Below are 90,067 nucleotides of genomic sequence, written 5' to 3' on the forward strand. Positions count from 1 at the left end.
GCCGCCGCCGTCTACAGCTACTCGCGGTAAGGCAGAGGACTTTCTTCAACGAAAACGGGCGCGGACCCTTCGGTCCGCGCCCGTTCTATTAGCCGATGTCCGCGTCGGAGCCTGCTGCCTGGCGCGGGTCGCTTCACCGCTTGGCGAGCAGCTGCTCAATCAGCGAGCCGCCCTTGTCGATAGCGGCGATTTCCTCCGCCACCGCATTCACGGTGTCGGTGATCTGCTCGGGCGTATGCTCCGAGGTCAGGAAGAAGCGAAGGCGCGAGCTGCGCTCCGGCACGGCCGGATGGATGATCGGCTGCACGTTAATGCCCCGCTTGAACAGCCGGTCGGACAGCGTCACCGCCTTCAGGGAATCCCCGACGATGACCGGGATCACCGCGAGGCCGAGGCTGAACCCCGTATCGAGCCCGAGCTTGCGGGCCGTGGCCAGGAAGAGGTTGCCGTTGCGCCGCAGGCGCTCGACGCGCTCCGGCTCGGCCTGCATCACCGCGAGCGCGGACTCCGCCGCCGCGGCGAGGGGAGGCGACATGCCCACGCTGTACACGAACCCACCGGCCGTATGCTTGAGATACTCGATCAGCGTGATCGGGCCGCAAATATAGCCGCCGCAGGCCGAAAGGGTCTTGGACAGGGTGCCCATCCAGATGTCGACCTCCTTCGGGTCGACACCGCAATGCTCGAACAGGCCGGCACCGGTCCGGCCGGTCACGCCGAGGCCGTGGGCCTCGTCCACCATGAGCCACGCGTCGTAGCGCTTCTTCAGGGCGACGAAGCCGGCGAGGTCCGGCGCGTCGCCGTCCATGCTGTAGAGGCCCTCGATCACGATCATCGCCCTGCGGTGCTCGTGACGGGTCGCCTGGAGCATGGTCTCCAGGGCATCGAGGTCGTTGTGGGGGAAGGAGCGGCGCTGCGCCCCGGAAAGCTGAACACCGGTGACGATGCTGTTGTGGGAGAGCGCGTCGTGGAACACCACGTCGCCGGCCTCCAGCAGGGCGCCGATCGTGGTGACGTTGGTGGCGTGCCCGCTCACCATCACCACGCAGCCTTCGGTGTGATAATGCGCGGCGAGCGCCTGCTCGAGGCTGATGTGCCCCGGACGCTCACCCGCCACCACGCGGCTGGCCGACGCCGAGGTGCCGTAGGACTCGATGGCCTCCCGGGCGGCGCCGCTGACCTTCGGGTGCCCGTTCAACCCCAGGTAATCGTAGGACGAGAAGTTCGTGAAGGACTTCTGGTCGATCCGGGTGGTCGCGCCGGCCTTGGCGTCGTGGACCCGGAAGAACGGGTTTCCGAGCCCGATCAGCTCCGCCGCCGAGCGCTGGAGCTTCAATTCCCGGTAGCCAGGCAGGTTTTCGAAGTTCTGCGCCGCGCTGGACCGCGACACTTCGGGCGCCTTGGCTGGCGCCGGGCGCGGGGTCGCCCGCCCGAGCCGGTTCGTCACGAAGCCGGCAAGGGCCGCACGCCCGCCGTCGGGCCGCGCCGATTGCGTCATTGCTGAATCTCTTTGCTCTCGTTCTCGCGGGCTTCGATAAGGTCGCGCAGCGGAGCCATGACGCTCGCACTGACCTCACCGCCGATATGCTTGGCCATCAGGCTCATGGCCACTCCGGCCGTGTCGTCCATGGGCGCGGAAACCGCCTGAATTAAGGACTCCGACAGCTCGTTGACGGTCATGCCCGAGGACAGGCCGGCAGGGGGCGATTCGAGGCCGAAACGCTCCTGCAGGCTCGCCCCCAGCTCCACGCCCATCAGCGAGTCCAGGCCGATCTCCGAGAGCTGACGCACCCGGCTGATATCGTCCTTCGGCAGGCGGAGGATCCGGGCGATGTCCTCGACGATGGCGTCCGACACGGTCTTGCGCACCGTGTCGACATCCGAGCCCTTCAGGAGGGACGCGATGCTGATCGCCTGAACCGAACCGGCCTCGGCCACCTGATCGGAGCCGAGTTCCGCGTAGCTCGGCGAGCGCATGGTCGCGAGGCGCTCGCGGGCCTTGCCCCAATGCATGGCAGCGATGGCGATCACCGCCTCGTCGGGGGCATGGCCCTGGCTGGACAAGGCCTCTGCCATCAGGTCGAGGCAGCGCCGGGCTTCCATCGGGGTCACGCCGACGCGGCCGGCCAGGGTCTCCATCACCGCCTTGTTGCGCGCGAGCATGCCCACGTCGCCGATGGCGCCCCAGGCGACCGCCAGGGCCGGAAGCCCCCGGCGGCGGCGCTGGCGGGCAAGGCCCTCCATGAAGCCGTTGGCGGCGACGTAGGAGCCCTGGCCCGGGTTGCCGATGAAGGTCGTAGCCGAGGAGAACAGCACGAAGTAGTCGAGTACGCGGTCCCGGGTGGCGGCGTCGAGGTGCTGCGCGCCGATCACCTTCGGGCCGATCACCGCATCGAGGGCCGAGACGTCCAGGTTGGCGACGAGACCGTCCTGCAGCACCGCCGCCGCATGGATCACGCCCGCCAGCTTGCGCCCGCCGCCTTCGATCTCGGCAAGCATCCTGTCCACCGCCGAGCGGCTGGTGATGTCGACCGCCTTCGCCTCGACCCTGACGCCGCGCTCCGACAGTTCGGCGAGCAGCGCCTTGGCCTCGTCGGTGGTCGCGCCCTTGCGGCCCGACAGGACGATGTGCCTCGCGCCCCGATCCGCCAGCCAGCGGGCCGCCTCCAAGCCGAAGCCCCCGAGACCGCCGGTGACGAGGTGGACGCCCTCGGGGGATACGGCGAACGGCTTCGCCACATCCTTGAGGACCGACCCCGCCTTGGGCGGGCTGATCACGATCTTTCCGATATGGCCGGACTGCTGCATCAGCCGGAACGCGTCCGAGGTCTCGGCCGCGGTAAAGGGCTGATAGGGCAGGGGCTTCAGGCCGCCGTCGTTGAACAGGGCCATCACCTCGCGGAACATCCGCGCGCCGTCGTCGCCCTGGTGCTGGATCACCTGATCGAGGTCGACGCCGAAGTAGCTGAGGTTCCGCCGGAACGGCCGCAGGCCGATATGGGTGTTGGCGACATAGTCGCGCTTGCCCAGTTCCACGAAGCGCCCGAACGGCCGCAGGGCGTTGAGCGAACGCTCCATCGCCTCGCCGAACAGGCTATTGAGGACGATGTCGACACCCTCACCCGTGATCGCCCGCACGTCGTCCACGAAGGCGAGCGAGCGAGAATCGAGGACGTGCTCCGCCCCCAGCGCCTTGACGAGGGCACGCTTCTCCCGGGACCCCGCCGTCGCGATGACGCGGGCGCCCTTCAGCTTGGCGATCTGCAGGGCCGCCAAGCCGACGCCGCCCGCCCCACCATGGACCAGCACCCATTCCCCGCGCCGCATCCGGGCACAGGAGACGAGGGCGTAGTAGGCGGTGAGGAAGGCCACCGGCACGGTGGCCGCCGCCATGGGATCGACGCCCTGGGGCATCGGCGCGACGACGAGGTCGGGCACCACGATGTGCGTCGAGAAGCCGGACTGAGCGAAGGCCACGACCGGATCACCGACCTTGAAGCCCTTCACCCCCGGCCCGACGGCGCTCACCGTGCCGGCGCATTCGAGGCCGAGGCGCGGGCCGGCAAAGCCGTCCTCCAGGATCTCCTCAGGCAGCATCGAGAGCGCCCAGAGCACGTCGCGGAAGTTCAGGCCGGTGGCCTCGACGGCGATCTCCATCTCGCCGCGGCCGGGCGTGCGGCGCTCCGCCGGCCCCCAGACCATCTCGTTGAGGCCACCCGTGTTGCTGCGTTCGAGGCGTGCGGCCTCGGCGGGCACGGTGTCCGCCGGATCCCGATGCCGCGGACGACCCGCGTGGAAGCGGACCACCTGCGTGCACTCGTCGTCGAGCACGATCTCGGTCTCAGGCGTACCGGAGAGGATGAGGTCGCGCAGACGCTCGGAGGCGCGCTTCGACGACATCTCGGGCGAGAGGTCGATGCGCCGGATGTCGAGGTTCGGCACCTCGTTGGCCAGGGTGCGGCTGAAGGCCCACACGCCGGCCTCCACGTTGGTCGTCTGGCCGCCCCGGTCGCGGGTGGCGCCGGGCGCCACGATCCACAGACCGGTCTGGCGGGCGCCGAGATGCTCGACGCAGCGCTTCAGACTGAGGCAACGGTCGCGCAACCTCTCGGCTGCCTCGCCGCCGCGGGAGAAGGCACCGGCCAGGAACACCACCGTGTCCGGGGTCTCCCTCTCCAGCTCCATCAAAGACGTCTCGGAGTCGAGAATGATGGAGACGTGGACCCCGCCCGCCACGAGGAGCGTGGCGAGGGAGGATGCCGTCTCGGCGGCGAAGTCGTCGTCCGAGCCAATGATAAAGGCGAAGCTCTGGGCCGGAGCCGGCATCGGCCGGGCAGGGGCCTCGGCCACGAGGAGCAGGTCGTCACCGTTGCCGGAGATCGCCCGGTCCACGGACACCGACACGAGGCCCGCCGCACTCAAGCTCCGTTGCCAGCCGCCGATGTCGTCCAGGCGGCCGATCGGCATGTCGCCGGCACCGTCCTCGAACCATTCGGGGGTCAGGCCGAAGACAAGGTCGCAGAAGAGGGAGATACCCGGCTCGACGGCCACCATCAGGCCGCCGGTCGCGAGGGCCTGCGACAGGTCCTTCAGGAGTCCGCGCTCACCCCGGTGCAGGCTGCCCGCCGCGATGATGAGGTCGAACCCGCCCGGTGCGAGTTCAGTGGCAGCCTCGACGAGGGTCGCCGTGCGGCCGAAGGAGAGACGGGCCCGCTCGGCCAGCCGCCGGTCGGTCTCGAGGATGGTGAACCGCGCCTCGGCCGTGACGGCGAAGGTCGCCGCCTGGGCGGAGAGGGGGCCGTAGCCGACCTGCAGCACCCGCAGGGCCCGCTCCTTCGGCAATTGGCCGAGGGCCTGGTCCAGCACGGCCGCGACCGTGTTGGCGGAGTGACGGGACGTGGCCGAGCGGAGAACAAAGGCGTCCACGGCGCTCGACGGAAGGTTCGGCGCCTCGGCGACGTCGCCCGCCAGGATACGGTCGACAGTGGCGCCGACATCGGCCACGAGAACCAGTTCCGCAGAGAGGTCGGGATGATCGGCGGCGATCCACCGCATGATCTCATCGGGGGCCGGCAGGGCCGAACCGTCGCCGAGCCGCCACGCACCGCCTTCGTGCTCGGCGAGGCCGCTGCTCTCCAGGGCGTAGAGGCCGTTCACCAGCCAGGGACGCAGGGCCGCCGGCAGGCGGGGATCCGCCAGCGCAACGGTGCCGGACGCGTCCGCGAGCCCCTTCGCCAGCCGGTAGGCCAGGGAGGTGGCCCAGCCTTCGAGCAACAGGTGCCCCGGCGACAGGGAGGCTTCGGCCGACCCCTTCACGCCCGCGGACAGCGGGCGCAGGCGCACGGCTACGCTCGGGCGGCGCTCAGCGGGGATCGCCGTCGGCTCGGTGGCGAGTTCCGCCACTTGGGAGATGGCATAGGCGGCGAGCTCGTCGCCGCCCTTGCTGCGGAGGGCCTGGAAACGACCCTCGCGGATGGTCGCAACGACCTCCCCTGCGGGATCGAGGAGGGTGAAGTCGGCCAGTATCGACCGCTCGTTGCAGCGCCGGGTGCGGATGACCGAGCGCGCAATGACGGCACCGGGCTGGACAAGACGGATCTCGCCGAAGCGCACGGGGATGTAGGCCTTGCCAGCGCCCTCACCGAGGAGGTCGGCGAAGAGCAGGATCAGGCCGTGGAAACAGGCGTCAAGCCGCGACGGCACCATCGCGTAACGCGGATCGGCTTCGGCGGGCTTGAGGTCGGCGACGATCGTGGCGTCGTCGATCCGGGCGGCCATGGCGACCTGCCGGAAGCTCGGGCCGAAGCCGAGGCCCGCGGCCACGGCGCGGCCGTAGAGCGCCTCGCCGGACAGGACGTGGTCGCCCGCGGTGTCGAAGTCGAAGCCGTTCAGATCGGGCTTGCGCGGTGGCGAGAACTCGCCCTCCACGACCTTGGCCTGGGCGTGGAGCTGCCAGGGCGTCTGGGTCAGGCGGGGGCGGCTCAGCACCTGGATGCCGTTGCCCGAGCCCGAGAGGCGCACGGTCACCTCGCGCAGGGCGTCCTCGGCGAAGATCATCGGCGCGACGATCTCGAATTCCGAGAGGATGACCGAATCGTCCTTCAGGGCCGCCCGGGCTGCGGACAGGGCCATCTCCACGAAGCCGGCGCCGGGCATGATGACCTGCCCCTCGACCCGGTGGTCCTCCAGTTCGGGCACCGTCTCGGGATCGACGTAGCCGTGCCATTCCAGCCCGTCCGCCTCGGCCCTGGAACCGATCAGCGGATGGTAGGGGCGAGGGCTCAGGGCGCCGACGCTCTCCGTCGTGTCGTGCAGGCGGAAGGGGCGCCGCTGCCAGGGATAGGTCGGCAGGCGCACGTCGCCCTTGGGCTCCGTGCCGAACAGCTTCTCTTCGTCCACCGCAGCGCCGAGGACCAGGGCGCCGTTGACGGCCTTGGCGATCGGGTCGCCGCCCGACGCCTTCCGGTGCATCACGCCGACGGTGGCGATCTCGATGCCCAGGGGTTCGACGGCGTCGCCGACGTGAGACATCAGCGTCGCGCGAGGGCCGACCTCCACGAAGACCCGGGCACCCTGGCGCGTGGCTTCCTGCACGGCCTCGCTGAAGCGCACCGGCTCGCGGATGTTGCGCCACCAGTAGGTCGGCCCGAAGGCCGATCCGGCCAGGGCCGCGCCAGTCACAGTGGACATCATCGTCACGGTGCCCGCCTGCGGCCGAAGGCCGGCGAGGTCGCGCAGCAGGGGCTTTTCGGTCGGGTCCATCAGCCGGCCGTGGAAGGCGTAGGCGAGGTCGAGCTTGCGGCCGCGGCGGCGCTTCCGCGACAGGGCCTTGAGGGCGGCGTCGATGTCGGCCACCGGTCCGGCGACGGTCACCGCCTTCGGGCTGTTGGTCGCCGCAAGGTCGAGGCTCGGGAAATCCTTGAGGAAGGCGGGCACTTCCTCCACCGGCATCAGCAGCACCGCCATGGTGCCCTGGCCGTGGGTCGTCTCCTGGTGGTGGCTGCGGTAGTAGATGACCTTGACCGCATCCTCCAGGGTCAGGATCCCGGCGGCCTCGGCCGCCGCGATCTCGCCCACGCTGTGACCGAGCACATAGGTCGGGAAGAGGCCCTTGGCCCGCAGGGCCGCCGTGGAGGCGCTCTCGATGGCGAAGATCAGCGGCTGCGAGACGCTGGTGAGAACCAACCGCTCGTCCAGATCGTCGGCGTAGAGGGCGTCCTTCAGGGACCAGTCCGCATGGGTCTGGAACAGCGCGTCGATCCGGTCGAACGCGGCGCGGAACGCGGCGTTCTCCTCGTAGGCCTCCCGGCCCATCCCGGCCCACTGGCTGCCGTTGCCGGAATAGACGAACGCGACCTCGGCGGCGCGGTCGACGGCGGTGCCGGTCAGGGCGGCGTCGGTATCCTCGCCCTCGCCGATGGCGCGCAGGGCCGCGGCGACATCCGCCTTGCCGTCGAGGGAGACGGCGAGGCGGGTCGACATGCGCTCCCGGCGGTGGGCCACCGCCGCGGCGATCTCCGCCACCGCGTCAGGCTCGGCCTCGAAACGCTCAGCGTAGTCCAGAGCCAACTCGTTGAGGGCGGCGCGGCTCTGCGCCGAGATCATCAGAACCTGCGGCGCCTGCGACGGCTCGGCGCGCACGGCCGGCACCGGCTCGGCATCGGTGATGACGACGTGGGCGTTGGTGCCGCCGAAGCCGAAGGAATTCACCCCGGCGAAGCGCTGCCGCGGCCCGCGGGTGAGGGGCAGCCCCTGGCGCACTACCTGAAGGTTGAGTTCGTCGAAGGGAATGTCGGGGTTCAGCTCGGCCGCATGCAGCGAGGGCGGCACAAGGTTGTGCTCGAGGGCGAGCGTCGCCTTCATCAGGCCGGCAAGGCCCGAGACCGGTTCGGTATGGCCGATATTCGTCTTGATCGAGCCCATCGGCAGGGGCTCCTTCCGCCCCTTGCCGAGCTTTGTGCCGATGGCCGATGCCTCGATCGGATCGCCGACGGGCGTGCCGGTTCCGTGGGCCTCCATGAAGGCGAGGTCGTCCACCGCGATCTCGGCGTCGCGGTAGACCTTCTCCAGCAGCGCCGCCTGCGCGTAGCCGGACGGCAGCGAGATGCCGGTGGTGCGCCCATCGGAGTTGACGCCAGTCGCGGCGACCACTGCCCGCACGGTGGAGCCCGCCCGGCGGGCCGCCTCGGCGGAGCGCAGCACGAGCACCACGCCCCCTTCGGAGCGCACATAGCCGTCGGCGTTCTTGGAGAACGCCTGACACAGGCCGGTCCGCGAGAGCATCTGCGCGGCGGAGAAACAGATGAAGTTGAACGGGCTCGCCAGCACGTTCACGCCGGCGACGATCGCCGTGTCGATCCGCCCCGACTGGATCGCCTGGACGGCGTTGTCGAAGGCCACGAGGGACGACGAGCAGGCGGTGTCGACCGTGAAGCTCGGACCCTTCAGGTCGTAGATGTAGGAGATGCGGTTCGAGAGGATCGAGAGGGTGTTGCCTGTGGCCGTATAGGCATCGCCCGAAGGCGCATCCATGATGCGCAGGTTGCCGTAGTCGAGGGACGAGGCGCCCACGAATACGCCGATCTGGCTGCCCGCCACCGCCGACGGCCGGAGCCCGGCATCCTCGAGGGCTTCCCAGGTCAGTTCAAGCAGCATGCGCTGCTGCGGATCCATCTGCTCGGCTTCGCGGGGCGAAATGCCGAACACCGCCGGGTCGAACGACCAGACGTCGTCGAGGGCGCCCGCCGCGAAGGTGTAGCTCTTTCCGCGCTCGTGCGCCCGGGGATGCAGGAACCGTTCAAGGGAGAAACGGTCGGGTGGCAGCTTGCTGACGGCGCAGCGGCCTTCCGAGAGCATCTGCCAGAGCCCCTCGACACTCGGTGCCCCGGGCAGTCGGCAGGCGCGTCCGACGATCGCGATGTCTGTGCGTTGTGTCACGTTCGGTTCGCGGGCGCTCGTGAGTGAAATGTGGCTCGGCCTTCGGCGAGTGAGGACCATCTGGTCCCTTAGTATGGCGTCAATGCGGTGTCCAACCACGCGCCACCGAAGGACTATGGCCTAGAGTGAAATTGCGGGAGCATGTGACATGTATTCATCAGCCCCATCCACAATCGCCGCCGCATAAAAGCCAATTTTGGTGCGGGGATTGCGCCCCATCTTGGCAACCTAACCATGGGAACAGGGCGTGTGGGGGCGCGTCAATTGTGCAGCTTGCGCAATGCACAGGTGACGCCGGCCGAATTTTGGACACATCGGCCGGCGCGAAAGGTCAGTATTTCGGTGATCGGACGCAGTCGGTCCGGGTCAGGACACCGGGGCCGATACGCCGCCGGAAGAACGTCCAACGCCCTGATAGACGAAACCATGCCGCAACGCAGCATTGGGGTCGTAGATGTTGCGCAGATCAACCATAACGGGTGTGCGCATCACCCGGCGAAGACGTTCGAGGTCGAGGCCGCGGAACGCGTTCCATTCCGTCACGATGACGATGGCGTCGGCCTCGGCCGCGCAGGAATAGGCATCGTCGGCGAATGCGACCGTCGGAAGCAGGGGGCGAGCCTGTTCCATTCCCTCCGGATCGTAGGCCCGCACCTTGGCCCCCGCATCCTGCAGGCCGGCCGCGATCGCCAGAGACGGCGCCTCGCGCATGTCGTCGGTGTCGGGCTTGAAGGTCAGGCCGAGGAGGGCGACTGTCTTGCCGCGGACGGAGCCGCCGCACGCGCGGATCACCTTGCGGGCCATCGCCCGCTTGCGCTGGTCGTTGACGGCCACCACCGTCTCGACGATCCGTAGGGGCATCCCATGGTCTTGGGCGGTCTTGGCCAGGGCGAGGGTGTCTTTGGGGAAGCAGGATCCGCCATATCCGGGCCCGGCGTGGAGGAACTTGGTGCCGATGCGTCCGTCCAGGCCGATCCCCCGGGCGACCGCCTGCACGTCGGCCCCCACGGCCTCGCACAGGTCGGCCATCTCGTTGATGAAGGTAATCTTGGCCGCCAGGAATGCGTTGGCTGCGTACTTGGTCAGCTCCGCGGTCCGGCGACCGGTGACGAGGATCGGCGAGGCGTTCAGGTAGAGGGGACGGTAGACCTCCCGCATCACGGCCTCCGCCCGCGGATCCTCGGTGCCAACGACGATCCGGTCGGGGCGCTTGAAGTCGCCGATGGCCGCGCCCTCGCGGAGGAATTCCGGGTTCGACACCACCGCGAAATCCGCCCGGGGGGCGCATTCGCGGACGATGCGCTCCACCTCGTCGCCCGTTCCCACGGGGACGGTCGATTTAGTGACGACCACCGTATAGCCCGACAGGGCACCGGCAATTTCCCGGGCCGCATCGTAGACGAAGGACAGGTCGGCGAAGCCGTCGCCCCGCCGCGAGGGCGTGCCGACCGCGATGAAGACGGCGTTCGCTTCGGCCACGGCCTCCTTGAGCGTCGTCCCGAACGAGAGGCGGCCCTGGCGGACGTTGTCGGCGACGAGGGCTTCGAGCCCCGGCTCGTAGATAGGCATCCGGCCGGCCTCGAGGGCGGCGATCTTGGCGGGATCCCGATCGATGCAGACGACGTCGTGCCCGAAATCGGCGAGGCAGGCGCCGGACACCAGCCCGACATATCCCGCCCCGATCATCGCGATACGCATTCGGATCTCCCGCAGCCGGCCGGACGACGCGCTGCGGTTCAGCGGGTGCGTTGATCGGCGTTGGCGCAAACGGGCCGCATCGGCGACCCGGCCTCAAACGCGGCAGCAACACAGCCAAAACACGACGGTTTTTTGACAGTGCGATGTCGGTCCCTCCAGCGCGATCGGCGCTTCTAAGGTTCGGACAAGTCCTGTAGAAGCACCCCGCCCCGGGGCCCGAACCCTGCCGGATCCCCGGCGGAGGTCGCGGCGGGGGTCCTCGGCAAAGGACCTTGGCGAAGGACCGCGATGACCGAACTCCCGAACGTCCACGTGCGAGCGGAAATCCTCGCCCAGGCGCTGCCCCATATGCAGCGCTACGATCAGGAGATCGTGCTCATCAAGTACGGCGGCCACGCCATGGGCGACCCGGAGGCAGCGCAGACCTTCGCACAGGACGTGGTGCTTCTGGAGCAGTCGGGGCTGAAGCCCCTGGTGGTCCACGGCGGCGGCCCGCAGATCGGGAAGATGCTCGACCGGCTCGGGATTCAGTCGGAGTTCCGCGGCGGCCTGCGCGTGACCGACGCCGCCACCGTCGAGGTGGTGGAGATGGTGCTCGCCGGCTCCATCAATAAACAGCTCGTCGGGTGGATCTCCGGCCAGGGCGGGCGGGCGATCGGCCTGTGCGGCAAGGACGGGAACATGGTGCGCGCCCGCCGCGCCCTGAAGACCTACCGCGACCCCGAGAGCCACGAGGAGCAGATCCTCGACCTCGGCCTCGTCGGCGAGCCGGAGCATGTCGAGCGCGGCGTCCTGGATGCCGTGCTGAAGGCCGAACTGATTCCGGTCCTCGCCCCGGTGGCCTACGGCGCCGACGGGCAGACCTACAATGTCAACGCCGACACCTTCGCCGGCGCCATCGCCGGGGCGCTCCGGGCCAAGCGGCTGCTCCTCTTGACGGATGTTCCCGGCGTCCTCGACAAGGACAAGAAGCTCATCCCGGAGCTGACGGTGGAGGATTGCCGGCGGCTGATCGCCGACGGCACCATCACCGGCGGCATGATCCCGAAGATCGAGACCTGCATGTACGCCCTCGACCGGGGCGTGGAGGCGGTGGTCATCCTCGACGGGAAGGTGAACCACGCCGTGCTGCTGGAACTGTTCACGAATTATGGAGCAGGCACGCTGATTCGCCGGGGCTAGCAACCTCGGCCGTCTCCGCGCATTGTCGTCGCCCGGCCTCGGCCGCTCCTCTCGCCTGCGACGGGCCCCTTGTACCAACCGACGCAAGACCACTTCACCGGACCTGGCGCCCGCGGCTTCGGCCAAGTCGATACCTGGGTGTTCGACCTCGACAACACGCTCTATCCGAGCGATGCGCGGGTCTGGCCGCAGGTGGACGAGCGCATCACCCTCTACGTGATGCGCCTCTACGGTCTCGACGCGATCTCGGCCCGTTCCCTGCAGAAGTATTTCTACCACCGCTATGGGACCACCCTGAAGGCACTGATGGTGGAGGAGGGGGTCGATCCCCATGACTTCCTCGACTTCGCCCACGACATCGACCATTCGAGCATCAAGCTCGATGCCCCCCTCGGCGCGGCCATCGAGAAGCTGCCCGGCCGCAAGCTCATCCTCACCAACGGCTCCCGCCGCCACGCGGAGAACGTTGCGGCCAAGCTGGGCATCCTGGACCATTTTGAAGATGTCTTCGACATCGCGGACGCCGACTTCGTGCCCAAGCCGGAGCGGGTCACCTATGAGCGGTTCCTGACCGCTCACGGCATCGACCCGACCCGGGCGGCCCTGTTCGAAGACATCGCCCGCAACCTCGCCGTGCCGCACGACCTGGGCATGGCGACGGTGCTCGTCGTGCCCCGGATCACCGATCCCTACCGGGAGGCCTTCGAGCAGGAGGCGGTGCACGAACCGCATATCGACCACATCACCGACGACCTCGCAGGGTTCCTCGTTGGTTGCGTGCAGCCGGAGATCGGACAGTTATGACCCAGACCGCATCGCTGCGCGCGCCCGGTCTTGCGGAGATCGAGGCCCTGGCTCACCAGGCCTTCGCCGCGCTGCCCGATGCCTTCCGCGGCCGGTGCGACGGGCTGGCGATCCACGTGGTGGATTTCCCGGACGACGCTACCCTAATGGAGATGGATTGCGAGACCGAGTTCGACCTGCTCGGACTGTTCCGCGGCGTTGGCCTTGCCCAGTCCGGGGAGATTGCGACGGGCCAGATGCCCAACGCGGTCTGGTTGTATCGCCGACCGATCCTCGACTACTGGGCCGAGCACGCGGAAACCCTTGGCGACCTCGTCACCCACGTGCTCGTCCACGAGATCGGCCATCATTTCGGGTTGTCCGACGACGATATGGCCCGCATCGAGGCGGCGGCGGACCTGGACTGACCGCGACAGCCGCGGGAGGCATCGACAAGCGCCCCATGCTCGTGTAGGGACCCGGCCAACTCACAACAGGATCGCCGAAATCCTGGTGCTCGCTGCCCATACGGGGCGGTGCGGCACAACGGCTGGAGCATTGCCATGAACATCATCGAGCAGCTGGAGCGCGAGGAAGTCGCGCGCCTCGCCAAGACCATTCCCGATTTCGAGCCGGGCGACACGGTCATCGTCAACGTGCGCGTCAAGGAAGGCGACCGCACCCGCGTCCAGGCCTACGAGGGCGTGTGCATCGCCCGGTCCGGTGGCGGACTCAACGAAAGCTTCACCGTCCGTAAGATCTCCTATGGCGAGGGCGTGGAGCGCGTCTTCCCGGTCCACTCCCCGATGATCGATTCGATCAAGGTGGTCCGCCGGGGCAAGGTGCGCCGCGCCAAGCTGTACTACCTGCGCGACCGTCGCGGGAAGTCGGCCCGTATCGTCGAGCGCACCGATCGCACCAAGCCGGCCAAGGACGCGCCGGCCAAGGCCCCCGCCGCCGCGGAGTAAGCCTCTCGGCATCGGAGGAGGTCGCACCTGCGCCCGCTTCCCGACAACCCGCCCCGGCTTCGCCCGCGGCGGGTTTTTTATTACCGAAAAGGAGGCTGGGGCAGGGGCGCCCGGCGGCGGTGCGGCGGGAATGTTCACTGAGGTTGTTATGGCCGGTGATAATGCTACTTCTGTAGGCTTTGCTATAGTCGTCTGATCGTGCGAATAAAAAAGGAGTTGTGAGCGCTTCCATTATGGAGCCGGCCATGGGTCTTTGGAGCGATTTTCAAACCAATACGGGCCGTACGATCCATAAATGGAGCCATTACTTTCCGGTCTATGAGCGCCATTTCTCAGCCTCGATTGGAAGGCCGATCAAGTTTCTTGAGATCGGCTGCGGCGACGGGGGCTCGCTGCAGATGTGGAAACGCTATATCGGGCCCTACGCCCGTTACATCGGCATCGATATCCGGCCGGAATGCAAGGCCTTCGAGGATGATCAGATCCAAGTGAGGATCGGCGATCAGGCCGACGGTGCTTTCCTCGACCGGGTGATCGCCGAGTTCGGCATCCCTGACATCGTGGTCGACGACGGCTCCCACGTGATGAGCGATGTCTGCGCGACCTTTGCCCATCTTTACCGGCGCATGCCGAGCACCGGGATCTACCTCGTCGAGGATTTGCACACGGCCTATTGGCCGGAATTCGGCGGCGGGCTCAGGCGCCAGGGCACCTTCATCGAGATGACGAAGGACCTGATCGACGAGTTGAACGCGGATCTCTCGAACGGGGCGATGCAGCCGACCGAGTTCACCCGTACGACGAATTCGATCTGTGTCTACAACAGCATCGTCGTGTTCGAGCGCGGCCTGCCCCTCCCCAAGCGGTCGCTAATGATCGGCTCGACCGGCCATTTCGGAGCCCGCCCCGAACCTGGAGCGGCAGAGCTCTTACCCTGACGCATTGCTCAGGCGATCCGGATCACAATCGGCAGTCTCACCGGCGCCGATGTCGCCTGTCGCGCGTGTTTTTGCCGGTACGGCCTCAGCAAGCGGGAAAGATGATGGGCAAGAGTGTTCTCCACGATCTTGGGTCGGGAGAATACGTTCCAGCGGTCTGCCGCAAAAGTCGCGCAGGGGAGCAGAGGCTTCTCCTCAATCGACAACACCCTCGTCGTCATTGCGAGGAAAGCGAAGCAATCCAGGGACGCGGAACGTCGACCAACGGGGCGCTGGCCCTGGATTGCTTCGCTGCGCTCGCAATGACGGCAGCGCCCCCCCCCCCCGGCTGGCACCCTCAGATCGATGAGTGTCGCCGCCAGACCTTTGCAGCACCCATCTGGATCAATTTTTCTGCTGCGTTTTCCAACGCCGAACCGGCGTCGAATTCGGCAGAAATGCTCTAGCGGCGCAGGGCCTCGAGGACCTTTCCGCCGGGGCGGCCAGTCGCGGGCATGCCGAGCTTGCGTTCGATGTCCTTGATGGCGTCGCGGGTCTTCTGGCCGACCTTCCCGTCGGGCTCGCCGACATCGTAGCCCATGCTGGTGAGCCGAACCTGTAGGTCGCGGCGCTCGGCCCGGGACAGGGGCGGGTCGTCGGTCGGCCATGCCGCCTGGACGCCCGGCCTCCCGCGCAGCCGGTCGGAGAGGACGGCGATGGCGAGGCCGTAGGACTCGGCGGCGTTGTAGGAATAGATCGCGTCGAAGTTCTTTGTGACGAGGAAAGCGGGTCCGTCGCCCCCCGCCGGGGCGATGATCCCGGCCGGGCCCTCGCCGCTCAGCGGCCGGCCGTCCGCCCGGGTCACGCCGAGGGCGGCCCAGTGGGAGACCGGCTTCTTGTTGCGGCGGCCGGCGGCGGCCACGTTGAAGCCCGACGGCAGACGGACTTCGTAGCCCCAGACCTGGCCGTTCTGCCACTTGGCCACGTGCAGGAAGTTCGCCGTCGAGGCGACGGCATCGGATACCGAGTCGACCACGTCCCGCCGCCCGTCACCATCACCGTCCACGGCAAGGCGCTGGTAGGTCGTGGGCATGAACTGGGTCTGCCCGAAGGCGCCGGCCCATGAGCCTGTGAGCCGCTCGGGTGCGATGTCACCCCGATCGATGATCTTGAGGGTGGCGATCAGCTCGCCCCTGAAGAAGTCCCGGCGGCGGTTGTTCGAGCAGGCGAGGGTGGCCAGGGACTGGACCAGGGGCATCTTGCCGAGGTTCTTGCCGAAATTCGATTCGACGCCCCAGACCGCCGCGATGGTGTAGCGATCGACGCCGTAACGGGCCTCGGCTCGGGCGAGGGCGTCGGCATGCTGACGCATGGCGGCCCGCCCATCCTCGACGCGCTCGTCGTCCACCAAGGCGGCCATGTAGTCCCAGATCGGTGTCTTGAACTCGGGCTGCGCCTGGGACAGCTCGATGACCTTGTCGTCGTAGGTGATGCCCGCTGTTGCCGCCTCGAAGGCCCGACCGGACACGCCCGCCGCCGCGGCCTGAGCCCGGATTCCCGCGAGACAGCCATCGAAATCGGCCCGCGCCGGCCCTCCCGCCAACCCGGCAACGAGGCCGAGGGCGAGAATCATCCCGTGGGCAGGCGTGGGTTGCGGCATGCTGACGATCCTCGGGCCGAGTGTGTCTGAGTGTCGGCCGGGATTCAGGCGACATGAGGGTTAACGAAAAGTGACGCCGGGGCATTCCAGCCACGGTGCAGGCAACGGTTCGATTCCATGTCGCCCCGTTCCATCGATGGCGCGACGCCAATGGGGAAAACCGATTTGCCGACGATCGACGGCTCATTGAAGCCGTCGCAGTCGCCCGGACTCTTCGGCGCGTCAGGTCACCTCGAACATCGTCCACAGGCCGGTATCGAAGCGCTCCAGTACCGTGGCGCTAATCAGCCACTTCCCCGGATTGTCGGCGAGGAAGGCGATTCGCGCGGTGCGGCCCTCCAGCAGTTGGAAGGTATCGAGCCAATAGGGCTCCCACCCGTCGTCGAGGGGGTGGAGCAGGCGAAAGCAGTGGCCGTGGAGATGGAGGGCCTGCGGGAACGCCGTATCGTTGCGCAGGGCGAGGACAACCACCTGACCGCGCTTCACCGAAAAGATCGGTGCCATCCCCGCATTCGCGCTCGTGCCATTGATCGACCAGATCTTCTGCGGATCGCCGGTATAGACAGGCTCGGGGGCGGGTTTGTCCTTGGCATCCTTCGGAAGGAAGGCCCCCCCGGTGATGACGATATCCCGCCTGAGGGCGTTCTGAAGCTTCACCTCGGCCGGCAGCTTCTTATTCTCGCCGATGGGACTCACCGCGGGGCGGGCCTGCGCCAGCTTCGGCCCCTTCGTGGTCACGCTGGCGAGGGTCAATCCCTGGCCGATCAGGGCGATCACGCTCGCCTTGGCCCCTTCCTCTTCGGGGAGGTCGATCATCAGGTCGTAACGGGTGCCGGGCGGGAAGGGCAGGGTGGCGCGCAACGGTTCGAACGTGTCGGTGGGCTGGCCGTCCACCGCCGCGACGAAAACCTTCACTCCCTCGAATCGAAGGCGCGTTCCCCGGGCGCTGCACCCGTTGGCGATGCGCAGGCGGATCCGGCTGCCGGGTCGCGCCTCCACCTGTTGGGGGATCGGGGTGCCGTTGACAGTGACGACGTTGCCGAGCCGTCCGCTTCCGGCGGCGAAGGCGGTCTGCCCGAAGGGCATCAGGCTGCCGTCGGGCTCGAGGCGCCAGTCCTGGAGGACGAGGCCGAGATCCGCATCGACGGCAGGCGGTGACGTCTCCTCCACCACGAGAAGGCCGGAGAGGCCCCGGCCGCCCGGTTCGCTCGACCCGCCGACCACGAGCGGGCGGATCAGGAATGTGCCGGCATCCGGAGGGATGAAGGCATAAAGAAATTCGCCGCCGGGGGGGACGGGGGCCTGGGTCACGCCGCCGACCCCGTCCATGGCGTTGATGTTGCGCACGCCATGCCAGTGAAGCGAGAGCGGTTTGTCGGTCCCGTTCTTGAGCATCAGTCGGACCGGCTGGCCGAGCGTGATGCGCAGGACGGGCGGTGCGCTCCGGCCATCGAAGCACCAGACCGCCGTCTCCGCAGTGGGCTCCGGTCGAAGACGGGCCTTACCCGGCGCCGCTGTGAAGGGCTTCGCGTCGCCCGCAGGCGCCGGGGCCGGCGGGGCAGGTTGCTTCCCGACGGGGGATGTCTGTGGCTGAGCCGTCGCCGGGCCGGTGACTCCGAGAATCGCGAGGCCGCCGACCAATGTACGCCGGGAAAGATGCGGGGCGTCGTCCCGACCCGGTGTCCGGGACATGTCCTCCGTCTCGGCGGCGATTTGCGGCGTGAACTCGCGGGCCATGGATCCTCGTAATCGACGGAAGCGCCGCTCCCATAGCCCCCCGGGGGCGGAGGCGCCACCGGCGCGGCGGCGATGACGGCGCTTCAAGTTTTTTGCTGCGGCCGCCGCCGCGCGTGTTATAGGGCGCGCTTCCGGCGGCCGGCGACGGGCCGGGTTGTCGGCGCGCGCGGGCGTGGCGGAACTGGTAGACGCGCTGGATTTAGGTTCCAGTGTCGCAAGACGTGGGGGTTCGAGCCCCTCCGCCCGCACCAGGCCCGCCCGGGACGGCATGGTTCGTCCGTGCCTGCCGACACCCGCTCACCTGCCGCCGCAGAACCCCGACCCGGCTTCGATGGGCGGGGCGCCAAACGAATTCTGGAAGAGCGACGACGATGCAGGTCACCGAGATCAACACCCAGGGCCTCAAGCGGGAATATCAGGTCCTGCTGGCCGCCCAGGAACTCGAGGAGCGCCTGACCAGCGAACTCGCCGGCATGAAGGACAAGGTGCAGCTAAAGGGCTTCCGCCCGGGCAAGGTGCCGGTCGCCCACCTGCGCAAGGTCTACGGCCGCTCGGTGATGGCCGACGTGGTTCAGAACGCCGTGAATGAGGCGAATCGCAAGATCGTCACCGACAACAACCTGAAGCTCGCCCTTGAGCCGCAGATCGAGTTCCCCTCCGACCAGAAGGAGGTCGAGAAGGCGCTCGATGCCAAGGCCGACCTCGCCTTCAAGGTGGCGCTCGAAGTCATGCCGAGCTTCGAGCTTGCGGACCTGTCGGACGTGAGCCTCACCAAGCTCGTCGCTACCCCCTCCGACGAGGAAGTGAACGAGGCGCTCGACCGCATGGCGGGCCAGAGCCGTCCGTTCGCCGACCGTGAGGAAGGCGCCGCCGCCGAGAAGGGCGACCGGGTCACCATCGACTTCGTCGGCCGTATCGATGGTGAGGAGTTCCAGGGCGGCAAGGGCGAGGGGATCGATCTGGAGCTCGGCTCCAACACCTTCATTCCGGGCTTCGAGGATCAGCTCGTCGGCGCCAAGGTCGGCGAGCAGCGCCTCGTGAAGGTGACCTTCCCGGAGGCCTACGGCGCCGAGCAACTCGCCGGCAAGGATGCCGAGTTCGACGTGACCGTCACGAAGATCCAGCAGCCCGGCGAAGCGAAGGTCGATGACGAGTTCGCCAAGACGATGGGCATGGAGTCCCTCGACGATCTGAAGAACGCCATCTCCAAGGCGATCGGCAGTGATTACGAGGCGGCCTCGCGCCGTCGCCTCAAGAAGGGGCTCCTCGATGCCCTGGACGGCAAGTACGCCTTCGAGCTGCCGCCCTCCCTCGTGGCGCAGGAATTCGCGGCGGTGTGGGCGCAGGTCGAGCAGGACCTCAAGACCCGTGGCAAGACCTTCGAGGACGAGGGGACCGACGAAGAAAAGGCCAAGGCCGAGTACCGCAAGATCGCCGAGCGCCGTGTGCGACTCGGCCTCGTGCTTGCACAGGTCGGCGAGAGCGCCGATATCAAGGTCTCGGACGAGGAGGTCAATCAGGCCCTCATCGCCCGGGTGCGGCAGTTCCCGGGCCAGGAGCAGCAGGTTTGGGACTTCTACCGCAAGAACGCGCAGGCGCTCGCGGAACTGCGGGCCCCCCTGTTCGAGGAAAAGGTAGTTGACCATGTCCTCGGTCAGGTCAAAGTCGTAGAAGAGCCCGTCGCGAAGGACGCCCTGTTCGCCGACGACGAGGAAGACGAGACGACCGGCGAGAAGCCGGCTTCGAACGCCGATTCGGCAGACTGAGCCCGCGCCTTCCCAGGGCAGCGGGCAACCACCTTAGGCGATGCTTAAGCATCGCCGTTGTTCGCTGGCATGCCCGGCGTTCCGCGATTCGGCGGACGCCGGGCCTCACCCCCGGGGCAGGATGAGATGAGAGATCCGATCGACGTCTACAACAATGCCCTCGTGCCGATGGTTGTCGAGCAATCGAGCCGCGGCGAGCGCGCCTTCGACATCTACTCTCGCCTGCTGCGTGAGCGGATCATCTTCCTGACCGGTCCGGTGGAGGATTACGGCGCGTCGCTCATCGTGGCGCAGCTCCTGTTCCTCGAAGCCGAGAATCCAAAGAAGGAAATTTCCTTCTACATCAATTCGCCGGGCGGCGTCGTCACCTCCGGCCTGTCGATCTACGACACGATGCAGTTCATCCGTTGCCCGGTGACGACGCTCTGCGTCGGCCAGGCCGCCTCGATGGGTTCGCTGCTCCTCACCGCCGGTGAGCCAGGCCACCGCTTCGCCCTTCCGAATGCGCGGATCATGGTCCACCAGCCCTCCGGTGGCTTCCAGGGTCAGGCGACGGACATCCTGATCCACGCCCGCGAGATCGAGGCCCTGAAGCGGCGCCTCAACGAGATCTACGTGAAGCATACCGGCCGGGATTACGACGCCATCCACACGGCCCTGGAGCGGGACAACTTCATGACCGCGGACGCGGCCAAGGAGTTCGGCCTGATCGACGAGGTCATCCAGAAGCGGCCCGAGCCGGCTGCGGCCTGATTGCTGATGGACGCTGCCGCGGCCTTGATCCTGCCGCGGCAGCGTGTTTGCATCGGGGGATATGACCACGCGGTCAAAGGCGCGCAGCACACTGTTTCTTTAAGCAGCCCCCCTTACGTTTCATGACATGGACGTGCGCCCCTTTGCCGGCAGCGTACGTGGGGAATCGGAGACCGATATGAGCAAGTCTGGCGGCAACGACTCCAAGAGCACGCTGTATTGCTCGTTCTGCGGCAAGAGCCAGCACGAGGTCCGCAAGCTCATCGCCGGCCCGACGGTGTTCATCTGCGACGAATGCGTCGAACTGTGCATGGACATCATCCGGGAGGAATCGAAGTCCTCCCTGGTGAAGAGCCGCGACGGCGTGCCGACCCCGAAGGAGATTCGTCGGGTTCTCGACGACTACGTCATCGGCCAGGACTTCGCGAAGAAGGTCCTCTCCGTCGCCGTGCACAACCACTACAAGCGTCTCGCCCACGCGACGAAGCACAACGACGTCGAGCTGGCGAAGTCGAACATCATGCTGATCGGGCCCACGGGCTCGGGCAAGACGCTGCTCGCGCAGACGCTGGCCCGCATCCTCGACGTGCCGTTCACCATGGCCGATGCGACCACCCTGACCGAGGCCGGCTATGTCGGTGAGGACGTCGAAAACATCATCCTCAAGTTGCTCCAGGCGTCCGACTACAATGTCGAGCGCGCCCAGCGCGGGATCGTCTACATTGACGAGATCGACAAGATCTCCCGTAAGTCGGACAATCCCTCGATCACCCGCGACGTGTCGGGCGAGGGCGTGCAGCAGGCGCTCTTGAAGATCATGGAGGGCACCGTGGCCTCCGTGCCTCCGCAGGGCGGCCGCAAGCACCCGCAGCAGGAGTTCCTGCAAGTCGACACCACCAACATCCTGTTCATCTGCGGCGGCGCCTTTGCGGGGCTTGAGCGGATCATCTCGCAGCGTGGCAAGGGCACATCGATCGGCTTCGGCGCGACCGTGCAGGCCCCGGACGACCGCCGCACCGGCGAGATCTTCCGTGCGGTGGAGCCGGAGGATCTGCTCAAGTTCGGCCTCATCCCCGAGTTCGTCGGCCGTCTCCCGGTCCTGGCGACCCTGGAAGACCTCGACGAGGCCGCCCTCAAGAAGATCCTTCAGGAGCCGAAGAACGCCCTTGTCAAGCAGTACCAGCGCCTGTTCGAGATGGAGAACGTCGACCTGACGTTCCAGGACGAAGCCTTGTCCCTCGTCGCCCGCAAGGCGATCGAGCGCAAGACCGGCGCCCGTGGCCTGCGGTCGATCCTGGAGACCATCCTTCTCGATACGATGTACGACCTGCCGGGCCTGGAATCGGTCGAGCAGGTGGTGATCGGTCCGGAGGTGGTGGAGGGCAAGTCCCGGCCGCTCTACATCCACGGCGAGCGCGGCAAAGAAGCGCCCGCCAGCGTGAGCGCCTGACGCCTTCAAGACGGCCCGGTGCATGGCCGGGCCGCTTCCCCGTTTATCTTGAAAGGAAGCCGGGGAACTTCCATTTCAGGCTAAGCGCGGTGGCCGGACGCTCCTTCGAGGTTCGGTACCGCGTCACCAGCCGCATATTCTTCTTTTACAGACCCTCGCGGCCCGGTCGGCCGGGGTCCATGCGTTCGCTCCATTTCCGGAGGGGCGCAAGCCCGGCATTCCTGATGAGGTTTCCGATATGACCCAGTCGAAATCGCGCCAGCCGGTCATTCCGGGCTCGACGGGCTCCTATGCCGTCCTGCCGCTGCGCGACATCGTGGTCTTCCCGCACATGATCGTCCCCCTCTTCGTGGGGCGCGAGAAGTCCATCCGTGCGCTGGAGGAGGCTGTCCGCTCCGACCGCCACATCCTGCTTGCGACCCAGATCAATGCCGGCGACGACGATCCGGCGACGGATGCGATCTACAAGATCGGCACCCTCGCCAGCGTGCTGCAGCTGCTGAAGCTCCCCGACGGCACCGTGAAGGTGCTGGTGGAAGGTGTCGGCCGCGCTAAGATCGCGAACTTCACCCGCTCCGACGAGTACTATGAGGCGACCGCCTTGGCGCTCCATGACGAGTTGGGCGATCAGGTCGAGGCAGAAGCTCTCGCCCGGTCGGTTCTCTCGGAGTTCGAGAACTACGTCAAGTTGAATAAGAAGATCTCGCCCGAGGTCGTCTCCGCCGTCACCCAGATCGACGATCCGTCGAAGCTGGCCGATACGATCGGCTCTCACCTGCTCGTCAAGATCGCCGACAAGCAGGGCATCCTGGAGACGCCCACCGTCGCCCAGCGCCTGGAGAAGGTGCTGTCGCTGATGGAGAGCGAGATCTCCGTGCTGCAGGTGGAGAAGCGCATCCGGACCCGCGTCAAGCGGCAGATGGAGAAGACGCAGCGCGAGTACTACCTCAACGAGCAGATGAAGGCGATCCAGAAGGAGCTTGGCGACTCCGAGGATGGCCGCGACGAGCTGGCCGAGCTCGAGGAGAAGATTGAGAAGACCAAGCTCTCGAAGGAGGCCCGCGAGAAGGCGACGGCTGAGCTGAAGAAGCTTCGTCAGATGTCGCCGATGTCCGCCGAGGCGACTGTCGTGCGCAACTACCTCGACTGGATGCTCGGCATCCCGTGGGGCAAGCGCTCGAAGATCAAAAAGGACCTTCTAGGCGCGCAGGCGCTCCTCGATGAGGATCATTTCGGCCTCGACAAGGTCAAGGAGCGAATCGTCGAGTATCTTGCCGTGCAGCAGCGGGCGAACAAGCTCACCGGCCCGATCCTCTGCCTCGTCGGTCCTCCCGGTGTCGGCAAGACCTCTCTCGGCAAGTCTATCGCAAAGGCGACGGGCCGTGAGTTCGTTCGTCTGTCCCTCGGCGGCGTCCGGGACGAGGCCGAGATCCGTGGTCATCGGCGGACCTACATCGGCTCGATGCCCGGCAAGATCGTCCAGTCGATGCGGAAGGCCAAGACGTCCAACCCGCTTATCCTTCTCGATGAGATCGACAAGATGGGCATGGACTTTCGCGGTGATCCGTCGGCAGCCCTGCTGGAGGTGCTGGACCCGGAACAGAACGCCACGTTCAACGACCATTACCTTGAGGTCGACTACGACCTGTCGAACGTGATGTTCGTGACGACGGCGAACACGCTCAACATCCCGGCCCCGTTGATGGACCGGATGGAGATCATCCGGATCGCCGGCTACACCGAGGAAGAGAAGGTCGAGATCGCCCGCAAGCACCTAATTCCGAGCGCCATGAAGAAGCATGGTCTCGACAAGAAGGAGTGGTCGATCACCGATGACGGGCTGATGATGCTGGTGCGCCGCTACACGCGGGAAGCCGGCGTGCGCAACCTGGAGCGGGAAATCTCCAACCTCGCCCGCAAGGCGGTGAAGGAGATCCTGATCACCAAGGCGAAGTCCGTCGAGGCCAGTGAGGAGAACCTTCCGGTCTTCCTCGGCCCGCCGAAGTTCCGCTACGGTGAGATCGACGCGGACGATCAGGTCGGCGTGGTGACAGGTCTTGCCTGGACCGAGGTCGGCGGCGAGTTGCTCACGATCGAGGGCGTCATGATGCCGGGTAAGGGCAAGATGACGGTCACCGGCAACCTGAAGGATGTGATGAAGGAGTCGATCTCGGCAGCGGCGAGCTACGTCCGCTCCCGCGCCCTCGATTTCGGCATCGAGCCGCCGCTGTTCGAGCGTCGCGACATCCACGTCCACGTTCCGGAGGGGGCGACCCCGAAGGACGGCCCGTCGGCTGGCATCGCCATGGCGACGGCGATCATCTCGACCCTCACGGGCATCCCGGTCCGTCGCGACATCGCTATGACGGGTGAGGTGACCCTGCGTGGCCGGGTTCTGCCGATCGGCGGCCTGAAGGAGAAGCTGCTCGCTGCCCTCCGCGGCGGCATCAAGACGGTGCTGATCCCCGAGGAAAACGCCAAGGACATTGTCGAGGTACCCGATAGCGTGAAGAACGGCCTGGAGATCGTGCCGGTCTCCCGGATGGATCAGGTCCTCGAGCGCGCGCTCCTGCGCAAGCCCGAGCCGATCGAGTGGGACGAGCCGCTTCCCCCGGTGAAGCCGGCTCGGACCGACGAGGAAGGGGCTACGTTCGTCGCCCACTAAAGCTGCGACGCGCGAGACCTGAGAAAGCTCGGAGCCCAAGTGGTTCCGGGCTTTCTCGTATGGTGGATAGGGGAGGCCGCTTTGGCCCCGTTGGGCCACACCCATGGCGGCACCGATGGCCTCTTGCGCGCCTGCGCAACAATGCCGTATCGAGCCCCTCGCCGGGCGGTTAGCTCAGTTGGTAGAGCGTCTCCTTTACACGGAGAGGGTCGGCGGTTCGAGCCCGTCACCGCCCACCATTTTATGATGAGACTGGCACTCTATTTGCTGCTCGAAACGGTGATGCGTGGACGTACTGCCTCGGCTTATCCACGCTCGGTGATCTAGCCGGAAATCCGGCCTCAACCCGCCCGGCCGACGTTCCAGAACAAGGGTAGCCCGGTCAGCACGCCGGTGAGGTCGCGGCGGTAGGCGCTCGGCTGGAAGTACTGGCCACAGGGCAAATAGGCCCCCACCTCCAGGGCGCGGGCCTGAATCTGCGCCGCGAGGGCCTGCTGTGCTTGCTCGTCCGGGGCTTCGAACCAAGCCGTGCGCAGAGTTTCGATCGTCGGGTCGGAGAGCCAGCTCGGGATCCCGGCGCGGCCGTTGCCCCGGGCGGCGAGGTGATAGGCCGGCGACAACTGGTCGAGGCCGCCGGAGAATACCCCGAACATCGACCAGCCACCCTGGTCGATGGGCTTGGCGTTGAGGATACGCTGGTTCACCGTTCCCCAATCTGTCGCGACGTAGTCGAGGTTCATGCCGAGCTTGCGGCAGACATCGCCCATCACCTCGCAGATCGCGGAAATCCGGGGCACGTCGGTGCCGGCGAGGAGTACGACACGCTCGCCCTTGTAGCCCGCCGCGTCGAGGGCGCGCTTCGCGACCGTGAGGTCCCGCGGGCCGGTCAGGGCCTCCATCCCGGCCTTGGAGGCCATGGGGCCGCCGGGGGTGAAGACCCCGCACGGGCCACGCTTGATGGTGGGGTCCGTGCCGGCCACCGCATCCATCATCTCGCCCTGGTCGATGGCCGTGAGCAGGGCGTGGCTCACCGCTGGATTGTCGAAGGGCGGCTGGGTGTGATTCAGACGGATCTGCCCGATCAGCCCCGCCGTCTCAATCAACTCGACGCGGATGTCTTGCTGCCGGGACAGTTCGGGGACGAGATCGACCAGAGGCTGCTCCCACCAGTCGATCTCCCCCGAACGGAGTGCGCCGGCTGCCGTCGCCCCATCGGGGATCGTCCGCCACTCCACCCGGTCGAACCGCGCGACCTTTGGGCCAGCGGTGAAGCTCGCGGTGCCGTCCTCCCGGGGCTGGTACCGCTCGAAGCGGCGGTAGACGGTGAGGGAGCCGGGCACCCGTTCCTCCGCGGAGAACCGGAAGGGGCCGCTGCCGATCATTTCGGTGACGGCCTGCGTGGCCGGCACGGCCGCGAGCCGTTCGGGCATGATCACCGGCACATAGGATACGGGCTTGGCCAGCGCTTCCGGCAGGAGAGGAAACGGACGCTTCAGGCGGAACAGCAGCACTTTGTCGGTGGGGGCCGACAGTTCGTTGACCACCGCGAAGAGGGCGCTCCCGAACGAATCCCGCTGCCCCCATCGCTTCAGGCTCGCCACCGCATCCTTCGCGAGGACCGGCGTGCCGTCGTGGAAGAAGAGATGATCGCGCAGGGTCAGCCGCCATGTCAGGCCACCATCCTCGACCGTGTGGCCGGAAACCATCTGTGGTTGAGCGCGGTAGGAGGTATCCAAGCCGTAGAGCGTATCGAACACCATCAGCCCGTGGGTGCGGGTGACGTAGTTCGTGGTGATGATCGGATCGAGGATCGCGAGATCCGCATAGGGCACGAAGCGCAGGGTCGAGGCGGATGCCGCCCGGACGAGGGCCGGCCGCGAGATCGTCCCGGCGATGAGGGCGCCTGCGCCCTGGATCAGCGTACGTCGCTTCATCGAACCCCTTTCGAATTTTGAATACGGCATAGCCAGCGTCGCAATGGCCATGCCGGAACCTGCTCGTGCAGCAGGCAGCGGAAGAGGGGCGGTGGGGGCGATGTCTTGCCTATCGAAAAGGCAATACGGCTGCCAGGGGATGAAACACGGCTTTGAGCGGGTCTCTCTGGACCCAAGCTGCACACCGCGTAAGCTGAACCCCCGACTGCTTCTGCGGAGTAAGACGGCAGTGACACTGGCCCGGCCTTTGCGAAGCTTCGCGCCGAGCCCGGCAGTGTCGATTGTCCGGCGTGTCAACGAACGTCGCGCGGATGCCGGTCGCCACAGTGGCTTGCCGCTGTCCGGCACGAGGTGCCGCGCGAGCCCAAAGAACGACCGACGTCACCGATGGGCTGCCCGATGAGGCGGAAAGCCTTGGCTTGGAGAGGATGATGGACCGTAGGACCTTCCTTAAAACCTCCGCCGCCCTCGGCGCCGCCGGCCTCGCGGCGCCCCGCCTCGCCACGCCGGCCTTGGCGCAGGGCGCGAAGGTTCTGCGCTTCGTTCCGCAATCCAACCTGGCGAACTTCGATCCCGTGTGGGGGACCCAATACGTCGTGCGCAACGCCGGTGCGATGGTGTGGGACATGCTCTACGGCGTCGATGCCAACCTGAAGCCTCAAAGGCAGATGGTCGGATCGGAGGACATGACGCCCGACGGCTTGACTTGGACCTTCCGCCTTCGCCCTGGGCTGAAGTTCCACGATGGCGAGCCCGTCCTGGCCAAGGACGTGGTGGCGAGCCTCAACCGCTGGATGGCGCGCGATCCCATCGGCGGCATGATCAAGGCCATTCAGGTCGAGTTGGTGGCGGTGGACGACAACACCTTCCGCTGGCGCCTGACGAAGCCTTTCCCGAAGCTGCTTTTTGCCCTTGGCAAGACCAACGTCCCCGGGGCGTTCATCATGCCGGAGAGGATCGCCAAGACGGATCCGTTCACGCAGATCACCGAGTATATCGGTTCGGGGCCGATGCGGTTCATGGCCAAGGAGTGGGTGCCCGGGGCGCGGGCCGCCTTCGAGACCTTCAAGGACTACAAGCCCCGCGACGAACCGGCCTCGTGGCTCGCGGGCGGCAAGCGCATGCTGCTCGACCGGGTCGAGTGGATCATCATGCCCGACGCCGCCACCGCCTCAGCGGCGCTTCAGAACGGCGAGGTCGATTGGTGGGAAAACCCGATTCCCGATCTCGTGCCATTGTTGCGCAAGGACGCGAACATCAAGGTCGATATCGCCGACCCACTGGGGAATGTCGGCTCGTTCCGGATGAACCACCTTCACCCGCCCTTCGACAATCCGAAGATCAGGCAGGCTGTCCTCGTGGGCATGAACCAGGAGGATTACATGCGCGCCATCGTCGGCGACGACGAAGCGCTGTGGAAGCCGCTGCCCGGTTTCTTCACCCCCGGCACGGAACTCTACAGCGAAGCCGGCGGCGCGCAGGTCGGCAAGGGCGATATCAAAGCCGCCCAGAAGATGCTCAAGGATGCGGGCTACAAGGGCGAGAAGGTGGTCTGCATCGTGGCGCAGGACCAGCCGATCACGAAGGCGCAGGGCGACATCACCGCCGATCTCCTGAAGCAGATCGGGTTCAACGTCGATTTCGTCGCGACGGATTGGGGCACGGTGGGCACACGCAGGGCCTCGAAGGCACCGCCCTCGCAGGGCGGATGGAACATGTTCCACACGTGGCACGCGGGCGCCGATGCCATCAATCCGGCAGGCTATCCGGCCGTGCGCGCCAACGGCGACAAGGCGTGGTTCGGCTGGCCGAGCGTGCCGGCGGTCGAAGCCGGCATCTCCGAATGGTTCGATGCGCCCGATCTCGCGTCCGAGAAGGCCGCCATCGACAAGACCAACGCAGCCGCCCTCGACGGTGTCGTCTACGCGCCGACCGGCTTCTTCCTGGGCTACCAAGCGTGGCGCTCGAACGTCTCGGGTGTCGTGAAGGGACCGTTGCCCTTCATCTGGGGCGTCTCGAAAACCTGAGGTTCGCATGCTCGGCTATATCGCTAGGCGAATCCTCGCCACGATACCGGTGATGGCGGTGGTGGGGCTGTTCGTCTTCAGCCTCCTCTACCTCTCGCCCGGGGATCCCGCCGCCATCATCGCGGGAGATCAGGCGACGCCGGCGGATATCGAACGCATCCGCGCCTCGCTCGGCCTGGACCGGCCGTTCCTGGTGCGCTTCGGCGAATGGGCATGGCACATTCTCCACGGCGAACTCGGCATCTCGATCTTCACCAACCTGCCCGTCACTACGCTGATCGGGCAACGGGTCGAGCCCACCGTGTCGCTCATGCTCGTCACCCTCGTGTTCGCCATCGTCGTCGCGGTGCCCCTGGGGGTCCTGGCGGCATGGAAGGCCGGCAGCCTGATCGACCGGTTCGTCATGGGGTTCGCGGTCATGGGCTTCTCCGTGCCGGTCTTCGTCGTAGGCTACATCCTCGCCTACATCTTCGCGCTGCAACTCGGCTGGCTGCCCGTCCAGGGCTACACGCCCATCGCGCGGGGCCTGTGGCCGTGGCTGTCCAACTTGATCCTGCCGTCGGTGACGCTGGGCCTCGTCTACATCGCCCTCATCGCCCGGGTGACCCGGGCGACCATGCTCGACGTGCTGAGCCAGGACTATGTGCGGACCGCCCGCGCCAAAGGCCTCGCTCAGCGCCACATCCTGTTCATCCACGCTCTCAAGAACGCGGCAGTGCCCATCGTCACCGTCATCGGCATCGGCATTGCCCTGCTGATCGGCGGCGCGGTGGTGACGGAGACGGTCTTCGCCATTCCCGGTCTCGGCCGGCTCACCGTCGATGCGATCCTGCGGCGTGACTATCCGGTCATCCAGGGTGTCGTGCTGCTGTTCAGCTTCACCTACGTCTTGGTCAATCTCGCCATCGACCTGTTCTACACAATACTCGATCCGAGGATCCGCTATTGAGCGTGACGATCGCCCCCCAGATGGACGTCTCCGCCCCGGCCGTGGCGGCACCGCTTCCCGACGTCATTCCCCCGCGCAAGGCGCGCGGCCCGGTCTGGCGCTTCGTGAGGCGATACCCGACGGTGGTGGTCGGCGGCGTGATCCTCGCCGTCATCCTCCTGGCGGCCCTGCTGGCGCCCTGGCTCGGCACCGTGGACCCGACGGCGCTGTCGCCGGCCAAGCGGACGCGGTTTCCGTCTGAGCAGTACTGGTTCGGCACCGACATGCTCGGACGCGACATCTACTCCCGGGTCATCTACGGGGCGCGGGTCTCCCTGCTGGTGGGCTTCACGGTGGCGATCCTCGCCTCCATCGGCGGGCTGGCCATCGGCCTCGTCTCCGGCATGGTCCGCTGGCTCGACGGCATCGTGATGCGCGTGGTGGACGGGATGATGTCCATCCCGCCGATCCTTCTGGCCATCGCCCTCATGGCGCTCACCCGGGGCTCGGTGCAGAACGTCATCATCGCCATCACCATCGCCGAAATCCCACGGGTCGCCCGGCTGGTGCGCGGCGTGGTGCTATCGTTGCGCGAACAGCCCTACGTCGAGGCGGCGGTGACCACCGGCACCCGCATGCCCGCGATCATCTGGCGTCACATCCTGCCGAATACCCTGGCCCCCATGACCGTCCAGGCCACGTACATCTGCGCCTCGGCGATGATCACGGAAGCGATCCTCTCCTTCATCGGCGCGGGTGTCCCGCCCTCGGTTCCCACCTGGGGCAACATCATGGCCGAGGGCAGGGCCCTCTGGCAGGTGAAGTTCTACATCATCCTGTTCCCCGCCATCGCCCTGTCCCTCACCGTGCTGGCGGTGAACCTCGTCGGCGACGGCCTGCGCGACGCCCTCGACCCCCGCATGGCCAAGGAAGTGTGAGGCGGCGACACATGACACAGGCACCGCTCCTCTCCATCGAGAACCTGCAGGTTCATTTCCGCACGCCCGAGGGGGTGAACCGCGCGGTGGACGGGGTGTCGTTCTCCATCGGCGCCGGGGAGACCCTGGCGATCGTCGGCGAGTCCGGCTGCGGCAAGTCCGTGACGTCGATGTCGATCCTCCGGCTCCTGCCCGAGCCGCCGGCGGCCATCGCCGGGGCGATCCGGTTCCAGGGGACGAACCTCCTCGACCTGTCCGACAAGCAGATGCGGAAGATCCGTGGGAACGACATCAGCGTCATCTTCCAGGAGCCGATGACCAGCCTGAACCCGGTTCTCACGGTGGGCCGCCAGATCGGGGAGACGCTCCGCCTGCATCAGGGACTCAGCCGGTCGCAGGCGGAGGAGCGGGCGGTGGAGATGCTGACCCTCGTCGGCATTCCAGAACCCCGGCGGCGGGTGAGGGAATATCCGCACCAGCTCTCCGGGGGAATGCGCCAGCGGGTCATGATCGCCATCGCGCTGGCGTGCTCGCCCAATCTCCTCATCGCCGACGAGCCCACCACTGCCCTCGACGTGACGATCCAGGCGCAGATCCTAGATCTGATGCGCGACCTGAAGCGGCGGGTCGGGGCGGCGATCATGCTGATCACCCACGATCTCGGCGTCGTGGCCGAAGTCGCCGACAGAGTGGTCGTGATGTATGCCGGCCGCAAGGTCGAGGAGGCGGCTGTCGCGGACCTGTTCCGCAACCCACGGCACCCCTACACGAAGGGCCTCATGGGGGCGGTGCCCCGGCTCGGGGCGGCCGCGCATGGGGAGATGACCCGGCTCGCAGAGATCCCGGGCATGGTGCCGAGCCTCAAGACACGGATCGACGGCTGCGTCTTCGCCGGACGCTGCCCGCAGGTCACCGAACTGTGCCGGACCCAGGCTCCCGCCCTGGAGCGGAAGGGGCCGGCCCATCTCGCCGCCTGTCACTATGCGCTAAAGGACGCGCTCGCGGCATGATGGTCAGTCGGCCGGTTAGACCCACGAAGCGACATCCGTCCCCCCTCGCGGGGGCGGGGGCTCAAGAGCGTGCGAGCGCCGACTCGCGTCGATCCGTTTTCGCGAGGCGCCCGTGAGCGAGACCCTGCTGGAGGTCAACGACCTCAAGAAGCATTTCACCCTCGGTGGCGGCCTGTTCGGCCGGAGCGGGAAGGTGCTGAAGGCGGTCGACGGCCTGTCCTTCACCGTGGACCGGGGGGAGACCCTCTCCCTCGTGGGCGAATCCGGCTGCGGAAAGTCCACCGTCGCCAAGGCGCTGATGCGCCTCTATCGGCCGACGGCGGGGCAGGTCGTCCTCGGGGGAACGCGGATCGACGAAATGTCGGACGGCGCCCTGCGCCCCCTCCGACGACGCATCCAGATGGTGTTCCAGGACCCGTTCTCGTCGCTCAACCCGCGGATGCGGGTGCGCGCGATCCTCGCCGAGCCGATCCGCAATTTCGGGCTCGCCCGGAACCGGGCCGACCTCGACACCCGTCTGGCCGCGCTGATGGAACGGGTCGGGCTGCCGCGGGATGCCCTCGGGCGTTACCCGCACGAATTCTCAGGGGGCCAGCGCCAGCGCATCGGCATCGCCCGGGCCCTGGCGGCGGAGCCGGACCTCATCATCTGCGACGAGGCGGTCTCCGCCCTCGACGTGTCGGTGAAGGCGCAGATCGTCAACCTGCTCTGCGACCTTCAGAAGGATCTCAACCTCGCGCTGCTGTTCATCTCCCACGACCTCGCCATCGTCGAGCACATGACCCATCGGGTCGCGGTCATGTATCTCGGCAAGATCGTGGAGATCGGGCCCCGGCGGGACCTCTTCCTGGCGCCGAAGCACCCCTACACCCAGGCATTGCTCTCCGCCGTGCCGGTGCCCGAACCGGGGGCGGCCCGGACCCGCATCGTCCTGAAGGGCGATGTGCCGAGCCCCATCGCCCCGCCCTCGGGATGCCGCTTCCACACCCGCTGCCCGCATGCCTTCGACCGCTGCCGAACGGAGATTCCCGCCCTGGACCCCGTCGGGCGGGGGCATTTCGCGGCCTGCCACCTCAACGACATACCAAGCGAGAACGGACGATCTCACTTGTCGTCGATGGCGCTAATGGGCGTCCAGTAGCACTTGCCGCCCGCGACCTTGGACGTGAGGCAGGCATAGCCCAAGGTCCGCGACTCGAGCGCCACCTCGTCGCCGCTCTTCCAGGACTTGCATTCGCCTGACGCGAGGCTCGACTTCAGGAGTTGGCCGAAGCCGCTCTCGTCGCCGGCCTGAACGAGTTGGAACAGGCGCTCCGTGACCTGCTGCGCGTGACAGCCGAAGCGTTCCTTGACGATGGTTTCGGCCTGGGCGTGACCGCTGCCGAGAACGGCCAGGGTGAGCGCGAGGGCAGTCTTCTTCATGGATCGGTCTCCTGCTTCGGACGTTCGGCGCGGGTCTGCCGGGTGATCTGGTCGGAAATCGGAACGGAGAATGGTGTCCGATCGGCGCGGCGCCCTGGCGTCCCGGAGTGACGCCATTATGTCATCGGCCGATGACTCAGGACCTCCTCGCCACCGCCAAGCGCCGGATCCCCTCGGTGGAGCGGCTGCTCGCCCACGGAGACGGCCTCCGGCTCACGGATGAATTCGGCCGCACGGCGTTGACGGCGGCGATCCGGGACGATCTGGCGCGGATCCGGTCGGGCGATGCGCCGGCGGGGGACGAGGCGGCGATCCTCGCGCGCTGCGGCGAGAGCCTTTCCTCCGCCCTTCGGCCGTCCCTGCGGCCGGTTTTTAACCTGACCGGTACGGTGCTTCACACCAACCTCGGCCGGGCTCTGCTGCCCCGGTCCGCCGCCCGGGCCGTCGAAGCGGTTATGACCCAGGCGACGAACTTGGAATTCGACCTCGCCACGGGCAGCCGGGGCGAGCGCGACGATCATGTCGAGGGTCTGATCTGCCGGCTGACGGGGGCGGAGGCCGCCATCGTCGTCAACAACAATGCCGCCGCCGTCCTCCTCGTGCTCAACGCCCTCGCCATGCGCAAGGAGGTCGTCGTGTCCCGGGGCGAACTGGTCGAGATCGGCGGCTCCTTCCGCGTGCCGGACGTGATGGCGAGGGCAGGGTGCCGGATGCGGGAGGTGGGGACCACGAACCGGACCCACCTGCGGGACTTCGCCGAGGCCTTCGGACCGGCCACCGGCCTCGCGATGAAGGTTCATCCGAGCAACTACGCGATCTCCGGCTTTACGGCGCAGCCGGACCCGGCCGAACTCCACGCCTTGTGCCAGGAGAAGGGAATACCCCTCGCTGAGGACCTCGGAAGCGGGAGCCTCGTCGACCTCGCGGCCTACGGCCTGCCGCCGGAGCCGACGGTGTCTGCCGCCCTGTCGCGGGCGGATGTCGTGACCTTCAGCGGAGACAAGCTCCTCGGCGCCGTGCAATGCGGGATCGTCGCCGGGCGAAAGGATCTCCTTGCCCGCATCCGGAAGAGTCCCCTGAAGCGGGCGCTCCGGGTCGACAAGATGACTTATGCGGCCCTGGAAGCGGTGCTCCGGCTCTACCTCCATCCCGAACGCTTGCGCGACGAGTTGCCGACCCTGCGCCTGCTCACCCGGGAGAGGGCGGAGATCGCCGGCCAGGCGAACAGTCTTCTGCAAGCCGTCTCCGACAGGCTTGGAGGGCGGGCGAGCGTGAGCGTCGCCGAGACGATGAGCCAGATCGGGTCCGGTGCCTTGCCGGTGGAGACGCTCCCGAGTGTCGCGCTGGTCCTCACGCCGGACGGTGACGGAGCGGAGCGGCCTCGCAGTGCGGGCGGCCGATGCCGCCGCCTCGCCGAGGCCCTTCGCAACCTGCCTGTCCCGGTCATCGGCCGAATCAAGGACGATACGATCCTCCTCGACCTGCGCACGCTGGAGGATGAGGCGGGCTTCCTGAACAGCCTCTCCGCGCTGTAGGACCGACATATACAACTCAGGATAGAGGATGCGTCGCGAAATCGCTGTCTCATCCCCATCCCTCATGTGATTTTCAGATGGTATGATAAGCTCGTACGTCCGCTTGAGCCCGATCGGCTCTGCGCGGTCGCATCGCGGGTAGTACCGGGCGAGCGTTCGAGATGGCTGACACGGCAGAGATGATCGACCTTTCGACTGCCGCCGATCCCCTGCGCCTCGACAACCAGCTTTGCTACGCGCTCTACGCGGCAGCGCACCGGATGACGAAGTCGTACCGGCCTTTGCTGGAGCGTCTGGGCCTGACCTACCCGCAATACCTCGTTCTTCTGGTACTCTGGGAGCAGGACGGCGTGACCGTCTCCGAGATCGGCCGCCGGTTGCGGCTCGATTCCGGGACGTTGACTCCCGTCCTGAAGCGCCTCGAAGCCGCGGGCATCCTGCGGCGGACCCGCCGCGTCAGCGATGAGCGCGAGGTCGAGATCGCCCTGACCGCCCGGGGCAGGGAACTCCACACCGACGCGGTGACGGTGCGGGAAACGGTCATGTGTCAGCTCGAGATGACAGAGCCCGAGATCCGCAACCTGCGCCGGGATCTCAACCTCGTCATCGACCGGCTCGGCGGCGAGTGATCCTCACCGCCTCAGGCGGTTGCCGAGGACGAAGCCGAATAGCCCCATCAGGATGATGCCGACGGCACCTTCTATGCCGACGAGGAGGTTGGTGACCCGGCCCGTGGGCTTGAGACCGATCTCGGGCGGATTGGCGGTCATCATGTTCAGGGCGCTGTAGCTCATCAGATCGAGGGGGTTGTAGGTCGGACCAGCCTCGGGCCCTTCCAGGATGATGAGCCCCCCTGTCAGCCCGTAGAGCACCGCGAAGACGCCGATCAGCAGGACGAAGGCGCGGGTGATGCGCGAGAGGCTCTCGCCGTAATCGCACAGCCATTCGACGAACCGGTCGGCCACCCAGCGATAGCCGTGCTTGGCGAAGGCCCGCCAGTCACGCTCCTGCCAAGCTGATCTCGCCTGTGTGCCGGCATGGTGCCGCCCCATGCGCCGGCCGCGCTTGTAGGCCCAACTCGCCGAGTCCTGATCGCCGATGCTCTTCCAGTTCTGTTCCAGGGCGAGGTAGCTCGCCTGAGCGGCTGCGAAAGACCCGGCGACTTCCTCACCCACGGCGCCGCCCAGCTGCTCCACCTGCATCCGCGTGCCGTTCAGCCATGCCCCCGAGAACTTGGCATGGCGCAGGCGGCACGTGGCGAGGTTGAGACGTACGAGGTTCGTGTCCGACAGGTCGGCGCCGGAGAAGTCGGCCCCATCGAGTTTCGCCCCCGTGAAGCTCGCCCCGCGCAGGCGCGAGCCCGCCAGCACGGCCTTGGCGAGGCTCGCCCCCTCAAAATCGGCATGGGTCAGGTTGGCGTCGCTGAGCTTGGCCTCGTCGAGTCGGGCATCCCGGAAAACGGTGTCGTCGGCATCGGCCCCGGTGAAGTCCGTACCCCACAGGTCTGCCCTGGTGAAATCGGCTCCGTCAAGAAGGCCCTGCGACAGGTCCGCGAAGCGCATCGCCGCTCCGCCGAACCGGGCATCCTCCAGCATCGCCTGCGACAGGCAGATCTGCCCCGCCACGATGCCGGTGAAATCGGCGCCCGAGAGGTCGCTCTCGGTCAGGTCGGCTTCTTCCAGGATCGCCCCGGCGAAGCGCGCCGAACGGCCGACGGCCCCGGTCAGGGTCGCCCGCCGCAGGTTCGCCCCGCTGAGATCGGCGTCGTCGAGGCGAGCGCGGGGAAGTTCCGCGCCGGTCAGGGCGAGACCGCCGCTCTCCCCATCGCGCCAGACCGGCACTCCGTCGTCGCCGGCGAGTGTCGCGAGGGCCTCCCGGCTGCAATCCAGGCGTGAGAGGTCGAGCCCCGGCGCCGTGAGGGGAACGGACGCGCCCGCCGCCTCGAGCAGCGCGCGCATCCGTTGCTCCGGCTCCGGGGCAGCCGCAACGTGTGTCGTGTCAGTCATGGGGGATCCATGACGGACTCGACACTGCCGCGCCAGCCCTCCGGCCCCAGTCGCTCACCCTTCGGCCGCAATCCGCACGGCGATCGACTTGGCCGCCGGCGTCTTGGTCTGGGCATCGTGGTGCCAGAGGGGGAGCAGCACGTTCATTTCCGGGTAGTAGCCGGCGCAGTTGCCCTCCGGGATGTCGTAGGCGACGACCCGGAGGCCGCCGAGGCGTCGGCTCACCCCATCGTCCGACACTGTCTCGACGGCGGCCTGGGCCCCGTCCCGAAGGCCGAGCCGGCCAATGTCGGCCCGGTTCATGAACAACACGTCCCGTGTGCCATCGATACCGCGGAACCGGTCGTGGTAACCGTAGACCGTCGTGTTGAACTGGTCGTTCGACCGCAAGGTGATGAGGTCGAGGATCTCGCCACCGCGTTCCGGCAGGTCGGGATCCGCCTCGAGGCCGCCGGGGACGGCGAAGTTCGCCTTGCCAGTGTCCGTCTCCCAGCGGCGTTCCCGGGCCGGGAGGGGCTTGGCGAGGCCGCCCGGATCGAACATCCGCCCATCGAGGTCGTGGAAGACCTTGGGATAGGTCGCCTCGATCGCCCGGCGCACCTTCGCGTAGTCGCCCACCCAGGCGTCCCAGTCGATCCGCGGGTTGGCGGGCACGGTCGCCTTGGCGATGCCCGCGATGATGGCAGGCTCCGAGCGGAGCTGCGGGCTCACCGGGTCGGCGACGCCCCGCGAGCCGTGGAACCGCGCGGTCGAATCCTCCATGGACACACTTTGCGGCCCTGTGGCCTGCCTGTCGATCTCGATCCGCCCGAGGCAGGGCAGGAGGTAGGCCACCTCGCCGTTCACGAGGTGCGAGCGATTGAGCTTCGTGGCGATCTGCACAGTCAGGCGCTGGCGGCGCCATGCGGGCTCCATCACGCTCGTATCCGGCACGGCCCGGAGGAAGTTCCCCCCGAGGCCGATAAAAGCGCGGACGCTTCCGTCGAGGACCCCCTCGCAGGCCTCCACGGTGTTGAGCCCCTTCTCCATCGGCGGCTCGAACCCGTAGAGTTCGCGCAGCTTGTCCATGGGCGCCAGTTCGGGCTTCTCGGTGATGCCGACCGTCCGCTGCCCCTGGACATTCGAATGGCCGCGGACCGGACAGATGCCGGCGCCGGGCTTCCCGATATTGCCCCGGAGCAGAAGCAGGTTCGCCAACATGCGCACCGTCTCCGTGCCCCGGCGATGCTGCGTCAGCCCCATGCCGTAGACGCCGATCACCGCCCGGGCGCGGGCATAGACCGCCGCCGTGCCCTCCAGGGCGTGGCGGCTCAATCCCGAGCGGCGTTCCAGGGCCGCCCAATCCTGCCCGTCGCAGAAGCGCACGAATTCGTCGAGGCCGTGGGTATGTTCGGTGATGAAGGCGTGGTCGAGGACTGCCGGTCGGCCGGCCTCCTTGGCATCCCGGTCGGCGGCGATCAGCGCCTTGCAGATTCCGGTGATGGCAGCGAGGTCGCCACCCGCCTTCACCTGATGGTACTGGGTCGAGATCCGGGTGGAGGAGCGGGTCAGCATCTCCATCGGCGACTGCGGATCGGTGAAGCGCTCGAGCCCCCGCTCCTTAAGCGGATTGAAGGCGATGATCGACGCCCCCCGCCGCCGGGCTTCCTGCAGCGGGTGAAGCATCCGCGGCGAGTTCGAGCCGACGTTCTGGCCGAAGAACAGGAGAAGGTCGGTCTGCTCGAAATCTTCGAGCCGAACCGTGCCGACCGGCGAGCCGATCGATTGCGGCAGCGCCACCGAGGTCGGCTCGTGGCACATGTTCGAGGAGTCGGGCAGGTTGTTGTTGCCGTAGAGCCGGGCAAGCAGGGCATACATGTAGCTCGCCTCCAGGGAGGCCCGGCCAGAGGCGTAGAACACCACCGATTTCGGATCGAGGCCCTTCAGTTCCCTGCCGATCTCGGCGTAGGCCTCTTCCCAGGTGCAGGGCCGGTAGCGGTCGCTGGCGTGATCGTAGCGCATCGGGTGGGTGAGGCGGCCCGCCTCCTCCAGCGCGTAGTCGCTCCATCCGAGCAGGTCGGTGACCGTGTGCTGGGCAAACAGGTCCGGTGTGGCCCGGCGCCTCGTCTGCTCCCAGGCGGTCGCCTTGGCGCCGTTCTCGCAATACTCGAAGGTGAGGGGCTTGGCCGGCTTCGCCCAGGCGCAGGACGTGCACATGAAGCCGCCGGGCTTGTTCTGCTTGGTGAGCATCGCGGCGCCGGTGACCGGCACGCCCTCGCGGGTCAGAATCTCCACCAGGGAACGCGCCGAGCCCCAGCCGCCTGCCGGCCCCTCATAGGGTTCGATCCGGACCTCGCGGGGAGCGTCGTCCTGGCTGATCGTCTTGTCCATGACCGTACTTCTCACCGCGCCTCAGTGAAGCGTGAACGCGGCAGATGCCGGAACGATCAAAGTCAGAGCGCCGCGGGCATTCAGGAGACGGCGGCGAGCTTGTCCGCCATGGTCTGGACCTTATCCCGCCGCGTCGAAAAGATGAGCGTGATGAAGGTCCGCTGGACGCCGAGTTCGGCCAGCCGCGCCTCGCACCGCTCCACGAGGGCGCAGATATCGGACAACTCGCCGTCGATATTGGTGCCGTTGGGATGCATCGTGGCATCGAGGCCACTGGACTCGATGATCGCCTTGATCTCCCTGACATAGGGCGACACCGATGGGCCGACGCCCATCGGCACGATGCACAGGTCGGCTGATACCTTCATGGGGCGGATCCTCGGTGTCTTCCCCCCGCCACCGGGCGGGGCGGGAAAGTCTACACCCGCCGCGCCCTCCGTCCCACCGCCGCCCCTGGGGAAGGGGAGGCGGCCAAGGAGCCGGATCAATATTCGATCAGGTCTTCCAGGGCGTAGTGCTTCACCGTCTTCCGGTTGGCGATCAACTCATCCACCGTGGGCTCGCCCTTGAGGGCGCGTGCGATGGCGAGTTTCGTCGCCTCGTAGTTGGTGCGGTAGAGATCCTTGCGGTCGAGGTTGTCGTCGTCGGCGCAGCGCGCGTCGAGCCACACCATGATGATCATGCAGAGATCGTCCAATCCCTCCTTGGGGAGGATACGCTCGATGATGCAGTCGACGATGGCGTCGCCGATCGCCGCCTGGACGACACCGCCCAAAAGCTCGACGTAGTCGGCGCTCTGGATGGTGACCTTGCTCGTCATCATCGTCACCGGGCGCACGAGCTGGTTGAGGTCGCGGACCACGTACATGCGGGTATGGCCCTGGGCCTGACCCATCATCGAGGCGAAGGCCTGACCCACCGGGCCGCGGACCGATCCGATCAGCACTTCCGGCATCGCATCGGTGTACTGGCCCTCCGCGGCCAACACGGTGGCTTCACCCGCCCGGAACCAAATCTCAGACATGATCGTCTCCCTTGCCGCGCCGGGGAGACATCATACGCCTGATGCCGTCAACCGGCATCGGTCAGATCAGGCCGATTGCGTCGAGGACACCGACCATCGCGAAGGCGATGGTGAGCCCCGCGATCGCGTACACCACCCATTTGTAGGCACCCTTCACGCGCTTGTCCTCGGGCAACGCCCGGGTCGCGAGGAGAATCAGGAGGCCGAGGGCAAGCGGCAGGAGCAGCGCATTCATCACCTCGACGGCGACGTTGAGGGCGACGAGGTTCGAGACGAGCTGTACGGTGATCGCCCCGGCCACGACAGCGATGGCGAAGATCGCATAGAAGGCCGGCGCCTCGCGGGGGGACTTTTCCAGGGAATGGGGTCGGCGCGTGACGTCGCCGAAGCCCCAGGCCAGCGCCAGGGCGACGACGTTGAGCGCGACGAATGCGGCGGCGATGATCCCCACGCCGAACACCGCCTGACCGAGGAGAGAGCCCAGGGCCGGAGTGAAGGCCTTGGCGAGGTCGCCCACGGTCTGCAGGCCCTGGCCGCTGCCGTCTGCGGCCTTCCCGATGGTCGCGGCGGCCGTCAGCAGGATCGCGCCCATGACGCACTGAGAGATCACCGCCCCAATGAACGTATCGAGCCTGGCGCGGCGCATGTGATCCCAGCCGAGCCCCTTATCGACGATGGCTGACTGCTGGTAGAAGATCATCCAAGGCATGATCACCGCGCCGATATTGGCCGCGATCAGCACGCGGAAGTCTCCATTGCCGAGGGGGATGTGCGCGAACGACTTGAGAATCGCCTCGGGGTCGGGCCGGGCTGCCACGGCGAGCCCCACGAAGACCAGTTCGAACAGTCCCACGACGATGGCGACGCGCTCCACCTTCTTGTAGCTGCCGGTGAAGACGAGGAGCAGCAGTAGCGCGGCCGGGAGCCCGAGGCTGACGAGGCGGGGCACGCCGAACAGGTCGCCGATCCCCGCTATGCCGGAGAACTCGGTGACGATGGCACCCACCCCCGCCACGACGAGGCCGGCGTAGGAGATCCAGGCGAGGACCGGGCCGTAATGGTCGAGGATCAGCTCGCCGTGCCCCCGTCCGGTCGCCGTCCCGAGGCGGACCGTTAGTTCCTGAACGATGTAGAGGATCGGGATCAGCAGGATCTGCAGGAGCAGCAGGGAGTAGCCCCATTTTGCGCCGCTCTGCGCAGCAGTGATCAGACTGCCGACATCCGTATCGGCGAGCATCACCACAAGTCCCGGCCCTGCGACCTTGAGGAATGCCGAGAGGCGGGGCAGGGAGGAGGCCGTGGAGGCTTGCTGTGTCGGCATGGGGCGGGAACAGGTCCCGGCAGCGCGGGTTCCGCTCAGCGGCGGGGTGCGTCATTTCTCACAGGCAGGAAGCATCATGGCCGAGCAGCCGGGACGAGAGGCAAGCTGGAGTCTTCAGGCCAGCGCCGTCCGCGAAGGCGTGCGGCTTGAACTGACGCTGCCGGACCTTTCCGGCGAGTCCTTGACCGCCGCGGTGATCCTCGACCGCGCCGAGGCCAGGGCCTTCGCCCGGGCGCTGCTAGCGGCGGCAGGAGATGCGGCCGAGCGCACCTTCCCGCACCCCGACGTTTAGCAGGCTACTGCGCCTGGAGACCGGGCCGGCGGCCGGGGAGACGGGGGACCTTCGTCCCGCGCTTTTCGACCGGCGCCGAACAGGAATAGGCGAACTCGCTCTTCAGCGGGTCGAACACCGTCTCGCCGGTGATGGTGCAATCTTCGCGGACGGTCTCGTCCAGATAGGCGCGGGCCGCGGTCCGGAAGCGGCTCGTGCGGGTGCCGGCCGGGTCCGGATCGATCCGCAGGTCGTTCAGGTTGCAACCCGTGACTTCGCGCAGGGCATTCGAGACGATGAGCACCCGGCGCTGCTGCCGGTTGTCATAGACTTCGTAGGGCTCTTTGCAGCCGATGGTCACGACCTGCGATGGCAGGCCGACATAGGTCTTCGAGATGTAGGAGAAGCTCGTCGCGGTGCAGCCCGCCAGGACCGGGCTCAGCAGCACCGGGGCCGCCAGGACGAGGAGCGGAAGCCGCCGCACGATCCGCCATTCCTCTCAATGCGGGATGTCCCGCGTGGCACGGGGTCCATCCGCCGAACATTCCACTCTGCATTGGACCGCGGCTTCACATCCGGTCAAGCTGTCCGTGACTTAGGCTCCGTCGCCGTCCCCGGCCTGTGGCACTGGAGCCACCGCCGACCGGCGCAGGACCGACAGAACCACCCGTGCCGCCGCCCGGCTCGGCGAGTCGCCGTCCGGCAGGATCGTCAGCTCATCCATGCGCGCGAGGGCGGCGAGCTGAACCTCCCGATCCGGGCCGCCCCGGAGCAGGGGCAGGAGCGCCGCCACGAGATTGTCTGGCGAGCATTCGGCCTGCACGAATTCCGGCATGGCGTTCCGGTCGAGGATCAGGTTCGGCAGCACGATGCTCGGCACCTGAATCAGCCGCCGCGCGATGAATTCCTCCACCCGCGACACCTTGTAGGCCACGACCGACGGGATTCCAGCGAGCGCCAGTTCGAGGGTGACGGTGCCGGAGGCCGCGAGCGCCGCCCGTCCGGACCGGAACGCGGCATATTTCGCCGCCTCGCCCGAGACGATCCGCACCGGCACGTCCCATGCCCGCGCCAGTTCCTCGATCCGCGCCCGATGACGCGATACCGCCGGAAGAACCGCCTCCACGTCCACCTGCCGGGCGATCCTCGCCAGGGTGGGACCGAAGACCGGCATGAGGCGCTCGATCTCCGAGCGTCGGGAGCCGGGCAGCACGACGAGAGGGTAGGGCGCCCGGTCGCGCCGCGCCTGTTCCGCCGCATCGGGTCGCAATTCGCCGAGGCGTTCGATCAGGGGATGGCCCACATAGGTGCAGGCGGGGCCGCCGAGGCGCAGATGCGCATCCGGCTCGAAGGGCAAGAGCGCGAGGACATGATCGATAAACGGGCGCATCCCCTTGGCCCGCCAGGGCCGCCACGCCCAGACGCTCGGGGACACGTAGTCCACGATCGGGATGGAGGGGGCGGCCTTGCGCACGCGCTGGGCGACGGCATGGGTGAAGCCGGGGCTGTCGATGATGACCAGCACATCGGGCCGGGCTGCCACGACATCCGCCGCCGTCTCGCGGATCCGCCGCAGCAGGGTCCGCGCCCGGGCGAGGACGGGGAGGTAGCCCATCACCGCCACGTCATCGAGGGGGAAGAGCGAGGTGAACCCCGCCTCCGCCATCGCCTCTCCGCCCACTCCCCCAAAGGTCACGCCGGGGGCGGCCTCCCGGAGAGCCCGCATCAGCTTGGCCCCGAGCTGATCGCCCGAATCCTCCCCGGCGACGAGCCAGATCCTCGGCCCGCTCACGGCGAATCCCCGAAGCCGATCACGAACAGGCCCAGCCTGTCGGCCTCCGCGGCGGTGGCCGCCCGGTCGATCACGAGCGTACTTCCGGCCCTCAGGGCGAGGCCGGCGCAGCCGGCCGCATGGGCGTTGCGGATCGTCCGGGGGCCCACCGTCGGCAGGTCGATCCGCAGGTCCTGGCCAATCTTGGGCGCCTTCACCAAGACCGTACCGGCATTGGGCCGACCCCGGCCGAAGGGCTTGCGCCCCAGGGTACGGGCGCGGGCGAGCATTTTGTCAGTGCCTTCGGGCCCTTCGACGGCCAGCACCCGGTCCCCCGCTACGGCGACAGCCTGCCCGACATCGAAGGGCGCGAGGGCATCGAGCACGGTCCGACCCGTGCGGATGGAGGCGACGGCCTCCCCGTCCGCCTTCACGAGGCCGAGGGGGCCTTCCGGGCAGAGCAGGTCGGGTGCAACCTCATGGACGCCGAGGACCCTGTGGCCGTTCTCCTCCACCAAGCCGAGGGCGGCGCGCAGGAGCCGGTCGTCGCCGCCCGCAGCGATCTCGCGCAGGGCCTCCCGGTTGCGCCATGCGGCGCCGGCATTGAAGATCGCCGCCGCACTCGGGCGGGCCACACTGCCCGCCGGCACCACGATCGCCGGACCCCAGTTGCTGAGGAGCCCGAGGGTCGCCGACAGGTCGAGCAGGTCGACGACGGCGTCGGCCCTCCCGCGCAGGGCACGGACCGTGAAACCCCGCAGGGCGATCATCCGGAACGGCTTGCCCGCCCGCTCGAGGGAATCCGCGACGAGTTCCGGCAGGCGGCCGGCGCCGGCGATCAGGACAAGGTTGCCCCCGCCTTGGGTGGACGTCCCGGCCATGGTCGCGCGATCAGGCGCCGCCCACCGGAATCGGCGCCTCGCGGGGCGTGCAGATGGATCGCTTCCCGCCCGCGCGGATGAACTCGAGGATCTCGCGCACAGCCGTATGGGATTCGAAGGTCGTGGAGACGTCCTCGACCCGCTCCATCAGTGTGCCCTCTTGGGCGAAGAGCAGGCGATAGGCCCGGCGCAGGGTGTGGATGTCCTCCCGGGCGAAGCCCCGGCGCTGCAGCCCGACGATGTTCAGGCCCGACAGATAGGCCCGGTTGCCGAGGACCATGCCGTAGGGAATGCAGTCGTTCTCCAAACCGGAGAGGCCGCCGACGAAGGCGTGGGCCCCCACGCGGGCGAATTGGATCACCGCCGCACCGCCGCCGAGGATGGCGTAATCCCCCACCGAGCAATGCCCGGCCAGCATCACGTTGTTGGAGAACACAACGTGGGAGCCCACCCGGCAATCGTGCCCCACATGGGAATTGGCCAGGAAGGCGCAGTGGTCGCCGATCACCGTCTCCAGGCCGCCACCGGCGGTGCCCGGGTTCATGGTGACGCCCTCGCGGATGAGGCAATCCTCACCGATCGTGAGGGTCGAGGGCTCGCCGCGGTACTTCAGGTCCTGGGGCGGATGCCCGATCGAGGCGAAGGGGAAGATCCGCGTCCGTGCGCCGACGCGGGTGCGCCCTGCGACCACCACGTGGCTGACCAACTCGCAGGCTTCCCCGAGCACCACATCCGGCCCGACATGGCAGAACGGGCCGACCCGCACGCCGTCGCCGATCACGGCGCCGTCCTCGATCACGGCGCTCGGGTGGATCCCGGGGGTGCTCATCAAATCACTCCGTCACCAGCATGGCGCCGATCTCAGCTTCGGCGACCAGGACGCCGTCCACCTTCGCTTCGCCCCGGAACCACCACATCGTCCGGCGGTGGTTCAGCTTGCGCATCTCGAAGCGGATCTGGTCGCCGGGAACGACGGGCTTGCGGAACTTGCACTTGTCGATGGTCATGAAGAACACCTGCTTCGTGCGAAGCTCGTCCGTCATGATCTGCCGGCAGCAGATGGCCCCCGCCGTCTGCGCCATGCCCTCGATGATGAGGACGCCGGGGAAGACCGGCAGCCCGGGGAAATGGCCCATGAACTGCGGCTCGTTGGCCGTGACGTTCTTGATGCCGACGCAGCTCTCGTCCCGATCGATGTCCACGATGCGGTCGACCATGAGGAACGGGTAGCGGTGCGGCAGCAATTCCAGAAGCTTGTGAATGTCCGCCGTGCCGAGAACCTGATCCGTTCCACTCATCGTGCCGCGCCGCCCTCGATTGCCGCCTGCGCCCTGCCGACGGTGGCTTCTCTTCGCAGAAACGCATTGATGTGCAAGGGCGTTCTGGCCGCCAGCGACGGCGCGCCGGGTCTGTCGCTCAGTCCTTGTCGCCCTCCGCGGCAGCGTGTCCCGAGCGCTCGGCGAGGCGGGCGAGGGTCGTCAGCTCGCGGAACCACGCCCGGACGGGCTTGGCCGGAGTGCCACCCCAGCGCGAGCCCGGAGGTACGTCCCGGTTGACGTTGGAGGAGCCGGCGATCTGAGAGCCCCGCCCGATGCGCAGGTGCCCGACCACGCCGACCTGACCGCCGAGGACGACGTAGTCCTCCAGGGTCGTGGACCCGGAGATGCCGACGCCGGACACGATCACGCAGTGACGTCCGATCACAACGTTGTGGGCGATCTGAACGAGGTTATCGATCTTCGTGCCCTCGCCGATCACCGTATCGCGGGAGGCACCCCGGTCGATCGTCGTGTTGGCGCCGATCTCCACGTCGTCCTGCACGATCACCCGGCCGACCTGCGGCACCTTCAGATGGCTCGCCCCCATGGCGAAGCCGAACCCGTCCTGTCCGATCCGGGCGCCGGGATGGACGATGACTCGGTTGCCGAGCAGGGCGTGGCTCAGGGTCGTGCCGGCGCCGATGGCGCAATCCCGCCCGATCCGCACCCCTGGCCCGATCACCGCGTTGGGTCCGACGACGGTGCCCGCGCCGATCTCGGCACCGGGGCCGATGACGGCTCCCGGATCGACGGTGACCCCGTCTTCCAGCTTGGCGTCGGGATGGACATGGGCCCCCGGGGAGAGCCCCCTGCCGCCGAATTGCGGTCCTGGCTGCAGGGCGTCGGCATAGAGGCGCCCGAGGAGGCTGGCATAGACCCGGTAGGGATCGCGGCAGACCACCGGCACGGTCTCCGCCGGGCAGCGGGCGGCGAAGCGCGGCCCCACGAGGCAGATCCCGGCGCGGGTCTGCGATAGAGCCTCGCCGTAGCGGGCATTGTCCATATAGGCGAGGTCGTCGGGGCCGGCGCTCTCCAGGGGTGCCGCTCCGGTAATGGGGCGGCCGGGCTCGACACCCTCGGGCAGGGCGACGCCCGCCGCCGCGGCGACGTCCGAGAAGGTGAGCCCGGTTGCGGGGGTGAAGAATTGCGTGTCGGACATCTCGAAGCCTGCACGTCGCCCCACCCACGGGCAGGACGACGGGATTTCAGGGCGTTACCCCCGAGGGGGTTGCCGGTTCGGCCAGGAGGCGACCGACACGACGACCCGGAGCGTTTCCTCTGATCCCCGCGTCGCCGGGATCTCTACCGACGCGGCGAGTCGCCACGCCGGAAGTCGCGTCGCTCCTTTGGAACTCCCGACGCCAAATAGCAACGCCGGCGCGGACCCCGAGGGACCGGCCGGCGTCGTTGAGTGGGCGGCGGGTCGCCGCCCGACGGGTCGACTTAGAAGCGCGAGCCGCCCGAGAAGCGGAACGCCTGGGTCTGGTCGCGACCGATATGGCCGTACTTGCCGAGGATCGGCACGAAAACCTTCTCACCTTCATCCTTCGACAACGCGTAGGCGTAGTCGAACCGGATCGGGCCGAGCGGCGAGTTCCAGAGGATGGACGCACCGACCGAGGAGCGGATCGTGGCCTTGTCGCGGACGTTCACACATTCCGGCTCGACGCCGATCGTGTAGGCGTTGAAGGCGCAGCGGCCGTTCGAGTAGCCGTTGATGAACTGGTCGCCGTTGACGTCGAAGGTCGTCTTGCCGTGGTAGCCGAAGAGCGTACCGGCATCGGCGAAGAGCGCGCCCTTCAGGCCCAGGTCACGCGGCACCCCGTAGAGCGGGAACTGCACTTCCAAGGTACCGCCGACATAGGTCGAGCCGCCGATGGCGTTGGAGCGGGCGTCGGCAATGCCGACGTCGCGCGGGCCGATGCCGTTCGGAGCGAAGCCGCGGACCAGCGACGGGCCGAGGAAGAACTGGTCGGTCACCCGCAGGGGCTGGCCGTCGAGGGATTCGACGTGACCGCCCTGGAAGCGGACGAAGCCGACGACGTCCTCGTACAGCTCCTTGTAGTAGCGGGCGTCGGCCGTGACGCGGAAGAACTTGGAGTCGCCGCCGAGGCCGGCCACGTCAGGCTTCAACTCCGCGTAGATGCCGTTATGGGGCGCGCCGACCACGTCGAGCGTCGAGTAGGCAAGGGTGAGGCCGGCCAGCGACGTCAGCGTGTTGCCCTGCGAGCCCTTGATGGCGATCGAAGCCTCACCGTCATAGGCACAGGCCGGGTAAGCCGCCTGGCCGCTGACGTCACGCCCATTCAAGACCGTGCCGGTGGGGTAGGTCGCCGTGTAGCCCGGGATCGGGAAGGAGCAATCGTCGTACGGCTTCTTGAGGGTGTTCGGGACCTTCAACTCGGTGTTGTACAGCGAGTAGCGGAGGGTAACGCCGAACTCTTCGGTGACCGGCAGACCGAGGCGGAGCTGGCCGCCATAGACCGTCGTCTCGTAGCGCGAGTACCGGGTCAGGTCCGAGTACTTGTAGAAGGCGTCGAAGCCGGCCGCGAGGCGGTAGCCGAGGAAGTAAGGCTCCGTGAACGAGAAGTCGACGCCACGCGAGTACTGGCCGCCGGTGCCGGCGAGGCGCACGTACTGACCGCGGCCGAGGAAGTTCGATTCCGAGACCGAGACTTCGCCGATGATGCCGTCCTGGGTGGAGTAGCCGCCGGCCACCGAGAACGAACCCGTGGGCTGATCCTCGACATCGATGTTCACGACGACACGGTCAGGCGACGAGCCGGGCTCGTTGGAGAAGCGGACCTTCTTGAAGAAGCCGAGGCCGTTCAGGCGGCGCTCCGCCCGGTCCGTGAGAACGCGGTTGTAGGCGTCGCCCTCGGCGAAATCGAGTTCGCGGCGAATGACGTAGTCGCGGGTGCGGGTGTTGCCGCGGATGTTGATCCGCTCGACGTACACGTGCGGACCGTCTTCCACCACGAAGCCGAGGGCGACCTTCTGGGTCGCCGGGTCGCGCTGGCCGGTCGGGCGGACCTGGGCGAAGGGATAACCCGCCCGGTTCACATCGCGGGTGAGGGTGGTCAGGGTCTTCTCGACGTCGTCGGCATTGTAGGTCTCGCCCACGCCGGTGGCGATGTCGGTGCGCAGGGCCTCGGTGTCGAGGCCCGGGAGGCGGGAATCCACCGCCACGGCACCGACCGAGTACTGCTGGCCCTCGTTGAGGGTGATCGTGATGATGTAGCCGGACTGCTCGCCTTCCACGTAGCGCGCATCGGCGTTCACCACCTGGAAGTCGGCATAGCCGTTCTTCAGGTAGTAACGGCGCACCTGCTCCAGATCGTTGGTGATGCGGTCCGGATCGTAGACGTCCGAGGTCTTGATGAACGACAGGAAGTTCATCTCCGACGAGCTCATCAGCCCGCGCAGCGTCCGCTCGGAATAGGCCTGGTTGCCGACGAAGTTGATGGCGATGATGCCGGTCTTATCGCCTTCGTCGATCTCGTAGATCACGTCGACCCGGCCGTTGGGCAGGTTCACCGTGCGGTAGGTGACCTTGGCGGTGCCGCGGCCGAAGCGCTTGTAGACATCACGGATGCGGGCGAGGTCGGCGTTGATGGTCGCCTCGCTGTAGGGGCCGCGGGCCTTCGACTCGACGACGCTCTCGAGCGTCCCCTTCTCGACCTTCTTGTTCCCTTCGAACACCACCCGGTTGATCAGGTTGTTCTCGCGGACCGTCACGACCGTGCGGCCGCCGGATTGCGTCACCTTCACGTCCGAGAACATTCCGCTGGCGAGGAGATTGCGCCGTGCCTCCTCGGCGGAGCCGGAGGCGGTACCGGTGACGTAGGAACGGATCGTGTCGGCGTCGACGCGCTGGTTGCCCTGCACGACAATCTGCTGTGCCTGGGCGGCGCCGCCCAGGACCATGCCCGCCCCAGCGGAAATCAGGACGATGGTCTTCCGCATCGACTTGCGCCGATGCTTGCCCGTCAACGACATCATGCAATCGCCCGTTTCTGATCTGGTCGCAGGCCTTGCCTGCGCGGGCGACCGTTGGTCGATCGTCCCATTCCCGTGGTCCAAGCGTGGCTTCGGTCCAAGCGAAGCTATTAAAGGGAATTCCCTCTCAAGCAAACGCACCCTACGCCTCGACCAGGGGATTTTGAGGGGTCGTGGCCTTCGCGCCACTTAACGTGCAGCCCTCCCTGTGGAGAAACAGGCAAACATGCTGAACGGAGGGTAAACCCTTCGCGGGGTGAGGCTTTCGGCCTCCGCTCCCGACTGGCTTCACGGTCCGTCAACCATGTCCGGGGCGCCGATCGCGGCACCCCGGGGACGGATTTGTGGCGGCTCCGGGGCAGCCGCTCAGCCAAGCACACCTTTAAATTTCGAATCCATCAACTGTCGAACTGTGCGGAACCCGTTCAGGTGTTCCGCAGCGACGCGCCCAGGTTGAGGATGTCGTTCCACGCGGCGAACAACATCAGCATCAGCACGAGGGCCAGACCGATGCGGAAGCCGACTTCCTGCGCCCGCTCGCTGAGCGGCCGTCCCCGGACGACTTCGAACGCGTAGAACAGGAGATGCCCGCCATCCAGCAGGGGCACCGGGAACAGGTTGAGAAGGCCGATCGAGACCGAGAGCAGGGCGATGAGGCCGACGAGGCCCCCGACGCCGCCGGTCTTGGCAACCTCGCCCGACACCCGGGCGATGCCGATGGGGCCCGAAAGCTGGTCGGCCGATTCCCGCCCGGTGATCAGCTTCCCGAGATAGGAGAATGTCCTCTCCACCACGAAATAGGTTTCGTGGACGCCGAGCTTGAGGGAGTCGGCCAGATCGTAGTGGACGAGCTTCGCCTCGCTCCCGTTGGGGGACCGGATCCCGAGCCGGCCGATGCGGTGCCGTCCGAAGGGCGTGCGCTCCTCGATGGTCGCCGGGGTGGCGTTGATGGTGACGTTGCGCTCATCGCGCTCGACGGTGAATGCCAGAGAAGTGCCGGCGGCGCCGGTCACGGTCCGGTACATGGCGTTGAAGTCGCCGATGGGCTCCCCGTCGATGGCCGTAATCAGGTCGCCTGGCTTGAACCCCGCCTGCGCGGCCACGCTGTTCGGCTCCACGGAGGAGACCCTGGCAGGCAGTTCGTAGCGTCCGCCGAGCCAGATCGCCCCCGCGAAGAGGACGATGGCCAGGATGAAGTTCGCCACCGGGCCGGCGGCGACGATGGCCGCACGCTTTGCCACCGGCTGGGTCGGGAAGCTGATCGCCCGCTCCTCCGGGGACATCTGGGCGATGACCTCACGGTTGGGCACGCTCGCGCCGTTGGCATCGCCGTGGAACTTCACATAGCCGCCGAGGGGAATGGCGCAGAGCTTCCAGCGAGTGCCGCGTCGGTCGTTGAAGCCGAACAGTTCCGGGCCGAAGCCGAGGGAGAAGGCGTGGACGCCCACACCGCAGAGGCGGCCGACGAGGAAGTGCCCCATCTCGTGTACGAACACGACCACGGTGAGCACGAACAGGAACGGGATCACCGCGCCGAAAAAGCTTCCGGCGGTGCCGCTCATCGCGTTGAGAAAATCCATGCGTTCCGTCCCGGCCGTCGGAGCGGGCCGTTTTTTCCAATATCCCGCGCTGCTCCCTTAGCAGATCGGCCGGGTGGGAGGCCAATCAATCCTGCCTGCTCCGTAAATGGCGCGCGATACCGTTATCAGTGCCCTCCACCGCCGCCCGCCCCGGCGCGGGGCTTGCGGATCAGGGGCACCGCGCAGGCCATGGCGAGGAACAGGACCGTCAGGGCAAGGAACACGTCCTCGAAGGCCATGACCAGCCCCTGGATGCGCACGGTGTTGGTCATCGCCTTCAGCGCCATGGCGGGGGCGGCGCTGCCGAAGTCCGAGAAGCTGCGCTGCATGGCATCGAGCCGCTCGAGCGCCGGGGCATGCGCCCAGGTGAAGCGCTCGTGGAGGCGGGTGAGGTGCAAGTCCCAGCGGTCGTTCAAGAGCGTGTTGATGAGCGCGAGGCCGACGGCGCCGCCGAGGTTCCGGGTGAGGTTGTAGAGCCCGGCCGCGTTCTTCATCCGCGCGGGGGGCAGGGTGCCCAGGGCGATGTTGTTGATGGGGATCATGCACAGCATCAGCGAGCAGCCGCGCAGGATCTGCGGCCAGAGCAGTTCCCAGAAGTCCCAATCCTTCGTCATGCCCGTGACGATCCACGTGCCGGCCGCGAAGCCTCCGAAGCCGAGCGCCATGAGGATCCGTGGATCGACCTTGCCCGAGAACCGCCCCGCGATCGGAGCGGTGGCGAACATGCACAGGCCCGAGACGAACATCGTCTCGCCGATCATCAGGGCGGAGTATCCCCGCACCCGGGCGAGGTAGACCGGATAGAGGTAGGTCAGGCCATAGAGGCCGATGCCCATGATGAAGCTCGCCATGCAGCCGCTGGCGAAGTTGCGGTCCGAAAACGCTCGCAGATCGACGATCGGCTGCGACGCCGTGAAGGCTCGCCAAAAGAACAGCAGGCCGCTCGCCACGCATATCACTGCGCAGGCGAAGACCGCCTCGTCCTGCAACCAATCGTGGTTCGGCCCCTCTTCCAGGACGTACTCCATGCAGCCGAGGAAGCCGGCCATGGCGGCGAGACCGAACCAGTCGAACTTGTCGAGGAGGGAGAGGTTCGGCTTGTCGAAGTCGACGAGGATCGCCGTCGACACCGTCACGAGGATGCCCGGCACGACGTTGACCAGGAACAGCCAGTGCCAGGACATGAGGTCGGTCAGGTAGCCGCCGACCGTGGGCCCGATGGTCGGTGCCAGCGTCGCCACGAGGCCAATCATCGGCGAGACGATGGTGCGCTTCGAGGGCGGGAAGATCGTGAAGGCCGACGCGAAGACGGTGGGGATCATCCCGCCGCCGATGAAGCCCTGCAGCGCCCGCCACACGATCATCTCGGTGATCGTCGAGGACGAGGCGCACATCAGGCTCATCACCGTGAAGCCCCCCGCCGAGATGGCGAACATCCACCGGGTCGACAGCACCCGGGAGAGGGTGCCCGACAGCGGGATCGAGATGACCTCGGCGATCAGATAGCTCGTCTGGACCCAGGGGATCTCGTCCCCGGAGGCCGACAGGCCGGCCTGGATCTCGTTGAGGGACGCGGAGACGATCTGGATGTCCAGGATCGCCATGAACATCCCGAACACCATGCAGAGGAATGCCACCATCCTCCGCTTGTCGATGGGCGGGTCGGCCGGCACGGGGATGGCGGCGGAAAGGGTGGCTGAGGCGGCCATCGGTGGAGACTTCAGTCCGACTGCGCGACCTGGGCGTTCCGCCGCTCCTCGGCGGTGCGGGTGTCGACGCGCACGACGGCCGAGAGTCCGGGCCGCAGGAAGCCTTCCCGGGCGACGGCCAGCGGCACCTTCACCCGCACGGGCAGCCTCTGGACGATCTTGGTGAAGTTGCCCGTGGCGTTGTCCGGCGGCAGCAGGCTGAAGACCGAGCCGGAGGCCGGGGAGAACGATTCCACGACGCCTGCAATCGGGTGATCGGGGAAGGCATCGACGGTCACCGTCACCGTCTGGCCGGGCCGCATCCGCTCAACCTGCGTCTCCTTGAAGTTCGCGTCGATGCGCACGCTCTGGAGGGGGACCAGAGCTGCCACGCGGGTGCCCGGCGCGACGTAGGCGCCCGCTTCCACCGCCTTGTTGCCCACCACGCCGTCGAACGGTGCGCGGATCACCGTGAAATCGAGGTCGCGCTGAGCCCGGTCGACAGCCGTGCCGAGTTCGGCGGCGAGGTTCTGCGCCTCTTTCTGCTGGGCCTGCAGGACGGCGACGTTGGCGCGGGCGGCCAGCAGGGCCGCCTCGGCGCCCTTCACCGCGGCCTCGGTCCGGTCGCGGTCGGCCTTCGTCTGATCGATGCGCGAGCGGGCGACGAAATCGGCCTGCATCTGCGTGGCGCGGCGGTAATCGGCATCGGCCCGCACCGCGTCGGCCTTGGACGCCTCGATCTGCGCCTGCGCCTGGACGACCTGGGCCTGCGCCGCCTCGGCCTGCTGCCCGATGCGCGCGATGGTGCTCGTCTGCGTCGCGAGCTTGTCCCGCGCCGCCTGAAGGGCGAGGCGATAATCGCCATCGTCGAGCTTGGCGATCACGTCACCCTTGGCGACGGACTGGCCGTTCACCACCGGTACCGCCTCCAGGTAGCCCGAGACCTTCGCGGCCAGGATCGAGATGTCGGCCTGGACGTAGGCGTCGTCCGTCGAGACGAAGAACCGTCCGACCGTCCACCATTGCCAGCCCTCGTAGGCGCCGCCACCGAGGGCCGCGGAGAGGATCCCGAGCATGAGAAGACGGCGCAGGGGGCGCTTGCGCCGGATCTCCGGTTCGGCCGAAACGATAGCCGTTGTCGTGATGGTCGTCACGGGACGGGTTTCCGCTGGCGACGGGGTCACGCGGGTGTGGCTCTCGTCTTCGGCGACCGCTTCCGGCCGGCCGGTATCCTCGCGGAGGGACATCCACTTCACTCCGTTTTGACCGAACCGTTCGGTCAATGACCGGGACGGCCGTTGACGGCGTCCTCGAGTTCCCACAGTGTAGGTTGACCGAACCGTTCGGTCAACGGGTGGGAGGATCAGGGTGGCGGGCGCGGCAAGCCAGGAGCGCGACGGCGCCGAGACGGAGAAACGGCGGCAGATTCTTGAGGGTGCCCGTCAGGTCTTCACCGCGGCTGGCTTCGATGGGGCGAGCATGGGCGAGATCGCCCGGGCTGCCGGCGTGTCGAAGGGGACGCTCTACGTCTATTTCGACAGCAAGGATGCCTTGTTCGAGGCGCTGACGATCGCGAAGAAACGGCAATTGGCCGAAGCGCTGATCGCCCTCGACCCTACGTCACCGGATGTGCGGGGCGTCCTCACCAAGCTCGGCCACATCTATCTCAAGGAGATGAGCCGGGGCGAGCACGTGAGCCTCGTGCGCATGGTGATCGGCGCCTGCGAGAAGTTTCCCCATCTCGGCCGCGCCTTCTACGAGGCGGGCCCTGCACTGGGGGTGGAGCGGTTGTCGGCTTACCTCGGGGAGCAGGTCGAAGCCGGGCGGCTCGTCTGTGACGACACCGACCTCGCGGCGAAGCATTTCCTGCATCTCTGCCAAGCAGGGTTGCTTACGCGACTGTTGCTGAATGCCGGGGGCGTGACGGACGAAGCGGACCTGCGCCACCGGGTCGATGAGGCGGTGCGGGTCTTCATGGCCGGGTACGGGCCGCGATAGGTCCGCCAGAGCGGCTACGCCCTCCGCGGGGGAGGGCGTAGCGGAAGAAGCTTCTCAGGCCGAGGCGGTCTGGGCGCCGATCCAGCGGGCGAGGTCGCCCTTCGGCGCCGCGCCGACCTTCTGATCGACGCGCTCGCCGTTCTTGAACAGGAGCAGCGTCGGGATCGAGCGGATGCCGTACTGCGAGGCGATGCCCGGGTTCTCGTCCACGTTCACCTTTGCGATCTTCACCTTGCCCTGGAGATCGGTGGCGATCTCCTCGAGCGCCGGGCCGATCTGCCGGCAGGGGCCGCACCATTCGGCCCAGAAATCCACGACAACCGGCTCGGCGGACTTGAGGACGTCCTGCTCGAAGCTCGCGTCGGTAACTTTCACCGTCGCCATCGCATCACCTTTCGGAAGTCGCCGCCGGGAAGGAACGCCGGGCGGCCGCGGACGGGCTCCGGCCCGCTCGGTCACGCGAGAATTGGAGACGGGCACCCCAACGGTCAAGGAGAGTCGCACGCGATGCATGACGGCACGGTCGTCGTGGCATGGACAAGCGTCGGTCTCCGCCCGCCGCGCGGGTCTCGTCTGACCCATCCCCACACCGCTACCGGTCGATGCCGACCTTGCCGAGGGCAGCCTCGACCGCCGCCTCGTCGAGGATCCGGATGACCGGGCTCGAGGTCCAGACGAGCATCGGAACGATCCGTTTGTCCGGATAGATCCGAGCCAGCAGGCGCGCATACAGGGCGATCTGGCTGGACTCGGCCTCCGGCAAGGGTGCTCCGTCGTCAGGCGGGCGCCCGGTCTTGAAGTCCGCGAGGGTGACGGTTCCTTCCGCGACGGCGAGGCGATCCACGCGGCCCGTCACGGGGCGCTCCGTGCCGCCGACGCTCACCCGGCCGGAGAGGTTTACCTCGGCCAGGGCCCCCTCGGCGAAGAGCGGTGCCAGGGCCGGATGGTCCAGCAGGCGCATCACCGCGCCGAGGATGCCGCGGAGGGCCGGTTCCCCGAGGCCCGGAGCACGCGACACCAGATAGGCGAGGCCAGCCTTTTGGCGGGATGACCGCTCCAGGCGCGGAAGATGCTGCAACAGGGCATGAACAAGCAGCCCACGGCGGCGTGCCGTGGGGTCGGCGAGGCGGGGCGGGGGCAGCCGAGTGCCATCGGCGGCATCGAGCATCCCTGACGGGTGCAGGGGCGCGACCGCCGCGACCTCGGGCGCGACGGGCGAGCGGAGCCATGTCGGCGCGTCGGGCGGTCCTTCAGCCGGGGGCCGGGCGGGCGCCTCACGGCCGGAGACGAGGCCGTCGCGCCAGAGAACCGCGGGACCGTAGGGCATCTCGACGCTCTCGCCTTCGCCCAGGGCGGTCTCCAGGCCCAGGCGGATCATCCGGCACCATGCGGCCTCGGTCTCCCGGATCTTGCCCCGGAAGGGCGCGACGACGAGCCGGTCGGCGGCCCGGGTCATGGCGACGTAGAGCAGGCGGTTGTGCTCCTGCCGGGACCGTGCCCCAAGTGCGGCGCGGACTTGCCCCGTCGCCGCGCAATCCTGCGTCGTGCTGGTCCAGACGGGCGGGAGAGTCGCCTTCCGCCCGATCATCGGCAGCAGGGGTGGATCCTTGCCGCCAGGGGCCTCGCAGCCATCGAGGATCACGACGACCGGCGCCTCCAGGCCCTTCGACCCGTGGACGGTCATGACGCGGATCTCATCGCGGCCGGATTCGAGGTCGCGCTTCACCGTGTGCCCGGCCTCGGTCCCGAGATACCGGGCAAGGAAGCCCCCGAGGGACGGCGCATCCTCGCCACCCTCGGCATGCGCCGCGGCGGCGAGGAAGACGTCGATGGCATCGCCCGCTTCCCCGCCGAGCCGCGACACGAGCTTGGCGCGTCCCTCCATCGGCCCGAGCAAGCGGGCGTAGAACCCGAACGGCCCAAGGGCCCCGGCCAGCTCGATCCACGTAGCCAGAGCGTCCAACGCCCGTACGGCGGTCGCGTCACCGGCCTCGGCATGCCGGGCGAGGGCATCCTGAAGGGTCTCCTCGTCGGGCCGTCCCGCGGCGAGGCGAACGAGATCGTCGTCGGTGAGACCGACGAGGGGGGTCTTCAGGGCCGTCGCCAGGGTGAGGTCGTCGGCCGGCAGCAAACCAGCGCGGCCCACGGAGACGAGGTCGGCCACGGCGATATGGGCGGAGACCTCAAGCCGATCCTGCCCGGCCACCGGGACGCCGAGGCCCTTCAGGGAGCGGATCACCTCCTCGAAGGCCGGCCCGCGCTTGCGCACCAGGATCAGGATGTCGCCGGGTCGCCAGACCCTTCCGGTGGCGTCACCCTCGTGGATCCAGGTCTTCACCGCCGCCGCCACCCGGCGGGCGACGCGCAGAGCCGGCGCGCCGGGATCCGGCAGGTCGACCGGCGCGGTCCAGGCGCTGACCTCGTCGGCCGGTTCCGGCTCGGCAATGTCCCAGACTTCCACGGCTCCGGCAGCCCGCGGACGGGCGCTCGCATGGACCGTCCGGCGCACCTCGTCCTCAGAAAGGCCGTCGTTATGCGCCTCGATGGCGAAGACGGAATCGACGGCCCTGAGCACCATCGTGGTCGAGCGGAAGGACAGGGTCAGCGGCACGTCCGCGAAGGCGATGCCGGCCGCCCGCGATTCGGTGATCCAGGTGGATCGCGTCACCGCGAACTCTCGGGGGTCGGCCCCCTGGAACCCGTAGATCGATTGCTTCGGGTCGCCCACGGCGAAGCGCGTCCGGTGCGCATCCCGGGCGCCCGCCCCCGCGGCGAACTCCTGGGTGAGCGTGCGCAGGATCGCCCATTGCTCGGGGTTGGTGTCCTGTGCCTCGTCCACGAGCACATGGTCGATGCCCCGGTCGAGCTTGTACAGGACCCATCCGGCGCCGACCCGCGAGAGCAGGTCGAGGGCGCGGCGGATCAGGTCGTCGAAATCCAGGGCCCCGAGGCGGGCCTTCTGCGCTTCGACCCTCCGGTGGATCTCGGCTGCCAGGGTGAAGAGGGCTTCGGTCCGGGCATGGGCGCGGGCGGCGCGAAGGCGGTCAAACAGCGGGACGAGGCGGTTACGTTCCGCGATCAGGGCGAGCTTCACCGGCTCGGGGATGGACTTTGTTCCAAGGCTCTTGTCGGCCTTCGGCTCGTCCTTCTGGGTGAAGAACACCGCCTTGTAGACGTCGAGCGCATCGCTCCGGTCCGCTCGTCCGCGGGATGCCTCCCGCGCCAGGGACGCTTCCGCCAGAGCCTCCGAGAGGGTGACGTCGTTGGCTTTGCCGGTCTGCAGGGCGGCGGCGAGGGCCGCGAGATCTTCGGGGCCTTCGTCCAGGATCGCGGCCTCGATCCGCTCGATAGTCTCCCCGGCGGCGAGGCCCAATTCGCCGCGCAGCCGGTCGAAGGCACCGTCGAAGCCGTTGCCGTGGGCCAGGAGTGCGTGGGCCCGAACCGCCGCGCGCACCGCGTCGTGGAGGGCGTCCCCCGTTGCCTCGGCGGTGACGCGGGCCAGGGCGACGCCCGCGGGCGTCCCGGCGGCCAGGGTGGCGTCGGCCAGGACGTTGGCGGTCTCCACCGCGAACATCTCCCGCGCCTGGGTCTCGTCTAGGACCACGAAACGCGCCGGCACATTGGCTTCGAACGGGAACATGTGGAGCAGCCGCTCGCACAGGGCGTGCAGGGTCTCGATCTTGAGGCCCCCCGGCGTCTCCACAGCGCGGGCGAAGAGGCGGCGGGCCATGCGCAGGCGGTCGCGGTTCGGCCGCTCTCCGGTGAGTTCGGTCAGCTCCGCGGCGAGGGCATCGTCGTCCAGGGTCACCCACCGGCCGAGCCGCTGGAACACCCGGATCGCCATGTTCGCGGCGGCGGCCTTGGTGAAGGTGAGGCACAGGATCCGCCCGGGGGGCGAGCCGTCGAGGAGGAGCCGCACGACCCTGTCGGTGAGCACCTTGGTCTTGCCCGCCCCCGCATTGGCCGACACCCAGGCCGAGGCGCGGGGGTCGGCGGCGCGCCGCTGGTTCTCCCGGGTGAGGGGATCGACGACGATGGTGCGGGAAGTATCGGGCAGGGGCAGTCCCGGCGTGGAATCCAAGATCGTCTGTCCGTTCGGTCCTCGGAGCTTTACTTGTACACGAGGCGATGCGTCCGCGCGTGGCCTCTGTGCCGCATCGGGATTGCAGCGGCGCCCGCGCCGCCGCAAGGATGCGCGGCTTGCGTTCCGACGCCAAACGATCTCGATCCGCCGGTGACATGACGAATCCCGCCGAGGCCCGCCCGCCGATCCGCTTCCGCGGCCGCTCCTTCATGGCGACCGTGCTGGCCCCCGTGCCTCCGGTCAGCGACTGGTTCGCCGACCTCGATGCCCTGTGCCGGCGGGCGCCCGCCTTCTTCGCCGGCCGCCCGACCATCCTCGATCTCACCGGCCTTTCCCTGACCAGGGAAGACCTCGACGGCCTCCTCGCCGAGTTGACCGCCCGGAATATCCCCGTGCACGGAATCGAAGGTGCGCCGCCCGGCATGCTCGGCCCCGGCCTGCCGCCGTCGCTCTTCTGTGGTCGGCCCGCCGGGGAGGTGGCCATGCCCGACGCCCCGGCCCCAGAGGCGTCCGCCCGGACCGTGCCGTCACGCTCGCTGATCCTCGACAGCCCTGTGCGCTCGGGCCAGACGATCCTGCATCTCGAAGGCGACGTCACCGTGCTCGGCGCCGTGGCCTCGGGGTCGGAAGTGATCGCGGGGGGCTCGATCCACGTCTATGGCCCCCTCCGCGGCAGGGCGGTGGCGGGGGCGTCCGGCAATCCCGCGGCGAGGATCTGGTGCCGCCGCTTCGAGCCCGAACTTGTGGCCATCGACGGCTTGTACAAGGCCGCCGACGACCTCGATCCCGCCTTTCGCGGCCAGCCGGTGGAAGTGCGGCTCGTGGACGATTCCCTGCGGCTGACGTCATTCGACCAGGGACGCTGAGATTGGTTGTCCGCGCCGCCGTATGAGGACGGCAGGGCGACGCTGCGGGTTCAGTGGCCTCGCAGGACCAGGATCGCCAGCAGCACCACCACCGTCACCCCGAGCACCAGGCACAAGCCCCGCCAGAACAGGATCGGATCCCGCTCCATCAAGGGCACGCCCCTCGTCTCGGCCAAGGCCGGATTCGGGTGCCGCAGGTCGTGAACGAACTCCGACAGGACCTCGTAGCGTCGCTGCGGATCCGGATGGGTCGCCCGGCGCAGCGCCCCGTCGACCCAGGCCGGCAGGAGCGGCCGGGCATGGCGAGCCGAGACGTAGCGCAAACGCCGCTGGCGTCGGGCCGTGCGGGCGCGGGCCGCGTCGCCGCCATAGGGGAGGCGGCCGGTGAGCATCTGGTAAGCCAGGACGCCGAGGGCGAAGATATCTGAAACGGGAGATGGCGGGTCGCCGAGGAAACATTCCGGCGCCGTGTATTGGATAGCCCCCTGGGGGAGGGCGTCGTCCGTTCGCCCGCCTTCCTCGACGAGACCGGCCACGCGGGTGGCGCCGAAATCGATGATCTGGACGGTCCCCGCGGTATCGATCAGCACATTCTCCGGCCGGAGATCGCCGTGGATCATCTCTCGGCGGTGGAAGGCCTGGAGGCCCCGGGCGATCTGCTCGACGAGGCGGCGCACGGTCTCCAGATCGGGCTCCCGATGGTCGGCCATCCACTGCGCGAGGGTCCGGCCCTCGACGTAGCGCATCACCGTGTAGAGGTGACTCCGCGGGGTGATCCGCCCGTGTGCCTTCAGCACATGCGGGCTGTCGAGGCGGCGGGCGATCCATTCCTCCATCGTGAAATGGCGCAGGTAATCCCGGTCGCCCCGCAGCTCGATGCCCGGCACCTTGAGCGCGACCCGCTCGCCGCTCCCGGGATCGACGGCAAGGTAGACATGGCCCCGCGATCCGGCATGGAGCCGCCGCAGGATGTCGTAGCCGTCGAACCGAGTCGGCGGTTCGAGGAGCGGCGCGGGGGGCAGGTCGCCGACCTCGCCCACGATCTCGTCGGGTTCGCCCTCGGGGAGGCTCTCGATTCTGACGATCAGTGCTGTGAGATTGTCGCCACTGCCCGTTTCGTAGGCAGCATCCACAATCCGCCGGGCCGCCGACTGGAGATCGACACCCGCACTTGAAATGGCCTCTGCGATGTCCCGGGGGCGCAAGTGCTCGTGCACGCCGTCGGAGGTGAGGACGAAGACGTCGCCCACCTGGACCGGAACGGAGACGCAGTTGAACTCGACCTGCGGGCTCACCCCCAGGGCCCGGCCGAGATAGTTCTCGTGGTTCGAGACGACGACCCGGTGATCTTCCGTGATCTGTTCGAGGGAGCGACCGGCGAGCCGGCTGATCCGCGTGTCGCCGGCGTGGAAGACGTGGGCGGTGCGGGAGCGCAGCACCAGGGCGCTCAACGTCGTCACGCAGCCCCGGTCTGAATCGCCCGGCTCGGCCGCCCGGCGGGTCTGCGCGTAGAGCCAGGAATTGGTGGCGGCGAGGACGCGCTTGGCGGCGCTGCGCACGGTCCAGCTATCCGGCGTGGCATAGTAGTCGGACAGGAAGCTCTTGACGGCGGTTTCGCTCGCCATCGCGCCGAGCGCGCTGCTGCTGATGCCGTCCGCGACGACCGCGGCGATGCCCTTCAGGCGGAGGGCAGGCCCTTCCGGGACGAGGACCCCGTGAAAATCCTGGTTCGCGTCCTTCCGGCCGCGCTCGCTATGCTGGCCGATGGAGACCGTTAGTGTCCGCGTCATCGGCCGGCCGTGTTGCGGCGCCCCGGAGCCGGTCCGGGACGCCGTGATCGTGAACGCCTCAGGCGGCGAGGCGGCGGACACCCTCGGCCGAAGCCGGCATCGCACGCCGCGGCGCGGTGCGGACATGGGTCGAGTAGAGGGTCAGGCCGGTGAAGGCGAGGCCGCCGACGAGATTGCCGAGCACGGTCGGGATCTCGTTCCAGATAAAGTAGTCCATGATCGAGAACTTGGCGCCGAGCATCAGCCCCGACGGGAACAGGAACATGTTCACCACCGAATGCTCGAATGTCATGAAGAAGAAGAGCATGATCGGCATCCACATGGCGATCACCTTGCCGCTCACATGGGTCGAGATCATCGCGCCGACGACGCCGGTCGAGACCATCCAGTTGCAAAGCATCCCGCGCAGGAAGAGCGTCATCCAGCCGCCGAATCCGTGCGCGGCGTAGCCCAGGGTGCGCTTCTCACCGATGTTGGCGATGAACTCGGCGGTCTTATCGGGCGGGCTGGTGAAGCCGTAGGTGAAGACGCAGGCCATCATGAAGGCCACCGTGAGCGCGCCGAGGAAGTTTCCGACGAAGACGAGGCCCCAGTTGCGCAGCACGCCCCCGAGGGTCACGCCGGGGCGCTTGTCGAGGAGCGCCAGGGGGGCAAGCACGAACACGCCGGTGAGCAGGTCGAACCCCAGCAGGTAGAGCATGCAGAAGCCCACCGGGAACAGGGCCGCGCCGACGATCGGCTGACCGGTCTGTTGCGTGATGGTGACGGCGAAGACGGCGGCCAGGGCCAGGATCGCGCCGGCCATATAGGCGCGGATGATCGTGTCGCGGGTGGACATAAACACTTTCGCTTCGCCGGCATCGACCATTTTTACGGCGAATTCCGAGGGGGCCAGATAAGCCATCGTGTCTCCTTTGTGTTCTGTGCGATCGACAGCGCTGCGAACATCCATCGACGCTGACGGATACCCGAGCGGCAGCCCGACCGGCCGCCCCCTGCCGTGTTTGCCAGGCGCCGATCCCCCCGAAGGCAAAACCCGAGCCTCTTTGTCGGCACAGAATGCCGCAGGAACTTCCTGTCGCTCCCTTGCCACATGCGAACACGCAAAACCCGCGGAACGAATTGGCTCTTGGCGGCACCTCACTCGGAGGCGGGTCAGGGGTGCGATCCAAGGATCCGGGCAAAATTTGCCGGGGGGATCACAAACTTAACCCTTCGGTAACCATACCCGCCGTCAATGGTCCGGTAAGGACTGTTAACGGACGGCCATGAGCGCAGCGTCACCAGAGCCGATCATCCGAGAGCCCGCCGCTTCCGAGCCGCGGGTGACTCTCCGCCCGCTGAGCTTCCGCGGTCGCATCTTCAAGGGCTTGGCGTTGACGCCGGAGCCCCCCGTGGGAGACTGGCTCGCCGGTCTCGACCACGCGCTCAAGCGGTCGCCGACCCTCCTCCAGGGCCGCGCCCTCATCCTCGACGTGGCCGAGCTGAAGCCGTCCCTGGACGACCTTCAGGGCCTCCTTGCCGAACTCCGCAGCCGCGATATCCGCGTCCTCGGCATCGAGGGCACGGAGGCGGCCGGGGAGGGGCTCCCGCCGATCCTCATTCAGGGGCGCCCGAGCGCCGCGGTGGAGATCCCGGCGGTGCCCGCCGAGCCCGAGCCGCTGGTCGTCACCTCGATCACCGTCGAGGGGTCGATCCGGTCCGGCCAGAGCATCGTGAACCCCACGGGGGACGTGACCGTCATGGGGCACGTCTCGTCAGGGGCCGAGGTTCTCGCCGGCGGTTCCATCCACGTTTACGGCGCCCTGCGGGGGCGCGCCATCGCCGGCGCCGCCCGCAACCCCAGGGCGCGAATCTACTGCCGCAAGTTCGAGCCCGAGCTGCTGGGGATCGACCGCCTCGTGCGGACTGCGGAAGACATGGGATCGGCCCTGCGCGGCAAGGCCGCCCAGGTCTGGCTCGATGGCGGCACCATGAAACTGGCTAAGCTGGATTAAGGGAGAGCGACGCGTGGCAAAGGTTCTCGTCGTCACATCGGGCAAGGGCGGCGTCGGCAAGACGACGACCACCGCGGCCCTCGGAGCGGCCCTCGCGCAGGGCGGACAGAGCGTGTGCGTCGTCGATTTCGACGTCGGTCTGCGTAACCTCGACCTCGTCATGGGTGCCGAGCGCCGGGTGGTCTACGACCTCATCAACGTCGTTCACGGCGACGCCAAGCTTCCGCAGGCCCTGATCAAGGACAAGCGGCTCGAAGGTCTCCACCTGCTCCCGGCCTCCCAGACCCGGGACAAGGATGCCCTCACCGACGAAGGCGTCGCCCGGGTGATGGAAGAGCTTCGCGCGAAGTTCGATTGGGTGGTCTGCGACTCCCCCGCCGGCATCGAGCGCGGCGCTCAGCTCGCCATGCACCACGCCGACGTCGCCATCGTGGTCACCAACCCCGAGGTGTCCTCGGTGCGCGACTCAGACCGGATCATCGGCCTGCTCGACTCCAAGACCGCCAAGGCCGAGCGCGGCGAGGAGATGGAGAAGCACCTGATCCTCACCCGCTACGACCCGACCCGCGCCGACCGCGGCGACATGCTGAAGACCGAGGACGTGCTCGAGATCCTCTCGATCCCGCTGCTCGCGATCATCCCCGAGAGCCAGGAAGTGCTGCGCGCTTCCAACGTCGGCTGCCCGGTGACCCTGAACAACCCCCTCTGTGCCCCGGCCCGCGCCTACGCCGACGCGGCCAAGCGGCTCAAGGGCGAGGACGTGCCGATGGTGCTCCCCACCGAGCGCAAGTCCTTCCTCGACAAGCTCTTCATGCGGAGGGCGGCATGAGCATCCTTGGGATCTTCCAGAAGCGCAACTCGAGCGCGGTCGCGCGCGACCGCCTCCAGCTGATCCTCGCCCACGAGCGCGCCGAGTCTGGCCGCCCGGACCTCGTGATCCAGCTCCGGGAGGAGATCCTGGCGGTGATCGCGAACCACGTCGCGGTCGAACCCGACAAGGTGAAGGTTACACTCGAGCGCGGCGCAGGCGTCTCCACGCTTGGCCTCGACATCGAGCTGCCCCTCGGCGCCTCGTCGAAGCTCGACGCCAAGCTCGCGAGCAAGATCGCCCAGGTCGCCGACAAGGCCGCCTCGGCGGCCAAGAAAGCCGCCTGACCACAGGACCTCGCGCCCCCTCCCCATGATCGGGGTGGGGGCGCGCCTGCGTCTCCGCGCGCGCCTTGACGTGCCGCCAGGGCTCGTCGCGGCGAGGGCGTCCGCTCAATCCCGCGCAGTCAGCCTGAACAGCCCCGGGTTTTCGGGCTGCGTGGTGACCACTGCAACGGGCAGGATCGGTGCGGCGCTCACCGGCGCGATCCGGAAGGCGGAGCAGAGGCGGGCGAGGGCCAGGACCGCCTCGCTGAGGGCGAACTGCGCCCCGATACAGACCCGCGGCCCGGCCCCGAACGGCAGATAGCTGAAACGCGCGGGCCCCTGGCGGCCTGGCAGGAACCGGCCGGGATCGAAGGCGTCGGGGTCGTCCCACAGCCGGCGGTGCCGGTGAAGGACCCAGGGGCTCACGATGAGGATGTCCCCCTTGCGCACGGCATGCCCCGCCACCTCGTCCGGGGCGAGCGCCCGGCGTACGACGACGAAGGCCGCGGGATAGAGCCTCAGTGTCTCATCGATGACCGCGCGGGTCAGGGGCAAGCGCCCGTCAGCATGGCTGCCGGTGGGATCGGAGAGGTCGGCGGACCTCGCTTCGGCGGCCACCTGCTCCTGCACCTCAGGAAACAGCGCCAACAGGTAGCTCGCCCAGAACAGGGTGCCGGCCGTCGTCTCGTGGCCGGCCAAAATCATCGTCGCGACCTGGTCCCGCAGTTCCTCGGGCGTGAACGGCGCCCCCGTCTCGGGATTGCGGGCGGCCTTCAGGAGGTCGAGAAGGTCGGCCCGGTGGTCCGCCGGCTCTGCGGTGCGTGAGGCGATCACCGAATCGAGGAACGGGATCCACCGGCGCCTGAAGCGCGCCCGCGACCTGTCGAGGGGTGCGGGCCACCCGGGGGGCATCAGCACGTCGAGGACATGCGGCCGGCCGAGCCGCTCGCCGTATTCCGTGATGAAGGCGCGTAGGGCCGGGCCCTGCCGGTCCATCCCCACGGAGAACATGGCTCGCCCGGCAATCTCCAGGGCGAGGGTGTGGAAGGTGGAAAAGAGGTCAACCGGACCCGTCGCCGCCTTCGGACGGAGCGCATCGATCCCCTCCCTCACGGCCCTGTCGATATGCGGCACGAGGCCGTCGATCGCCCGGGGCGTGAAGGCGGGGGCGAGGGTCCGGCGCTGATGCCGCCATGCCGAGCCTTCGCTGATGAGCAGCCCGTCGCCCAGGATCGGCCGGAGGATCCGGGTCGTGCCCACCGTGCGGGCGTAGTTCCCCTGATTCTCGACCAGAACATGCCGGATGGCGTCGGGATCGCTGAGGATGAAGCTGGAGCGGCCCATCAGCCCCCGGCGCGTGACCGGCGTCTCGAAGGCGGCCTTCGGGAAGCCGAGCAGGCCGTTGTCGCGGATCGAGCGAAGGTAGGCCGGCAGCGATAGATCGCGGTCGGGCGGCTCCCGGCGCGGCGGGACCATCCGCCCCGGGTGCCCGGCGGCGTCGCGGCCCGTTGGGGAAACGTCCGTCGGTATCCAATCCCTCATGGGCGGGGTGATGGCCGAGGACAGCCCTGGAGTAAACGCCCCGGTGTCATTCCGCCGCCCTCTGGATGGGCTGGCGGGGTAGGCCGACGGGAAGGGTGGAGGGAAAGCGGTCGGCCTCGGCTTCTGCCGAGACGGAGGCCAGGAGGCTGGCCATCGGCAGCACGTCCTCCACCACGCTCAGAAGCGTGCCGGCTCCCCCCTCCAGATGCTCTTCGACCCGATCGACCACGAGGACCTCCGGCTGCCGCAGCAGCGCCCGGGTGAGCCCGAGCCGCACCCTCACCCTCTCGGGAAGGAGCAGCCCGCGGTTGCCGACCTGACGTTCGAGCCCCCGCCGCCGGATCCCCGCCTCCAGGTCGAACTCCCGGAAGACGGCGAGGACCTCCCGCTGAATGATCTCCTCGCTGTGCATCTTCGCGGTGTCGATCCGGCCGAACAGGACGTTGTCGAGGACGCTGGCTCGGGGGTTGATCCGCATCGGATCGTAGGTCTCGACATCGCAGCCCTCGTGGCCGTTCATCGCGTCCTGGACGATGCCCCGCGCGCCGGCGATCCGGATCTTGAGCGCGTCATCAAGCAGGCCGAAGCGCATGCGAGGCTCGACATAGGCGAGGGCCAGGGCCAGGAACGCTTCGCTGTCCTTGTCCGAGAGAGAGCCGTTCCCGGAAAGGCGGACCAGCCGGGCCTCGTAATCCGGCACCATCTCCGGCGTGATCAGCGAGAAGCGGCGGAAAAGGGGATGGCCGGGCGGCACATCCTTGAAGATCTCGCTCAGGTTCCGGGCGATCTCGACGCCCATGCGGTCCAAGTCGCCGAGCAGGCGAGCGCGTTCGAGGGCCCGTCGGAAGGGCGCGACCGCGGCCAGGGTGAGGGGCTCCATCAGCGCAGGGTTGCGGGGAACGCCGAACAGGAGATTCTCCCCGAGCGTCGCCTGATCGTTGTAGGCCCCCCGCGAGAACGGAATCACCAGGTCGGCGAGGCCCTTGCGTTCGAAATGCGCCCGGAGGTGTTCCCGGGCTGCGATGAACCGTTGGCCGACTTCGGAATCGTGCGTGACCGAACTCAGGGCATCCAGCCCGTAGCGGTACAGGTCGGTGCCGAGCCCGAGGCGGGTGAGAATATCGACCATGCGCCTGTCGAGGTCGTCCGCATCCGCGACACCGAGGGCGGCGAAGTCGATCCAGGGGTCGCTGATGCTGTCCAGGGGGTTGCCGGTCTGAACGGCTTCCCGGATCCGCTGCTTGGTGAAGTCGAGCCGTCGGCTGTCGAGGGGCTTGATCCGCAGCCCGTACAGGAGGTTGTCGCGGATCGAGCCGGGGAACAGCACCGGTTCGATCCCGGCGAAGGCAATGCCCCGGGAGAACACGGTGCGGGGCAGCGTCGCGAGGTCGTAGGGGCCGATCCGCACCGTCCCGCTCCGGAGCATGTGGAGGCCGGCGAGCACCCGGGCGAACTCCTGCGCGATCGGCCCCGGCGGAACGAAAGCGGTGCGCGCAGGGAGGGGGAGGGTGACGTCGCCGATCTCGACAGGCGCGCCGCCGCGGGGATCGCGCAGGTTGACGGACTCAGTCGTGAGGGGGGAACCAAGGCGAAACGTGGGACCGTCGTCGTCCTGGAACGGCGTCAGGCGATCCGCCCGGAAATGGGCGGCCACCGTTTCGTATTTCACCTCGACGTCCAGGCGCTGCTGGTCCCAGTCGATGAGTTCCTTCAACGGAGGCGGGAGGTCGCGATAGGCGGCCAGCACCGCGACGAGCTGGCCGATATCCAGCTCGCCCTTCAAGGCGAAGACGCCGCCGATGACGTAGAACAGGAACGGCGTCACCTGCGCGAGGAGATTGTTCAGGTACTTCACCGCGAACTTGCGCCGGTAGATGCGTAGGCGCAGGTCGTAAAGGGTGTAGAGCCGGCCGCCGATCTCGGCCCGCTCCCACCGGCCGGTATTGTTGAGTACCACGGCGGGCAGCCCATCGAGCACCTCTGCAATACGGCCGGCGAAGGCCCTGGAGGTGATCTGCCGCTTCCGGCTGAGCACGATGATCTGCCGCCGCAGGCGCGGGATTACCGTCATCTGCACCCCGATCATGGCCGCCGCGGTGAGGCCCAGCCAGACGTTCTGCATCAGGATGAAGAGCAAGGCCGTGAGGGCCTGCGTCCCCAACTGGGCCGGCACCACGATGGCGTCGCCGATGAACGATCCGATGGGCTCGACCTCGTCACGGATGATCGTCGCCGTCTCGGAAGACTTCACCTCGCTCTGCGCCTCCGAGGTGAAGCGCAGCATCAACGCGAAGAGCTGAAAGCGCAGCCGGCGGAGCATCCGCTCGCCCAGGATGCCCTTCTGCAGGTTGATCCAGAACTTGAAGGCTCCGTTCACGATGACGAGGGCCAGGAACAGGAGCGACAAGCCGAGCAGCAGTTCGAGCCGGTCGAGTTGGAACCCGTCGAACAATGAGGTTCGGCCGCCGCCGAGGATGGCGGGCCAATCGACCTTGATCTCCAAGAACGACGCTGTCGCCTCCCCGTGGGCGAAGGCGCGTCCGGTGATCGCATCGTTGACGATGCGCTTCGGCAGATCGAGGGACGCGAAATAAAACGGCAGCGACGCCAGGACCACGACGCAGATCGTGACCTGATCGCGCTTCGAGTGGCGCCAGATGTAATCGAACAGCCGCGGCTCGAGCTCGCGCATGACGTCCTTCGGGAGGTAGGCTGCGCGGAGCCGGTACGCCGCCCGCGATACGGCGCATTCTATAGCTCAACCCGCGCGGAACGCGTGTCGTCCCTCACGCGCCACCGTTGAAATCGCCTCGTTTCGCCTCGTGGGCTTGCCGGGAGCGGTGCGGCTCTCTATTGCAGCGCAACCGCCACACATCTGCCCATGGCCCGGGGCGGACGACCAGCCGTCGTCCGATGCACCGGCTCAGCCAGGGCCACCGAGCGTGAACCCGGCCATGGATCTGCGCAATATTGCCATCATCGCCCACGTCGACCACGGGAAAACCACCCTGGTCGACAAGCTGCTGCAGCAGTCCGGCACCTTCCGAGAGAACCAGCGCGTCGAGGAACGCGCGATGGATTCGAACGACCTTGAGAAGGAACGGGGCATCACCATCCTCGCCAAGGCGACCTCGGTCGTCTGGAAGGACACCCGCATCAACGTCGTGGACACCCCCGGCCACGCCGATTTCGGCGGCGAGGTCGAGCGTATCCTCTCGATGGTGGACGGCGTGATCGTGCTGGTCGACGCCGCCGAAGGGCCGATGCCGCAGACCAAGTTCGTGGTCGGCAAGGCCCTGAAGATCGGCCTCCGTCCCATCGTGGCCGTCAACAAGGTCGACCGGCCGGATGCCCGCATCAACGAGGTCGTGAACGAGGTCTTCGACCTGTTCGCCGCCCTGGACGCCACTGACGAGCAGCTCGACTTCCCGATCCTCTACGGGTCGGGCCGCAACGGCTGGATGGGCCTTACCCCCGAGGCCGACCCCGAGCAGGGGCTGGAGCCGCTGTTCGATCTCGTGCTGAAGCACGTACCGCAGGCCAAGACCGAGCCGGGCCCGTTCCGCATGCTCGGCACCCTGCTGGAGGCCAACCCGTTCCTCGGTCGCATCATCACCGGCCGAATCGCGTCCGGCACGGTGAAGCCGAATCAGGCGATCAAGGTGCTCGATCGCACCGGCAAGGTTGTGGAAACCGGCCGCGTCTCGAAGATCCTGGCCTTCCGCGGCCTCGAGCGCGCGCCCATCGACGTGGGTGAGGCAGGCGACATCGTCTCCATCGCCGGCCTCGTGAAGGGCACCGTGGCCGATACGTTCTGCGACCCCGCCGTCGCAGAACCAATCCAGGCGCAGCCCATCGACCCGCCCACGGTCACCATGTCGTTCCTCGTGAACGACTCGCCCCTCGCCGGCACCGAGGGCGACAAGGTCACGAGCCGCATGATCCGCGACCGCCTGTTCAAGGAGGCCGAGGGCAACGTGACGCTCAAGATCGAGGAAGCGTCCGACAAGGATTCCTTCTACGTCTCGGGGCGCGGCGAATTGCAGCTCGCCATCCTCATCGAGACCATGCGCCGCGAAGGGTTCGAGGTCGCCGTGTCGCGACCCCGCGTGGTGTTTGAGAAGGACGAGGCCGGGGAACTTCTGGAGCCCGTCGAGGAAGTCGTCATCGACGTGGACGAAGAGCATTCGGGCGTCGTCGTCCAGAAGATGTCCGAGCGGAAGGCCGAGATGATCGAGATGCGGCCGTCGGGCGGTGACCGCCTGCGGCTCGTCTTCCACGCCCCGACCCGTGGCCTCATCGGCTACCAGGGCGAGCTGATGACCGACACCCGCGGCACGGCGATCATGAACCGCCTGTTCAAGGCCTACGAGTCCTACAAGGGTGAGATCCCCGGCCGCCGCAACGGCGTGCTGATCTCCAACGACAAGGGCGAGGCGGTGGCCTACGCCATGTGGAACCTAGAAGACCGTGGCCCGATGATGATCGAGCCGGGCTGGAAGGTCTATCAGGGCATGATCATCGGCGAGCACAACCGCGAGAACGATCTCGAGGTGAATGTGCTCAAGGGCAAGAAGCTCACCAACATCCGCACCACGTCGAAGGATGAGGCGGTGCGCCTGACGCCGCCGATCCGCATGACGCTGGAGAAGTCCCTGGCTTGGATTCAGGACGACGAGTTGGTCGAGGTGACGCCAAAGTCGATCCGCCTGCGCAAGACCGTCCTCGACCCGAACGACCGCAAACGCGCCGAGCGTTCGAAGGAAGGCGCCGGAGTCTGAACGGACGGCGGGGCCGGTGTAAGTCCGCCGGCCCTCGCGACCCATGACGTCATTGCGAGCGTAGCAACGCTGTACAGGGCAGCGGGCCGTCTTCGAGTGCCGCGCCTCTCTGGATTGCTTCGCGTTGCTCGCAATGACGGTTCGGGTTTCAGGACCCGCCCAGGTCGGTCTCGCCGGCCTGACCCTTTGGGCCTTCTCCCGGCTTGCCTTCGGTCTTCTCGTTCGGGTCCTTTACCCCATCGGGGGCGATGTTTTCAGGCCGATCTTCGGCCTTGTCGCGCTCGCTCACGGCTTGCTCCCCTTCTCAGCCCGGTAATGGCCGGCGGCCACCTTACAGCCGGCATCGGGACCCTGTGACGCCTGCTGGTCCGAGTGGCCACCGGACGAGCCGCCGACCGCGGGGGGAGATGAACCGGCAACACCACCGCTCATCTCATCGCGGCGGGTCTTCTCGTCCTTACCGCCGCTCTCCATTCCCGTGATGGCGGCCTGCTGTGCCGTCTGATGTCCACCCCCGGCGGGCTTCTCACCTGCTGAGCCGACGTGATCGTCGGGCTTGCGGGTGACCGTCCCCGAGTCGCTGGTTTCCCGCGCCATCACCGCTTTCCGTCGTCTTGGCCGACGGCAGCCGTCGCACGGTCGATCGCTTCAGCGGCAGCCGAATCACCGCCTTCGCCGCGCAGATGGCGAAGATTCTCAGGCGGCGTTTCCGCTTCGGTGGCGTCCGTCGCATCCTGGCCGGGCGTGCCAGAGGCGATCCGGGCCGCCTCGGCTTGCCCGGACGGATCGCGCTTCAAATCGGTTTGGGTGTTTTGAGGAAGGCCCACATCAAGGGGCGATTCCTGGCCGAGATCCTGACCGTTCCGGTCAGTGTAGGGGTCGAAGCTTTTGAGCGATTGCCGCTCGTTGTCCTGCGCCATGTCCGGCCTCCCAAATCGTCGTTCAGTGCGAAGGACAACGGGGTGAGCCGGTGATCGTTGCGGCCCGGCGACGACCGCCGGGCCGCGGGGGTGAGCTAGCCGATGCCGTCGAACAGAGCCGACGAGATGTAGCGCTCGGCGAACGAGCAGGCGATCGTCACGATGCGCTTACCCTGGAATTCCGGACGCTTGGCAAGTTCCAACGCGGCCGCGACGTTGCCGCCCGTGGAGATGCCGCCGGGGATACCTTCGAGCCGGGCCAGCGCCCGAGATGTCTCGAAGGCGGTGTCGTTCGAGACCTTCAGCACGCCATCGAGGATATTGGTGTGCAAGTTCTCGGGGATGAAGCCCGCCCCGATGCCCTGGATCTTGTGCGGGCCGGGCTGGCCGCCGGAAATGACCGGCGAGTCGACGGGTTCGACGGCAAAGACCTTCAGATCGGGCAGACGGGGCTTGAGCACCTCGGCGACGCCGGTGATCGTCCCGCCCGTGCCGACACCAGCCACGAAGGCATCGAGCTTGCCGCCGGTATCCGACCAGATCTCCTCCGCGGTGGTCCGGCGATGGATGTCCGGGTTGGCCGGGTTCGAGAATTGCTGCGGCATCACCGACCCGGGGATCTCCCGCAGTAGCTCCTCGGCCTTGGCGATGGCGCCCTTCATGCCTTGCGCGCCGGGCGTCAATGCCAACTCGGCGCCGAGGAAGGCGAGCATCTTGCGGCGCTCGATGGACATCGTCTCCGGCATGACGAGGATCAGCCGGTAACCACGGGCCGCCGCGGTGAAGGCCAGGGCGATGCCTGTATTGCCGGACGTCGGCTCCACGAGGGTGCCACCCGGCTGCAGCTTGCCCGCGGCCTCCAGGGCATCGATCATGTTGACGCCGATGCGGTCCTTCACACTCGCGATCGGGTTGAAGAACTCGAGCTTCAGGAGAATCTCTGCCTCCACGCCATGCTCCTTGGGCAGGCGGTTCAGCTTCACCAGCGGCGTGTTGCCGATGGTCTCGGTGATCGAGCCGTAGATGCGACCGTGGCCGACCTTGGCCGGCGCGTTAAGGGAATCGGCCATCGCGTGCTTCCTGTCTGCGTTCGTACGGATGTCGGATGCGAATGCCCCGTGCCAAGGGGGGATGGCCCGGGCATTCGCGCCAGGGCGTGCGATAGACCCTCACAAGTTCGGGAGCAATCGCCCTAAGTGCCTTAACCGCCAATTCTTTTCATCGACGTGCCCTATTTGGGTAGTCGGTGGAATAAGCTGTCTTATCTGATGGGATCGCGGAGAAGATCCTTCTCGATCGCAGGATGGTGAGGGCATGGGGGAAGGACGATTGCCGCTGACCCGTCGACGTGGTCTCGCCCTGCTCGCCGGGCTCACGGTCGGGCCGGCCATTGCCCAGTCCTTACGCGTTACCCTCGCCACAGCCACGCCGGGCGGTGGGTTTCCCGCTTTCGGAAAATCCTTCGCCGCGGCGATCCGCACCCGAGACCCCGACCTCATCATCGATCTGCGGCCGAGCGGAGGTTCGGCGGAGAATATCGCCCTTCTCGAACGGGGCGAGGTCGATCTCGCCCTGGTGCAGGGATCCTACGCTTACCGTGCCCTCGGCCGCCACGATGGCCCCAAGGTGCTCGCGCCGATGTATCCCACGCCCGGCCTGTTCGCCCTCCGGGGCGATAGTGCCATCAAGGAAGTGAGGGATCTCGCGGGGCGGCGGGTCATCCTCGGCACGCACAATTCCGGCCTCACGATTCTCGGCCGTGCGGTGCTCACCGCCTCGGGCCTCGATCCGGACCGAGATGTCATGCCGATCTTTCTCGAACATGCCGGTGAGGGGCCCGCCATGATTCGGGATGGTCGGGCTGCAGCGCTCTGGGGCGGCGGCATCGGGTGGCCGGGCTTCGTCGCGGTGGCCGACGCCCCCGGGGGAGCCCGCTTTCTCGCGCCGTCCGCTAACGCCATCGATGCGTTGACGCGCGAGGATCAGACTTTGAGGCGCCTGACCGTACCGGCCCATAGCTTCGCCGGGCAGGAAACGCCCATCACAACGGTGGGATCGTGGAGTTTCGTGCTGGCGCGACCGGCGTTTTCGCCAGAAGCGGCTTACCGGATCGTCCGCGCCCTCGGGCAGGCCAACGGGGAAATGCGCGTCCGGCACCCGCAAGGTGGAGAAAGCGACCCCCGCCATCTCGCGGGAATCGTCCCCCTGGACGCCCTCAATGCCGGCACAAGCCGATATGTCGCCGAAGTCGGAGACGCCCGCTGACTGGATCTTCCAGCCGATGCCTTAGCGGAAGCCGGCAGCCCGGCGGTCGCGCTTGCGCTCCGTGGCCGGTTGATAGGCGATCTCGGCATGGTGCGTGCAATAGGGCAGGCCGGTGATCGACCGGGCACCGCAGAACCGGAATTCCGGCGTGGTCGGATCGCCGAGGGGCCACCGGCACATCGATTCCCTGAGATCCATGATCGTCACCCGCTGAGACACGGGGATCGTCACCGGGTCCTGCGCCACGGGCGCCGCGGCCGGCACCCGCGCCTGCGGGAAATCCGGCGCAGGGCGATGGGATACGACGACGACAGGCTCCGGCACCGGTGCGGCCACGGGGGCCTTCTCGGCTTCCACCGGCTTGACCACGGCGACGACGGCCTCCTCGCCCGCCTTGACCCTGCCGGCGAGCCCAAGGCGATGGACCTTGCCGATGACGGCATTGCGCGTCACGCCCCCGAGTTGGGCCGCGATTTTGCTCGCGCTCTGGCCATCCTCCCACAGGCGCCGGAGTAGCGCGACGCGCTCTTCCGTCCAGCTAAGGCCCGCTTCCATCGTCCCCCTCCGACCCCTTGCCCAGCGCTGTTGGCACGCGTCCGAGCCGGCCAGCGGAAGCCGGGCCGGTGCGACACCGTGTCTCTCCAAGCCGTCCCGCAGACCCTACAGCGGCGTTCGCCGCCGTTGCAAGGGTCGAGGGACCACGGTTGTCGCTGCCTGAAGACTCTGTCCACCGCCAAGCGCCGGTCCTGCCACCGGACGTGTCCAGACTGCCACATTGGCGCGGTAAGGCAAACTTGGCCTTTCGCCAGGAACGCGAAACGGCCAAGCTCGTTTCATAGCAAGCTGCGCCGCCTTCTGGGCGCGCGACCTTTCAGGAAAAAGGCGATGAGTGACGTTCGGACCGGGCTGCGCGCCGCCGTGGCGTTGGGCTTGGCCATTCAGATGGCGGCCTGTGGCTCCGTCCCCCGCACCGCCTACACGGCCGAGCAGGCGGCGGCGGCGACGGTGCCCGGGATCCCCGGGGCCCGGGTTTTCGCGGACGCCTCCGTCGAGACGATTTCCGAACTGGCGGCAAATCCCCAGCGCCGGGCGAGCGGTTTCACCTACCTGGCCCTCTCGGGCGGCGGTGGCGACGGGGCCTACGGCGCGGGTGTTCTGAACGGCTGGTCGGCCTCCGGGGCGCGTCCCGAATTCACATTGGTCTCGGGCGTCTCGACGGGGGCGCTCATCGCACCGTTCGCCTTCCTTGGTCCCGCGTACGATTCCTACCTGACCGAATTTTACACGAGCGGCGTGGCCGAGACCCTGGTGGCCCAGCCCAGCCTGACCAACGTTCTGTTCGGCTCAGGGTTGTTCGGCGACGGGCGCCTGCGCGACCTGATCGGCCGCTACGTGACGAAGGACCTGCTCGACGCCATCGCCGCCGAGCATGCCAAGGGCCGCCGGCTGCTCGTCGTGACCACCAACCTCGATTCTCAGCGGGCCGTGATCTGGAACATGGGTGCCATCGCCGCCAGCGAAGCGCCGAACCGCCTCGAGCTGTTCCGGGACGTCCTGGCCGCCTCGGCCAGCATTCCCGCGGTGTTTCCGCCGCAATTCATCGACGTGAGCGCCGGGCCAACGCAGTTCCAGGAAATGCATGTCGATGGTTCGGTGGTGACCCCCGTCTTTACCCTTCCGCAGAGCCTGTTGCTCCGGGATGACAAGCTCCGGACGACGGGGAAAGGACAGATCTACGTCGTAATCAACGGGCGGCTCGAACCGGATTTTGAGGTGACGCAGGACAATACCCTGGCCATCGTCGGCCGGTCCTTCACGACGGCGAGCCGGGCCCGGTCCCGGGCGGCGCTGGCGGCTACCTATGCCCTGGCCCGGGCCAACAATATCGGCTTCAACCTGACCTACGTGGACGAAGCGGCGCCGAAGGTGCCCGCCGCGCAGGGCTTCAACACCGCCTATATGCGGGCTCTTTATCAGGACGGCTACGACAAGGGCCGCACCGGTCAGTTCTGGGAGCATACGGTTCGAGCTGCGCCCATCCTCAAGGCGCAGATCGCGGAGACCATCAAGCGCTGATCGTCAAATCACGCCTTCGCCGGCCGGGGGGAGGATGGGGATGCCGGCGCGAGGCGCCGGCATCCCCGGCTCCCTCGCGCCATCCCAAGCGGCTTGGGCGAAGCGGTCGTGTTACTTCCCGAGGATCTTGGTGACGAGGCGTCCGAGGGGGGTGGCCGAACTGGCGTTGCGGTCGTCGCGGACGACCGGACGGTCTTCGTTCCCAAGGATCTTCGTGACGAGGCGTCCGATAAGGCTCATGCGAGGGTCCTCCGGCATCCTGCGCCAAAACGGCGCAGCTTGACGATTAACGGCCGATGCCCCCGCCGTGTTCCGGGAGTGCGGCCGGAACAGGATCAGCGCGCCGCCTCCCGAGCGATGCCGGCGAGACCCCGGTCGTAGACCCCGGCGATGTCGGCCTCGGCCTCCCGATCGGAAACCCCCGCGGCATCGAATGTTCCGCTCCAGACCACCGTCGATCCCGAACCGTTCGGCCGGACGGTGATCGAGGCGTTGTAGGCCGAGACCGGCAGCGGCCCCTGGACGAAGCTGTAGCTGTAGGTCATCGCCGCGTCGTCGCGGGCCGTCTCGACCTCGACGATCGTGCCCTCACCGCCCTTCACCACCAACCCGCGTAACTGGACCCGGACGCTGTCGTCATCCTCGTCCGCCGAGAGGATGCATCGCTCGACCTGGGGGTGCCATCGGCCGATCGCGCAGAAATCGCCGACCAAGGCCCACACGGCCGCCGGGGGCGCGTCGATATCCCGGCTCCGCGTGACCTCCAGGGCCTGCGCGGGCCCGACGAGGGCCAAGCCGAAGATACCCGCGCCGAGCACCGTTCCTATCACCCGGGGCACGTGCCCCCCGCCGTCGCATTCGTCACTCAAATCTGCCATCCGGGTGGAGGATACGCCGCTCGGTTACACGTGGAGAGGCAATGCCGGTATGCGGGTTCTGATCCTGGACGGGCATCCGGATGGCGGCCGTCTGGTCTCACATCTCCTCGACCACTATGCCGACTCCCTTGGAGCCGGGCAGGTCGAGCGGGTGGCAGTACGTGATCTGGCTTTCGACCCCAACATGTCCCGCGGCTATGCGGTGGCCCGGGAATGGGAGCCGGACCTTGCCCGGCTGGCAGCCTCGCTCGATGACTGCGACCACCTCGTCGTCGCCTTTCCCTTGTGGTGGGGCGCCGAGCCGATGCAGCTGAAGGGGTTGATCGACCGTCTTCTCCTCCCGGGTTTCGCCTTCCGCTATCACCGCGACGATCCGTTCTGGGACCGTCGCCTGTCCGGGCGGTCGGCCGACGTGATCGTCACCATGGATACGCCACCCTGGTACCTGCGACTTGTCTACGGCGATCCGGTGGGGCGGCGCTGGCGGCGTCAGATTCTCGGCTTCTGTGGATTCAGGCCGGTGCGCATCCTTCGTCTCGGCCCGACGCGCCGGGGCGGTGCCGCGAGACACCTCGGCGAATGGGAAGGGCGCGTGGCCAAGCTCGCCTGCACGGCGGACCGGCTGCGGCGCAGCTACAAATGCCCGGCTCTGGCGGATCGAACGCCGCTCGCGGACGCCCTGACCGAGCGGGCCTCATGAGATCGCGCGAGGAATTCACCGTGGAAACGCCGTCGACCGATTTGGGCCGACCGAAAGCCGCTGGTCTGGTGGCAGCCTTAGCGGTAGTAATGCTGATGACAGGCCAGCCCGAAACCGCAACGGCTTCGCCTTGCATCGAAGCCATCACGGCGGACGCCGTGGCGGCAGGCGTGCCGCCAAGCCTTGCCGCAGCACAGCTCGCGCAGGTGACACCCGATCCGGGCGTTCTCGCCGCCGCGGGCAACCAAGCCGAGTTCACGCGACCGGTCTGGGCTTACCTCGATGCGGCGGTCACGCCGGAGAAGGTCGAGGAAGGCCAGCGCCAATTGCAACGCTGGGCGACGGTCCTCGACGGCATCGAGGTCCGCTACGGTGTGGACCGTTATACCTTGGTGGCGTTCTGGGGTGTCGAGTCGAGTTACGGCGCAGTCCTCAACGATCCGGCCATCGTCAGACCGGCCGTCCGATCCCTGGCTACCCTGGCCTGCGGCGATCAGGGGCGGGCGGATTATTGGAAAGCCGAACTGATCGCGGCACTGAAAATTCTCGCCGCCGGCGATGCGACACCGGAGCGGCTCACCGGCTCGTGGGCCGGCGCCCTCGGCAACACCCAATTCATGCCGAGCGTGTTCCTGGCGCGCGCTGTGGATTTCGACGGCGACGGCCGGCGGGACATCTGGGGTTCGGTCCCCGACGCCCTGGCCTCGACGGCGAACTATCTGGTGGCCGAAGGATGGCGGCGCGGTGAGCGCTGGGGTGCGGAGGCGATCCTGCCCGCGGGCTTCGACGTGTCCCTCGCGGATGAAACGACCGCACGAACCATCGCGGAGTGGCGGCGCCTCGGCCTGCGGCCCGTCCGGGAGGAGGGTTTGCCGGAAACCGCCACCGCCGTCCTGTTTCTGCCGGCGGGGATCCGCGGGCCGGCGTTTCTGCTGCTGCCGAATTTCGCGGTGATCCTTCGCTACAACACCTCGTTTTCCTACGCCCTGACGGTGGGTCACCTGTCGGATCGCCTGCGTGGCCTGCCGAGCTTCGCCCACGAATGGCCGCGGGGCGACCGGATGCTCGGGCTCGACGAACGCCGTGATATGCAGTCGTTGTTGTCGGCGAAGGGCTATGCCGTGGGCACCGTCGATGGGAAGATCGGACCGCGCACCCGTTCGGCGCTGCGCGCCTTCCAGGCCGCCGCCGGATTGCCGCCGGATGGATATGCCGATGCCCCCCTGCTCGAGACGTTGAGGTCGTCCCGCTGACGCGCTTCCCGAGACCGCGCATCGCTCGACGGGACGGATCAGCCTCTGACTTGAAGGAAGTCGATGGCGGGGCCCGCCGTGTCGGCAAAAATGCCAGCAGTCAGAGCGCCGCCGTAGACCGCAGCCGTGTCGAGGTTGGTCCTGAAATGCCGGACTTCCGGCTTGCCGCGTCGCTGCGGCGTATGCCCGTGAACCACGTGCCGGCCGAAATCATGGTCGTCTGTTAGGAAAGGCTCGCGGATCCAGAGGCGGTCGTGGTCGCTGCTCACCGAGGGCTCGGTACCCGGCGCGAAACCGGCATGGACGTACCAGCGCAACTCGTCGTCATGCAGCGTGGGGAGCGCCTCGATCCAATCGAGGGTGGTCTGCGGGAGGTCCGCGACCTCCTGGGCACCGAACGATGCGAGCGTGGCCTCGCCACCATTGGCGAGCCAGTGGAATTCGGTATCCTTCGTCTGAAGTGCGTCCAGAAGCATGCGCTCATGGTTGCCCATGAGGCAGACCACGCTGTCAGGCTCGGCCCATTGAAGGCGGCTGATCGTCCGCAGGACAGCGGCGGAATCCGGTCCACGGTCTACGTAGTCGCCGAGGAAGACGAGTTTCCGGTCCCGGCCTGCGGCGTGTCGCTCTATTCGCGCAAGGAGAGCATCGAGCAGGTCGCTGCACCCGTGAATGTCGCCAATGGCGTAGGTGACAACGGCGGATTGCATACCTCGTTGTCCACGGCGGACGAAGCGCACGCAAGGGGCCAGGGTGCAGCGGTTGACCGGCTCGCTCGTCGGCTGCCGGGGCGGAGCCCACGAGATCTACGGCGAGGGCTGTTCGACTACGGGCTTTGGCCGCCCATCCCGGCCGTGTTGCCACCGATGCTGCCGCCGGCACCCTGGCTTGACGTTCCCGTCGCGCCGCCGCTGGAGGCGAGCGCGCGGCGCTTGTCCGCCTGCCCGCTCGCCGGATCGAAGTATTTCGCGGCGTCGCCGAGCTGCGCCGAAGGCTGGCAATTGGGCGTGCAGGATAGCGATTCCCGCTCCATACCGCGCTGAACCGTAATCGTTGCCTCACGCGAGGCTTCGACGCGGATCATCGTCTCGGCGATGAGTGTGCCGGCGCTGTCGAGGGCGATGAGATTCGTCGAGCCGAAGCTCTTGCCGGTCAGGATCAGCACCCCGTTCTTCTGTGGGGTCACCTCGGCGATGAAGGGATTGCCGACCACGACAGTTTGCGTCTTTTCCGGAAGGCGGATGACCTTCGCGTTATCCACAATCACGGTGACGATCGGCAGGGTCTCGGGCGGCGCAGCGACGGCCGCAGCAGCCAGCAGGCAGAGGCCGACGATGGCAACCCCAAGGGGTCCTGCCGTCTGGAGGGTGCGACGCATCTAACATAGGCCCATAGGAGGCGCGCGGCGCTGCCGTGCCCGTCCATCAAGCATTAAATTGGTAAATCAAACACTAAAGAGATATCGCGAATGTTGGCATCGATCGTATTGATTTGACGGAGTTTTCAGTCAATTTTTATTTACCAATCTCCGATTGTAGCTCATAGCATTGTCTTTCCGCTCTGAGCTTAACTCGTTTTTAAGAGGGATTTCGCAGTGTGTTGCAGCCGCCGATCGTGGCGCAACACTTCGTCGGTCACCTCGCGACATCGAACCAGGATTTTCCCATGAAGAGCATCATGAAGCGCTTCGCCGGCGACGAATCCGGCGCCACTGCCATCGAATACGGCATGATCGCCGCCCTCATCGCAGTTGTCATCATCGGCACGCTGAAGGTCATCGGCACCCAGCTGAACGCCAAGTTCAGCTCCATCTCCGCCCAGCTGAACTGACCGGGGGCGTTCGCGCCCTCCCGTTCCGCGCCACGGCGAGTTCCCGTCACGTTCCTTGCGGAGCGGGGCGGAAATTCGCCGTGTCGGATCATGTTCCCACCGGCTCGCTCCACCGGATAGCCGCCCTGCGGATGAGTGTTCGCGGCCGGCGAGACTGAGGGACGGCCAGACGATCCTGACGAGGCATGTCGGCACTCATGATGAGCGGAACCCTCGTCGCCGAATTCGGCCTGCTGATCCTGTTCCCGTTCCTGATGGCCTATGCGGCTGCCAGCGATCTTCTGACGATGCTGATCCCCAACCGGATCTCCCTCGGCCTCGTGCTTGGATTCGCCCTCCTGGCGGCGACCGGATTGATGAGCTGGGAAGACATTGGCCTTCACGTCGGTGCGGCGGCGCTCGTCCTCACGGTGACGTTCACGCTGTTCGCCTTCAACGTCATCGGCGGCGGGGATGCCAAGCTCGCGGCGGCGACTGCCCTATGGCTCGGATTCGACGGATTGCTGGACTACCTGCTGGCCGCGTCCGTCCTCGGGGGCATCCTGACCCTCGCCCTCCTGGCGGCCCGGTCGCACCCCCTACCGAACCCCCTCGTGCGTCTGCCCTTCGCCCTGCGACTGCACGATGCCAAGACGGGCATTCCCTACGGCATTGCCCTTTCGGCCGCGGCGCTCCTCGTGCTGCCCGAGACGGCCATGTGGGCGGTCGTGACCGGCGTCTGACACCGCCCCACCGAAACGAAGGATCTGGAGCCTGCGCGGCGGTGGCGTTAAAAGGGCGTCATGCCCCTCGCGTTCCTGCGACGACCCGATCCTGACCATCTCGAGGTCCATCATGAGGGCGCGCTCCTGCGAATCGCGCTGCGCCGGCGGGATACCGCCCGGCGGATGACCCTTCGGGTGTCGGCGGCGACGGGAGAGGCGGTGATCACCCTGCCGCCACGACTCGCCCTGAGCACGGCCCAGCGCTTCGCCGCGAGCCACGCCGGCTGGATCGCCGGTCGGCTCGCCCGCGTGCCTGAGCGCATCCCCTTCGAGCCCGGTGCGGAGATTCCCATCCGCGGCGAGAACCACCGGCTGGTCCTGCGGGAAGGCCGAGGCGGCGTTCGACTGGAGGTGGATGACGGTCGCCCCGTGCTCTCCGCAGCCTGCAACGAGGCACATTTCCCGCGGCGGGTGCGCGAGGCGCTGATGCGGGCGGCGCGGGACGATATCGGCGAGGCCGTGGAACGGCATGCTGCGACGCTCGGCCAACGCCCGCTGCGGATCACCCTGCGTGACACGCGCAGCCGCTGGGGTTCCTGCACCGCGCGGGGGGAGCTCAACTTCTCCTGGCGGCTGATCCTCGCGCCGCCGATGGTGCTGGACTACCTCGTGGCCCACGAGATGGCGCACCTGCGCGAGATGAACCATTCGCCCCGCTTCTGGGCCGTCGCCCGCAGTCTCTGCGGCCACGTGGACGCGGCCGAGGCGTGGTTGAAGCGGAACGGGACGGCCCTGCACCGCTTCGGGTGATCCTCAGCCCTTCACGCGGAGGACCCGGCGAGCCGTCACGGTCTCCGCCGGCCACGTCGGCCGCGGGTTCACCTCGCCAGGGTCGAGGGTCCGGGGTGCGACGCTATCGCAGATCTCCCGCTGGCGCAGGATCACCGGGTTCCCGAACTGGTCCTGCCGGCGGATGATGCCGCCGTCCCGGCAGAAGCCAGCGATGGCCGCCGAACCGCCCCGACGGCCATAGGGGTTCACGGCGACGGGTGGATGCTCGATCTCGAGCGTGTCCGACCGGTTGAGGGAGTGCTCGACATAGGTCGTCTCACCCACCGGAAGGCCCTGGGCCCCCGCCTGGATGAATGTGCCGACAAGGCAGACGGCCGAGAGAATGGGAAGACGCATGGCTTTTCGTTCCGGAAGGGCGGGGCGGGCGACGTGATGACAATCTAGGCTATAAAGTGGCCGCCGGGTAGCGCTCTGCGTTTGTGAGATGTCGGTCCCTCGCTTGACAGCCGAGGCCCCCGCATGGTCGGAACACCCTCGTTTCCCGGGCCGCCGTCAGGGCGCGGCTCATCCGACAGGGTCAGACGGTGCCGTTCCTCGCGAGGCTCGATCGTTTCCGGCAGGCAGCTGCGCTGTCCGGTCTCTTCATCATGATGGCGGTTCTGTCTTGCGGGCCGGCGGCCGCGCAGGGGACCGTTCGCAAGACCTTCGATGACTGGCAATTGCGTTGCGAAACGCCCGCCGGCGCCAAGGCCGAGCAATGCGCTTTGGTGCAATACCTCGCCGCCGAGGACAGGCCGAACCTGACACTGGTCGTGATCGTCCTGAAGACGGCCGACAACCGTGGCTATCTCCTGCGGGTGGTCGCGCCGCTCGGGGTACTGTTGCCCTCGGGCCTCGGCCTCAAGATCGATCAGACGGATATCGGCCGCGCCGGCTTCGTTCGATGCCTCACCACCGGGTGCGTGGCGGAGGTCGTCATGGATGGCGGCCTGATCCAACAGTTCAAGAACGGCTCCAAGGCGACCTTCATCGTCTTCCAGACCCCCGAGGAAGGCGTCGGCATTCCCCTGTCGATGAAGGGTTTCGCCGCGGGCTTCGACAGCCTCAAGTGAACCTGCCTCTGCGGATGCTCGTCATGGTCGGTAAGCGGTTCTGCCTTCTCGGTGTCGTCCTAGCGGCTACGCTCGCCCCGTGGCCAGCCGGGGCGGAGGAGGGCAACGTCTTCTCGAACCTGTTCAAGTACGGCGGGACGACGGTGCCTCCCTCCCAGCCGAAGGAGGTGGAGGCCGCCTATTGTCCGACCGTCGATGTCGCCGAGGGGGGGGCAGCCCTGCGTACGGTTGCCGGCGACAACGTGCGGACGCAGATCAGCCTCGGTCGGATCGCCCGGGAATGCGCCCGCCAGCCGGATGGCTCGGTGCGGGTCAAGGTCGGCGTGGAGGCGCGGGTGCTGCTCGGGCCTGCCGGCGCACCGGGCCGGTTCGACGTCCCAGTGACGTTCGCCATCAAGCACAACGATAAGGTCGTCACCAGCCGTATGGCGCGGACGAATGCCGAGATCGGCCGGGGCGAAGCACAGGGCTTTGCGCAGATCGTGGTGGATGATCTCGTGGTGCCGGCGGACATGGCTGCCGATTACGACATCGAGGTCAGCCTCGGCGCAGGGAAGGCGTCGCCCGGCAAGGCCAAGCCCCGTCATCGCAAGCCGGCGGCTGCCGTATCGGCTGGCGGAGGCGACGCTGCCCAGTGATCCCGCTGCGCCGTCAGGTGACCGGCGGGCGGGGTGGATTGGGGGCCGTCTAGGCCGGGGCGTCCCGTTCCGTCTCGAACCGACGGGGGATCCGGTCTTCGACACGCGCTTGGTTCTGCCGGGCTCGCCGGGCGGATGGATCGTCCTGAGCTATACGGGCGACGCCCTCGCGCCGCCTCAGCGCCCGGTTCTTCGCATCCTTCGGTCCGTGGGCGACACCCAGATCGCCGTGCTGCCGGGGCCAGCCTTCGGGCGAGGCCGCTGGATCGGCCTCATTCCCGCCGACGCGACGGAGCTCCAGCTTTCCCTGGGCGCCGGGACGGTCCTCGACCGTGTCGCCCGGCGCAGCGAGGCGGGGATTTTCCTCGAATGCGTGCGTCGTCGTCCGGGGAACGCGGCCGCAGCCGTCGTCGCCCGGGCGAAGGGACAGGCCCGCCGTGTCCGCGACACGCTGCGCGGAGGCGTCGCCGTCACGCGGCTGAAATCTTTTGCTGGTTGGGCCGCCGAACGGCGCGTGCCCTTCACAGGCCCCGTGCCAAGCCTCGCCATCCGATGCGTCATCCTGGCAGAGCGCGGGGAGGGCAGGGGGGTTCAGCGGACGCTGGCGAACCTCGGTCGCCAGTCCCATACGCCGGCCGAGACGGTGGTTCTGTGGGACGAGCCCCCGACGGAAACGTCTGGCGCGGCCTGGGATCCCGACCTCACGGCGTCAGACCTGCTCGCCGGGGCCGATGCTCTTTGCCTTCTGGAAGCGGGCGACGAGCTCGCACCCGATGGCCTCGCCCTCCTGGCGGCGAGCCTCGGCAATAACGACCTGGCCTACGCAGACGAGATCGCGCCCGATGGGTCGCCCCGGCTCAAGCCCGATTGGAGTCCTGATCTTGCCCTCGCGACCGGATATCTGGGCCGCGCTGTCCTGCTATCGCGAAAACTCGTCGCGCGCCTTCCGGCCCTGCCGATCGGCCCCTTCGCCAATGCTGTGGCGAGTGTAGGGATCGCAGCTGCCACCGCGTGCCGTCATGCGAACCATTGCCCGCGGCCCGTGGCACGGATGTCGCCGGTCCGGGACGGAGACGACCGCGCGCCCTTGCTGAATCGCTGGCTGACGGCCACGAATGCGTCCGCCCGGGCACGCTTCCAGAGTGGTGCGACGGATCTCGTCTGGCCCCTGCCGGAACCTCCGCCCTTGCTCAGCGTGGTGATCCCGTCGCGCGACCGGCCCGACCTGATCGTTCCAGCCTGCCGCGCGGTCCTCGACGGCACCGATTATCCCGTCATCGAGCTGATCGTCGTCGACAACGGCTCGACCGATCCGGCCGTCCTTTCGTTCTACTACGAACTCACCCGCGACGCCCGTGTCCGGATCATGAGCTTCCCCCACCCCTTCAACTTCTCCGCGATGGTCAATGCGGGGGTCGCAGCGTCGTCGGGTCAGGTTGTGGTGCTGCTGAATAACGATGTCGGCCTGCGCCACCCGGGCTGGGCCGGTGAGCTGGTCCGTCAGGCTTTGCGGCCTGACGTCGGCGCCGTGGGCGCCAAACTGCTCTTCGGCGACGGCAAGCTGCAACATGCGGGTGTCGTCGTCGGCCTCGCCGGGCGGGCGGGCCACATCCTGCGCCGCCGCCCCGCAGACACGCCCGGACATCTCGGCCGCCTCCGCGTCGCGCATGAGGTCTCAGCGGTCACGGCCGCCTGCCTCGCCGTGGCGCGCCATAAGTTCGAGGCCGTAGGTGGGTTCGATGAAGACGCGTTCCCGGTCGATTTCAACGACGTGGACTTCTGCCTCCGTCTCGCGGCCCGCGACTGGAAATGCGTCTGGACGCCTGCCGCCGAACTCTATCACTTTGAATCGATTAGCCGCGGGCCTTCAACCGGCGCGAAACGCGAGCGCTTCGAGCGGGAGGCCGCCCGTTTCACGGAAAGGTGGCTGTCGGTGATCCGGCACGATCCGTTCTATCATCCGGCCCTCTCCCTCACGACCTTCGGCGAGGATCTGGAATGAGTGGGCTCAGGCCCCCGGATCACGGAACCGGCGCGTATCTCGGTGAGAAACGAAGTGCGCGCCGGGCCCTTCGCGCCCTGGTCGACGCCGTGCTCCACGAGCCCCGGGCGGCGTGGGGGGTGGTGACGGCCCTGGCCACCGGCAAGCGGTTGCGGGCCCGCCAGCGACTGGCGGCGCTCGCAGGCATCGATCATCGCCTGTCCCTTCCGTCCAGGGCCATGACGCGGCCCGTCGAGGATCGGCCGTCCTCCTCCGCCGGCTTCACGGTGATCGGCGCGGGCGAGCTTCTCGCCGGCGCGACCGACCGGATCGAACGGACATTCGCAGCCGAGCCGACGCTCGTGGCGCTGTACGGCGACGGTCTGGCGCAGCACGAACCGAATGGCCCCGCCTTCCCGATCCTGCCGCCGGCCTTCGATCCGGATCTTCTGATGGCCGTCGAGTATCTCGGCCTGCTCGCCTACCGGGCCAACACGCTGCAGGGCCCCGCCCCGGCGAGCGCGACCGAGGCTGCCCTGCGCATCGCCGAGACGCATGGCGCCGGGGCCATCGGCCACCTGCCCGGTCTTCTCTATCTCCAGCGTCCCGGCACCAACCCAGCGATCGGCCGCGCGGAAGCCGTGCGCGGGCACCTCGATCGGACCGGACGCGAAGCGTCAACGGTGATGGCCGAACCCGGGGGCCTGATCCGGGTCACCCATTCCCTGCCGGAGACGCCCCTCGTCAGCATCATCGTCCCGACCCGCGACCGGCTCGATCTGCTGCGTCCCTGCCTTGATTCGCTGCGCACCCGGACGGCATGGCCCGCGCTGGAAATCATCGTCTGTGACAACGGCAGCCGGGATTCGGAGACCCTCGCGTACCTGCAAGCCTTCGCGGGGGAGGGGAGAGGGCTCGTGGTGCCTTACCCAGGGCCCTTCAACTTCGCGGCCATGAACAACGCCGCGGCGGCCCGGGCCCGTGGCCAGCTGCTCGTGTTCCTCAACAACGACGTCGAAGCCTTCCGGCCGGATTGGCTCATCGCCATGGCCCGCCACGCCCTGCGGCCGGACATCGGGGCCGTTGGCGCGAAGCTTATCGACGGGGCGGGCCGGATCCAGCACGGGGGAATCGTGCTCGGGACGGGTGGCCTCGTGACCCACGCCCACCGGCATTTCCCGGGCGATGCTAAGGGGTACCTCTCCACACTTCGCGCCGCGCACAGGGTCTCGGCCGTCACCGCAGCCTGCCTGATGGTGGACGCCGCCAAGTTCCGTGCGGTCGGCGGCTTCGATGCAGAGCGTTTCGCGGTCGATTTCAACGACGTCGACCTGTGCCTGCGCCTCAACGAAGCCGGCTTCCACACGCTCTTTGCGCCGGAGGCGGTGCTCATCCATCGCGAGGCGGCGAGCCGCCGCTGGACCGACGAAGCCCGCGCCCGGCACGGGCGCGAAATCGTGGACCTCTCAAAGAGATGGGGGCCGCTGCTGGTGCAGGACCCCCATTACAATCGAGGCTTCGGCCCCGACCTCTCGACCCACGCCAGGTTGGCGCGTAATTTTCCGGCGACCGGCCCGCTCCGCCGGCCGGCCTGACCATCACTGCACGAGGCGCGGACCGCCCATCTGGACCTTCTCGTTCTCGGCCATGATGCCGAGTCGCTTGGCGACTTCGGTATAGGCCTCGATCAGGCCGCCGAGATCCTTACGGAAGCGGTCCTTGTCCAGCTTGTCGGACGATTTGATGTCCCACAGCCGGCACGAGTCGGGGGAGATCTCGTCCGCCACGACGATGCGCATCATGTCGCCTTCCCACAGGCGGCCGGTCTCCATCTTGAAGTCTACCAGCCGGATGCCGACGCCCAGGAAGAGGCCGGACAGGAAGTCGTTGACGCGGATCGCCAGCGCCATGATGTCGTCGATCTCCTGGGGCGTCGCCCAGCCGAACGCGGTGATATGCTCTTCGGACACCATCGGGTCGTTGAGCTGGTCGTTCTTGTAATAGAACTCGATGATCGAGCGCGGCAACTGCGTGCCTTCCTCCAGCCCGAGCCGGGTGGCCAGGGAGCCTGCCGCCACGTTGCGCACGACGATCTCCAGGGGGATGATCTCCACTTCCCGAATCAGCTGCTCGCGCATGTTCAGCCGCCGGATGAAGTGGGTGGGCACCCCGATGTCGTTGAGGTTCTGGAAGACGAACTCCGAGATCCGGTTGTTCAGCACGCCCTTGCCATCGATGACCTCGTGCTTCTTGGCGTTGAACGCGGTCGCGTCATCCTTGAAGTGCTGGATGAGGGTGCCCGGCTCCGGCCCCTCGTAGAGGACCTTCGCCTTGCCCTCGTAGATGCGACGGCGGCGGTTCATGGGCGTGTACCGTGGTTTGAGGAAGTCCATGGGCCGGGGCTCCTGGGTAGCGCGACGAGTGAAGCGGGATCCGCGGCGTGGCGACCGGACGCGTGGTCGGGCGGCCGGACGGCCCCTCGCGAAGGACCCGGCGGCCGCATCGCAAACTACCCGAAGCGGACTGGCAGCACAACGCGTTAGCCCCCACCCGCGGATGCGCAGGCGGGTCGCGGGGTAGGGTCCCGGGTGCTCAGACCGTCTTGGCCGGGTAGCGGCAGAGGTCGCTGATCCGGCAGGACGGGCAATCCGGCTTGCGCGCCTTGCACACGTACCGGCCATGCAAAATCAGCCAGTGATGGGCATGGAGCAGATACGAAGCCGGCACGCGCGCCTCGAGCGTGGTCTGTACTTTGTCCGTGGTGGCGGCGACGGCAAGGGGGATCCGGTTCGCCACGCGGAAGATATGGGTGTCCACGGCGATCCGCGGGACGCCGAAAGCCACGTTCAGCACCACGCTCGCCGTCTTGGCGCCGACACCGGGCAGCACCTGCAATGCGTCGAGGGTCGCCGGAACCTCGCCGCTATGCTCCTCGATGAGGATGCGCGACAGGGCGATCACGTTCTTGGCCTTGGTGTTGAACAGGCCGATGGTGCGGATGAAGTGCCGCACCCGGTCTTCGCCGAGGGCCAGCATCTTCTCCGGCGAATCGGCCACCTTGAAGAGCGGACCCGTGGCGAGGTTCACCCCACGGTCGGTCGCCTGCGCGGAGAGGACGACGGCGACAAGCAGCGTGTAGGTATTCGTATAGCGGAGATCGCTGACCGGGGCGGGATTCGCCGCCTGAAACCGCCGGAAGATCTCCTCGACGGCGGCGTCTCCCACGGGGTCTGGTGCTGGCTCGGCCGATGCATCCAGGGCCACAGCGGCGAGTCGCGGGGCGAGCCGGCCGCTGACGGCGGCGGCGGACGGCTTTCTAGTCGGCATTGGCGCGTTATATCTGTGCCATGGCGAGCGGCAATCCTTCAGTTCACCCGGACGGGCTCGATCCGGACAGCTTCGACCGACCGGTCTTCGCGGCGACGATCCGTCCGCATCAATCCCTGACGCGGACAGGCTTCCGGGCGGTCATGGGCGGCCTTTGCCTCGTGTCGACGGCCGTCTCCGTCTGGGCTTGGCGCATGGGGTTCTGGCCCATCGCGGGCTTCTTCGGCCTCGACATGCTGGGGATCTATCTTGCCCTGAAGGTGAGCTTTCGGAGGGGAGGCTCCTTCGAAGAGGTCATGATCTCCCAGATCGAGATTCTCCTCGCTCGTGTGAGCCACCGTGGGGAACGCCGGGAGTGGCGCTTCAATCCGCTCTGGACCAAGCTCACCTCCGTCGACGACGAGGAGTTCGGCCTGTTGCGCCTGACGCTCGTGTCGCGGCGGCAGGAAGTCGTGGTGGCGCGGGACGCGGGCCCTGAGGAAAGGGCGCGCGTTGCCGACGGTCTCAGCAGGGCACTCGCCGACATCAAGAAGGGGCGCTGAATGGCCTGACGGCGCGTCACGCGGCCGTCACGGGCTTCTGACAGAAAAAACGACAGGCTTGGAAAAAGGCGGTTGACGCCGTCCGGGCCGATCCGTATACCCCTGTTCATCGGCGCCGGCCGCGGAAGCGAACCGGACGCTGCACTGTCTGTCTCTGGTGCTGTTGTGGCGCTGAAGCGGACGACCTTACCGACAATCGAGCGATGCGTGCCGGGCGGTGGTTGAAGCCTGGGGTGGATCGGTTCGTGAGTTTCGTAGGGTGGTGGGTTTCTGCCCTTGGGGCGGGTGATCCTGGCTCTTTGACATTGTGATTTGAG

75 protein-coding genes and 2 tRNA genes are annotated in these 90,067 nt (G+C 67.7%); 37 read left to right on the forward strand and 40 right to left on the reverse strand.

Going from position 1 to position 90,067, the window contains the following annotated elements:
* Nucleotides 1–133: 133 nt before the first annotated feature.
* From MFF22_RS18740 to MFF22_RS18750, 3 genes are all read right to left on the reverse strand, one after another.
* The gene (locus tag MFF22_RS18740) at nt 134–1,498 is read right to left on the reverse strand and encodes an aminotransferase class I/II-fold pyridoxal phosphate-dependent enzyme (protein ID WP_238250806.1); all 1,365 of its coding nucleotides are present in this window, start codon (nt 1,496–1,498) and stop codon (nt 134–136) included.
* Entirely contained in the window at nt 1,495–8,937 is a 7,443-nt protein-coding gene (locus MFF22_RS18745) for a type I polyketide synthase (RefSeq protein ID WP_238250808.1), read from the reverse strand. The genes MFF22_RS18740 and MFF22_RS18745 overlap by 4 nt, the downstream gene beginning before the upstream one ends.
* Before the next feature lie 366 nt (nt 8,938–9,303).
* On the reverse strand, nt 9,304–10,635 hold the full coding sequence (locus MFF22_RS18750; protein ID WP_238250810.1) for a UDP-glucose dehydrogenase family protein: 1,332 nt from the start codon (nt 10,633–10,635) through the stop codon (nt 9,304–9,306).
* A gap of 288 nt (nt 10,636–10,923) precedes the next feature.
* Between MFF22_RS18750 and argB the strand changes: the two genes are divergently transcribed.
* The 5 genes from argB to MFF22_RS18775 all read left to right on the forward strand — a co-directional run bounded on the left by argB (nt 10,924) and on the right by MFF22_RS18775 (nt 14,506).
* Entirely contained in the window at nt 10,924–11,817 is an 894-nt protein-coding gene (argB, locus tag MFF22_RS18755; RefSeq protein ID WP_238250812.1) for an acetylglutamate kinase, read from the forward strand.
* Nucleotides 11,818–11,886: 69 nt separating this feature from the next.
* A complete protein-coding gene (locus MFF22_RS18760) occupies nt 11,887–12,621 on the forward strand; it encodes a pyrimidine 5'-nucleotidase (protein WP_238250820.1) in 735 nt (244 codons plus the stop codon).
* Complete coding sequence (locus MFF22_RS18765; RefSeq protein WP_238250829.1) at nt 12,618–13,028, forward strand: metallopeptidase family protein; 411 nt, start codon at nt 12,618–12,620, stop codon at nt 13,026–13,028. The genes MFF22_RS18760 and MFF22_RS18765 overlap by 4 nt, the downstream gene beginning before the upstream one ends.
* A 135-nt stretch (nt 13,029–13,163) precedes the next feature.
* Nucleotides 13,164–13,568 carry a 50S ribosomal protein L19 gene (gene rplS, locus MFF22_RS18770; protein WP_238250830.1) on the forward strand — a complete coding sequence of 135 codons (405 nt, stop codon included), beginning with the start codon at nt 13,164–13,166 and terminating at the stop codon, nt 13,566–13,568.
* Nucleotides 13,569–13,813: 245 nt separating this feature from the next.
* Nucleotides 13,814–14,506 (forward strand): class I SAM-dependent methyltransferase, encoded by a 693-nt coding sequence (locus MFF22_RS18775; RefSeq protein ID WP_238250832.1) that lies wholly within the window; start codon nt 13,814–13,816, stop codon nt 14,504–14,506.
* Nucleotides 14,507–14,948: 442 nt separating this feature from the next.
* Here MFF22_RS18775 and MFF22_RS18780 read toward each other — a convergent pair whose 3' ends face one another.
* Nucleotides 14,949–16,118, reverse strand: a complete 1,170-nt coding sequence (locus tag MFF22_RS18780) for a lytic murein transglycosylase (protein ID WP_238251017.1) — start codon at nt 16,116–16,118, stop codon at nt 14,949–14,951.
* Between the two features lie 249 nt (nt 16,119–16,367).
* On the reverse strand, nt 16,368–17,837 hold the full coding sequence (locus MFF22_RS18785; RefSeq protein ID WP_238251019.1) for a multicopper oxidase family protein: 1,470 nt from the start codon (nt 17,835–17,837) through the stop codon (nt 16,368–16,370).
* A gap of 211 nt (nt 17,838–18,048) precedes the next feature.
* Between MFF22_RS18785 and MFF22_RS18790 the strand changes: the two genes are divergently transcribed.
* From MFF22_RS18790 to MFF22_RS18815, 6 genes are all read left to right on the forward strand, one after another.
* A tRNA-Leu gene (locus MFF22_RS18790) sits at nt 18,049–18,133 on the forward strand.
* A 120-nt stretch (nt 18,134–18,253) separates the two neighbouring features.
* Nucleotides 18,254–19,648 carry a trigger factor gene (gene tig / locus MFF22_RS18795; RefSeq protein ID WP_238250834.1) on the forward strand — a complete coding sequence of 465 codons (1,395 nt, stop codon included), beginning with the start codon at nt 18,254–18,256 and terminating at the stop codon, nt 19,646–19,648.
* 126 nt (nt 19,649–19,774) lie between these two features.
* Nucleotides 19,775–20,401, forward strand: a complete 627-nt coding sequence (locus MFF22_RS18800; protein WP_238205655.1) for an ATP-dependent Clp protease proteolytic subunit — start codon at nt 19,775–19,777, stop codon at nt 20,399–20,401.
* Between the two features lie 178 nt (nt 20,402–20,579).
* On the forward strand, nt 20,580–21,851 hold the full coding sequence (clpX, locus tag MFF22_RS18805; protein ID WP_238250836.1) for an ATP-dependent Clp protease ATP-binding subunit ClpX: 1,272 nt from the start codon (nt 20,580–20,582) through the stop codon (nt 21,849–21,851).
* A 238-nt stretch (nt 21,852–22,089) separates the two neighbouring features.
* Nucleotides 22,090–24,516: an endopeptidase La gene (lon, locus tag MFF22_RS18810; RefSeq protein WP_238250837.1), complete on the forward strand. Its 2,427-nt coding sequence runs from the start codon at nt 22,090–22,092 to the stop codon at nt 24,514–24,516.
* A gap of 163 nt (nt 24,517–24,679) precedes the next feature.
* Nucleotides 24,680–24,755, forward strand: a tRNA-Val gene (locus MFF22_RS18815).
* Between the two features lie 102 nt (nt 24,756–24,857).
* Here MFF22_RS18815 and MFF22_RS18820 read toward each other — a convergent pair.
* Nucleotides 24,858–26,450 (reverse strand): ABC transporter substrate-binding protein, encoded by a 1,593-nt coding sequence (locus MFF22_RS18820; protein WP_238250845.1) that lies wholly within the window; start codon nt 26,448–26,450, stop codon nt 24,858–24,860.
* Between the two features lie 431 nt (nt 26,451–26,881).
* On the opposite strand from MFF22_RS18820, the gene MFF22_RS18825 reads away from it, so the two are divergent.
* The 5 genes from MFF22_RS18825 to MFF22_RS18845 all read left to right on the forward strand — a co-directional run bounded on the left by MFF22_RS18825 (nt 26,882) and on the right by MFF22_RS18845 (nt 32,494).
* Nucleotides 26,882–28,477 (forward strand): ABC transporter substrate-binding protein, encoded by a 1,596-nt coding sequence (locus tag MFF22_RS18825; protein ID WP_238250848.1) that lies wholly within the window; start codon nt 26,882–26,884, stop codon nt 28,475–28,477.
* 7 nt (nt 28,478–28,484) lie between these two features.
* The gene (locus tag MFF22_RS18830) at nt 28,485–29,426 is read left to right on the forward strand and encodes an ABC transporter permease (protein ID WP_238250850.1); all 942 of its coding nucleotides are present in this window, start codon (nt 28,485–28,487) and stop codon (nt 29,424–29,426) included.
* A 20-nt stretch (nt 29,427–29,446) separates the two neighbouring features.
* Nucleotides 29,447–30,343 (forward strand): ABC transporter permease, encoded by an 897-nt coding sequence (locus MFF22_RS18835; RefSeq protein ID WP_238251022.1) that lies wholly within the window; start codon nt 29,447–29,449, stop codon nt 30,341–30,343.
* 11 nt (nt 30,344–30,354) lie between these two features.
* Nucleotides 30,355–31,353 (forward strand): ABC transporter ATP-binding protein, encoded by a 999-nt coding sequence (locus MFF22_RS18840; protein WP_238250852.1) that lies wholly within the window; start codon nt 30,355–30,357, stop codon nt 31,351–31,353.
* A 112-nt stretch (nt 31,354–31,465) separates the two neighbouring features.
* Nucleotides 31,466–32,494, forward strand: a complete 1,029-nt coding sequence (locus MFF22_RS18845) for an ABC transporter ATP-binding protein (protein ID WP_238250854.1) — start codon at nt 31,466–31,468, stop codon at nt 32,492–32,494.
* On the opposite strand, the gene MFF22_RS18850 is transcribed toward MFF22_RS18845, so the two are convergent.
* Complete coding sequence (locus MFF22_RS18850; protein WP_238250856.1) at nt 32,458–32,775, reverse strand: hypothetical protein; 318 nt, start codon at nt 32,773–32,775, stop codon at nt 32,458–32,460. The two genes, MFF22_RS18845 and MFF22_RS18850, sit on opposite strands and share 37 nt — an antisense overlap.
* A gap of 131 nt (nt 32,776–32,906) precedes the next feature.
* Between MFF22_RS18850 and selA the strand changes: the two genes are divergently transcribed.
* Complete coding sequence (gene selA, locus MFF22_RS18855) at nt 32,907–34,310, forward strand: L-seryl-tRNA(Sec) selenium transferase (protein ID WP_238250858.1); 1,404 nt, start codon at nt 32,907–32,909, stop codon at nt 34,308–34,310.
* A gap of 161 nt (nt 34,311–34,471) precedes the next feature.
* The gene (locus MFF22_RS18860) at nt 34,472–34,939 is read left to right on the forward strand and encodes a MarR family winged helix-turn-helix transcriptional regulator (RefSeq protein ID WP_238250860.1); all 468 of its coding nucleotides are present in this window, start codon (nt 34,472–34,474) and stop codon (nt 34,937–34,939) included.
* A gap of 3 nt (nt 34,940–34,942) precedes the next feature.
* On the opposite strand, the gene MFF22_RS18865 is transcribed toward MFF22_RS18860, so the two are convergent.
* The 5 genes from MFF22_RS18865 to MFF22_RS18885 all read right to left on the reverse strand — a co-directional run bounded on the left by MFF22_RS18865 (nt 34,943) and on the right by MFF22_RS18885 (nt 41,031).
* Nucleotides 34,943–36,268, reverse strand: coding sequence for a pentapeptide repeat-containing protein (locus MFF22_RS18865; RefSeq protein ID WP_238250861.1), 1,326 nt, complete (start codon nt 36,266–36,268; stop codon nt 34,943–34,945).
* A gap of 102 nt (nt 36,269–36,370) precedes the next feature.
* Entirely contained in the window at nt 36,371–38,686 is a 2,316-nt protein-coding gene (locus MFF22_RS18870) for an FdhF/YdeP family oxidoreductase (RefSeq protein ID WP_238250863.1), read from the reverse strand.
* A gap of 80 nt (nt 38,687–38,766) precedes the next feature.
* Nucleotides 38,767–39,054: an MTH1187 family thiamine-binding protein gene (locus MFF22_RS18875; protein ID WP_238250865.1), complete on the reverse strand. Its 288-nt coding sequence runs from the start codon at nt 39,052–39,054 to the stop codon at nt 38,767–38,769.
* Nucleotides 39,055–39,170: 116 nt separating this feature from the next.
* The gene (gene fae, locus MFF22_RS18880; protein WP_238250867.1) at nt 39,171–39,710 is read right to left on the reverse strand and encodes a formaldehyde-activating enzyme; all 540 of its coding nucleotides are present in this window, start codon (nt 39,708–39,710) and stop codon (nt 39,171–39,173) included.
* Between the two features lie 61 nt (nt 39,711–39,771).
* Nucleotides 39,772–41,031, reverse strand: a complete 1,260-nt coding sequence (locus MFF22_RS18885) for an NRAMP family divalent metal transporter (protein WP_238250869.1) — start codon at nt 41,029–41,031, stop codon at nt 39,772–39,774.
* Between the two features lie 76 nt (nt 41,032–41,107).
* On the opposite strand from MFF22_RS18885, the gene MFF22_RS18890 reads away from it, so the two are divergent.
* On the forward strand, nt 41,108–41,323 hold the full coding sequence (locus MFF22_RS18890) for a hypothetical protein (protein ID WP_238250871.1): 216 nt from the start codon (nt 41,108–41,110) through the stop codon (nt 41,321–41,323).
* 4 nt (nt 41,324–41,327) lie between these two features.
* Here the strand turns inward: MFF22_RS18890 and MFF22_RS18895 are convergent, their stop codons facing one another.
* The 10 genes from MFF22_RS18895 to MFF22_RS18940 all read right to left on the reverse strand — a co-directional run bounded on the left by MFF22_RS18895 (nt 41,328) and on the right by MFF22_RS18940 (nt 53,787).
* Nucleotides 41,328–41,786, reverse strand: a complete 459-nt coding sequence (locus MFF22_RS18895; RefSeq protein WP_238250873.1) for a hypothetical protein — start codon at nt 41,784–41,786, stop codon at nt 41,328–41,330.
* 111 nt (nt 41,787–41,897) lie between these two features.
* Nucleotides 41,898–43,094: a lipid-A-disaccharide synthase gene (gene lpxB, locus MFF22_RS18900; protein ID WP_238250875.1), complete on the reverse strand. Its 1,197-nt coding sequence runs from the start codon at nt 43,092–43,094 to the stop codon at nt 41,898–41,900.
* On the reverse strand, nt 43,091–43,954 hold the full coding sequence (locus tag MFF22_RS18905; protein ID WP_238250878.1) for an LpxI family protein: 864 nt from the start codon (nt 43,952–43,954) through the stop codon (nt 43,091–43,093). Before MFF22_RS18905 ends, lpxB begins: the two co-directional genes overlap by 4 nt.
* Nucleotides 43,955–43,964: 10 nt before the next feature.
* Nucleotides 43,965–44,783 (reverse strand): acyl-ACP--UDP-N-acetylglucosamine O-acyltransferase, encoded by an 819-nt coding sequence (gene lpxA, locus MFF22_RS18910; protein ID WP_238250879.1) that lies wholly within the window; start codon nt 44,781–44,783, stop codon nt 43,965–43,967.
* Between the two features lie 4 nt (nt 44,784–44,787).
* Entirely contained in the window at nt 44,788–45,252 is a 465-nt protein-coding gene (gene fabZ / locus MFF22_RS18915; protein ID WP_238250881.1) for a 3-hydroxyacyl-ACP dehydratase FabZ, read from the reverse strand.
* 118 nt (nt 45,253–45,370) lie between these two features.
* Nucleotides 45,371–46,432 (reverse strand): UDP-3-O-(3-hydroxymyristoyl)glucosamine N-acyltransferase, encoded by a 1,062-nt coding sequence (lpxD, locus tag MFF22_RS18920; protein WP_238250883.1) that lies wholly within the window; start codon nt 46,430–46,432, stop codon nt 45,371–45,373.
* A 284-nt stretch (nt 46,433–46,716) separates the two neighbouring features.
* A complete protein-coding gene (gene bamA, locus MFF22_RS18925) occupies nt 46,717–49,275 on the reverse strand; it encodes an outer membrane protein assembly factor BamA (protein WP_238250885.1) in 2,559 nt (852 codons plus the stop codon).
* Nucleotides 49,276–49,697: 422 nt separating this feature from the next.
* Entirely contained in the window at nt 49,698–50,852 is a 1,155-nt protein-coding gene (rseP, locus tag MFF22_RS18930; protein WP_238250887.1) for an RIP metalloprotease RseP, read from the reverse strand.
* Nucleotides 50,853–50,977: 125 nt separating this feature from the next.
* Nucleotides 50,978–52,561 carry a DHA2 family efflux MFS transporter permease subunit gene (locus MFF22_RS18935; protein WP_238250890.1) on the reverse strand — a complete coding sequence of 528 codons (1,584 nt, stop codon included), beginning with the start codon at nt 52,559–52,561 and terminating at the stop codon, nt 50,978–50,980.
* An 11-nt stretch (nt 52,562–52,572) separates the two neighbouring features.
* A complete protein-coding gene (locus MFF22_RS18940; protein WP_238250899.1) occupies nt 52,573–53,787 on the reverse strand; it encodes an HlyD family secretion protein in 1,215 nt (404 codons plus the stop codon).
* A gap of 121 nt (nt 53,788–53,908) precedes the next feature.
* Here MFF22_RS18940 and MFF22_RS18945 point away from each other — a divergent pair, with 121 nt between their 5' ends.
* Nucleotides 53,909–54,538: a TetR/AcrR family transcriptional regulator gene (locus MFF22_RS18945; RefSeq protein ID WP_238250901.1), complete on the forward strand. Its 630-nt coding sequence runs from the start codon at nt 53,909–53,911 to the stop codon at nt 54,536–54,538.
* Between the two features lie 54 nt (nt 54,539–54,592).
* Here MFF22_RS18945 and trxA read toward each other — a convergent pair whose 3' ends face one another.
* Together trxA and addA are read right to left on the reverse strand one after the other, a co-directional pair.
* Nucleotides 54,593–54,922 carry a thioredoxin gene (gene trxA, locus MFF22_RS18950; protein ID WP_238250904.1) on the reverse strand — a complete coding sequence of 110 codons (330 nt, stop codon included), beginning with the start codon at nt 54,920–54,922 and terminating at the stop codon, nt 54,593–54,595.
* Nucleotides 54,923–55,130: 208 nt separating this feature from the next.
* A complete protein-coding gene (gene addA, locus MFF22_RS18955) occupies nt 55,131–58,619 on the reverse strand; it encodes a double-strand break repair helicase AddA (RefSeq protein WP_238250913.1) in 3,489 nt (1,162 codons plus the stop codon).
* 158 nt (nt 58,620–58,777) lie between these two features.
* Here addA and minC (MFF22_RS18960) point away from each other — a divergent pair, with 158 nt between their 5' ends.
* Entirely contained in the window at nt 58,778–59,488 is a 711-nt protein-coding gene (gene minC, locus MFF22_RS18960; protein ID WP_238250915.1) for a septum site-determining protein MinC, read from the forward strand.
* Between the two features lie 50 nt (nt 59,489–59,538).
* Here the strand turns inward: minC (MFF22_RS18960) and MFF22_RS18965 are convergent, their stop codons facing one another.
* Both MFF22_RS18965 and MFF22_RS18970 read right to left on the reverse strand, forming a co-directional pair.
* Nucleotides 59,539–61,278, reverse strand: a complete 1,740-nt coding sequence (locus MFF22_RS18965; RefSeq protein ID WP_238250918.1) for a bifunctional protein-serine/threonine kinase/phosphatase — start codon at nt 61,276–61,278, stop codon at nt 59,539–59,541.
* Between the two features lie 58 nt (nt 61,279–61,336).
* Entirely contained in the window at nt 61,337–62,182 is an 846-nt protein-coding gene (locus MFF22_RS18970) for a formate/nitrite transporter family protein (protein WP_238250920.1), read from the reverse strand.
* Between the two features lie 364 nt (nt 62,183–62,546).
* Between MFF22_RS18970 and minC (MFF22_RS18975) the strand changes: the two genes are divergently transcribed.
* From minC (MFF22_RS18975) to minE, 3 genes are read left to right on the forward strand one after another with little or no spacing between them, the layout of a single operon-like run.
* Nucleotides 62,547–63,275, forward strand: a complete 729-nt coding sequence (minC, locus tag MFF22_RS18975) for a septum site-determining protein MinC (RefSeq protein WP_370877612.1) — start codon at nt 62,547–62,549, stop codon at nt 63,273–63,275.
* Between the two features lie 13 nt (nt 63,276–63,288).
* Nucleotides 63,289–64,104, forward strand: a complete 816-nt coding sequence (minD, locus tag MFF22_RS18980) for a septum site-determining protein MinD (RefSeq protein WP_238250922.1) — start codon at nt 63,289–63,291, stop codon at nt 64,102–64,104.
* Nucleotides 64,101–64,430 (forward strand): cell division topological specificity factor MinE, encoded by a 330-nt coding sequence (minE, locus tag MFF22_RS18985; RefSeq protein ID WP_238250924.1) that lies wholly within the window; start codon nt 64,101–64,103, stop codon nt 64,428–64,430. The genes minD and minE overlap by 4 nt, the downstream gene beginning before the upstream one ends.
* 105 nt (nt 64,431–64,535) lie before the next feature.
* Here minE and MFF22_RS18990 read toward each other — a convergent pair whose 3' ends face one another.
* Together MFF22_RS18990 and MFF22_RS18995 are read right to left on the reverse strand one after the other, a co-directional pair.
* Nucleotides 64,536–65,885, reverse strand: coding sequence for a cytochrome P450 (locus MFF22_RS18990; protein WP_238250926.1), 1,350 nt, complete (start codon nt 65,883–65,885; stop codon nt 64,536–64,538).
* A 112-nt stretch (nt 65,886–65,997) separates the two neighbouring features.
* Complete coding sequence (locus MFF22_RS18995; RefSeq protein ID WP_238250928.1) at nt 65,998–68,643, reverse strand: ABC transporter transmembrane domain-containing protein; 2,646 nt, start codon at nt 68,641–68,643, stop codon at nt 65,998–66,000.
* 262 nt (nt 68,644–68,905) lie between these two features.
* On the opposite strand from MFF22_RS18995, the gene typA reads away from it, so the two are divergent.
* The gene (gene typA, locus MFF22_RS19000) at nt 68,906–70,732 is read left to right on the forward strand and encodes a translational GTPase TypA (RefSeq protein ID WP_238250937.1); all 1,827 of its coding nucleotides are present in this window, start codon (nt 68,906–68,908) and stop codon (nt 70,730–70,732) included.
* Nucleotides 70,733–70,880: 148 nt separating this feature from the next.
* Here typA and MFF22_RS19005 read toward each other — a convergent pair whose 3' ends face one another.
* The 4 genes from MFF22_RS19005 to cysK all read right to left on the reverse strand — a co-directional run bounded on the left by MFF22_RS19005 (nt 70,881) and on the right by cysK (nt 72,722).
* Entirely contained in the window at nt 70,881–71,021 is a 141-nt protein-coding gene (locus MFF22_RS19005; RefSeq protein WP_238250939.1) for a hypothetical protein, read from the reverse strand.
* Nucleotides 71,018–71,329 carry a hypothetical protein gene (locus MFF22_RS19010; protein WP_238250942.1) on the reverse strand — a complete coding sequence of 104 codons (312 nt, stop codon included), beginning with the start codon at nt 71,327–71,329 and terminating at the stop codon, nt 71,018–71,020. Before MFF22_RS19010 ends, MFF22_RS19005 begins: the two co-directional genes overlap by 4 nt.
* Nucleotides 71,329–71,652: a hypothetical protein gene (locus MFF22_RS19015; RefSeq protein ID WP_238250944.1), complete on the reverse strand. Its 324-nt coding sequence runs from the start codon at nt 71,650–71,652 to the stop codon at nt 71,329–71,331. The genes MFF22_RS19010 and MFF22_RS19015 overlap by 1 nt, the downstream gene beginning before the upstream one ends.
* 95 nt (nt 71,653–71,747) lie before the next feature.
* Entirely contained in the window at nt 71,748–72,722 is a 975-nt protein-coding gene (gene cysK, locus MFF22_RS19020; protein ID WP_238250947.1) for a cysteine synthase A, read from the reverse strand.
* 259 nt (nt 72,723–72,981) lie between these two features.
* Between cysK and MFF22_RS19025 the strand changes: the two genes are divergently transcribed.
* The gene (locus MFF22_RS19025; protein ID WP_238250949.1) at nt 72,982–73,917 is read left to right on the forward strand and encodes a TAXI family TRAP transporter solute-binding subunit; all 936 of its coding nucleotides are present in this window, start codon (nt 72,982–72,984) and stop codon (nt 73,915–73,917) included.
* 21 nt (nt 73,918–73,938) lie between these two features.
* Here MFF22_RS19025 and MFF22_RS19030 read toward each other — a convergent pair whose 3' ends face one another.
* Nucleotides 73,939–74,472 (reverse strand): GcrA family cell cycle regulator, encoded by a 534-nt coding sequence (locus MFF22_RS19030; RefSeq protein WP_238250951.1) that lies wholly within the window; start codon nt 74,470–74,472, stop codon nt 73,939–73,941.
* Nucleotides 74,473–74,802: 330 nt separating this feature from the next.
* On the opposite strand from MFF22_RS19030, the gene MFF22_RS19035 reads away from it, so the two are divergent.
* Complete coding sequence (locus tag MFF22_RS19035) at nt 74,803–75,993, forward strand: patatin-like phospholipase family protein (RefSeq protein WP_238250961.1); 1,191 nt, start codon at nt 74,803–74,805, stop codon at nt 75,991–75,993.
* Between the two features lie 111 nt (nt 75,994–76,104).
* Here MFF22_RS19035 and MFF22_RS19040 read toward each other — a convergent pair whose 3' ends face one another.
* Together MFF22_RS19040 and MFF22_RS19045 are read right to left on the reverse strand one after the other, a co-directional pair.
* On the reverse strand, nt 76,105–76,233 hold the full coding sequence (locus tag MFF22_RS19040) for a TFIIS helical bundle-like domain containing protein (protein WP_238250963.1): 129 nt from the start codon (nt 76,231–76,233) through the stop codon (nt 76,105–76,107).
* Between the two features lie 95 nt (nt 76,234–76,328).
* The gene (locus tag MFF22_RS19045; RefSeq protein ID WP_370877611.1) at nt 76,329–76,862 is read right to left on the reverse strand and encodes an SRPBCC family protein; all 534 of its coding nucleotides are present in this window, start codon (nt 76,860–76,862) and stop codon (nt 76,329–76,331) included.
* A 58-nt stretch (nt 76,863–76,920) separates the two neighbouring features.
* On the opposite strand from MFF22_RS19045, the gene MFF22_RS19050 reads away from it, so the two are divergent.
* On the forward strand, nt 76,921–77,571 hold the full coding sequence (locus tag MFF22_RS19050; protein ID WP_238250965.1) for an NAD(P)H-dependent oxidoreductase: 651 nt from the start codon (nt 76,921–76,923) through the stop codon (nt 77,569–77,571).
* An 89-nt stretch (nt 77,572–77,660) separates the two neighbouring features.
* Complete coding sequence (locus MFF22_RS19055) at nt 77,661–78,824, forward strand: lytic murein transglycosylase (protein ID WP_370877610.1); 1,164 nt, start codon at nt 77,661–77,663, stop codon at nt 78,822–78,824.
* A gap of 38 nt (nt 78,825–78,862) precedes the next feature.
* Here MFF22_RS19055 and MFF22_RS19060 read toward each other — a convergent pair whose 3' ends face one another.
* Nucleotides 78,863–79,534: a metallophosphoesterase family protein gene (locus MFF22_RS19060; protein ID WP_238250968.1), complete on the reverse strand. Its 672-nt coding sequence runs from the start codon at nt 79,532–79,534 to the stop codon at nt 78,863–78,865.
* Nucleotides 79,535–79,650: 116 nt separating this feature from the next.
* Complete coding sequence (locus MFF22_RS19065) at nt 79,651–80,202, reverse strand: pilus assembly protein N-terminal domain-containing protein (protein WP_238250970.1); 552 nt, start codon at nt 80,200–80,202, stop codon at nt 79,651–79,653.
* A 221-nt stretch (nt 80,203–80,423) separates the two neighbouring features.
* On the opposite strand from MFF22_RS19065, the gene MFF22_RS19070 reads away from it, so the two are divergent.
* The 3 genes from MFF22_RS19070 to MFF22_RS19080 all read left to right on the forward strand — a co-directional run bounded on the left by MFF22_RS19070 (nt 80,424) and on the right by MFF22_RS19080 (nt 82,168).
* Nucleotides 80,424–80,654 (forward strand): Flp family type IVb pilin, encoded by a 231-nt coding sequence (locus MFF22_RS19070; RefSeq protein WP_370877609.1) that lies wholly within the window; start codon nt 80,424–80,426, stop codon nt 80,652–80,654.
* 185 nt (nt 80,655–80,839) lie between these two features.
* Nucleotides 80,840–81,376: an A24 family peptidase gene (locus MFF22_RS19075; RefSeq protein WP_238250972.1), complete on the forward strand. Its 537-nt coding sequence runs from the start codon at nt 80,840–80,842 to the stop codon at nt 81,374–81,376.
* A 60-nt stretch (nt 81,377–81,436) separates the two neighbouring features.
* Nucleotides 81,437–82,168, forward strand: coding sequence for a M48 family metallopeptidase (locus tag MFF22_RS19080; RefSeq protein ID WP_238250974.1), 732 nt, complete (start codon nt 81,437–81,439; stop codon nt 82,166–82,168).
* A gap of 3 nt (nt 82,169–82,171) precedes the next feature.
* Here MFF22_RS19080 and MFF22_RS19085 read toward each other — a convergent pair whose 3' ends face one another.
* The gene (locus MFF22_RS19085) at nt 82,172–82,546 is read right to left on the reverse strand and encodes a hypothetical protein (protein WP_238250976.1); all 375 of its coding nucleotides are present in this window, start codon (nt 82,544–82,546) and stop codon (nt 82,172–82,174) included.
* 251 nt (nt 82,547–82,797) lie between these two features.
* Between MFF22_RS19085 and MFF22_RS19090 the strand changes: the two genes are divergently transcribed.
* The 4 genes from MFF22_RS19090 (at nt 82,798) to MFF22_RS19105 (ending at nt 87,476) form a co-directional block, all read left to right on the forward strand.
* Nucleotides 82,798–83,262, forward strand: coding sequence for an invasion associated locus B family protein (locus tag MFF22_RS19090; RefSeq protein ID WP_238251029.1), 465 nt, complete (start codon nt 82,798–82,800; stop codon nt 83,260–83,262).
* Nucleotides 83,259–83,900: a hypothetical protein gene (locus MFF22_RS19095; RefSeq protein WP_306424689.1), complete on the forward strand. Its 642-nt coding sequence runs from the start codon at nt 83,259–83,261 to the stop codon at nt 83,898–83,900. Before MFF22_RS19090 ends, MFF22_RS19095 begins: the two co-directional genes overlap by 4 nt.
* Before the next feature lie 109 nt (nt 83,901–84,009).
* A complete protein-coding gene (locus tag MFF22_RS19100; protein ID WP_238250985.1) occupies nt 84,010–85,902 on the forward strand; it encodes a glycosyltransferase in 1,893 nt (630 codons plus the stop codon).
* Nucleotides 85,899–87,476, forward strand: coding sequence for a glycosyltransferase (locus MFF22_RS19105; RefSeq protein WP_238251001.1), 1,578 nt, complete (start codon nt 85,899–85,901; stop codon nt 87,474–87,476). The genes MFF22_RS19100 and MFF22_RS19105 overlap by 4 nt, the downstream gene beginning before the upstream one ends.
* Before the next feature lie 3 nt (nt 87,477–87,479).
* Here the strand turns inward: MFF22_RS19105 and purC are convergent, their stop codons facing one another.
* Both purC and nth read right to left on the reverse strand, forming a co-directional pair.
* Nucleotides 87,480–88,274 carry a phosphoribosylaminoimidazolesuccinocarboxamide synthase gene (gene purC, locus MFF22_RS19110; RefSeq protein WP_238251003.1) on the reverse strand — a complete coding sequence of 265 codons (795 nt, stop codon included), beginning with the start codon at nt 88,272–88,274 and terminating at the stop codon, nt 87,480–87,482.
* Between the two features lie 199 nt (nt 88,275–88,473).
* Entirely contained in the window at nt 88,474–89,208 is a 735-nt protein-coding gene (gene nth, locus MFF22_RS19115) for an endonuclease III (RefSeq protein ID WP_238251012.1), read from the reverse strand.
* Between the two features lie 20 nt (nt 89,209–89,228).
* Here nth and MFF22_RS19120 point away from each other — a divergent pair, with 20 nt between their 5' ends.
* Nucleotides 89,229–89,750: a DUF2244 domain-containing protein gene (locus MFF22_RS19120; RefSeq protein WP_238251015.1), complete on the forward strand. Its 522-nt coding sequence runs from the start codon at nt 89,229–89,231 to the stop codon at nt 89,748–89,750.
* Nucleotides 89,751–90,067: the final 317 nt, after the last annotated feature.

It is taken from the genome of Methylobacterium persicinum (assembly GCF_022179525.1).
Classification (GTDB): Bacteria; Pseudomonadota; Alphaproteobacteria; order Rhizobiales; family Beijerinckiaceae; genus Methylobacterium; species Methylobacterium persicinum.

Bases quoted from the DNA above. Each gene is read 5' to 3' on its own strand.
- MFF22_RS18750 (WP_238250810.1), bottom strand. From the start codon at position 10,635: ATGCGTATCGCGATGATCGGGGCGGGATATGTCGGGCTGGTGTCCGGC.
- MFF22_RS19050 (WP_238250965.1), top strand. From the start codon at position 76,921: ATGCGGGTTCTGATCCTGGACGGGCATCCGGATGGCGGCCGTCTGGTC.
- MFF22_RS19030 (WP_238250951.1), bottom strand. From the start codon at position 74,472: ATGGAAGCGGGCCTTAGCTGGACGGAAGAGCGCGTCGCGCTACTCCGG.
- MFF22_RS18990 (WP_238250926.1), bottom strand. From the start codon at position 65,885: ATGGTCCCGCCGCGCCGGGAGCCGCCCGACCGCGATCTATCGCTGCCG.
- MFF22_RS19040 (WP_238250963.1), bottom strand. From the start codon at position 76,233: ATGAGCCTTATCGGACGCCTCGTCACGAAGATCCTTGGGAACGAAGAC.
- MFF22_RS18905 (WP_238250878.1), bottom strand. From the start codon at position 43,954: ATGGCCGGGACGTCCACCCAAGGCGGGGGCAACCTTGTCCTGATCGCC.
- fabZ (WP_238250881.1), bottom strand. From the start codon at position 45,252: ATGAGTGGAACGGATCAGGTTCTCGGCACGGCGGACATTCACAAGCTT.
- MFF22_RS18780 (WP_238251017.1), bottom strand. From the start codon at position 16,118: ATGATTCTCGCCCTCGGCCTCGTTGCCGGGTTGGCGGGAGGGCCGGCG.
- MFF22_RS19080 (WP_238250974.1), top strand. From the start codon at position 81,437: ATGCCCCTCGCGTTCCTGCGACGACCCGATCCTGACCATCTCGAGGTC.
- MFF22_RS19090 (WP_238251029.1), top strand. From the start codon at position 82,798: ATGATGGCGGTTCTGTCTTGCGGGCCGGCGGCCGCGCAGGGGACCGTT.
- minE (WP_238250924.1), top strand. From the start codon at position 64,101: ATGAGCATCCTTGGGATCTTCCAGAAGCGCAACTCGAGCGCGGTCGCG.
- minC (WP_370877612.1), top strand. From the start codon at position 62,547: ATGAGCGCAGCGTCACCAGAGCCGATCATCCGAGAGCCCGCCGCTTCC.
- MFF22_RS19075 (WP_238250972.1), top strand. From the start codon at position 80,840: ATGTCGGCACTCATGATGAGCGGAACCCTCGTCGCCGAATTCGGCCTG.
- fae (WP_238250867.1), bottom strand. From the start codon at position 39,710: ATGTCTGAGATTTGGTTCCGGGCGGGTGAAGCCACCGTGTTGGCCGCG.
- MFF22_RS18820 (WP_238250845.1), bottom strand. From the start codon at position 26,450: ATGAAGCGACGTACGCTGATCCAGGGCGCAGGCGCCCTCATCGCCGGG.
- minC (WP_238250915.1), top strand. From the start codon at position 58,778: ATGACGAATCCCGCCGAGGCCCGCCCGCCGATCCGCTTCCGCGGCCGC.
- tig (WP_238250834.1), top strand. From the start codon at position 18,254: ATGCAGGTCACCGAGATCAACACCCAGGGCCTCAAGCGGGAATATCAG.
- MFF22_RS18740 (WP_238250806.1), bottom strand. From the start codon at position 1,498: ATGACGCAATCGGCGCGGCCCGACGGCGGGCGTGCGGCCCTTGCCGGC.
- MFF22_RS18935 (WP_238250890.1), bottom strand. From the start codon at position 52,561: ATGGCCGCCTCAGCCACCCTTTCCGCCGCCATCCCCGTGCCGGCCGAC.
- MFF22_RS18850 (WP_238250856.1), bottom strand. From the start codon at position 32,775: ATGAAGAAGACTGCCCTCGCGCTCACCCTGGCCGTTCTCGGCAGCGGT.
- rplS (WP_238250830.1), top strand. From the start codon at position 13,164: ATGAACATCATCGAGCAGCTGGAGCGCGAGGAAGTCGCGCGCCTCGCC.
- MFF22_RS18765 (WP_238250829.1), top strand. From the start codon at position 12,618: ATGACCCAGACCGCATCGCTGCGCGCGCCCGGTCTTGCGGAGATCGAG.
- MFF22_RS18860 (WP_238250860.1), top strand. From the start codon at position 34,472: ATGGCTGACACGGCAGAGATGATCGACCTTTCGACTGCCGCCGATCCC.
- MFF22_RS19055 (WP_370877610.1), top strand. From the start codon at position 77,661: ATGCTGATGACAGGCCAGCCCGAAACCGCAACGGCTTCGCCTTGCATC.
- MFF22_RS18865 (WP_238250861.1), bottom strand. From the start codon at position 36,268: ATGCGCGCGCTGCTCGAGGCGGCGGGCGCGTCCGTTCCCCTCACGGCG.
- MFF22_RS18885 (WP_238250869.1), bottom strand. From the start codon at position 41,031: ATGCCGACACAGCAAGCCTCCACGGCCTCCTCCCTGCCCCGCCTCTCG.
- MFF22_RS18835 (WP_238251022.1), top strand. From the start codon at position 29,447: ATGGACGTCTCCGCCCCGGCCGTGGCGGCACCGCTTCCCGACGTCATT.
- MFF22_RS18940 (WP_238250899.1), bottom strand. From the start codon at position 53,787: ATGTCCCTCCGCGAGGATACCGGCCGGCCGGAAGCGGTCGCCGAAGAC.
- MFF22_RS19035 (WP_238250961.1), top strand. From the start codon at position 74,803: ATGAGTGACGTTCGGACCGGGCTGCGCGCCGCCGTGGCGTTGGGCTTG.
- MFF22_RS18875 (WP_238250865.1), bottom strand. From the start codon at position 39,054: ATGAAGGTATCAGCCGACCTGTGCATCGTGCCGATGGGCGTCGGCCCA.
- MFF22_RS18870 (WP_238250863.1), bottom strand. From the start codon at position 38,686: ATGGACAAGACGATCAGCCAGGACGACGCTCCCCGCGAGGTCCGGATC.
- clpX (WP_238250836.1), top strand. From the start codon at position 20,580: ATGAGCAAGTCTGGCGGCAACGACTCCAAGAGCACGCTGTATTGCTCG.
- MFF22_RS18970 (WP_238250920.1), bottom strand. From the start codon at position 62,182: ATGGCTTATCTGGCCCCCTCGGAATTCGCCGTAAAAATGGTCGATGCC.
- MFF22_RS18775 (WP_238250832.1), top strand. From the start codon at position 13,814: ATGGGTCTTTGGAGCGATTTTCAAACCAATACGGGCCGTACGATCCAT.
- MFF22_RS18965 (WP_238250918.1), bottom strand. From the start codon at position 61,278: ATGACGCGGACACTAACGGTCTCCATCGGCCAGCATAGCGAGCGCGGC.
- MFF22_RS19120 (WP_238251015.1), top strand. From the start codon at position 89,229: ATGGCGAGCGGCAATCCTTCAGTTCACCCGGACGGGCTCGATCCGGAC.
- MFF22_RS19065 (WP_238250970.1), bottom strand. From the start codon at position 80,202: ATGCGTCGCACCCTCCAGACGGCAGGACCCCTTGGGGTTGCCATCGTC.
- MFF22_RS18840 (WP_238250852.1), top strand. From the start codon at position 30,355: ATGACACAGGCACCGCTCCTCTCCATCGAGAACCTGCAGGTTCATTTC.
- MFF22_RS18825 (WP_238250848.1), top strand. From the start codon at position 26,882: ATGGACCGTAGGACCTTCCTTAAAACCTCCGCCGCCCTCGGCGCCGCC.
- bamA (WP_238250885.1), bottom strand. From the start codon at position 49,275: ATGATGTCGTTGACGGGCAAGCATCGGCGCAAGTCGATGCGGAAGACC.
- MFF22_RS19060 (WP_238250968.1), bottom strand. From the start codon at position 79,534: ATGCAATCCGCCGTTGTCACCTACGCCATTGGCGACATTCACGGGTGC.
- MFF22_RS19015 (WP_238250944.1), bottom strand. From the start codon at position 71,652: ATGGCGCAGGACAACGAGCGGCAATCGCTCAAAAGCTTCGACCCCTAC.
- MFF22_RS19105 (WP_238251001.1), top strand. From the start codon at position 85,899: ATGAGTGGGCTCAGGCCCCCGGATCACGGAACCGGCGCGTATCTCGGT.
- MFF22_RS18995 (WP_238250928.1), bottom strand. From the start codon at position 68,643: ATGCGCGAGCTCGAGCCGCGGCTGTTCGATTACATCTGGCGCCACTCG.
- MFF22_RS18800 (WP_238205655.1), top strand. From the start codon at position 19,775: ATGAGAGATCCGATCGACGTCTACAACAATGCCCTCGTGCCGATGGTT.
- rseP (WP_238250887.1), bottom strand. From the start codon at position 50,852: ATGGATTTTCTCAACGCGATGAGCGGCACCGCCGGAAGCTTTTTCGGC.
- selA (WP_238250858.1), top strand. From the start codon at position 32,907: ATGACTCAGGACCTCCTCGCCACCGCCAAGCGCCGGATCCCCTCGGTG.
- MFF22_RS18830 (WP_238250850.1), top strand. From the start codon at position 28,485: ATGCTCGGCTATATCGCTAGGCGAATCCTCGCCACGATACCGGTGATG.
- lpxA (WP_238250879.1), bottom strand. From the start codon at position 44,783: ATGAGCACCCCCGGGATCCACCCGAGCGCCGTGATCGAGGACGGCGCC.
- nth (WP_238251012.1), bottom strand. From the start codon at position 89,208: ATGCCGACTAGAAAGCCGTCCGCCGCCGCCGTCAGCGGCCGGCTCGCC.
- MFF22_RS18785 (WP_238251019.1), bottom strand. From the start codon at position 17,837: ATGTCCCGGACACCGGGTCGGGACGACGCCCCGCATCTTTCCCGGCGT.
- MFF22_RS19085 (WP_238250976.1), bottom strand. From the start codon at position 82,546: ATGCGTCTTCCCATTCTCTCGGCCGTCTGCCTTGTCGGCACATTCATC.
- MFF22_RS18890 (WP_238250871.1), top strand. From the start codon at position 41,108: ATGGCCGAGCAGCCGGGACGAGAGGCAAGCTGGAGTCTTCAGGCCAGC.
- typA (WP_238250937.1), top strand. From the start codon at position 68,906: ATGGATCTGCGCAATATTGCCATCATCGCCCACGTCGACCACGGGAAA.
- cysK (WP_238250947.1), bottom strand. From the start codon at position 72,722: ATGGCCGATTCCCTTAACGCGCCGGCCAAGGTCGGCCACGGTCGCATC.
- lpxD (WP_238250883.1), bottom strand. From the start codon at position 46,432: ATGTCCGACACGCAATTCTTCACCCCCGCAACCGGGCTCACCTTCTCG.
- purC (WP_238251003.1), bottom strand. From the start codon at position 88,274: ATGGACTTCCTCAAACCACGGTACACGCCCATGAACCGCCGCCGTCGC.
- MFF22_RS19010 (WP_238250942.1), bottom strand. From the start codon at position 71,329: ATGGCGCGGGAAACCAGCGACTCGGGGACGGTCACCCGCAAGCCCGAC.
- trxA (WP_238250904.1), bottom strand. From the start codon at position 54,922: ATGGCGACGGTGAAAGTTACCGACGCGAGCTTCGAGCAGGACGTCCTC.
- lon (WP_238250837.1), top strand. From the start codon at position 22,090: ATGACCCAGTCGAAATCGCGCCAGCCGGTCATTCCGGGCTCGACGGGC.
- argB (WP_238250812.1), top strand. From the start codon at position 10,924: ATGACCGAACTCCCGAACGTCCACGTGCGAGCGGAAATCCTCGCCCAG.